This window comes from Pseudomonas sp. NPDC047961 (assembly GCF_050272435.1).
Taxonomy (GTDB): Bacteria; Pseudomonadota; Gammaproteobacteria; order Pseudomonadales; family Pseudomonadaceae; genus Stutzerimonas.
Genome location: NZ_JBNNMD010000001.1, coordinates 962,197 through 1,073,367, shown reverse-complemented (window position 1 = coordinate 1,073,367; position 111,171 = coordinate 962,197). Strand labels below are relative to the sequence as shown.

106 protein-coding genes, 1 other RNA gene and 3 pseudogenes (1 of these 110 only partly in view) are annotated in these 111,171 nt (G+C 62.0%); 69 read left to right on the top strand and 41 right to left on the bottom strand.

Features of this window, described 5'->3' with window-relative positions; all coding sequences use genetic code 11:
- From phnD to ACQKIK_RS05035, 13 genes are all read left to right on the top strand, one after another.
- On the top strand, positions 1–344 hold the final stretch of the coding sequence (phnD, locus tag ACQKIK_RS05095; protein WP_499134965.1) for a phosphonate ABC transporter substrate-binding protein. 667 nt of this gene lie to the left of the window's left edge; 344 of the gene's 1,011 nt are visible here — the last part of the coding sequence; its start codon lies off the left edge, out of view; it ends in the stop codon at positions 342–344.
- Between the two features lie 52 nt (positions 345–396).
- Entirely contained in the window at positions 397–1,191 is a 795-nt protein-coding gene (phnE, locus tag ACQKIK_RS05090) for a phosphonate ABC transporter, permease protein PhnE (RefSeq protein WP_499134963.1), read from the top strand.
- A gap of 16 nt (positions 1,192–1,207) precedes the next feature.
- Complete coding sequence (phnF, locus tag ACQKIK_RS05085) at positions 1,208–1,930, top strand: phosphonate metabolism transcriptional regulator PhnF (protein ID WP_231107961.1); 723 nt, start codon at positions 1,208–1,210, stop codon at positions 1,928–1,930.
- Positions 1,930–2,382, top strand: coding sequence for a phosphonate C-P lyase system protein PhnG (gene phnG, locus ACQKIK_RS05080; RefSeq protein WP_045430216.1), 453 nt, complete (start codon positions 1,930–1,932; stop codon positions 2,380–2,382). The genes phnF and phnG overlap by 1 nt, the downstream gene beginning before the upstream one ends.
- Positions 2,382–2,981, top strand: a complete 600-nt coding sequence (gene phnH, locus ACQKIK_RS05075) for a phosphonate C-P lyase system protein PhnH (RefSeq protein WP_499134962.1) — start codon at positions 2,382–2,384, stop codon at positions 2,979–2,981. The genes phnG and phnH overlap by 1 nt, the downstream gene beginning before the upstream one ends.
- Positions 2,981–4,087 carry a carbon-phosphorus lyase complex subunit gene (locus tag ACQKIK_RS05070; protein WP_499134961.1) on the top strand — a complete coding sequence of 369 codons (1,107 nt, stop codon included), beginning with the start codon at positions 2,981–2,983 and terminating at the stop codon, positions 4,085–4,087. The genes phnH and ACQKIK_RS05070 overlap by 1 nt, the downstream gene beginning before the upstream one ends.
- A complete protein-coding gene (locus ACQKIK_RS05065) occupies positions 4,084–4,968 on the top strand; it encodes an alpha-D-ribose 1-methylphosphonate 5-phosphate C-P-lyase PhnJ (protein ID WP_499134960.1) in 885 nt (294 codons plus the stop codon). Before ACQKIK_RS05070 ends, ACQKIK_RS05065 begins: the two co-directional genes overlap by 4 nt.
- On the top strand, positions 4,965–5,777 hold the full coding sequence (phnK, locus tag ACQKIK_RS05060) for a phosphonate C-P lyase system protein PhnK (RefSeq protein WP_046163853.1): 813 nt from the start codon (positions 4,965–4,967) through the stop codon (positions 5,775–5,777). The genes ACQKIK_RS05065 and phnK overlap by 4 nt, the downstream gene beginning before the upstream one ends.
- A gap of 835 nt (positions 5,778–6,612) precedes the next feature.
- Entirely contained in the window at positions 6,613–7,314 is a 702-nt protein-coding gene (phnL, locus tag ACQKIK_RS05055; RefSeq protein WP_499134957.1) for a phosphonate C-P lyase system protein PhnL, read from the top strand.
- Positions 7,304–8,449, top strand: a complete 1,146-nt coding sequence (locus ACQKIK_RS05050) for an alpha-D-ribose 1-methylphosphonate 5-triphosphate diphosphatase (protein ID WP_499134955.1) — start codon at positions 7,304–7,306, stop codon at positions 8,447–8,449. The genes phnL and ACQKIK_RS05050 overlap by 11 nt, the downstream gene beginning before the upstream one ends.
- Positions 8,449–9,009 (top strand): phosphonate metabolism protein/1,5-bisphosphokinase (PRPP-forming) PhnN, encoded by a 561-nt coding sequence (phnN, locus tag ACQKIK_RS05045; protein ID WP_499134953.1) that lies wholly within the window; start codon positions 8,449–8,451, stop codon positions 9,007–9,009. Before ACQKIK_RS05050 ends, phnN begins: the two co-directional genes overlap by 1 nt.
- Complete coding sequence (gene phnP / locus ACQKIK_RS05040; RefSeq protein ID WP_499134952.1) at positions 9,000–9,746, top strand: phosphonate metabolism protein PhnP; 747 nt, start codon at positions 9,000–9,002, stop codon at positions 9,744–9,746. Before phnN ends, phnP begins: the two co-directional genes overlap by 10 nt.
- A 51-nt stretch (positions 9,747–9,797) precedes the next feature.
- Entirely contained in the window at positions 9,798–11,048 is a 1,251-nt protein-coding gene (locus ACQKIK_RS05035) for an MFS transporter (protein ID WP_499134951.1), read from the top strand.
- A gap of 11 nt (positions 11,049–11,059) precedes the next feature.
- Here the strand turns inward: ACQKIK_RS05035 and ACQKIK_RS05030 are convergent, their stop codons facing one another.
- Entirely contained in the window at positions 11,060–11,527 is a 468-nt protein-coding gene (locus ACQKIK_RS05030; protein WP_045430192.1) for an Lrp/AsnC family transcriptional regulator, read from the bottom strand.
- A 239-nt stretch (positions 11,528–11,766) separates the two neighbouring features.
- Between ACQKIK_RS05030 and ACQKIK_RS05025 the strand changes: the two genes are divergently transcribed.
- The 8 genes and pseudogenes from ACQKIK_RS05025 to ACQKIK_RS04990 all read left to right on the top strand — a co-directional run bounded on the left by ACQKIK_RS05025 (position 11,767) and on the right by ACQKIK_RS04990 (position 24,573).
- The gene (locus ACQKIK_RS05025; protein ID WP_499134950.1) at positions 11,767–15,237 is read left to right on the top strand and encodes an indolepyruvate ferredoxin oxidoreductase family protein; all 3,471 of its coding nucleotides are present in this window, start codon (positions 11,767–11,769) and stop codon (positions 15,235–15,237) included.
- A gap of 256 nt (positions 15,238–15,493) precedes the next feature.
- Entirely contained in the window at positions 15,494–16,585 is a 1,092-nt protein-coding gene (locus ACQKIK_RS05020) for a Glu/Leu/Phe/Val dehydrogenase dimerization domain-containing protein (RefSeq protein ID WP_499134948.1), read from the top strand.
- Between the two features lie 105 nt (positions 16,586–16,690).
- Positions 16,691–18,100 (top strand): sodium-dependent transporter, encoded by a 1,410-nt coding sequence (locus ACQKIK_RS05015; RefSeq protein ID WP_499134946.1) that lies wholly within the window; start codon positions 16,691–16,693, stop codon positions 18,098–18,100.
- 330 nt (positions 18,101–18,430) lie between these two features.
- The gene (maiA, locus tag ACQKIK_RS05010; protein WP_499134944.1) at positions 18,431–19,111 is read left to right on the top strand and encodes a maleylacetoacetate isomerase; all 681 of its coding nucleotides are present in this window, start codon (positions 18,431–18,433) and stop codon (positions 19,109–19,111) included.
- A 79-nt stretch (positions 19,112–19,190) separates the two neighbouring features.
- Positions 19,191–20,657, top strand: coding sequence for a sodium-dependent transporter (locus ACQKIK_RS05005; protein ID WP_499134943.1), 1,467 nt, complete (start codon positions 19,191–19,193; stop codon positions 20,655–20,657).
- Positions 20,658–20,904: 247 nt separating this feature from the next.
- Positions 20,905–21,936 (top strand): annotated as a pseudogene (locus ACQKIK_RS05000) (cache domain-containing protein); the annotation flags it as partial.
- Positions 21,937–22,029: 93 nt separating this feature from the next.
- Positions 22,030–22,794 (top strand): methyl-accepting chemotaxis protein, encoded by a 765-nt coding sequence (locus tag ACQKIK_RS04995; protein ID WP_499135198.1) that lies wholly within the window; start codon positions 22,030–22,032, stop codon positions 22,792–22,794.
- Positions 22,795–23,889: 1,095 nt separating this feature from the next.
- Positions 23,890–24,573, top strand: coding sequence for a type 1 glutamine amidotransferase domain-containing protein (locus ACQKIK_RS04990; protein ID WP_499134940.1), 684 nt, complete (start codon positions 23,890–23,892; stop codon positions 24,571–24,573).
- A gap of 7 nt (positions 24,574–24,580) precedes the next feature.
- Here the strand turns inward: ACQKIK_RS04990 and rimA are convergent, their stop codons facing one another.
- The 4 genes from rimA to phhA form a co-directional block, all read right to left on the bottom strand.
- The gene (rimA, locus tag ACQKIK_RS04985; RefSeq protein WP_045430170.1) at positions 24,581–25,405 is read right to left on the bottom strand and encodes a S6 modification regulatory phosphodiesterase RimA; all 825 of its coding nucleotides are present in this window, start codon (positions 25,403–25,405) and stop codon (positions 24,581–24,583) included.
- Positions 25,406–25,678: 273 nt separating this feature from the next.
- A complete protein-coding gene (locus ACQKIK_RS04980) occupies positions 25,679–26,875 on the bottom strand; it encodes an amino acid aminotransferase (RefSeq protein ID WP_499134938.1) in 1,197 nt (398 codons plus the stop codon).
- Positions 26,872–27,228: a 4a-hydroxytetrahydrobiopterin dehydratase gene (locus ACQKIK_RS04975; protein ID WP_102837853.1), complete on the bottom strand. Its 357-nt coding sequence runs from the start codon at positions 27,226–27,228 to the stop codon at positions 26,872–26,874. Before ACQKIK_RS04975 ends, ACQKIK_RS04980 begins: the two co-directional genes overlap by 4 nt.
- 266 nt (positions 27,229–27,494) lie before the next feature.
- Positions 27,495–28,280, bottom strand: coding sequence for a phenylalanine 4-monooxygenase (gene phhA / locus ACQKIK_RS04970; protein ID WP_499134935.1), 786 nt, complete (start codon positions 28,278–28,280; stop codon positions 27,495–27,497).
- A gap of 265 nt (positions 28,281–28,545) precedes the next feature.
- On the opposite strand from phhA, the gene ACQKIK_RS04965 reads away from it, so the two are divergent.
- Positions 28,546–30,102: a sigma-54-dependent transcriptional regulator gene (locus ACQKIK_RS04965; RefSeq protein WP_241530283.1), complete on the top strand. Its 1,557-nt coding sequence runs from the start codon at positions 28,546–28,548 to the stop codon at positions 30,100–30,102.
- A 1,405-nt stretch (positions 30,103–31,507) separates the two neighbouring features.
- Here ACQKIK_RS04965 and ACQKIK_RS04960 read toward each other — a convergent pair.
- The 3 genes from ACQKIK_RS04960 to ACQKIK_RS04950 form a co-directional block, all read right to left on the bottom strand.
- Positions 31,508–35,680 (bottom strand): CheR family methyltransferase, encoded by a 4,173-nt coding sequence (locus ACQKIK_RS04960; RefSeq protein ID WP_499134932.1) that lies wholly within the window; start codon positions 35,678–35,680, stop codon positions 31,508–31,510.
- A 170-nt stretch (positions 35,681–35,850) separates the two neighbouring features.
- Positions 35,851–37,227: an L-serine ammonia-lyase gene (locus ACQKIK_RS04955; protein WP_499134931.1), complete on the bottom strand. Its 1,377-nt coding sequence runs from the start codon at positions 37,225–37,227 to the stop codon at positions 35,851–35,853.
- Between the two features lie 89 nt (positions 37,228–37,316).
- Entirely contained in the window at positions 37,317–38,267 is a 951-nt protein-coding gene (locus ACQKIK_RS04950; protein WP_499134930.1) for an NAD(P)/FAD-dependent oxidoreductase, read from the bottom strand.
- A gap of 361 nt (positions 38,268–38,628) precedes the next feature.
- Between ACQKIK_RS04950 and ACQKIK_RS04945 the strand changes: the two genes are divergently transcribed.
- Positions 38,629–39,627, top strand: coding sequence for a TRAP transporter substrate-binding protein (locus ACQKIK_RS04945; RefSeq protein ID WP_499134928.1), 999 nt, complete (start codon positions 38,629–38,631; stop codon positions 39,625–39,627).
- A 3-nt stretch (positions 39,628–39,630) separates the two neighbouring features.
- Here ACQKIK_RS04945 and ACQKIK_RS04940 read toward each other — a convergent pair whose 3' ends face one another.
- Positions 39,631–40,029, bottom strand: a complete 399-nt coding sequence (locus tag ACQKIK_RS04940) for a DUF488 domain-containing protein (protein ID WP_499134927.1) — start codon at positions 40,027–40,029, stop codon at positions 39,631–39,633.
- Positions 40,030–40,220: 191 nt separating this feature from the next.
- On the opposite strand from ACQKIK_RS04940, the gene ACQKIK_RS04935 reads away from it, so the two are divergent.
- The 16 genes and pseudogenes from ACQKIK_RS04935 to ACQKIK_RS04860 all read left to right on the top strand — a co-directional run bounded on the left by ACQKIK_RS04935 (position 40,221) and on the right by ACQKIK_RS04860 (position 57,503).
- The gene (locus tag ACQKIK_RS04935) at positions 40,221–40,574 is read left to right on the top strand and encodes a hypothetical protein (protein WP_046164049.1); all 354 of its coding nucleotides are present in this window, start codon (positions 40,221–40,223) and stop codon (positions 40,572–40,574) included.
- A gap of 64 nt (positions 40,575–40,638) precedes the next feature.
- Positions 40,639–41,079, top strand: a complete 441-nt coding sequence (locus ACQKIK_RS04930) for a CopD family copper resistance protein (RefSeq protein WP_241530291.1) — start codon at positions 40,639–40,641, stop codon at positions 41,077–41,079.
- 169 nt (positions 41,080–41,248) lie between these two features.
- Positions 41,249–42,505, top strand: a complete 1,257-nt coding sequence (locus ACQKIK_RS04925; protein WP_499134925.1) for an acyl-CoA dehydrogenase family protein — start codon at positions 41,249–41,251, stop codon at positions 42,503–42,505.
- A 437-nt stretch (positions 42,506–42,942) separates the two neighbouring features.
- Positions 42,943–45,159 carry a transcriptional regulator NosR gene (gene nosR / locus ACQKIK_RS04920; RefSeq protein ID WP_499134923.1) on the top strand — a complete coding sequence of 739 codons (2,217 nt, stop codon included), beginning with the start codon at positions 42,943–42,945 and terminating at the stop codon, positions 45,157–45,159.
- A gap of 31 nt (positions 45,160–45,190) precedes the next feature.
- Positions 45,191–47,092 carry a TAT-dependent nitrous-oxide reductase gene (gene nosZ / locus ACQKIK_RS04915; RefSeq protein WP_045430129.1) on the top strand — a complete coding sequence of 634 codons (1,902 nt, stop codon included), beginning with the start codon at positions 45,191–45,193 and terminating at the stop codon, positions 47,090–47,092.
- A gap of 65 nt (positions 47,093–47,157) precedes the next feature.
- Positions 47,158–48,465, top strand: coding sequence for a nitrous oxide reductase family maturation protein NosD (locus ACQKIK_RS04910; protein WP_241530294.1), 1,308 nt, complete (start codon positions 47,158–47,160; stop codon positions 48,463–48,465).
- A complete protein-coding gene (locus ACQKIK_RS04905) occupies positions 48,462–49,388 on the top strand; it encodes an ABC transporter ATP-binding protein (RefSeq protein WP_046164053.1) in 927 nt (308 codons plus the stop codon). The genes ACQKIK_RS04910 and ACQKIK_RS04905 overlap by 4 nt, the downstream gene beginning before the upstream one ends.
- Positions 49,385–50,212 (top strand): ABC transporter permease, encoded by an 828-nt coding sequence (locus ACQKIK_RS04900; protein ID WP_499134922.1) that lies wholly within the window; start codon positions 49,385–49,387, stop codon positions 50,210–50,212. Before ACQKIK_RS04905 ends, ACQKIK_RS04900 begins: the two co-directional genes overlap by 4 nt.
- 22 nt (positions 50,213–50,234) lie before the next feature.
- Positions 50,235–50,786, top strand: coding sequence for a nitrous oxide reductase accessory protein NosL (locus ACQKIK_RS04895; RefSeq protein ID WP_241530295.1), 552 nt, complete (start codon positions 50,235–50,237; stop codon positions 50,784–50,786).
- Positions 50,787–50,818: 32 nt separating this feature from the next.
- A complete protein-coding gene (tatA, locus tag ACQKIK_RS04890; RefSeq protein WP_177327110.1) occupies positions 50,819–51,001 on the top strand; it encodes a twin-arginine translocase TatA/TatE family subunit in 183 nt (60 codons plus the stop codon).
- A 624-nt stretch (positions 51,002–51,625) separates the two neighbouring features.
- Entirely contained in the window at positions 51,626–52,816 is a 1,191-nt protein-coding gene (locus ACQKIK_RS04885) for an NnrS family protein (RefSeq protein WP_127838487.1), read from the top strand.
- A gap of 104 nt (positions 52,817–52,920) precedes the next feature.
- Complete coding sequence (locus tag ACQKIK_RS04880; RefSeq protein ID WP_046164057.1) at positions 52,921–53,664, top strand: SDR family NAD(P)-dependent oxidoreductase; 744 nt, start codon at positions 52,921–52,923, stop codon at positions 53,662–53,664.
- A pseudogene (locus ACQKIK_RS04875) lies at positions 53,579–54,322 on the top strand (methyl-accepting chemotaxis protein); the annotation flags it as partial. The gene ACQKIK_RS04880 and the pseudogene ACQKIK_RS04875, both read left to right, overlap by 86 nt.
- A gap of 42 nt (positions 54,323–54,364) precedes the next feature.
- The gene (locus ACQKIK_RS04870) at positions 54,365–54,802 is read left to right on the top strand and encodes a CZB domain-containing protein (protein WP_499135196.1); all 438 of its coding nucleotides are present in this window, start codon (positions 54,365–54,367) and stop codon (positions 54,800–54,802) included.
- Positions 54,803–55,088: 286 nt separating this feature from the next.
- Positions 55,089–56,228 carry an HPP family protein gene (locus ACQKIK_RS04865; protein ID WP_499134921.1) on the top strand — a complete coding sequence of 380 codons (1,140 nt, stop codon included), beginning with the start codon at positions 55,089–55,091 and terminating at the stop codon, positions 56,226–56,228.
- A gap of 135 nt (positions 56,229–56,363) precedes the next feature.
- Positions 56,364–57,503, top strand: a complete 1,140-nt coding sequence (locus ACQKIK_RS04860; protein ID WP_241530300.1) for an HPP family protein — start codon at positions 56,364–56,366, stop codon at positions 57,501–57,503.
- 38 nt (positions 57,504–57,541) lie between these two features.
- Here the strand turns inward: ACQKIK_RS04860 and ACQKIK_RS04855 are convergent, their stop codons facing one another.
- The 12 genes from ACQKIK_RS04855 to ACQKIK_RS04800 form a co-directional block, all read right to left on the bottom strand.
- Complete coding sequence (locus ACQKIK_RS04855) at positions 57,542–58,402, bottom strand: LysR family transcriptional regulator (RefSeq protein WP_241530301.1); 861 nt, start codon at positions 58,400–58,402, stop codon at positions 57,542–57,544.
- 338 nt (positions 58,403–58,740) lie between these two features.
- Positions 58,741–60,234 carry a nitrite reductase gene (locus ACQKIK_RS04850; protein WP_241530302.1) on the bottom strand — a complete coding sequence of 498 codons (1,494 nt, stop codon included), beginning with the start codon at positions 60,232–60,234 and terminating at the stop codon, positions 58,741–58,743.
- Complete coding sequence (gene cobA / locus ACQKIK_RS04845; RefSeq protein WP_045430087.1) at positions 60,225–61,070, bottom strand: uroporphyrinogen-III C-methyltransferase; 846 nt, start codon at positions 61,068–61,070, stop codon at positions 60,225–60,227. The genes ACQKIK_RS04850 and cobA overlap by 10 nt, the downstream gene beginning before the upstream one ends.
- Positions 61,071–61,134: 64 nt before the next feature.
- On the bottom strand, positions 61,135–62,316 hold the full coding sequence (gene nirJ / locus ACQKIK_RS04840) for a heme d1 biosynthesis radical SAM protein NirJ (RefSeq protein ID WP_241530303.1): 1,182 nt from the start codon (positions 62,314–62,316) through the stop codon (positions 61,135–61,137).
- A gap of 416 nt (positions 62,317–62,732) precedes the next feature.
- Entirely contained in the window at positions 62,733–63,254 is a 522-nt protein-coding gene (gene ahbB, locus ACQKIK_RS04835; protein WP_064481532.1) for a siroheme decarboxylase subunit beta, read from the bottom strand.
- On the bottom strand, positions 63,229–63,672 hold the full coding sequence (locus ACQKIK_RS04830) for an Lrp/AsnC family transcriptional regulator (protein WP_241530304.1): 444 nt from the start codon (positions 63,670–63,672) through the stop codon (positions 63,229–63,231). The genes ahbB (ACQKIK_RS04835) and ACQKIK_RS04830 overlap by 26 nt, the downstream gene beginning before the upstream one ends.
- The gene (ahbB, locus tag ACQKIK_RS04825) at positions 63,665–64,180 is read right to left on the bottom strand and encodes a siroheme decarboxylase subunit beta (RefSeq protein ID WP_045430081.1); all 516 of its coding nucleotides are present in this window, start codon (positions 64,178–64,180) and stop codon (positions 63,665–63,667) included. The genes ACQKIK_RS04830 and ahbB (ACQKIK_RS04825) overlap by 8 nt, the downstream gene beginning before the upstream one ends.
- Positions 64,177–64,635, bottom strand: coding sequence for an Lrp/AsnC family transcriptional regulator (locus ACQKIK_RS04820; RefSeq protein WP_127838497.1), 459 nt, complete (start codon positions 64,633–64,635; stop codon positions 64,177–64,179). The genes ahbB (ACQKIK_RS04825) and ACQKIK_RS04820 overlap by 4 nt, the downstream gene beginning before the upstream one ends.
- Before the next feature lies 1 nt (position 64,636).
- Entirely contained in the window at positions 64,637–65,815 is a 1,179-nt protein-coding gene (locus tag ACQKIK_RS04815) for a cytochrome D1 domain-containing protein (RefSeq protein ID WP_499134918.1), read from the bottom strand.
- On the bottom strand, positions 65,812–66,153 hold the full coding sequence (locus ACQKIK_RS04810; protein WP_064481535.1) for a c-type cytochrome: 342 nt from the start codon (positions 66,151–66,153) through the stop codon (positions 65,812–65,814). Before ACQKIK_RS04810 ends, ACQKIK_RS04815 begins: the two co-directional genes overlap by 4 nt.
- Positions 66,154–66,170: 17 nt before the next feature.
- The gene (locus ACQKIK_RS04805; protein ID WP_064481536.1) at positions 66,171–66,485 is read right to left on the bottom strand and encodes a c-type cytochrome; all 315 of its coding nucleotides are present in this window, start codon (positions 66,483–66,485) and stop codon (positions 66,171–66,173) included.
- Between the two features lie 52 nt (positions 66,486–66,537).
- Positions 66,538–68,247 (bottom strand): nitrite reductase, encoded by a 1,710-nt coding sequence (locus tag ACQKIK_RS04800; RefSeq protein ID WP_045430070.1) that lies wholly within the window; start codon positions 68,245–68,247, stop codon positions 66,538–66,540.
- A gap of 381 nt (positions 68,248–68,628) precedes the next feature.
- On the opposite strand from ACQKIK_RS04800, the gene ACQKIK_RS04795 reads away from it, so the two are divergent.
- The 6 genes from ACQKIK_RS04795 (at position 68,629) to ACQKIK_RS04770 (ending at position 74,586) form a co-directional block, all read left to right on the top strand.
- On the top strand, positions 68,629–69,408 hold the full coding sequence (locus ACQKIK_RS04795; protein ID WP_241531108.1) for a CbbQ/NirQ/NorQ/GpvN family protein: 780 nt from the start codon (positions 68,629–68,631) through the stop codon (positions 69,406–69,408).
- Positions 69,392–69,976: a cytochrome c oxidase subunit 3 gene (locus ACQKIK_RS04790; RefSeq protein WP_046164073.1), complete on the top strand. Its 585-nt coding sequence runs from the start codon at positions 69,392–69,394 to the stop codon at positions 69,974–69,976. Before ACQKIK_RS04795 ends, ACQKIK_RS04790 begins: the two co-directional genes overlap by 17 nt.
- Positions 69,977–69,986: 10 nt before the next feature.
- Positions 69,987–70,238 (top strand): cytochrome C oxidase subunit IV family protein, encoded by a 252-nt coding sequence (locus tag ACQKIK_RS04785; RefSeq protein ID WP_241530305.1) that lies wholly within the window; start codon positions 69,987–69,989, stop codon positions 70,236–70,238.
- Between the two features lie 550 nt (positions 70,239–70,788).
- On the top strand, positions 70,789–71,229 hold the full coding sequence (locus tag ACQKIK_RS04780) for a c-type cytochrome (RefSeq protein ID WP_045430055.1): 441 nt from the start codon (positions 70,789–70,791) through the stop codon (positions 71,227–71,229).
- Positions 71,230–71,232: 3 nt separating this feature from the next.
- Complete coding sequence (locus ACQKIK_RS04775; protein WP_045430052.1) at positions 71,233–72,660, top strand: cbb3-type cytochrome c oxidase subunit I; 1,428 nt, start codon at positions 71,233–71,235, stop codon at positions 72,658–72,660.
- Between the two features lie 81 nt (positions 72,661–72,741).
- Complete coding sequence (locus ACQKIK_RS04770; RefSeq protein ID WP_241530306.1) at positions 72,742–74,586, top strand: nitric oxide reductase activation protein NorD; 1,845 nt, start codon at positions 72,742–72,744, stop codon at positions 74,584–74,586.
- Positions 74,587–75,249: 663 nt separating this feature from the next.
- Here the strand turns inward: ACQKIK_RS04770 and ACQKIK_RS04765 are convergent.
- The 4 genes from ACQKIK_RS04765 to ytfE form a co-directional block, all read right to left on the bottom strand.
- On the bottom strand, positions 75,250–75,441 hold the full coding sequence (locus ACQKIK_RS04765) for a hypothetical protein (protein ID WP_045430046.1): 192 nt from the start codon (positions 75,439–75,441) through the stop codon (positions 75,250–75,252).
- A 142-nt stretch (positions 75,442–75,583) separates the two neighbouring features.
- Positions 75,584–76,267 carry a Crp/Fnr family transcriptional regulator gene (locus tag ACQKIK_RS04760; RefSeq protein WP_045430043.1) on the bottom strand — a complete coding sequence of 228 codons (684 nt, stop codon included), beginning with the start codon at positions 76,265–76,267 and terminating at the stop codon, positions 75,584–75,586.
- Between the two features lie 206 nt (positions 76,268–76,473).
- Entirely contained in the window at positions 76,474–76,983 is a 510-nt protein-coding gene (locus ACQKIK_RS04755) for a DnrO protein (protein ID WP_499134916.1), read from the bottom strand.
- Positions 76,984–77,038: 55 nt separating this feature from the next.
- Positions 77,039–77,710: an iron-sulfur cluster repair protein YtfE gene (gene ytfE, locus ACQKIK_RS04750; protein WP_499134915.1), complete on the bottom strand. Its 672-nt coding sequence runs from the start codon at positions 77,708–77,710 to the stop codon at positions 77,039–77,041.
- Between the two features lie 147 nt (positions 77,711–77,857).
- On the opposite strand from ytfE, the gene norR reads away from it, so the two are divergent.
- The 5 genes from norR (at position 77,858) to ubiT (ending at position 82,389) form a co-directional block, all read left to right on the top strand.
- Positions 77,858–79,387, top strand: coding sequence for a nitric oxide reductase transcriptional regulator NorR (norR, locus tag ACQKIK_RS04745; RefSeq protein ID WP_045432159.1), 1,530 nt, complete (start codon positions 77,858–77,860; stop codon positions 79,385–79,387).
- Positions 79,388–79,493: 106 nt separating this feature from the next.
- Positions 79,494–79,703, top strand: a complete 210-nt coding sequence (locus ACQKIK_RS04740) for a hypothetical protein (protein WP_045430036.1) — start codon at positions 79,494–79,496, stop codon at positions 79,701–79,703.
- 289 nt (positions 79,704–79,992) lie between these two features.
- Positions 79,993–80,988, top strand: a complete 996-nt coding sequence (gene ubiU / locus ACQKIK_RS04735) for a ubiquinone anaerobic biosynthesis protein UbiU (RefSeq protein WP_045430034.1) — start codon at positions 79,993–79,995, stop codon at positions 80,986–80,988.
- Between the two features lie 22 nt (positions 80,989–81,010).
- A complete protein-coding gene (locus ACQKIK_RS04730) occupies positions 81,011–81,901 on the top strand; it encodes a U32 family peptidase (protein WP_045430032.1) in 891 nt (296 codons plus the stop codon).
- Positions 81,895–82,389: a ubiquinone anaerobic biosynthesis accessory factor UbiT gene (gene ubiT / locus ACQKIK_RS04725; protein WP_499134913.1), complete on the top strand. Its 495-nt coding sequence runs from the start codon at positions 81,895–81,897 to the stop codon at positions 82,387–82,389. Before ACQKIK_RS04730 ends, ubiT begins: the two co-directional genes overlap by 7 nt.
- Positions 82,390–82,443: 54 nt before the next feature.
- Here ubiT and ACQKIK_RS04720 read toward each other — a convergent pair whose 3' ends face one another.
- Both ACQKIK_RS04720 and ACQKIK_RS04715 read right to left on the bottom strand, forming a co-directional pair.
- Entirely contained in the window at positions 82,444–82,839 is a 396-nt protein-coding gene (locus tag ACQKIK_RS04720; RefSeq protein WP_045430026.1) for a putative zinc-binding protein, read from the bottom strand.
- A gap of 97 nt (positions 82,840–82,936) precedes the next feature.
- Positions 82,937–83,614 (bottom strand): Crp/Fnr family transcriptional regulator, encoded by a 678-nt coding sequence (locus ACQKIK_RS04715; RefSeq protein ID WP_045430023.1) that lies wholly within the window; start codon positions 83,612–83,614, stop codon positions 82,937–82,939.
- 236 nt (positions 83,615–83,850) lie between these two features.
- On the opposite strand from ACQKIK_RS04715, the gene ACQKIK_RS04710 reads away from it, so the two are divergent.
- The 3 genes from ACQKIK_RS04710 to ACQKIK_RS04700 all read left to right on the top strand — a co-directional run bounded on the left by ACQKIK_RS04710 (position 83,851) and on the right by ACQKIK_RS04700 (position 86,811).
- Complete coding sequence (locus tag ACQKIK_RS04710; RefSeq protein ID WP_499134912.1) at positions 83,851–85,857, top strand: ribonucleoside triphosphate reductase; 2,007 nt, start codon at positions 83,851–83,853, stop codon at positions 85,855–85,857.
- A gap of 91 nt (positions 85,858–85,948) precedes the next feature.
- Complete coding sequence (nrdD, locus tag ACQKIK_RS04705) at positions 85,949–86,113, top strand: anaerobic ribonucleoside-triphosphate reductase (protein ID WP_045430017.1); 165 nt, start codon at positions 85,949–85,951, stop codon at positions 86,111–86,113.
- 2 nt (positions 86,114–86,115) lie between these two features.
- Positions 86,116–86,811 carry an anaerobic ribonucleoside-triphosphate reductase activating protein gene (locus tag ACQKIK_RS04700; protein ID WP_499134911.1) on the top strand — a complete coding sequence of 232 codons (696 nt, stop codon included), beginning with the start codon at positions 86,116–86,118 and terminating at the stop codon, positions 86,809–86,811.
- A gap of 234 nt (positions 86,812–87,045) precedes the next feature.
- Here the strand turns inward: ACQKIK_RS04700 and ACQKIK_RS04695 are convergent, their stop codons facing one another.
- The 5 genes from ACQKIK_RS04695 to ACQKIK_RS04675 all read right to left on the bottom strand — a co-directional run bounded on the left by ACQKIK_RS04695 (position 87,046) and on the right by ACQKIK_RS04675 (position 90,987).
- Positions 87,046–87,504 carry a GNAT family N-acetyltransferase gene (locus tag ACQKIK_RS04695; protein WP_463308316.1) on the bottom strand — a complete coding sequence of 153 codons (459 nt, stop codon included), beginning with the start codon at positions 87,502–87,504 and terminating at the stop codon, positions 87,046–87,048.
- A gap of 351 nt (positions 87,505–87,855) precedes the next feature.
- Entirely contained in the window at positions 87,856–89,232 is a 1,377-nt protein-coding gene (locus ACQKIK_RS04690) for a 4Fe-4S binding protein (RefSeq protein ID WP_499134909.1), read from the bottom strand.
- On the bottom strand, positions 89,229–90,086 hold the full coding sequence (locus ACQKIK_RS04685) for an FTR1 family iron permease (RefSeq protein ID WP_499134908.1): 858 nt from the start codon (positions 90,084–90,086) through the stop codon (positions 89,229–89,231). The genes ACQKIK_RS04690 and ACQKIK_RS04685 overlap by 4 nt, the downstream gene beginning before the upstream one ends.
- 21 nt (positions 90,087–90,107) lie before the next feature.
- Entirely contained in the window at positions 90,108–90,440 is a 333-nt protein-coding gene (locus ACQKIK_RS04680) for a cupredoxin domain-containing protein (protein WP_045430005.1), read from the bottom strand.
- A gap of 13 nt (positions 90,441–90,453) precedes the next feature.
- The gene (locus ACQKIK_RS04675; protein WP_046164086.1) at positions 90,454–90,987 is read right to left on the bottom strand and encodes an iron transporter; all 534 of its coding nucleotides are present in this window, start codon (positions 90,985–90,987) and stop codon (positions 90,454–90,456) included.
- A 328-nt stretch (positions 90,988–91,315) separates the two neighbouring features.
- Between ACQKIK_RS04675 and mdtD the strand changes: the two genes are divergently transcribed.
- Complete coding sequence (gene mdtD, locus ACQKIK_RS04670; RefSeq protein WP_499134906.1) at positions 91,316–92,725, top strand: multidrug transporter subunit MdtD; 1,410 nt, start codon at positions 91,316–91,318, stop codon at positions 92,723–92,725.
- Positions 92,726–92,736: 11 nt separating this feature from the next.
- Here mdtD and ACQKIK_RS04665 read toward each other — a convergent pair whose 3' ends face one another.
- Positions 92,737–92,952, bottom strand: coding sequence for a hypothetical protein (locus ACQKIK_RS04665; RefSeq protein WP_045432156.1), 216 nt, complete (start codon positions 92,950–92,952; stop codon positions 92,737–92,739).
- 450 nt (positions 92,953–93,402) lie between these two features.
- Here ACQKIK_RS04665 and ACQKIK_RS04660 point away from each other — a divergent pair, with 450 nt between their 5' ends.
- Positions 93,403–93,663, top strand: coding sequence for a hypothetical protein (locus tag ACQKIK_RS04660; protein ID WP_463308321.1), 261 nt, complete (start codon positions 93,403–93,405; stop codon positions 93,661–93,663).
- A 26-nt stretch (positions 93,664–93,689) separates the two neighbouring features.
- On the opposite strand, the gene ACQKIK_RS04655 is transcribed toward ACQKIK_RS04660, so the two are convergent.
- Together ACQKIK_RS04655 and ACQKIK_RS04650 are read right to left on the bottom strand one after the other, a co-directional pair.
- Complete coding sequence (locus tag ACQKIK_RS04655; RefSeq protein ID WP_046164088.1) at positions 93,690–94,439, bottom strand: MBL fold metallo-hydrolase; 750 nt, start codon at positions 94,437–94,439, stop codon at positions 93,690–93,692.
- 12 nt (positions 94,440–94,451) lie between these two features.
- The gene (locus ACQKIK_RS04650) at positions 94,452–94,886 is read right to left on the bottom strand and encodes a hypothetical protein (RefSeq protein WP_463308322.1); all 435 of its coding nucleotides are present in this window, start codon (positions 94,884–94,886) and stop codon (positions 94,452–94,454) included.
- Between the two features lie 181 nt (positions 94,887–95,067).
- On the opposite strand from ACQKIK_RS04650, the gene ACQKIK_RS04645 reads away from it, so the two are divergent.
- Positions 95,068–95,406 carry an ArsR/SmtB family transcription factor gene (locus tag ACQKIK_RS04645; protein ID WP_241530320.1) on the top strand — a complete coding sequence of 113 codons (339 nt, stop codon included), beginning with the start codon at positions 95,068–95,070 and terminating at the stop codon, positions 95,404–95,406.
- Positions 95,407–95,494: 88 nt separating this feature from the next.
- On the opposite strand, the gene ACQKIK_RS04640 is transcribed toward ACQKIK_RS04645, so the two are convergent.
- Both ACQKIK_RS04640 and ACQKIK_RS04635 read right to left on the bottom strand, forming a co-directional pair.
- Positions 95,495–96,877, bottom strand: coding sequence for an ATP-binding protein (locus ACQKIK_RS04640; protein ID WP_463308323.1), 1,383 nt, complete (start codon positions 96,875–96,877; stop codon positions 95,495–95,497).
- Entirely contained in the window at positions 96,874–97,569 is a 696-nt protein-coding gene (locus ACQKIK_RS04635; protein ID WP_463308350.1) for a response regulator, read from the bottom strand. Before ACQKIK_RS04635 ends, ACQKIK_RS04640 begins: the two co-directional genes overlap by 4 nt.
- 205 nt (positions 97,570–97,774) lie before the next feature.
- On the opposite strand from ACQKIK_RS04635, the gene dsbD reads away from it, so the two are divergent.
- The 7 genes from dsbD to ACQKIK_RS04600 all read left to right on the top strand — a co-directional run bounded on the left by dsbD (position 97,775) and on the right by ACQKIK_RS04600 (position 105,517).
- Positions 97,775–99,520 (top strand): protein-disulfide reductase DsbD, encoded by a 1,746-nt coding sequence (gene dsbD / locus ACQKIK_RS04630; protein ID WP_499134903.1) that lies wholly within the window; start codon positions 97,775–97,777, stop codon positions 99,518–99,520.
- Positions 99,520–100,335 carry a TlpA family protein disulfide reductase gene (locus ACQKIK_RS04625; protein ID WP_499134902.1) on the top strand — a complete coding sequence of 272 codons (816 nt, stop codon included), beginning with the start codon at positions 99,520–99,522 and terminating at the stop codon, positions 100,333–100,335. The genes dsbD and ACQKIK_RS04625 overlap by 1 nt, the downstream gene beginning before the upstream one ends.
- Positions 100,332–101,111, top strand: coding sequence for a thiol:disulfide interchange protein DsbG (dsbG, locus tag ACQKIK_RS04620; RefSeq protein ID WP_499134901.1), 780 nt, complete (start codon positions 100,332–100,334; stop codon positions 101,109–101,111). The genes ACQKIK_RS04625 and dsbG overlap by 4 nt, the downstream gene beginning before the upstream one ends.
- Positions 101,112–101,168: 57 nt before the next feature.
- Positions 101,169–101,816, top strand: a complete 648-nt coding sequence (locus ACQKIK_RS04615; protein ID WP_499134899.1) for a c-type cytochrome — start codon at positions 101,169–101,171, stop codon at positions 101,814–101,816.
- On the top strand, positions 101,813–102,730 hold the full coding sequence (locus ACQKIK_RS04610; RefSeq protein WP_463287321.1) for a c-type cytochrome: 918 nt from the start codon (positions 101,813–101,815) through the stop codon (positions 102,728–102,730). The genes ACQKIK_RS04615 and ACQKIK_RS04610 overlap by 4 nt, the downstream gene beginning before the upstream one ends.
- A 281-nt stretch (positions 102,731–103,011) precedes the next feature.
- Complete coding sequence (locus ACQKIK_RS04605) at positions 103,012–103,782, top strand: hypothetical protein (protein ID WP_499134897.1); 771 nt, start codon at positions 103,012–103,014, stop codon at positions 103,780–103,782.
- A gap of 277 nt (positions 103,783–104,059) precedes the next feature.
- On the top strand, positions 104,060–105,517 hold the full coding sequence (locus tag ACQKIK_RS04600) for a hypothetical protein (RefSeq protein ID WP_241530329.1): 1,458 nt from the start codon (positions 104,060–104,062) through the stop codon (positions 105,515–105,517).
- 206 nt (positions 105,518–105,723) lie between these two features.
- On the opposite strand, the gene ACQKIK_RS04595 is transcribed toward ACQKIK_RS04600, so the two are convergent.
- A complete protein-coding gene (locus ACQKIK_RS04595; RefSeq protein WP_241530330.1) occupies positions 105,724–105,990 on the bottom strand; it encodes a DNA-binding protein in 267 nt (88 codons plus the stop codon).
- Between the two features lie 121 nt (positions 105,991–106,111).
- On the opposite strand from ACQKIK_RS04595, the gene ACQKIK_RS04590 reads away from it, so the two are divergent.
- The 6 genes and pseudogenes from ACQKIK_RS04590 to ACQKIK_RS04565 all read left to right on the top strand — a co-directional run bounded on the left by ACQKIK_RS04590 (position 106,112) and on the right by ACQKIK_RS04565 (position 109,646).
- The gene (locus ACQKIK_RS04590; protein ID WP_499134895.1) at positions 106,112–106,330 is read left to right on the top strand and encodes a DNA-binding protein; all 219 of its coding nucleotides are present in this window, start codon (positions 106,112–106,114) and stop codon (positions 106,328–106,330) included.
- Positions 106,327–106,542, top strand: coding sequence for a hypothetical protein (locus ACQKIK_RS04585; protein WP_241530331.1), 216 nt, complete (start codon positions 106,327–106,329; stop codon positions 106,540–106,542). Before ACQKIK_RS04590 ends, ACQKIK_RS04585 begins: the two co-directional genes overlap by 4 nt.
- A complete protein-coding gene (locus ACQKIK_RS04580) occupies positions 106,535–106,924 on the top strand; it encodes a hypothetical protein (RefSeq protein ID WP_241530332.1) in 390 nt (129 codons plus the stop codon). The genes ACQKIK_RS04585 and ACQKIK_RS04580 overlap by 8 nt, the downstream gene beginning before the upstream one ends.
- A gap of 12 nt (positions 106,925–106,936) precedes the next feature.
- Positions 106,937–107,311, top strand: coding sequence for a hypothetical protein (locus tag ACQKIK_RS04575; protein WP_241530333.1), 375 nt, complete (start codon positions 106,937–106,939; stop codon positions 107,309–107,311).
- A 68-nt stretch (positions 107,312–107,379) separates the two neighbouring features.
- A pseudogene (locus tag ACQKIK_RS04570) lies at positions 107,380–108,660 on the top strand (phage replication initiation factor).
- Positions 108,660–109,646 (top strand): phage integrase, encoded by a 987-nt coding sequence (locus ACQKIK_RS04565; RefSeq protein WP_241530334.1) that lies wholly within the window; start codon positions 108,660–108,662, stop codon positions 109,644–109,646. The pseudogene ACQKIK_RS04570 and the gene ACQKIK_RS04565 overlap by 1 nt, the downstream one beginning before the upstream one ends.
- On the opposite strand, the gene ACQKIK_RS04560 is transcribed toward ACQKIK_RS04565, so the two are convergent.
- The 3 genes from ACQKIK_RS04560 to ACQKIK_RS04550 form a co-directional block, all read right to left on the bottom strand.
- The gene (locus ACQKIK_RS04560) at positions 109,632–110,195 is read right to left on the bottom strand and encodes a hypothetical protein (protein ID WP_241530335.1); all 564 of its coding nucleotides are present in this window, start codon (positions 110,193–110,195) and stop codon (positions 109,632–109,634) included. The two genes, ACQKIK_RS04565 and ACQKIK_RS04560, sit on opposite strands and share 15 nt — an antisense overlap.
- Before the next feature lie 99 nt (positions 110,196–110,294).
- Positions 110,295–110,673: a transfer-messenger RNA gene (gene ssrA / locus ACQKIK_RS04555) on the bottom strand.
- A gap of 157 nt (positions 110,674–110,830) precedes the next feature.
- Positions 110,831–111,139 (bottom strand): PA2433 domain-containing protein, encoded by a 309-nt coding sequence (locus ACQKIK_RS04550; protein ID WP_241530336.1) that lies wholly within the window; start codon positions 111,137–111,139, stop codon positions 110,831–110,833.
- Between the last annotated feature and the right edge of the window lie 32 nt (positions 111,140–111,171).

The following is a 111,171-nucleotide window of genomic DNA, read 5'->3' as shown; positions in this document are numbered from 1 at the left end:
CCTCGCCGCTGATTCCAGCGGACCCCATGGTCTGGCGCAAAAACCTGCCGGAAGCGACCAAAGCGGACATTCGCGAGTTCTTCATGACCTACGGCGACAAGCCCGGCGAAATGGACGTGCTGGCTGACCTGCAGTGGGCCAAGTTCCGCGCCTCGGATGATGACCAACTGCTGCCGATCCGTCAGTTGGAGCTGTTCAAGAAGCGTAGCGAAGTCGCCAACAACGCCAAGCTGGACGAAAGCGACAAGCAGGCTCAGTTGAAGGAACTGGACGCCCAGCTCGCTGCGCTCGAGCAGCGCATGGCCGAGCTCCAGCAGAAACCCGCAGCCGCCACCGCAGGTTGATCCACTGGCCGCCGCGCAAGCGGCGGCCAGCATTTCGTTCGCCGGAGCATCCATGACCTCTCTGACCGCACCTACCCCTGTTGCCGCACCACAGAAACACTCGTGGTTCAAGCTGGTTGGCTGGGGACTGTTTCTCGCACTGCTGGGCTGGTCCTGGCAGGGCGCCGAGATGAAGCCGCTTACGCTGATCCGTGACGCCGGCAACATGGCAACCTTTGCCGCCGACTTCTTTCCCCCGGATTTCGGCAACTGGGAGCTCTACCTGAAGGAAATGATCGTCACCGTACAGATCGCCCTCTGGGGCACGGTGTTGGCGATCCTCTGTGCCATTCCATTGGGCGTGCTCTGCGCCGAAAACATCGTGCCCTGGTGGGTTTACCAGCCGGTACGGCGAGTCATGGACGCGTGCCGTTCGATCAACGAGATGGTCTTCGCCATGCTCTTCGTCGTCGCGGTCGGCCTTGGCCCTTTTGCCGGCGTACTGGCGCTGTTCGTCGGCACCACCGGCGTGCTCGCAAAACTGTTCGCCGAAGCGGTGGAGGCCATCGAACCGGGCCCGGTAGAAGGCGTGCGGGCCACCGGTGCCAGCGCACTGCAGGAAGTCATTTTCGGTGTGATTCCGCAGGTGCTGCCGCTATGGATTTCCTACGCGCTGTATCGCTTCGAGTCCAACGTGCGCTCGGCGACCGTGGTGGGCATGGTCGGTGCGGGCGGCATCGGCGTGATTCTCTGGGAGGCCATCCGCGGCTTCCAGTTCAGCCAGACCTGCGCGCTGCTGATCGTCATCGTGGCGGTGGTGAGCGTGATCGACATTGTTTCTCAGCGCCTGCGCAAACTCTTTATCTGACGGAGACGGGCGCCGTGTGCGTCCTTTTTTAGCCATGCACCTGTCTAGACAACCTCAACCGCGCTACCTGCAACTGGCCGCTCAGTTGCGTGAGGAGTTGCGCCACTTGCAGCCCGGCGATCAGTTGCCCGGCGAGGTCCAGCTGGCGACCCGGTTTGCGGTCAATCGGCATACGCTGCGCCGCGCCATCGATGAGCTGGTCAGCGAGGGCCGGGTGTTGCGCCAACAGGGCCGCAGCACACGAGTGCTGGCGCGTCCGCTGATCTATCCGCTGGCGGCCGGCAGTGCCTACAGCGAGTCACTCTCGGCGCAAGGGCACGGTGTCCAGGCGCGGCTGCTGCAGCGCCAGCTGCGTTCAGCCACGGCCGAGGAGGCTGGCCATCTGGAGCTGCGTGAGGATGCGGCATTGCTCGAGCTGCACACGCTGCGCCTGCTCGATGAACAGCCGGTCAGCCTGATCCGGCACCGCTTCTGTGCCAGTCGCCAGGTGTTGCTGGAGGACTACAACGGCGGGTCGCTGCGCCAGTACCTGGCCGAACGTCAACTGCCGCTGCACCGCGCCTTCAGCCTGATCGGCGCCCGGCTGCCCACATCGGACGAGGCCGATCAGCTGCTGATGCCGCGCCACGCACCACTGCTGACCGTTCTCACCCTTTCTCACGACCTGGCCGGGCGGCCGGTGGAGCTGTCGTTGTCGACCAGCCGTGCCGACCGCTTCCAGTACCAGGTTGCCACCTGATGGAGACGCGCATGACCCCAGAAATAGCCACTCGCCAACGCTGGATGGGCGTGCTTGCCCGTGCTGGCGATGAGCTGGCGCGCTACGAGGCCGAGCTGAAGGACACCGACTACCAGCTGGTACGCGCCCCGGAAATTGGCATGACGCTGGTCCGCGGCCGCATGGGCGGTACGGGTGCTGCGTTCAATCTCGGCGAAATGACCGTCACCCGTTGCGTGGTGCGACTTGGCGATGGGCGTACCGGGTACAGCTACGTCGCCGGGCGCGACAAGCGCCACGCTGAACTGGCCGCGTTGGCCGATGCGCACTTGCAAGGTCGCGATCAGGCGCATTGGCAGGCGCAAGTCATCACGCCGCTCGCCTCCATCCAGGCGGCACGCCGGGCGGCGCAGGACGCCGAGACGGCCAGCAGCAAAGTGGAATTCTTCACCCTGGTCAGAGGAGAGGACTGATGAGCGCAGATCTTTTGCACCCGGCGTTCGACGATCAGGTGCTCGACAGCCAACGCGTGTTCCGCGCGGCACTGAAAGCGCTTGCCGAGCCCGGTCTCACGCAGCAGCTGATTCCCATACAGGCGCTCGAACCCCTGGCCCCGGCGAGCTACGCGCTTTGCCTGAGCCTGCTCGACGGCGACACGCGGTTGTGGCTGGCACCTGCGTTCGATACGCCGACGGTGCGTGCCAACCTGGCGTTTCATTGCGGTTGCCCGATCGTGGACGAACGCGAATCGGCTGATTTCGCGCTGCTCGGGGTTCAAGAACTGGTCGACCTGTCCGGATTTTTCACCGGCAGCGAACGCTTTCCTGATCAGTCCTGCACGTTGCTGGTCCAGCTCGACGCGCTCGGCGACGGCGCCGCGCTGAGCTGGAGCGGTCCAGGCATTCTCGGTCAGCGCGAGGTGAGCCTGCCGGTACCGGCTGCGTTCTGGCAGCAGCGCGCCGATCGCAACGATTTTCCGCGCGGGCTGGACCTGTTTTTTGCCGCTGCCCAGTCACTGATCGGCTTGCCCCGCAGCACCCGCATCGCGGTATCGATAGAGGAGGTCGCCTGATGTACGTAGCCGTCAAAGGTGGCGAACAGGCCATCGACAATGCTCACCGGCTGCTGGCGAAGAAACGCCGCGGCGATACCGCTTTGCCCGAGTTGAGCGTCAAGCAGATCCGTCAGCAACTGCCGTTGGCGGTGGCGCGGGTGATGGCCGAGGGTTCGCTGTTCGATGAGGAGCTGGCGGCGCTGGCGATCAAGCAGTCGGCCGGCGATCTGCTCGAAGCGATCTTCCTGCTGCGCGCTTATCGCACGACGTTGCCGCGCTTCGGCACCAGCGTCCCTCTGGAAACGGCGCAGATGCGTCCGACCCGGCGCATCTCGGCCACCTTCAAGGATTTGCCCGGCGGCCAGCTGCTCGGCCCGACCTTCGATTACAGCCATCGCTTGCTGGACTTCAGTCTGCTGGCCGAAGGTGAGCATCCCGGTCCGGAGCTTGATCCTCAAGCCGAGCTTGCAGCCTGCCCACGTGTGCTCGATCTGCTCGCCAAAGAAGGCTTGATGAAGCCCGAGCGGAGCGACGATCAGGCGGTGCCGGACATTACCCGCGAACCCCTGGAGTTCCCCAGCGGTCGCGCGCAGCGGCTACAAGCGCTGGCCCGTGGCGATGAAGGTTTTCTGCTGGCGTTGGGTTATTCGACTCAGCGTGGCTATGGCCGCAACCATCCCTTCGCCGGGGAAATTCGCATTGGCGAGGTCGAGGTCTGGATGGAACCGCCGGAGCTGGGCTTCGCCGTGCCGCTGGGCGATATCGAAGTGACCGAGTGCGAGATGGTCAACCAGTTCGTCGGCGGGCAGGGCATCGATCCGCAGTTCACCCGCGGCTACGGGCTGGCCTTCGGTTACGCCGAGCGCAAGGCCATGGGCATGGCCCTGGTCGATCGCGCGCTGCGCGGCGCCGAGTATGGCGAGACGGTGCAAGGCCCGGCGCAGCAGGAAGAGTTCGTGCTGATGCACTGCGACAACGTCGAAGCCGGTGGCTTCGTCTCCCACCTCAAGCTGCCGCATTACGTCGATTTCCAGTCGGAACTGGAGTTGATTCGCAAGCTGCGCCGCGCACCGGTCGAGGAAACCGCCACGTCCGAGCCCAACGCCGAGGAGCGCCGCGCATGACTGCTATCGTCAATGACCGTCCACAGGCCGCTGCGACGGAGCAGGGCTACAACTTCGCCTACCTCGACGAACAGACCAAACGCATGATCCGCCGCGGGCTGCTCAAGGCCGTGGCGATTCCCGGTTATCAGGTGCCTTTCGGTGGGCGCGAAATGCCGTTGCCCTATGGCTGGGGCACCGGCGGCATGCAGCTGACCGCTGCGATTCTCGGCGCCGAAGACGTACTCAAAGTGATCGATCAGGGCGCCGATGACACCACCAACGCGGTGTCGATCCGCCGCTTCTTTGCCCGCACCGCGGGAGTCGCCACCACCACCCGCACGCCGGAAGCGACGGTGATCCAGACTCGCCATCGGATTCCCGAAACGCCGCTGCGCAACGATCAGATCATGGTCTATCAGGTGCCGATTCCGGAGCCGTTGCGGTTCATCGAACCGTCGGAAAGCGAGACGCGGACCATGCATGCGCTTGCCGACTACGGGGTCATGCACGTCAAGCTGTACGAAGACATCGCCACCTTCGGCCATATCGCCACCAGCTACGCCTACCCGGTGACGGTGGACGGCCGCTACGTGATGGATCCCTCGCCGATCCCCAAGTTCGACAACCCCAAACTGGACATGAGCCCAGCGCTGATGCTGTTCGGTGCCGGCCGTGAGAAGCGCCTCTATGCCTTGCCGCCCTACACGGACGTGCGCAGCCTGGATTTCGAGGATCACCCCTTTTCCATCCAGACGTGGGACCAGTGCTGCGCCTTCTGCGGCAGTGACAGCTCCTACCTCGACGAACTGATCGTCGACGACGCCGGCACCAAGCGCTTCGTCTGCTCGGATACCGATTACTGCACGCAACGCCGCGACGCCCAGGAGGCTACTGAATGAACGCCGCGCTCGAACTGCAACAACCCGCCAGCAGCCTCGATCAGCCCTTGCTGTCGGTCCGCGGGCTGACGCGCCTGTACGGGCCGGATACCGGCTGCCAGGGCGTCGACTTCGATCTTTATCCCGGTGAGGTATTGGGCATCGTCGGCGAGTCCGGCTCCGGTAAATCCACGCTGCTCAGCCTGCTCGCCGGACGCTGCCCGCCTGACCGTGGTTCGGTGAGCTACCGCGGCCGCGACGGCGCCTGGCTCGATCTTTACGCCGCCAGCGAGGCGGAGCGCCGCAGCCTGCTGCGCACCGAGTGGGGTTTCGTCGAACAGAACCCGCGCGACGGCCTGCGCATGGGTGTTTCGGCCGGCGCCAACATAGGCGAGCGGCTGATGGCCCAGGGGCAGCGGCATTACGGCCAGTTGCGTCAGGCCGGGCTGGACTGGCTGAGCCAGGTGGAAATCGACCCGGCGCGCATTGACGATCTGCCGCGAACCTTCTCCGGCGGCATGCAGCAGCGCCTGCAGATCGCCCGCAACCTGGTGTCCGGCCCGCGCCTGGTGTTCATGGACGAGCCCACCGGCGGCCTCGATGTCTCGGTGCAGGCGCGTCTGCTCGACCTGCTGCGCGGGCTGGTGCACGAGCTGGATCTGGCCGTGGTGATCGTCACTCATGACCTGGCGGTGGCAAGGCTGTTGGCGGATCGGCTGATGGTCATGCGCCGCTCCCGCGTCGTGGAAACCGGCCTCACCGATCAGATTCTCGATGATCCCCAGCATCCCTATTCGCAGCTGCTGGTGTCGTCGGTGCTGCAGCCATGAGTGGGCTTGCACGCAAGCCGCATCTGGCAGCCGGTTCGTCGCGAAAAGCATCGCCAGCAAGCTGGCTCCTACACGGGAGCGATGCCGGCCTCAAGTGCAGGGAGGCTTCCGCTTTCGTAGGAGGGAGCTTGCTCGCGATCCAGACTGCCGGTCTCGTCAGTGGTGCAGCCATGAGTGGGACCGCACGGCGGCCGCGAAAAGCTTCGCCAGCAAGCTGGCTCCTACACGGGAGCGATGCCGGCCTCAACTGCAGGGAGGCTTCCGCTTTCGTAGGAGCGAGCGTGCTCGCGATCCAGACTGCCGGTCTCGTCAGTGTTGCAGCCATGAGTGGGCTTGCACGCAAGCCGCATCTGGCAGCCGGTTCGTCGCGAAAAGCATCGCCAGCAAGCTGGCTCCTACAGGGGAGCGGAGCGGGCAGTGAGCGCTGGGAGGTTACCGCTTTCGTAGGAGCGAGCGTGCTCTCGATCCAGACTGCCGGTCTCGTCAGTGGTGCAGCCATGAGTCGGACCGCACGGCGACCGCGAAAAGTTTCGCCAGCAAGCCGGCTCCTACAGGGGAGCGGAGCGGGCCGCGAGCGCTGGGAGGTTGCCGCTTTCGTAGGAGCGAGCTTGCTCGCGATCCAGACTGCCGGTCTCGTCAGTGGTGCACCCATGAGTGGGACCGCACGGCGACCGCGAAAAGCTTCGCGAGCAAGCTGGCTCCTTCACGGGAGCGATGCCGGCCTCAACTGCAGGCAGGCTTCTGTTCTTGGAGGAACGAGGAGCGCCGGGCCCTTGCTCGCGAGCAAGGCATACAGGCCCGACTTCAGTCCCTTTCCTATGTTGCGAGGTTACCCATGAGCAGCCCGATCGAGGTCCGCGACCTCCGCAAATCCTTCACCCTTCATCAGCAGCACGGGGTGACCCTCGATGTGCTACGTGCAGTCAGCTTTGCTGTTGAGCCAGGCGAATGCCTGGTACTGCATGGGCGCTCTGGTGCTGGCAAGTCGACGCTGTTGCGGTGCCTGTACGGCAACTACCTGGCCACGGGCAGCATCCGCCTGTGCCATCGCGGTGAGCCGCTGGAGCTTGTCGGTGCCGAGCCGCGACAGCTGTTGGCGGTCCGCCGGGAAAGCCTGGGCTATGTCAGCCAGTTCCTGCGGGTGATCCCTCGTGTGCCTTGCCTCGACGTGGTCATGGCGCCGGCTCTGGCGCGTGGCTGGGATCGGGAGCAGGCGCGTACACGTGCCGAAAGCTTGTTGACCCGGCTGAACATTCCCGAACGGCTCTGGCAGTTGGCGCCCGGCACCTTTTCCGGCGGCGAGCAACAGCGCGTGAACCTGGCGCGAGGCTTCATGGTGCAGTGGCCCGTGCTGCTGCTGGACGAACCAACCGCTTCGCTGGACGAGGCCAATTGCCGAGTAGTGCTGGAGCTGGTCGCCGAAGCCAAGGCCGCAGGGGCCGCACTGATCGGCATCTTCCATGACCGCGCGATCCGCGAAGCGGTTGCCGATCGCTACCTGGACATGACTGCCGAGGAGCATCGCCATGCCTGCTGAACTGATTCTGACGAACGCCCGGGTGGTCACGGCCGATCGCGTGATAAATGGCACGCTGGTAATTCGTGATGGGGTGATTGCCGCCCTCGACGAAGGCAACAGCCAGCTGCCACAGGCCCAGGATCTGGGTGGCGACTACCTGATGCCGGGCCTGGTGGAGTTGCACACCGACAATCTGGAAAAACACATGACGCCGCGCCCAGGTGTGGACTGGCCCACGGCGTCGGCCGTGCTGACCCACGACGCGCAAATAATCGCTGCGGGCATCACCACGGTGTTCGATGCGCTGTCCATCGGTGATATCAACCCGCGCGGCAAGCGCATGCAGCAGCTGCCCGCCATGCTCGACGCCGTGGCCTCGGCCGAGGCGGCAGGCGATACGCGGGCCGAGCACCGCTTGCACTTGCGCTGCGAGGTCTGCCATCCGGATGCGCTGAGCCTGTTCCGCGACCTGGTGGAGCATCCGCTGGTGAAGCTGGTGTCGGTGATGGACCACTCACCGGGGCAACGACAGTTCGCCCGAGAGGACAAATACCGCGAGTACTACATGGGTAAGTACCACCTGAGCGCGGCCGAGATGGATGCGTTCAGCGACCAGCAGACGGCCAATTCGAGGCAGTACAGCGATCGTCAACGCCTTGCAGTCGTCGAGATCTGCCAAGCGCGCGGGCTGGCACTGGCAAGCCACGATGACGCGACGCTTGCGCATGTCGAGGAGTCGGCCGGTCTTGGCATGGCCATCGCTGAATTTCCGACGACGTTGGAGGCAGCCGAAGCCAGCCATGCGCGTGGTCTGAAGGTGCTGATGGGCGCGCCGAACGTGGTCCGAGGGGGCTCGCATTCGGGCAACATTGCGGCGGCGGATCTGGCGCAGCGCGGCGTGCTGGACATTCTTTCCAGCGATTATTACCCCGCCAGTTTGCTACAGGCCGCCTTCCTGCTCGCGGCGTTCGACAACAGCTATGACCTGCCCAAAGCCATCGCCACGGTGAGCCTCTTGCCCGCCCAGGCGGTGGGTCTCGATGATCGCGGTGAGATCCGCCCTGGCTTACGCGCGGATCTGCTGCAGGCCAGCGACAGGCAGGGCCAGCCGGTGGTCCGGCAGGTATGGCGGCAAGGGCGACGGGTGTTCTGATGGCGGGACGATTGATCTACCTGATGGGCCCATCCGGTGCCGGAAAGGACAGCCTGCTGCTGGCTGCTCGTGAATCACTGCAGGCTCGCGGTTGTCGCGTTGCACGGCGCGTCATCACCCGTTCCGCCGAAGCGGTGGGGGAGGACGCCCTGGCGGTGACTGAGGCGGAGTTCGCCCAACTGCGCCGCAATGGGGCCTTCGCCCTGGACTGGCAAGCCAACGGGCTGCACTACGGCATATCCCGGCAGATCGATGAATGGCTGGAAGCCGGCGAAGATGTGCTGGTCAACGGGTCGCGTGGTTATTTGGGCGAGGCACGTGATCGTTATCCGCAGTTGCAGGCAGTACTGCTTTCGGTGACCTTGCCGGTGCTGCGCGAGCGGCTGTTGGCGCGGGGGCGCGAGTCGCTCGAAGAGATCGAAGCCCGGCTCGCCCGCAACCAGAACTTCCAGGCAGCGGCCGAGCAAGACGAAACGCTGCTGCTGGACAATTCCGGTCCCCTGGAAGAAACCGTGCAGCGCCTGCTGCAGCTGATCGATCAGGCTCGCGCATGCGCCTGACCATCCTTGGCAGTGGCAATGCCCGTCAGGTGCCGGTGTACAACTGCGATTGTGCGGCGTGCCAACGGGCGCGGCTCGACCCGGCCTGGCGCCGCGGCCCGTGTTGCGCCTTGATCGAATGTGGCGCACAGCGCTGGCTGATCGACAGCGGCATCACCGATATCACTGAGCGGTTCGCACCCGGAAGCCTCAGCGGAATTCTGCAGACTCATTACCACGCCGACCATGCGCAAGGCCTGCTGCATCTGCGCTGGGGGCTCGGTTTGCGCATCCCGGTGCATGGCCCAGACGACCCACAAGGACTGGCGGACCTCTACAAGCACCCCGGAATTCTGGACTTTTCCCAGCCGTTCGCCGCGTTTGAACGACGCGAGTTGGGGGAACTCTGCGTGACCGCATTGCCCCTCAACCACTCCAAGCCGACCCTGGGCTACCTGTTGGAAGGGGCGGGACGACGCATCGCTTACCTCACCGACACCCTGGGTGTGCCGGAGGCCAGCCTGAGCGTGCTACGCCAGGCCCCGCTCGACCGGTTAGTGCTGGATTGTTCGAGCCCGCCCCAGACGTCACCTCAGAACCACAACGACCTGACCCTGGCGCTGGCAGTGATTGCCGAGCTGAAGCCGGCCCATGCGCTGCTGACCCATATTGGTCACAATCTGGACGCCTGGTTGATGGACAACCCCGCTGCGCTGCCGGCGGGCGTCAGCTTGGCCTCGGACGGCCAGCTGTTGTGACGGACCTGATTCGTGCCGCTATGAGCGCGCCAGTGCTGACATGAGATCCAAATGAACACGACTGACCCTTCACCGCTTGGTGCCGAAGCGAGCCCGTCTGCACGTCGCCTTACCTTGGTGATGTGCATGGCCGAAACCCTCGGCATGGCCGGCTTTGCCTTGTTTGCTGCGCTGCTGCCCGAATTTCAGCAGCTGTGGAATCTGAGCAACACCGAAGCGGGCTGGATCGGGGGCGGTTTCTTCCTGGGCTACATGCTTGCAGTGCCGGTGCTGACGGGACTGACTGATCGCTACGATGCTCGGCTGATCTATCTCTGGGCGATGCTGCTGACGGCTTTTGCCAGCACCGGCTTCGTGCTGGCCGATGGCTTCTGGTCGGCGCTGCTCTGGCGTGTGTTGGCCGGCATCGGTCTGGCCGGCACCTACATGCCGGGGCTCAAGGCGTTGTCTGAGCGCATCGAGGGTCCCACGCAGTCGCGGGCTATCGCCTTTTACACGGCGAGCTTCGGGCTCGGCACAGCGTTGTCCTTCCTGCTCTCTGGCGAGCTGGCCAAGCTCGGCGGCTGGCAACTGCCTGCGCTGCTCAGTGGAGGTTGCGCCCTGGCTGGCTGGCTCATGGTTTGGCGCGGGCTACCGCCCAAGCCGCCTGCGAAACATGAGCCGCGACGCCTGTTGGACCTGGCGCCGCTGATGGAGCGCCCGGTCATCGCTTACTGCCTGGCTTATGCCATGCACAATCTTGAGCTGTTCGCCTTCCGTGCCTGGCTGGTGGCTTTCATCGTGTTTGCCGGTGACTGGCAAGGCCAGGCCGCCTGGCTAAACGGAACCTGGGTGGCCATGATCGCGACCCTGATAGGGATGCCGGCGAGCATCCTTGGCAACGAGATGGCAATACGCTTCGGTCGCCAGCGCTGGCTGATAACGGTAATGCTGCTGTCCGCCTTGCTGGCAGCACTGATCGGGCTCGGCGCCGCGCTGCCATTTTGGGCTCTGCTGGTGCTGATCCTTTGCTACAGCCTCACGGTGACGGCCGACTCGGCTGCCTTGACCGCAGGCCTGGTGGCCGTAGCGCCTGCCAGCCACCGTGGCGCGGTTATGGCGCTTTATTCCTGTACCGGCTTTACCGGCGCATTCCTCGGGCCGTTGCTGTTCGGCATGGTGCTCGATGCGCTGGGCGACGATCAGCTGTTCGGCTGGTGGGCGGCCTTCGCCTTGATGGGCCTTTTGCTATTGATCGGGCCTCTGGCGCTGCGCTGGGCAAGCCAGCGCTTGGACTTGCGTCCGCAGCCTGAACCGGCCTGATCCTGCCGCGCTCAATCCAGCGGCAGCTCCGTCGTCCGTTTCACCTCGCTCATCGCGATATGACTGTGTGCTTCCTGAACATGGGGCCGCTGCAACAGTTGATCACGCAGGAAGCGTTCGTAGCTGTCGATGTCCTTGGCCACCACCTTGAGCAGGTAGTCCGACTCGCCGGCCATGGTGTGGCACTCCAGCACCTCGGGATAACCCACGACTGCGCGCTCGAATTCGTCGAGGTTGCTGCGGCCATGGGCGGAGAGCTTGATGTTGACGAACACCGTCATATTCAGCCCGAGCTTCTTCGGGTTGAGCAGGGCGACCTTACGTTCGATCAGCCCTTCTTCCTGCATGCGATGGATGCGGCGCCAGCACGGCGATTGCGACAGCTCGACCTTTTCGGCGACCTCGGCGGCGGACAGGTCGGCGTTGTGTTGCAGCAGCAGCAGAATCTTGCGATCGATGCTGCTCAGCGGGGTCTGCATGGTTGTTCTCTTTTTGTTGTTGTTGGTGGATGGATCATGCACGGGATCGCACTTACACCGCAAAAGTAGAAAGAAAATCTCTCTTCGTCACGGCCAGACTATTATCCAACGCGCAACGGTGGGGTGATCCCCTGCCGCTCGCTGGCGTGGGACAGCTTGCCGTGCGGCTCCCCACGACCTGTTAGGCGGGATGTGAAAACCACATCCCAGACTCCGATAAAAACAAACAGGAGCGCCACATGTCATTGGCCGAGATCCGCCTGGATGACAAGTACCGGCTCGCAACCGGACATCTGTACCTCACCGGCACCCAGGCGCTGACCCGCCTGCCCATGCTGCAGCATCAGCGCGACCAGGCTCAGAATCTGAATACCGGTTGCTTTATCTCCGGCTACCGCGGCTCGCCGCTTGGCATGCTGGACAAGAGCCTCTGGGAAGCGCGCGATTTCCTTAAGCAGAACGCCATCCACTTCCAGCCGGGCCTCAACGAGGAACTGGCGGCGACGGCGGTCTGGGGTAGCCAGCAGACCAACCTGTTTCCTGGCGCCAAGTACGACGGCGTGTTTGCCATGTGGTACGGCAAGGGCCCGGGCGTCGACCGCTCCGGTGACGTCTTCAAGCACGGCAATGCCGCGGGCGTTTCGCCCCATGGCGGCGTGCTGCTGCTGGCCGGTGACGACCACGGCTGCAAATCCTCGACGCTGCCTCACCAGAGCGAGCACGCGTTTATCGCTGCCTCGATCCCGGTGCTGAACCCGGCCAACGTTCAGGAGATTCTTGACTACGGCATCATCGGCTGGGAGCTGTCGCGCTATTCCGGCTGCTGGGTAGCGCTCAAGACCATTGCTGAGAACGTCGATTCCTCCGCCGTGGTAGAAGTTGATCCGCTGCGGGTGAAGACGCGCATTCCCGATGACTTCGAACTGCCTGAAGACGGCGTGCACATTCGCTGGCCGGACCCGCCGCTGGCGCAGGAAAAGCGCCTCAACCTCTACAAGATCTACGCCGCGCGAGCCTTTGCGCGGGCCAACAACCTGAACCAGGTGATGCTCGACTCGCCGAACCCGCGCTTAGGCATCATCACTACCGGCAAGTCCTATCTCGACGTGCGCCAGGCGCTGGATGACCTCGGTCTGGACGAAGCGCTGTGCGCCCAAGTCGGCCTGCGGGTACTCAAGGTCGGCATGAGCTGGCCGCTGGAGCCGGTTTCGGTGCATGAATTTGCCCAGGGCCTGGACGAGATCTTGGTGGTCGAGGAAAAGCGCAGCATTCTCGAAGACCAGCTCACCGGCCAGCTCTACAACTGGCCGCTGGACAAGCGCCCACGGGTAGTCGGCGAGTTCGACGAGCACGGCACCTCGCTGCTGCCGAACCTCAGCGAGCTGACCCCGGCGATGATCGCCCGGGTGATCGCCAAGCGCCTCGCGCCGATCTACACAAGCGACAGCATCCAGGCGCGCCTGGCCTTTCTCGCCGCCAAGGAAAAGGCCCTTGCCGCCCGCAGCTACGACACGGTGCGCACCCCGCATTACTGCTCCGGTTGCCCCCATAACACCTCGACCAAAGTGCCCGAAGGCAGCCGCGCCTCGGCCGGCATCGGCTGTCACTACATGGTGCAGTGGATGGACCGGCGCACCGAGACCTTCACCCAGATGGGCGGGGAGGGCGTGAATTGGATCGGCCAGGCGCCGTTCACCGATACGCCGCACATGTTTCAGAACCTCGGGGATGGCACCTACTTCCATTCCGGCAGCCTGGCGGTACGGGCGGCGGTGGCCGCCGGGGTGAACATCACTTTCAAGATTCTCTACAACGATGCGGTCGCCATGACCGGTGGCCAGCCCATCGACGGCGAATTGCGCGTCGACCAGCTCAGCCGGCAGGTCGCCGACGAAGGCGTCAAACGTATCGCCCTGGTCAGCGACGAGCCGGACAAATACCCGACTCGCGAAACCTTTGCGCCGATCACCAGCTTCCACCATCGCCGCGATCTGGACGCCATCCAGCGCGAGCTTCGCGAGTTCAAGGGCGTCTCGGTGATCATCTATGACCAGACCTGTGCCACCGAAAAGCGCCGTCGGCGCAAGCGCGGCAAGCTGGAAGACCCGGCCAAGCGCGCCTTTATAAACCCGGCCGTGTGCGAAGGCTGCGGTGACTGCGGCGAAAAGTCCAACTGCCTGGCGGTGATGCCGCTGGAAACCGAGTTGGGCCGCAAGCGCGAGATCGACCAGAACGCTTGCAACAAGGACTTTTCATGCGTCGAAGGCTTCTGCCCGAGCTTTGTCACCGTGCACGGCGGCGGGCTGCGTAAGCCCGAGGCCATGGCTGGCGGTATCGAGGCGGCGACATTGCCCGAGCCACAGCACCCGGCGCTGGATCGGCCGTGGAACGTGCTGATTCCAGGCGTTGGCGGCAGCGGCGTGACCACCCTTGGCGCGCTGCTGGGCATGGCCGCGCATCTGGAAGGCAAGGGCTGCACCGTGCTCGATCAGGCGGGGCTGGCGCAGAAATTCGGCCCGGTGGTCACGCATATCCGCATCGCCGCCAAGCAGGACGATATCTATGCAGTGCGCATTGCAGCCGGTGAAACTGATCTGCTGCTGGGCTGCGATCTGGTGGTGGCCGCCGGTGACGACTCGCTCACTCGTCTTAACGACCAGATCAGCCATGCGGTGATCAACAGCCACGAATCGGCGACCGCCGAATTCACCCGCAACCCCGATGCCCAGGTGCCGGGCAAGGCCATGCGCGAAGCGCTGGTCGAGGCGGTGGGCGCAGAGAAAACCCATTTCATCGATGCGACCTACCTGGCCACTCGCCTGCTGGGCGATAGCATCGCCACCAACCTGTTTCTGCTGGGCTTTGCCTATCAGCAGGGGTTGTTGCCGCTGTCTGCCGAAGCCATCGAAAAGGCCATCAGCATCAACGGCGTTGCCGCGGAGTTGAACCAGCAGGCCTTCCGCTGGGGCCGCCGCGCATCGCTGGAACGCGAAGCGGTGGAGAAACTGGCGCGTCCGGCTGAAACGGCCGAGCCCATCTGCCAGACTCTGGAAGAGATCGTCGACTGGCGTGTGGATTTCCTCACTCGTTACCAGAACGCCGCCTATGCCAAGCGGTATCGCGCCAAGGTGGAGCAGGTGCGGGCGCTGGATACCGCCGATGATCTGGCGCTGTCCAAAGCCGTGGCGCGTTATTACTTCAAACTGCTCGCCTACAAGGACGAGTACGAAGTCGCGCGGCTGTACAGCGAGCCGGAATTCCGCCAGCAGCTCGAAGCGCAGTTTGAAGGCGACTACAAACTGCAGTTCCATCTGGCGCCGGCCTGGTTGGCCAAGCGTGACAGCACCACCGGCGAGCCGCGCAAGCGCGAGCTCGGCCCTTGGGTGCTGAACGCCTTCAACGTGCTGGCGAAGCTGAAGTTCCTGCGTGGGACGCCGTTGGACGTGTTCGGCTACGGCCATGACCGCCGCGTCGAACGTGAGTTAATCAGCGAATACGAGCGCAACCTCGACGGCCTCCTGGCGCAACTCAAGCCGAGCAACTACCGCACCGCTGTGGCCATCGCTGCGCTACCGGAACTGATCCGTGGCTACGGCCCGGTGAAGGAGCGCTCCATCGCCAAGGCCCGCCAGCAGGAAAAGGTGCTCAAGGAGCAGCTGAACCGCGGCGACGAGGTGCAGACAGTGCGGCTGTTCGAACCGGCGGCCTGACCGCCCCGGCGCTGGGCGCTCGTCGAGTGGGCCAGAGTTGTTCGGTGGGCTAAAGCCCACCCTACAGAACTAGCGGAGTACAGGCTTTTGGTGGGCTGAAGCCCACCCTACGGCCAGGCCGCGACGACGAGCTGCAGCTTTGTAGGGTGGGCCGGGCGGCGTTCCGCTTAGCCCACCGTTTCCCAATACGCCGCACAGAACATTGAAGGAGCCTGCACAGCAGGGCTCTCGACAGAACAACAAAGAGGAATCCGCAATGTCAGTCTTCACCCATCCCGATTTCGATCACCACGAACAGGTGGTGTTCTGCCACGACAAGGCATCGGGCCTGCGCGCGATCATCGCCATCCACAACACCACGCTCGGCCCGGCGCTGGGCGGCTGCCGGATGTTCCCCTACGCCAGTGACGACGATGCCGTGCGCGACGTGCTGCGGCTGTCTCGCGGCATGACGCTTAAATCCTCGCTGGCCGGACTCAAACTCGGCGGCGGCAAAGCCGTGATCATCGGCGATCCGCATACCGGCAAGAGCCAGGCGCTGCTGCATGCCATGGGCGATTTCGTCGATAGCCTTGGCGGGCGCTACATCACCGCGGCCGATTCCGGCACCGGCGAGCCGGAAATGCAGGCCTTCGCCCAGCGCACCCGCCACGTCATCGGTGCGACGCCGCGCACCACGCTGGACGGCAGCATCGCCAGTGGCGATCCCTCACCGTCCACCGCGCTTGGTGTATTCGTCGGGCTGCGCGAGGCGGTGCGTCAGCGTCTGGGTCGTGACGATCTGACCGGTCTCAAGGTCGCGATTCAGGGTGTCGGGCATGTCGGTCTGGGGCTGGCCCGGCACTTGAAACAGGCCGGTGCCGAGCTGTGGGTCTGCGACATCTTCGATGCCAACGTGCGTCAGGCCATGGAGGAGCTGGGTGCCAACGCGGTGCGCCCGCACGACATCTACGGGCTGGACGTCGATGTGTTCGCCCCGTGCGCCATGGGAGGCATCCTCAACGCCGAAACGCTGCAGACCCTGCGTGCGCCGGTGATCGCCGGTGCCGCCAATAACCAGCTGGCGAGCCCGGAGATCGGCGCCGAGCTGCAGCGTCGCAACCACCTCTACGCCCCGGATTACGCGATCAATGCAGGCGGCATCATTGACGTGTACCACCAGCGCGTCGGGGGCAGCGCGGCGCAAAGCGATGCGCACATCAGAGGCATCGCAGAAACCCTTCGCGAAATCTTCGAGCGGGCTGCCAGCAGTGGCGAGTCCACTTCGATCGTCGCCGATCGATTGGCGCAGGAGCGGCTGGGCGGCGTGCACGCAGTGCCACAGCAGCCGCAGCGCCTGCAGGCGTAACGAGCATGAGGGCGGCCCAGTGCCGCCCGTTTTGTTTTCGGCAGCCCGAGCCGTTCTGCCGAGCGTGTGCAAATCCCTGACAAAAACAACAAGCAGGAATCCACAATGACTGACAAAAGCAGCATTGCCGCCGGTACTCTCGGTGGCGCCTCCGTTCGTACTCAGCAAAGCGCCGCGCGCGGCCTCTGGTCCTCGCGCTGGGTGTTCTTTCTGGCCGCTACCGGTTCCGCGGTCGGTCTGGGCAATATCTGGAAATTCCCCTACATCACCGGTGAGAACGGCGGCGGCGCCTTCGTGCTGGTCTACCTCGGCTGCATTCTACTGATCGGCATTCCCTTGCTGATGGCCGAAGTGATGATTGGCCGGCGTGGTCGGCAGAACCCCGATGGCGCAGTGGCTCGCCTGGCCAGAGAGGCTGGTGCCAACACCAAATGGCGCATTGCGGGTTGGCTCGGCGGCTTGACCGGCTTTCTCATTCTCAGCTTCTACCTGGTGGTGGCTGGTTGGGCGCTGTCCTATATCCCGACCACGCTCAGCGGGACTTTCAGTGGCGTAGGTGGTGATGCCAGCGGCGAGCTATTCAGCGGCTTGCTGGCCAGCCCGATGCGGTTGATCGTCTGCGGCACGCTGGTGCTGGCGGCGACCATGCTGATCGTCGGTTTCGGTGTGCGCGGCGGGCTGGAGCGCTCGCTGCGGTTCCTGATGCCGGGTCTGTTCGTGTTGCTGCTGGGGCTGGTCGGCTATGCCGCAGTCACGGGCGAGTTCCTGCAGGCGCTGGAGTTTCTCTTCGTGCCGGACTTCTCGGCATTGACCGCCACCAGCGTGCTGATTGCCCTGGGGCATGCTTTCTTCACGCTCAGCCTCGGTGCCGGGGCAATGATGGTCTATGGCTCCTATTTGCCTGAGGGCACGTCCATCGCTAAGACTTCGGTACTGGTGGCGCTGGCTGACACCGTCGTCGCGCTGCTGGCCGGTATGGCGATCTTTCCGCTGGTGTTCGGCAACGGTCTGGAGCCGGGCGCCGGGCCGGGGCTGATCTTCGTCACCCTGCCCATCGCCTTTGGGCAGATGCCGCTGGGCCAGGTAGTCGGCGGGCTGTTCTTCGTCATGCTGGTAATCGCCGCGCTGACCTCGGCGATATCCCTGAGCGAACCGAGCATCGCCTGGATGACCGAGCGCTTCGGCCTGAGCCGCCTCAAAGCCGTGCTGGTCAGTGGCGGCCTGCTTTGGGTACTGAGCCTGGGCAGCGTTTTCTCCTTCAACCTCTGGGCTGACTACCAACTGTTCGGCAAGACCTTTTTCGACAGCCTCGACTATCTCACCACTAACTGGCTGATGCCATTGGGCGGGCTGATGACGGTGCTGTTCACCGGTTGGGTGATGAAGGAGCAAACGGTGCGCGACGCCATAGGTATCCGACACGGCGGGTTGTTCCGCGCCTGGTGGTTGCTGCTGCGCTTCGGTACGCCGCTGGCGATCGTGCTGGTGTTCCTCAACTTGAGCGGGCTGATCTAGGGGAAGCGCAGTCGCCGTCGCGTTACGCACAATATGGGTGGTGAAGAAGCGCGGTGCGACCAGCTGTCGCACCGCGCCGTCAGGTTTTCGTTACGCACTCACCGACGCAACCTTGCACTGCGGCGCTCGCGACGAGCCGTAAAGAAAACCTTCCAGCCCCAGCGCGTTGAAGCAGCGAGCTGTGCTACCGGCGGGCTTGTGCACCCCGTCGGAGTGGTTTGTTATGGGGGCGGCCAGCCAATCCTGCGGTCTAGCGATCATTGATCGCCAGGGCTGCGGGGACGGTCAAAGGATATTGCCCGCCACAGAGAAACACGTACTGGGAGCGTTATGAGCAGTGAAACAACCACAACGGCCGGTTCGTCGCCCACGCTGAAACTCTACGGCTACTGGCGATCCAGCGCCGCCTACCGGGTACGCATCGCGTTGAACCTCAAAGGCCTCGCCTTCGAGAACCTGCCCGTGCATCTGGTCAAGGACGGCGGCCAGCAGCGTTCGGCCGACTACAAGGCGCTCAATCCGCAGGGCCTGGTGCCTTTGCTGGTAGACGGCGAAGAGCGCATCAGCCAATCGCTGGCGATTCTCGAATACCTGGAGGAGGTCTTTCCGTTACCGGCTTTGCTGCCGGACGATCCGGCCGACCGCGCACGGGTGCGCTCATTGGCGCTGCATATCGCCTGCGACCTGCATCCATTGAACAACCTGCGCGTATTGCAGTACCTCAGCGGCCCGCTGGGCGTCGAGGACGAGGCGAAGCAGCAGTGGATCCAGCACTGGATTCACACGGGCCTCGCTAGCGTCGAAGAGGGCTTGGCCGCGTTCGACGGCAAGCTGTCACTCGGCAGGCGGCCTGGCTATCTGGAGGCATGCCTGATTCCGCAGGTATACAATGCGCGCCGTTTTGCCTGTGACCTCAGCGCGTACCCGCGCATTTTGCAGATGACCGAGCAGTGCGAATCCCTCGAAGCCTTTGCCAATGCAGCTCCGGAGGTGCAGCCCGACGCTCAATAGGTTTATCCGCCTTGCACTCCGTCGCGTCATGAGCGCGGCGGGTTCGATTCCGTCACAGATAACAACAAACAGGTGACGCATGACCCGTGAAAAACCCAAGAACCTCTGGCTCTCCCGCTGGGGCTTCATTCTTGCCGCGACCGGCTCTGCAGTCGGCTTGGGCAACATCTGGAAATTCCCCTACATCACCGGCGAGTACGGCGGCGGCGCCTTCGTGCTGATGTACCTGGCGTGCATTCTCGCCATTGGTATTCCGGTGATGATGACCGAGATCGCCATCGGCCGTCGGGGTCGTGGCAGCCCCATCGATGCCATTGGCAGAGCGGTCCGCGAAAACGGCAGCAGCTCCCTGTGGAAGGGCGTCGGCGGCATGGCCATGGCGGCCGGCTTCCTGATTCTCTGCTTCTATGTGGTGGTGGCCGGTTGGGCGTTCGCTTATACGGTGAAGATGCTCGACGGCTCGCTGGCGGCCAGCTCGGTCGAGGGTTTGGCGCAGGTGTTCGAGGCGCACAACGCCAACCCCTGGCAGCTCGGTGGCTGGAGCGTACTGGTGGCGTTGTTGACGCTATGGATCGTGGCCAAAGGTGTACAGCAGGGCATCGAAAGTGCGGTGCGCTGGATGATGCCGGGCCTGGCGGTGATGCTGTTGATCCTGGTTGGTTATGCCTTCACCAGTGGCGGCTTCGATCAGGGCTTCGCCTTTCTGTTCAGCTTCGATACCTCCAAGCTCACCGGTGAAGCGCTACTGGCCGCACTGGGCCACGCGTTCTTCACCCTCAGCCTGGCGTCCGGGGCGATTCTGACCTACGGCTCCTACATCCCCGACGGACAGTCCATCGCGCGGACCACCTTCATGGTCGCGATTGCCGATACGGCCGTAGCGCTGCTGGCGGGGCTGGCGATTTTCCCGATCATCTTTGCCAACGGCATGGACCCGACTGCCGGACCCGGCTTGATCTTCATGAGCCTGCCGCTGGCCTTCCAGCAAATGCCGTTCGGCACCGTATTCGGCACGCTGTTCTTCGCCATGGTGTCGATTGCCGCGCTGACGTCAGCGATCTCTATGATCGAAGCCACAGTGGCCTACCTCAACGAAAAGCACGGCATCAGCCGCCTCAAGGCCGCCATCGGCGCCGGCGCGGTATTGCTGGTGATCAGCCTGCTGGCGATGCTCTCGTTCAATCTGATGGCCGGTTGGACGCCAATGGGCAAGAACTTCTTCGACTGGCTCGACTACCTGACCTCGCGCTGGATGATGCCACTGGGCGGAATCTTCATCGTGATCTTTGCCGGCTATGCCCTGCGCAGCGAGATCATGCGTGACGAGCTGGATCTTCCACCGCTGGGCTATGCGCTGTGGCTGTTCATGGTCCGCTATGTTTGTCCGGTGCTGATCACCATGGTGTTCCTGCATGCCCTCGGCTGGCTGGGCTTCGACCCGCTGGTGCGCTGGTACTGGATCGCCGGAGCCATCGGTGCGCTGACTGTCCTCGGCGAGGGGTTGCGACCTCGCGTTCTGCCGGCGCTGACTGGGCGCAACGCCTGATCTTCTGCAGAGACTCGATCTAGGTGACTAAGCGGCACTTCCGGAAATGGAGGTGCCGTTTTTGTAACTGAATTGCAGGCGTCTCAGCGAAAGGTCAGGCGGCCAGCCCCCCCCGTTGTTACTGGCTTTGCGACAGACGGCACCCTAAAGCTCTCTAAAGCGTTGCCGATAATTTGATCAGCGCAAGGACGCTTCAACAGAAAACGGATCTTCGTATTGACCCAGATCAGTTCTCGGACCCGCGCCCATGCCCCGTCGTCTTAAATTCAGCCACAAGATCTTGCTGGCCGCCTCGCTCGTGGTGATCGCGACCTTTGCCCTGTTCACCCTGTTCAACGATTATCTGCAGCGCAACGCGATTCGCGACAACCTCGAAAGCTACCTGAATGAGATGGGCGATGTTACCGCCCATAACATCCAAAACTGGCTGTCCGGTCGGATCCTGTTGGTGGAAAGCGCTGCGCAGTCCATCGCCAACGACAGCTCCGATCAGAGCGTGGTTGCTTTGCTCGAACAGAAGGCGCTCGTCTCGACCTTCGGCTTCACCTATCTGGGTGAGCAGAACGGCCGCTTCACCATGCGTCCGGAAGACGAAATGCCCGCCGGGTACGACCCGCGCACCCGCCCCTGGTACAAGGACGCGGTGGCTGCTGGCGGAACGACCCTTACCGAACCCTATGTCGACGCGGCCACGGGTGAGCTGATCATCACGATCGCCACCCCCGCGCGCAGCGGCAGCCAGACGGTTGGCGTGGTGGGCGGCGATCTGGGTTTGCAGGCGCTTGTCGATATCATCAACGCGCTGAACTTCGACGGTATGGGTTACGCGTTTCTGGTCAGCGGTGACGGCAAGGTGCTGGTCCACCCGGACAAAAGCAAAGTGATGAAAACGCTGGCTGAGCTGTATCCGCAGAACACACCTTCGGTAACCGGCGATCTCAGCGAATCGGAGCTGGACGGCCAGGCACGCATCCTCAGCTTCAGTCCCGTTCCGGGACTGCCTTCGGTGACCTGGTACGTCGGCATCTCCGTGGAAAAGGAAAAGGCTTACGCGGCGCTGTCGAGCTTCCGTACCTCGGCGCTCGTCGCCACTGTCATCGCTGTGGTGTTCATCATGGTCCTGCTGGGCATGCTGATCCGCGTGTTGATGCGGCCACTGACCGACATGGGCCGCGCGATGAGCAATATTGCCGAAGGCGAGGGCGACCTGACCCGCCGCCTGACAGTGCAATCGCAGGACGAATTCGGCACGCTGGCGCTGGCCTTCAACCGCTTCGTCGAGCGTATTCACGGCTCGATTCGCGACGTGGCCTCGGCTACCGAGCAGGTCAACGAAGTGGCGCAACGTGTACTGGCCGCCTCCAATTCGTCGATGCTCAATTCCGACGAGCAAGCCAGCCGCACCAACAGCGTCGCAGCGGCGATCAATGAACTCGGCGCCGCCGCGCAGGAGATCGCCCGCAACGCGGCCGACGCTTCGCAGCAGGCCAGCGGTGCCAGCCACCAGGCCGAAGACGGTCGCAAGGTGGTCGAGCAGAACATCGAGGCCATGAAACGGTTGTCGAGCAACATCAGCGCGTCCTGCCAACAGATCGAGGCGTTGAACACCCAGACGGTTGGCATCGGTCAGATTCTCGACGTGATCAAGGGCATTTCCGAGCAAACCAACCTGCTGGCGCTCAACGCAGCCATCGAGGCGGCGCGTGCCGGTGAAGCCGGGCGCGGCTTTGCGGTGGTGGCTGATGAGGTGCGCAGCCTGGCGCATCGCACCCAGACCTCGGCGCAGGAAATCCACGGCATGATCGAGAAGCTGCAGGTCGGGGCGCGTGATTCGGTCAGCACCATGACCGAGAGTCAGCGTCAGAGCGAATCGAGCGTCGGCATCGCCAACCAGGCCGGTGAGCGCCTGGGCAGCGTGACCCTCGCCATCGGCGAGATCGATGCGATGAACCAGTCAGTCGCGACCGCCACCGAAGAACAGACCTCAGTGATCGAGTCGCTGAACATGGACATCACGGAGATCAACACGCTGAACCAGGAGGGGGTCGAGAACCTGCAATCCACCCTTCGGGCCTGTGGAGATCTTGAGCAGCAGGCTGCGCGGCTGAAGCAGCTGGTGGGGAGCTTCAGGATCTGATCTGGTGTTGGGTGAGGAGGGCGCTTCGGCGCCCTTTTTTGTGCCCGTCTGTATCCGCCACTTATGTAGAAGCGAAGGGAGACGCCTAGGCTTGATCGGGTGCTCGCGGCGCGCTCATCTTGGTACGGCGCCGCCCTGACGTAGGCCCTAACCTCAGGTTTCGCCCTGCTGGGCGATTCACTTTTTTCAAACGCACCTGCCCGGCCGGCAAAAAAGTAAGCAAAAACGCTTGCCCCTGCATCCGGCCCCGGCTGCGCCGGGGTTCCCTCGCTCCGGTGACGTTCCAGGGGCCCGCCGCGATGGGCCATCCATGCCGATGGCGGCCCCGACCCAACACAGCTCTCGCGGCATCCATGCCGCTCAACCCCTTCCACGCCACCTGCGCTCGGCCTCCTGAAAGGGGCGATCGGGTGGTGTCGGAGATAACGTGCAACGAAACGGTTTTAGCGGCTATATGTAGGGTGGGTAACGCGAAGCTTACCCACAGCTTTTGGTGGGCAAGGTCCGTTATCAATCGTGGTACCGAGCGCTGTGGAAAATGCTTCGCAGTTTTCCACCCTACGAAGCTAAAGGGAGGCGAGATCTAGTCGCTTGGCAACTCTCAACGTAACAAATATAGACTTTGCCTTTTTGCTGATGAACAGACTATCAGACGATGCCGAACGCCCCTTTCAGGAGGCCGAATGGAATTGCTGCGTAGAGGGGCGAGCGGCATGGATGCCGCGAGAGCCGTGAAGGGCCATGGATGGCCCTTGCGCGGCGACCCTCGGAGTAGCGATGGAATGAGGGAAGTCGAGCTCAGCGAGACCCGGATGCAGGGGCAAGACCTTTTGGTTCCTTTTGGGGCAATTGCAAAAAGGGACTCGCCCAGCAGGGCGAAACCAATGCCTCGGCTGACCTTGGAAACCGGGTCATACGCAGCTAACCCAAGCTCAAACAGTCCGTGGGCTCGGGGGCGGAACTTGGGGCGGCCCCAAAAGCGCGTGCTGCGCTGCCCATCACCGTGCGCAACACAACGACATTGACCCATTCCCCACACCCATGGTCGAGATGAATCAAGGGCCTGCATTCGGGCCCCCGATCAAAGGAGACCCCATGAAAGTTCTCATCGTGCTCACATCCCACGACAAGCTCGGCGACACCGGCAAACCCACCGGCTTCTGGCTCGAAGAATTCGCCGCCCCTTACTACGTCTTCAAGGACGCTGGCGCTGAAATCGTCCTCGCCTCACCCAAGGGTGGTCAGCCGCCGCTGGATCCGAAAAGCGATGCGCCGGACGCTCAGACCGAGATGACCCAGCGCTTCAAGAACGACGCCGAGTCCCAAGCGCTGCTGGCCAACACGCACAAGCTGGATGAGGTATCGGCAACGGACTTCGATACGGTCTTCTATCCCGGCGGTCACGGCCCGATGTGGGACCTGACGAGCAATGCGACGTCCATCGCCCTTATCGAATCCTTCATCAAGGCACGCAAGCCCGTAGCGGCGGTCTGCCATGCGCCTGCCGCGCTGGTACAGGTGCGCGGCGTGGACGGTGAATACCTTGTTAAAGGCAAGCGCGTCACCGGCTTTACCAATACCGAGGAGGAGGGGGTGCAGCTCACTGAGGTGGTGCCCTTCCTGCTGGAAGACAAGCTGAAGGAGATCGGTGGCGACTACAGCAAGGGGCCGGACTGGTCGTCCTATGTGCTGGTCGATGGCCTGCTCGTCACAGGCCAGAACCCGGCGTCCTCGGAAGAGGCCGCCCGCGAGTTGCTCAAACTGTTGAAGGCCGGCTGAACCGGGCTCAGCTCGACAGTCCGCCCGGCCACGCCAGGGAATCGGCGTGGCTGCAGCTCTCGAACAGCGGTTTGCTGAACAGATAGCCCTGCATCAGGCTGATGCCCAGGTCGCGCAAAGCCTTGCATTCATCCGGCGTTTCCACGCCCTCAGCGATCACCTGGATGCCCAACTCGTTGCAAATGCCCACCGTGCCGCGGACGATGGCCTGGCGCGAACGGCTCTGATCGATGCTACGGATCAGGTCCATGTCCAGCTTGATGAGGTCGGGCTGGAAGTCGGCAAGCAGGTTCAGTCCGGCGAAGCCGGCACCAAAGTCATCAATGGCCGTGAGAAAGCCGATGCGCTGGTATTCACGGAAAACCTCGGTCAGCCACTTGGCATCGCTGATGCGCTCGCCTTCGACGGTCTCGAAGATGATCTGCTCAATGGGGAAATTGTGGGCGCGGGCCGCTTCGAGCGTCGAGCGGATGCACAGCTCCGGGCGGTAGATGGCGTTCGGCAGGAAGTTGATCGACAGCTTGCTCTGCATGTTCAGCTTGGCGGCTGTCTTGATGGCTTTGACCCGGCAGGCCTGGTCGAAGCGGAAACGATTGTCCTCGGTCACCTGCGACAGCACGCTCGGTGCCGGCTCGCCATTTACGCCGCGGATCAGGGCTTCGTGGGCGAAAACCTCACGCTTGGAGATGTCGACGATCGGCTGGTAGGCGTAGCTGAAGCGAAACCCAAGGCGTTCCCCGCTGGCACAACTGGGGCAGGCGCCGTGTTCGCTGGCCGAATGGCAGCTGTACTCCGATGGGGCAGGGTTACCGTCAGTGTTGCTTTGAATCATGGGCGAACTCGCTCGAAACCTGTTGCTGAAAGATAGCGGCTGATCGGGCCGAGACTGGAGTCCGTTCGTCACCAGAGGGCCATTCCACAAGAATGTCCAGGCGTCATAGTAGGTCAGAAACTTTAGGGATGATGGCTAAATGCTGCGACACTAAGAATTAAGTCGAGTTCCTCTTTCCGCAGTGAGCTTCGTCGTCGTGGCGGGGCCATCCGTTTCGGCAGGAATAAAAAAGGCCGGCATGACAGCCGGCCTCCTGTGCTTCGCTGCGGCGGCTTATGCCGTGACGCGGGCTATGGCCGCCGCCAATTGGTCAAGCCGCGCAGCGTCCAGCCCGGCGATATTCGCCCGCCCGCTTTCGACCAGATACACCGCATCCTCTCGCCGTAGGCGCAGCACCTGCTCGGCGGTGAGGCCGGTGTAGGAGAACATTCCGCGTTGTTGCGCGATATGCGCAAAGCGCTCAGCCAACCCATAGGGTGCAAGCGCTTCCACCAGCCCCTGGCGCAAACCGGCGATGCGCTCGCGTTTGGCGGCGACTTCCTGTTGCCAGAGCTGGCGCAGTTCGGGGTTGGAGAGAATCGTGGCCACTACAGCAGCACCGTGAGAAGGCGGTGTCGACCAGAGGTTGCGCGCCACCGAGGCGAACTGGCTGCGCACATCTATCAGCGACTCGCCGTCAGCGGCGACCACGATCAGCGCACCGGTGCGTTCGCGGTACAGACCGAAATTCTTCGAGCAGGAACTGGTGATCAGCACCTCGGGCAACGCTTCGACAAACAGGCGGACAGCCCAGGCATCTTCATCCAGGCCGTCGCCAAAGCCCTGATAGGCGAAATCGAACAGCGGCAACAGCTCGCGGCGGCGCACGATCTCGAGTACCTGGCGCCAGTCGTCCCGGCTCAGATCGTAGCCGGTGGGGTTGTGACAGCAGGCGTGCAGCAGTACCACGTCACCGCTGGGGATCTGCTCCAGCGCGGCGAGCATGGCCGGCACGTCCAGCCTGTTCTGCGCGTCGACGTAGGGATAATGCTCAACCTTCAAGCGGGCCGCGGCGAACAGGGTTTCGTGGATCGGCCAGGTCGGGTCGCTGAGCCAGAGGCCGCGACCCGGCAGGCACTTGGCGATGAAATCGCCCACCAGCCGCAGCGCGCCGGTGCCGCCGGGTGTCTGGGTGCAACCGGCGCGGTGTTCGGCCAGCGCCGGTGAGCCTTCGCCCAGCACCAGCTGCAACAGCTGCTCGCCGAACAGCGGGTCACCATGGCCGCCGATGTAGCTTTTGGTCTGTTCGCTGTCGATCAGCCGCTGCTCGGCCAGCTTTACGGCCTTGGGGATCGGCGTCAGGCCGAGGGCATCCTTGTAGACGCCGACACCGAGGTCGAGCTTGGCCGGGTTGGGATCTGCTCGATACGCATCGAGCAGACCGAGAATCGGGTCGCCAGGCACCCGCGCCACGTCAGCGAACTGCTTCACTTGCGACCCTCGGCGTTTTTCGCGACCTCGTCGGTGCGCGCGGCCATGATGAAGTCGTTGCGATGCAGACCTTTGATCGAGTGACTCCACCAGGTCACGGTGACCTTGCCCCATTCGGTGAGCAGGCCGGGGTGGTGACCCTCAGCTTCGGCGATCTCGCCGACGGCGTTGGTAAAGGCCAGGGCGTGCTTGAAGTTCTTGAAGAGGAAGACCTTCTCCAGCTCCATGTGGCCGTCGCGGGTTTCGATGTTCCAGTCCGGGATCTGCTTGATCAGCTCGGCCAGTTCGTCATCGGACACCTTGGGTGCGTCGGCGCGGCAGGCTTCGCAGTGGGCTTGGGTGAGGGCGGTCATGGTTGGGTCCTTGTGTGATCGGTTGGTTGAGTGGATCGGTGGGCTAAAGCCCACCCTACGTGATGGGGTTGATAAGAGTTAAGCAGCGTAGGGTGGACAACGCCGCAGGCTTGTCCACGCGAGGGGCCGGTCCGCCGCATTGCCGAGCAACGTAGAGTGGATGACGCCAGAGGCTCATCCACCAATTGGTCGGAACGACCGGCACCGCCGGGAGACGTCGTTGGGAACGAAACGGACGCGTGGAAAATGCTTTGCAGTTTTCCACCCTACGCCGCTTTCGGTGGGAACTTCGGTTGGTGCAGGCCCAGCTGCATGGCGTTGCGTACGTGCGCCATGATGTCTTCATGGGCCACATCGAACAGTCGCTTGAGCTCGGGCAGGACGAAGTACACCGGCTGCAGGATGTCGATGCGGTAAGGGGTGCGCATCGCTTCGACAACGTTGAACGCCTGATGCTCGGGTTCGTCGGAAAGGCTGTAAAGCGTCTCCTTCGGCGAGGAGAGGATGCCGCCACCATAGATGCGTCGGCCCGCTGAAGTCTCCACCAGGCCAAACTCGATGGTCATCCAATACAGCCGCGCCAGGTAGACGCGCTCTTCCTTGGTCGCCTTGAGGCCAAGCTGGCCGTAGGTGTGGGTGAACTCGGCAAACCAGGGGTTGGTCAGCAGCGGGCAGTGACCGAATATCTCGTGGAAGATGTCGGGTTCCTGCAGGTAATCCAGTTCTTCCGGTGTGCGGATAAAGGTGGCCACCGGAAAGCGTTTACTCGCCAGCAGCTCGAAAAAGGTCTGGAACGGAATCAGCGCTGGGACCCGCGCCACCTGCCAGCCGGTGGTCGCATCCAGCACGCGGTTGATTTCGCCCAGCTGGGGGATGCGGTCGTGAGGCAGGGCAAGCTGTTCGATGCCGTCCAGGTATTCCTGGCAAGCGCGGCCGTCGAGCAGTTTCAGCTGGCGTTCGATCAGCGTTTGCCAAACCGCATGTTCACTGTCCGGGTAGTGGATGTGACCTTGCGCATCCGGTTCGCGGGCAATGTATTTAGTGGCTTTCATCTGACCTCCTGAGCGGGGCGGCCGCCTGAGTCTTGTTTTTATGGATGCCTCATCTGATCGCTTTCAGCCCTCTCTGGCGACCCGGAAGAGGCTGCCCTGCGACAATCCGTCTCTGATGTGCGTAACGAAATAATTACGATGTGGCGCGGTTGCATGAAAATCGCCTTGCTCGGCTTCGCTACTGTCAAATAATCTTGACGAAAATCAACGGCGATCCGCAGAAAAGCCGGCGCCGCTCATAACAACAAGCCAAAGGCACCCTTGCATGCGTATCAAGATTCACTGCCAGAACCGCATTGGCATCCTCCGTGACATGCTCGAACTGCTGGTCGCTTACGGCATCAATGTGGCGCGTGGCGAAGTGGGGGGTGAGCACGGTAACGCCGTTTACCTGCATTGCCCCAACCTGATGAACCTGCAGCTGCAGGCGCTGCGACCGAAGATCGAGGCGCTGCAAGGCGTGTTCGAGGTCCGCAAGGTCGGGCTGATGCCCAGCGAACGGCATTCGCTGGAGCTCAACGCGCTGCTTGGCGCGCTGGAATTTCCGGTGCTGTCCATCGATATGGCTGGCGCCATCGTCGCGGCCAACCGTTCCGCGGCGCAGTTGCTCGGGGTTCGCGTGGATGAGGTGCCGGGCATGAGCCTGTCGCGCTACGCCGATGATTTCGACCTGCCGGAGTTGGTGCGCGCCAACAAGGCGCGGATCAACGGCCTGCGCGTGACCATCAAGGGCGACATCTTTCTTGCAGACATCGCACCCTTGCAGTCGGAGCACGATGACAGCGAAGCCCTGGCCGGTGCGGTGCTGACGCTGCATCGCGCCGACCGGGTGGGCGAGCGTATCTACAATGTGCGCAAGCAGGAGCTGCGCGGCTTCGACAGCATCTTCCAGAGCTCGAAAGTGATGGCCGCCGTGGTCCGTGAGGCGCGACGGATGGCCCCGCTGGATGCGCCGCTGCTGATCGAGGGCGAGACCGGTACTGGTAAGGAATTGCTCGCGCGCGCTTGCCATCTTTCCAGCCCGCGCGGGCAATCCCCGTTCATGGCGCTCAACTGCGCGGGCCTGCCGGAATCCATGGCCGAGACGGAGCTGTTTGGCTACGGCCCCGGCGCTTTCGAAGGCGCACGGCCCGAAGGCAAGCTCGGCCTGCTCGAGTTGACCTCTGGCGGCACGCTGTTTCTCGATGGCGTGGGGGAGATGAGTACACGGCTGCAAGCCAAACTTGTGCGATTTCTGCAGGATGGCTGTTTTCGTCGGGTCGGCAGTGACGAGGAGGTCTACCTGGATGTGCGGGTGATCTGCGCGACGCAGCTGGATCTGTCCGAACTCTGCGCCAAGGGCGAATTTCGCCAGGACCTGTATCACCGCCTCAACGTGCTGTCGCTGCACATTCCGCCGCTGCGTGAGTGCCTGGATGGGCTGGAACCGCTGGCGCTGCACTTTCTCGACCAGGCCAGCCGGCAGATCGGTTGCGCCTTGCCGAGCCTCTCGCCGACAGCCCTTGAGCGGTTGGCCGGCTATCACTGGCCGGGCAACGTCAGGCAGCTGGAGAACACGCTGTTTCAGGCGGTTTCGCTGTGCGAGGGCGGAGTGATCAAGCCCGAGCACATCAGGCTGCCCGACTACGGGACGCCGGCACCGCTGGGCGATTTTTCGCTGGAGGGCGATCTGGGCAATATCGTCGGACGCTTCGAAAAAGCGGTGTTGCAGGAGCTGTATCAGCGCCATCCCAGCAGCCGGCTCTTGGGCAAGCGGCTAGGGGTTTCGCATACCACCATCGCCAACAAGCTACGTGAGCACGGGATTGGCAAAGAAGGCTGATTGCCGCCGCGGCGCTGTGGGGATTTGTAGGAGCCAGCTTGCTGGCGATCAGAGGTGGGCGCCGCAGAGGTGTTGCATTTGACGCACCGGATCGCCAGCAAGCTGGCTCCTACGAAAAGCGAGATTGTGCTCGTGTGATGGATTTGCATCTTGCCTCGGTGATCGCTGGCCCATCGCTACGGCTCCCAGCGACCGCGGCCGCACGCACCTGTAGGAGCCAGCTTGCTGGCGATCAGTGGTGGGCACTGCAGAGGTGTTGCGTTTGACGCACCGGATCGCCAGCAAGCTGGCTCCTACGAAAAGCGAGATCTTGCTCGCGCGATGATTTTAATCCTACCGTGGGTGATCACTTGTGCATCGCCACGGCTCCCGGCGACCGCGGTAGCACGCACCTGTAGGAGCCAGCTTGCTGGCGATCAGAGGGGGGCGCCGCAGAGGTGTTGCGTTTGACGCACGGATCGCCAGCAAGCTCGCTCCTACGAAAAGCGAGATCGTGTTCGTGTGATGGATTTGCATCCTGCCTCGGGTGATCGCTTGCCCATCGCTACGGCTCCCAGCGACCGCGGTAGCACGCACCTGTAGGAGGCAGCTTGCTGGCGATCAGAGGTGGGCGCCGCAGAGGTGTTGCATTTGACGCACCGGATCGCCAGCAAGCTGGCTCCTACGAAAAGCAAGATTGTGCTCGTGTGATGGATTTGCATCCTGCCTCGGGTGATCGCTTGCCCATCGCTACGGCTCCCAGCGACCGCGGTAGCACGCGCCTGTAGGAGGCAGCTTGCTGGCGATCAGAGGGGGCGCCGCAGAGGTGTTGCGTTTGACGCACGGATCGCCAGCAAGCTGGCTCCTACGAAAAGCGAGATCTTGCTCGCGCGATGATTTTAATCCTGCCGCGGGTGATCACTTGTGCATCGCCACGGCTCCCGGCGACCGCGGTAGCACGCACCTGTAGGAGCCAGCTTGCTGGCGATCAGAGGTGGGCGCCGCAGAGGTGTTGGGTTTGACGCACCGGATCGCCAGCAAGCTGGCTCCTACGAAAAGCAGGATTGTGCTCGTGTGATGGATTTGCATCTTGCCTCGGTGATCGCTGGCCCATCGCTACGGCTCCCGGCGACCGCGGTAGCACGCACCTGTAGGAGGCAGCTTGCTGGCGATCAGTGGTGGGCGCCGCAGAGGTGTTGCATTTGACGCACCGGATCGCCAGCAAGCTGGCTCCTACGAAAAGCGAGATTGTGCTCGTATGATGGATTTGCATCCTGCCTCGGGTGATCGCTTGCCCATCGCTACGGCTCCCAGCGACCGCGGTAGCACGCACCTGTAGGAGCCAGCTTGCTGGCGATCAGAGGTGGGCGCTGCAGAGGTGTTGCGTTTGACGCACCGATCGCCAGCAAGCAGATGTGCCCCCGGGCTAATGCACGGCTTGCGTCACCGCGTCGATCAATGCTTGCAAGTCGATCGGCTTTCGCAAGTGCAGGGTAAAGCCGGCGGCCTTGGCCTTTTCCACGTCGCGCAGGGTGCCGTAACCGGTCAGGGCGATGCCGGGCGTGTCGGCATTGGTGTTGCCGCCGCGGATCGCCGTCATCATCTTGTGGCCGTCGATTCCCGGCATGCCGATGTCGGAGACGATCACATCGTAGGTGTTCTGCTCAGCGAGTTCGATGCCCTTGGCGCCGCCGTCGGCGGTGGTGACCTTGGCGCCTTCGCTTTCCAGCAGTTCGCACATGGTTTCAAGGATGTCCGGCGAGTCGTCTACCAGCAGGATGCGAATGCCGGCCAAGCCTCCCATATCCCCGTCGTGCTCCAACTCGCTGAGCTCCAGCTCGGTCTGCAGGTGGATCGGCAGCCAGACGCTGAAACGGGCACCGCGCCCGATGCCTTCGGAGAAGGCTTCGATACGGCCGCCGTGCGCTTCCACCAGCTGTTTGACCAGCGCCAGGCCGATCCCCAGGCCATGTTTGGAGCGCTGCGAATGTTGCATTTCCGCCTGGCCGAACATGTCGAAGACCTTTGGCAGGAAGTCTGCGGAGATGCCTTCGCCAGTGTCGATCACGTCGAGGCGCGCCAGGTTGCCATCGCGCTCCAGTTGCATGCAGATGCGTTCGCCGCCCTTGGTGAACTTCCAGGCATTGTTCAGCAGGTTCCAGATGATCTGGTCCAGGCGCGTCGGATCGGCGTGGACGTAGATCGGCTGGCTGGGCTTCAACACCTCGAAGGTGACGCTTTCCGCCTGTGCCAGCGGGGCGAATACCGCTTCGATGCCGTGCAGCACGTTTTGGTAAAGCAGGGTTGAGAATTGCAGCTTGAGCTTGCCGGTACGGATGCGGGACACGTCCATCAGGTCGTCGATGATCCGTGACTGGCTGCGAACCGCGTTCTGAATCGACTGGGTTGCCTTGCGCAAGCTTGGGAAGTTTTTCGCGGCCTGGGAGCGCGCGACCAGGTCGGTGTTGAGCTGGATCAGGTTCAGCGGGTGCTTGAGCTCGTGCGACAGCACGGCGAAAAACTGATCCTTCTGCATGTTGGCAGCCTGGATGTTTTCCAGCTCGTTGCGCTGGTGGGCCTCCTGCTCGCGCTCCTCGGTGAGGTCGCGGGCGATCTTGGCAAAACCGATAACCTTGCCGTCGTTATCCACCAGCGGGTTGACCAGGCCGCTGAAAAAGCACCGACTGCCATCCTGACGCACATGCCAGCGCTCATCGGCGGATTGGCCTTGTTCAAGGGCACGCTGTCGTTCAGCGCTGGGCACACCCTGGTTGCGGTCCTCTTCGGTATAGAGCATGTCGATGCTCTTGCCGATCACATCCTGCTCGCCGTAGCCGAATATCTTCTCCGCGCCACGGTTCCAGGTGGTGATGAGGCCCTCACAGTTCAGCGTGATGATGGCGTAGCCCTTGGTGCTCTGTGCAAGGAGCTTCATATGGGCTTCACCGGCACGCAGGCTTTCTTCGGCACGGCGTCGGTCGGTGATGTCGATGAAGGTCAGCACGGCACCCTGTATGCGGTCATCCAGCGTGCGGTAGGGCACGAAACGCGCGAGGAACCAGCGGTTGTCGTCCTTGGACCTGACTTCCCGCTCGACCAGGTGCAACTCGTCGAAGGCTTTCGCAGCGTCCGCGTGCAGCCCGTGGTAGTCGAGACGATGGGTGATGTCCGAAAGTGAGCGGCCGGCATCGTTGCCGATCACGTTGAAGATTTCGCGTGCGCGGGGCGTGAACCACTTGATGCGCAGCTTGCGGTCGACAAAGACCGTGGCGATGTCGGTTGAGGAGATCAGATTCTGCAGGTCATCGTTGATCTTGCTGGTTTCGTCGACCTTGGCCTTGAGCTCGGAGTTGACCGTGGTCAGCTCTTCGTTGATCGACTGCAATTCTTCCTTGCTGGTCTCCAGTTCCTCGGTGGCCGAGCGCAGCTCTTCGTTGATCGCCTGCAATTCTTCGTTGGACGCACGCAACTCTTCAGTCGAGGTTTCCGAGTGCTCCATGGTGATCTGCAGCTGCTCCTTGGTCTGCTGCAACTCGGCCTCGAGTTGGGTCAGCACGCTGTCCTTGGTGTCGGAATGCTCCTGAGCACTGCTGTCCATGCAGGCTTCAACCTCATCGAAGATCACCAGCATGTAGTCGCTGCCGGCCCCGCTGTCGCGGAACGGGCGGACCACCATGTTCACGTAGAAGCTACGGTCGTCGCGCTCCAGCCGAACCCGTCGCGCCTCGACGCTCTTGCCGGTGTGAGTCGCCTGATACAGCGCGGTGCGCAGCTCGAGCCGCAGTTGCGGGTGTATCAGCGTCGTCAGGTTCAGCGAAGGCTCGCCGCCGACATAGCGCAGGAAGTTCCCGGCACGATCGGACATGTGCACGATCTCGGCGTCATGGTTAACGATGACGCTGGGCGGGGCGTACTGCTCGAGCGCACGCTGGTGGACATCGGCGTAGGAAAACTTGCGGTGGCGTTTTGAGGATTCACTGAAGGGCGGGCGACTCGGTGCGCTCAGCGTAAAGCCGTGGTACGGGCCGGTGGGTGCGCGACGCAGCGCGGATGACACCTCCTTGGCGCGATATATGCGGTTCTTCTTATCCACCGGTGTGAACAGCTGACTGCAGGCATCGGCGGTCTCGGAGCTGCCAAGGAAGAGGTAGCCGCCTGGATTGAGGGCGAAGTGAAACATGCGCAGCACTTCGAGCTGAATGTCCCTGTCCAGGTAGATCATCAGGTTGCGGCAGGAGATCAGGTCGAGTCTGGAAAACGGCGGGTCACGCAGGATGTTGTGGCGGGCAAACAGGATCCGCTCGCGCAGCTCCTTCTGCATGCGGTAATGATCCTGTTCCTTGATGAAGTACTGTCGCAGCCGGGTGGGCGGCACGTCGGTCACGATGGCTTCCGGATAGACACCGGCGCGAGCGGTTTCCAACGCCCGATCATCGATGTCGGTGGCGAACACCTGCGAATGGATTTCTCCATGAGCATTGCTGACTTCCGCCTGGTCGTTCAACAGCATGGCCAGTGAATATGCCTCTTCACCGGTCGAGCAGGCGGCCGCCCAGACGCGAATCGATTTGTCTTCACTGTGCTGTTTGCGCTCGAACAACGAAGGAATGATGTCGCGCTCCAGCGCTTCAAACGCCTCGCGGTCGCGGAAGAAGTTGGTTACGCCGATCAGCATGTCGGCCAGCAGGGCCGGCGTTTCTTCCGGGTGGCTTTGCAGGTGCTTGGCGTAGCTGGGCATGTCGCGCACGGCATTGACCTGCATGCGACGCTCGATGCGGCGCAGCACCGTGGCCTGTTTGTAATGACGGAAGTCGTGTCCGGTGCGGGCCCGGAGTGCAGCGAGAATTTCTCGCAGGGCCAATTCGTTCGGTTTGGATTGCGTATGGGCCTGGGCGGATTCCAGTTCGCCCTGGTCCTCGTTGGCCTGTTCGGTGTCGCCCGGCGACGCGATCGGGTCCTGCCGGTTCAGCAGAACTTCCTGGTTGCGGCGCAGCTCGACCAGCCGCTCGGGCATGTCGGCAACCGGCAGCACGATATCCACCATCCCGGTTTCGATGGCGTTGCGTGGCATCGAATCGTATTCGGCATCTTCCGGTGTCTGCGCCAGGGTGACACCGCCTTGCTCCTTGATGCGGGCCAGCCCGACCGAGCCGTCCGCGCCGGTGCCGGACAACACAATGCCCATGGCGTGGGTGTGATGCACATCGGCCAGGGCGCGAAAGAACAGGTCGATGGCCACCTGAGCACCGCGCTCGCGCTCAGGCTTCGCCAAGCGCAAATAGCCGTCATTCATCGACAGGTCCATGGCCGGGGGAATCACGTAGATGTGGTTACGCTCGATGGGCACCGGCTGGGTGACCTGCAACACCGGCATCCGGGTGACATTTTGCAGGATCTTGTCGACGTTGCTTTCGTGCTTGGGTGAGAGGTGCATGATCACCACGAACGCCATGCCGCAGTCGCTGGGCATGTGTTCGAAGAGGGTCAGCAACGCCGTGAGGCCGCCGGCCGAGGCCCCGATCCCGACTACCGGGAACTTCAGGGTGCTGCGGGTGAGCTGGCTATTTTTCGGCGTGGACGCCTCATGGCTGGTGGTCATCTAATCCTCGGCATTATTTCCGGATGCTTCCGGGGCGGAGACGCATGTAGGGAAGACAGCGAGACCTCGGGTGGATTCCTTTGCCACCCCAGGCACTGCTGAACGGATGATAAAGCTTCGCGGTGCGGATTACTGCCGATGAAACGGTCAGTGATGAGCCGCAAATGGAGTCAGCACTCGATGATGTTCACCGCCAGCCCGCCGCGAGCGGTCTCCTTGTACTTGCTCTTCATGTCGGCGCCGGTCTGGCGCATGGTGCGGATCACCTTGTCCAGAGAGATGAAGTGCTTGCCGTTGCCGCGCAAGGCCATGCGTGCCGCGTTGATCGCCTTGACGGCGCCCATGGCGTTGCGTTCGATGCAGGGCACCTGAACCAGCCCGCCGACCGGGTCACAGGTGAGCCCGAGGTTGTGCTCCATGCCGATCTCGGCCGCATTCTCGACCTGCTGCGGCGTACCGCCCAGCACTTCGCACAAGGCGCCGGCAGCCATGGAGCAGGCCACGCCCACTTCCCCCTGGCAGCCGACTTCGGCCCCGGAGATCGAGGCGTTTTCCTTGTAGAGGATGCCGATGGCCGCCGCGGTCAGGAGGAAACGCACGACGCCGTCTTCGTTGGCGCCGCGGATAAAGCGCATGTAGTAGTGCAACAGGGCAGGCACTATCCCGGCGGCGCCGTTGGTGGGCGCCGTCACCACACGGCCGCCCGCGGCGTTCTCCTCGTTGACGGCCAGCGCGTAGAGGTCGACCCAGTCGAGTACGCTGAGTGCGTCACGCAGGTTGGCTTCGGGGTGCTCGCTGAGCTGACGGTAGAGACCGGCGGCGCGGCGCTCGACCTTGAGCCCGCCGGGCATTACCCCTTCGGTGTTGCACCCGGCCTTTACGCATTCCTGCATCACTTGCCAGATCTTCAGCAGGCCTGCCCGTGTTTCGGCCTCGGGGCGCCAGGCGGCCTCGTTGGTCAGCATCAACTGGCTGATGGAGAGGTCATGCGTGTCGCACAATTCGAGCAGTTCGCTGGCGCTGTGAAAGGGCAAGGGCAGTGGCGTGGTGTCCTCGACGATGCGGTCATCGCCCGCCGCCTGGTCATCGACAACAAAGCCGCCGCCCACCGAATAGTATTCTCGGCTGCGCAACTGCAGCCCGGCGGCGTCGAAGGCGCGAAAGATCATGCCGTTGGGGTGGAACGCCAGTGGCTTGCGTATGAATTGCAGGTCATTGCCGGTCTCGAATCGAATGAGTTTTTCACCCAGCAGGCGCAGCTCGTGGGATTCACGCATCGCTGCCATGCGCGGGGGGATGTCGCGGGTATCGATGTCCTCGGGCCGCTCGCCTTCAAGGCCCAGTAAAACGGCCTTGTCACTGCCATGGCCCTTGCCGGTGGCACCGAGCGAGCCGTACAGCTCGACCCTCAGGTGTTCGGTGGCGGTCAGCAGGTCGTCACGCCTGAGCCCCTCGGCAAACCGTAACGCGGCGCGCATCGGCCCCACCGTATGCGAGCTGGACGGGCCGATACCGATCTTGAACAGGTCGAATACGCTGAGTGACATGGAAGGCTCCAAAGCGAACAGGCTTGTTATTCAGCCTAGACCGTCGCTGCAATCGAGCCGGTGCAAAAGTCGCCGCTGCACTCGTTTTTTCAACGAGTCGCCTCCGTGCCGCCCCACGGGTTGGCTTCGAGGCTGTTATGCACGGCCGTTGCCGCCTGCGCCGCCTGGCCGATGGCAACAGTCATCTGCTTCAGGCCCATGGTCACATCGCCGATGGCATAGAGGCCGCGCAGGCTGGTTTGCAGGTGGTCGTCTACCCAGATGCCACCGCACTCGTCACAGTCGACGCCCAGCTGCAGCGCCAGGTCGGAGCGAAACCGCGCGCCCAGGCTGGGGTAGATGATGTCGAAATGGTGCCGCTCGCCACTGCAGGTCAGCAGTTCGATGCCATTCTCGCAGGGGTGAAGCGACTCGACGCGGTCGCTGATCACGCGGATATCGTAGTGCTCGGCCAGTGCGAAGGCCTGGTCGCAGGCATTGGGTTCGCCATGCACCACCACCGTGACGCGATCGGTGAAGGTGCGCAGGAACACCGCATGGCTGATCGCGTTTTCTGCCTCGCCGTAGACGGCGACATTGTCCCCGTCGACCTCGTAGCCGTCGCAGATCGCACACAGCCGCACCTTGCCCTCACCGATGGCCTGCTCGACATCCGGCATGTCCGGCAGGGTGTCCTCGATTCCGGTGGCGAGGATGATCCGTCGGGTCACGCAGGTGGCATTGCCATAGCGCACGCTGAAGCCATCGGCATGTGGCTCGATGTGCTCGACCCGGCCTTGCTCGAGCCGCGCGCCATAGCCCCTGGCCTGTTCACGCAGGCGGGCGAGCAGGTCATTGCCGTTGATGCCCGGCGGGAAGCCTGGGTAGTTATGCGATCGCGGTATCCATGAGGCACGGCTGGAGCCGGCATCGATGACCATGCAGCTGCGGCGGAAGCGGGCGAGATAGAGTGCCGCCGTCAGCCCGCCCGGCCCGCCGCCAACTATCAGGCAGTCGATCACGGCGGGGTTCTGCGAGGAGGGGGTCGAAAACTCGTTCATGGCTGACCGGATGGCTGAGGGTGTTGCCTGTAGAAAGGGGCAGCGGATCGAAAGTTCGGCCGTTCCGATGAGTGAGATGTGCTGTTTTGAGAGCTGGTTGGACTTTCTGGTGCTTGTGCCATCAAGGGTGATGGCCAAGACTTTCCGCCTCGGTTGGCACAGTCGTTCCGCACCCGGTTCGACGTCACCCGCATTCCAATAAAGGCCAGGCGCCGACCGCCGCAGTCGAGATGATCTGGCTAACTCAAACCAAAGAATGGACCGACCACGCCACGGTGTGAGTCAGGTCCCGTCGTTATTCGATAACCGCTCGAACGGTGCTCACAAGGCGTCGATTCGGGCTATTCCCGTTGGGGGTCAGATGTTCAAGTCTTGTGTTGCTGCGTTGGTCGCGGTCCTGTGTGGGTTGAGTGCCTCGGTCATGGCGGCCGATGGGGAGCCTTTCGTTATCAAGTTCGCCCACGTGGTGGCGGACGACACGCCCAAGGGCAAGGGCGCCTTGCTGTTCCAGAAGCTGGTGCACGAGCGTCTGGCGGACAAGGTCAAGGTCGAGGTGTACCCGAACTCGACACTGGTCGGTGATGCCGAGGAGATGCAGGCGCTGCTGAACAATGAGGTGCAGATCCTCGCGCCGTCCCTGTCGAAGTTTGGCAAGTACACGAAGAAGCTGCAGGTGTTCGACCTGCCGTTTCTGTTCGACGACGAGGCCGCCGTCCAGCGTTTCCAGTCGCGTGAGACGAGCCGTGATCTGCTGCGCTCCATGGCCGACTCAGGGATCTATGGCCTGGCCTACTGGAACAACGGTCTGAAGCAGCTCTCGGCCACGCAGGCGCTGCGTCTGCCGGGGGACGCCGCTGGCCTGGCGTTTCGTATACAGCCCTCTGCGGTACTGGAGGCACAGTTCAATGCGGTAGGCGCAAAGCCGGTAGTGCTGCCCTTCGCCGAGGTCTACAAGTCGCTGCAGGCGGGCGTGGTTCAGGGCGCGGAAAACCCCTGGTCGAACATTGCCAGCCAGAACATGCACAAGGTCCAGCCGTTCATCACCGAGAGCAATCACGGGGTGCTCAATTACATGCTGGTGACCAGCTCGGAGTTCTGGATGAGCATGCCGTTTGCGGTGCGCTCTGAACTCGAGGGCATCATTCTCGAGGTGACCCAGGCGGTTAATCGGGAAGCTGCTGCGCTGAACCAGCGCGACCGCGACCGCATCCTCGCCAGTGGCAGCAGCAAGCTGGTCGCCCTTACGCCCGAGCAGCGCCAGGCCTGGCGGGAAAAGATGATGCCGGTGTGGCAGTCGTATGAAAACGAGATCGGTGCTGACGTGATCCGCGCCGCATTGACGGTCAATCGCAAGCGCTAATCGTCACCCCCGCTCGCCGGCGTAGCAGGTCGGCGAGCTTGGTTCATCGCGCCGCTCCAACTCTTCTTCCAGCCATTCGGCCAGCACCCGCGCATTGTTCTGCTGCTCGTCGCGCGCCGCGTAGACGAGGGTCAACGGGCCTCTGGCCGCAATATCCAGCAGCGGCCACCAATGCTCCGGGTGGCCCGCCAGTTCCCGCCGATAATCGTCTCGAAAAATCTCGAACGTCAGCTTGCCGGCTTTGAAGGCGCGCCGCAGTTCGCTCGACGGCGCCAGCGCCTTGCACCAGTCATGCAGCGCCAGCGATTCCCTGGTCCGGTTGCGCGGCCATAGGCGATCGACCAACACCCTGTGGCCGTCATCGCGTGCCGGCGGCTCATAGGCGCGTTTGCAGCGGATCATCAGTCGGCCTCCATTGAAAGAACGGCGTTCCTTTCAGGGTATAAAGTATTCGTATGCGGGTAAAAATAACCTATCTGCATGGGGTATAAAAGACAACATGATTAGCAAAGCATTGAATTTAAAGGGATATTAAAGCGGCACGCTTCATGACTGTGTACAGGGGAACGACACAGCACACAACGGAGCATCGTATGAAGAATTTAGTCGCTTTGGTTACCTGCGCAACCCTGCTGACCAGCTCGCTGGCTGGCGCCGACGAGGTGGTATCGGCGCGTGAGGATCGCGTCGTTGGTGGCGGTTTCGGTGGGCTCAGCGGGTTCATGCTGGGCGCAGCAGCCGGCGGACCCATCGGTGCGCTGATCGGCGGTGGCCTGGGCTACCTGGCCGGGCAGGGTGTGCAGGAGGCGGCCGGGCTGGAGCAAACCCTATATGTGATCGAGAAGGACGACGGCAGTCGGACGCGGCTGCGGACGTCGAACAACGACCTGGTCGCCGGACAACAGGTGCAGCGCGAGGGTGGCGAGCTGACAGCGCTGAATCGCTAGGGCCTGTTCTGCCGATGCCGGTGGCTTTGCTAGGCTGGCCGGCATCACAACCGAAGGAGCCGTGATGAGCTATTCCCTGTTGCATGTCACCCATCTGCTGGCGGCAATCTTCTTCATTGGCACCTTGTTCGTTGAGGTCGCGGTGCTCAGCCGCGTGCGCCAGCAAATCGAGCCGGAGCTGATGCAGCGAGTCGACAAGGCCGTCGGTGCGCGGCTGCGGGTGGTGCTGCATTGGGTCGTGCTGTTTGTCTATGGGGCCGGTATCGGTCTGGCCTGGTTTCACCGCCAGGCATTGGCAGATCCATTCGCCAGCAGCTTCGCGACCTTGCTGTCGCTGAAGATCCTGCTGGCGGTCGGTGTGTTCTTCACCTTCGGCATGGTCGCCATGCTGCTGCGTAGCGGGCGGATGACGCCGGCTCGCTATCGGCGCATCCACTGGGCGATCTTCGCGCAGATGGTGGGCATCGTGCTGCTGGCCAAGGGGATGCTCTACCTGCACTGGTAAGGGAGGCTCTAGTGCATTGGCGCCTGGCGAACGATGACCTCGGTCAATCCTGCCGCGCTATCAGTCACCGTGATTGGCGGTCGATTCAGCGGCTTTAGGCTCGTTCTTTTTCTGCCGCACCAGGCCTATGGTGAATGCATCCAGACCCGTCAGATCGCCGAGGTATCCGATGCATTTCGCCTATAGCCCACGTGTCGACGCGCTGCGTCAGCAGCTACTCGCGTTCATGGACCAGTACATCGTGCCGCGTATTGGCGCTTGGCATGAGGAGGTCTCCGCAGGCGCCTACCCGGTTTCGTTCATGGAAGACCTGAAAGCCTTGGCGCGTTCCGAAGGCTTATGGAATCTGTTCCTGCCGTCACTAGGCGAAGATGAGCCGGGCATGGGCCTGAGCAACCTCGAGTACGCACCGCTGGCGGAGATCATGGGCCGCGTGCACTGGGCGTCGGAGGTGTTCAACTGCAATGCGCCGGATACCGGGAATATGGAGCTGCTGCACATGTTCGCCACGCCGGAGCAGCGCGAGCGCTGGCTGAACCCCTTGCTTGAAGGCGAGATCCGCTCGGCCTTCGCCATGACCGAACCGGACGTGCCGTCCTCCGATGCCACCAATATCCAGACGCTGATCCGCCGCGAGGGCGATGATTACGTGATCAACGGCCGCAAGTGGTTCATCACCAACGCCTCGCACCCCAACTGCAAACTGTTGATCGTCATGGGCAAGACCGACCCGGACGCGGAGACCCATCAGCAGCAGAGCATGATTCTGGTGCCGTTCGACACGCCCGGCGTCGAGCTGGTACGTAACATTCCGGTGATGAATCATCTGGCGCCGGAAGGCCACAGCGAATTGGTCCTGCGTAACGTGCGGGTACCGGTAGCCAATCTGCTGGGCAAGGAGGGCGACGGTTTCATGATGGCCCAGGCGCGACTCGGCCCGGGTCGTATTCATCACTGCATGCGCTCGATAGGCATGGCCGAGCTGGCGCTGGAACTGATGGTCGAGCGCTGCCAGGAGCGCAAGGCGTTCGGCAAGTATCTGCAGCAATACTCGAACATCGGCGATTGGATTGCCGAGTCGCGCATCGAGATCGAACAGGCGCGTCTGTTGGTGCTGAAAACCGCCTGGATGATTGACGAGGTCGGCGCCAAGGCGGCGCGCAAGGAGATCTCGATGATCAAGGCATTGGTGCCCAGAATGCTCGCCAACGTTGCGGATCGAGCCATGCAGGTCTACGGCGCGATGGGTTTGACGCCGGACACGCCGCTGGCGGACATGTGGACCGGCGGCCGTGCCTTACGCTTCGCCGACGGCCCCGATCAGGTGCATCTGCGCAGCATTGCGCGGATGGAAATCAAGGCCAGCGAAGCCAATCGTGGTGCGACGGCGGCTTACCTGACACCGCCTGGGCGTCACGGCTCGTGACGGTTGTGGGTGGAGCAGCGTTCCGCCCGATCCCGGCGCGATGGGTACCCGATTTCGACCGCCTGCTCGTCACGCCTTAGTGCAGCAGGTGCCTTCCCGCAGCGCGATGTACGGTCAATTGGTGGGCTGAAGCCCGCCCTACGGCTCCTGTAGAGCAAGCTCGCGATGTGAGCGTCTGCAAAGCCGTTTCGCCGCACATCCGCCCATGGTTGCTTATAGACGGACGGGCTCGCCAGCTGCCGAATATAGCCCTTGCCTGCGGCAGCGTTCGTATAAGGTGTAGAGGCACATTCGCGAACCAGCGGCACCCACCTCCCTCCCGCATTGACATGGCTCAATGCAATCACAGGTACCGGCCAAGCTTGATATCAATCAAGGAGAGCGCCGGGCCTGCTCCCTACCATCACTCCATATTCGCAAACCTAAGTAGGTAGGCCATGACTTCCCGTTTCTCTTTCGCAGCTGGCACCAGAGGCGCATGGGGGCTCGGCTTTGTCCTGCTGCTGGCGCTGATGCTCAGTGTCTCCACCGTGCAGGGCAAGGAATACGAGGTCGAGCAGCAGCGCATCGAGCAATTCTTCCCACGCGCCAGCGTTTCGGCCGCCGAAGGCGACTATCAGGTCCGCACCCTCTCGAAGGATGACGAGGTGCTGGGTTATGCCTTCCAGACCATCAACGTAGTCGATATTCCGGCCTACTCAGGCAAACCGATCAATATGCAGGTGCTGCTCGATCCGCAGGGTGTGATCGTTGATGCCTATGTGCTCGAGCATCATGAGCCGATCCTGCTGGTCGGCATTCCGATTGAAAAACTCCATGCATTCACGGCCAAGTACGAGGGTATCAAGGTCGACCAGCGGGTCGTGGTCGGCCACTCCAGTGACGAGAAGGCAGTCACCATCGATGCGGTCACTGGCGCCACTGTCACTGTCATGGTGGTCAATGAAACCGTCATGCGCGCCGCTCGCGATGTTGCCGTGTCGCTTGGGCTGGTGGAGGACAAAGTCGGTGCGGCGCAAAAGCCGGCTACCGTCCGCGAGGATTATTACGAGCCCGCCAACTGGAGCGAACTGACGGGTAACGGCGCGATTCGCCGCCTGCATCTGACCAGGGGCGACATCGATCAGGCGTTCAAAGGCACCGAAGCCGAGGGCATCGACGAGGCTTCACCGGAAGAGGTCGGCGAGACTTTCATCGACCTCTACGCCACCCACCTGAACCCGCCCACCATCGGCCGGGCCCTGCTTGGCGACGCTCACTACGCCGACCTGGTGGAGGAGCTCAAGCCAGGCGAGCACGCGGTCGCGGTCATGGCCAGCGGCGAATACTCCTTCAAGGGTTCGGGCTATGTGCGCGGCGGCATCTTCGATCGAGTGCAGCTGCGCCAGTTCGGCAACGTCATCAGCTTCCGCGACATGGACTTCCAGCGCCTCGACGACGTGTATGCCGAAGGCATGCCGGATTTCAGCGAAATGGCGGTGTTCATCGTCCGTGAGCATTCTGCGTTTGATCCCGGTTCGCCGTGGACACTGGAGTTGCTGGTGCGCCGCCAGACCGGCCCGATCAGTGGCATGTTCACCAGCTTCGAACTGCCGTACGAGATGCCCGAGCAGTACATCGAGCGCCCGCAACCAACCGCCGAGGAACTGGCTGCGGCCGAGGAGGCCAACCGGCCGATGTGGGTCACCATCTGGTACCAGCAGAGCTTCCAGATTGGCGTGATCCTGGCCGCGCTGCTTCTGCTGACCGTCATCCTCTTCATGCAGGACAAACTCACCCAGCACCCCAACTTCTTGAAGAAGCTGCGCCACGGCTACCTGATCTTCACCGTGGTGTTCATCGGCTGGTATGCCCTGGGGCAGCTGTCGGTGGTCAACGTGCTGACCTTCGTGCACGCCCTGGTGCAGGACTTCCGCTGGGAGCTGTTCCTTACCGATCCGGTGATCTTCATCCTCTGGGTCTTCACCGCCGCCAGCATTCTGCTCTGGGGCCGTGGAGTCTTCTGCGGCTGGCTGTGCCCCTTCGGGGCGTTGCAGGAGCTGATCAACGAGGCTGCTCGCAAACTCAAGATCCGTCAGTACGAGGTGCCCTTCGCGGTGCATGAGCGGCTCTGGGCGATCAAGTACATCGTGCTGCTGGTGCTGTTCGGCATCTCGCTGGAGTCGATGACGATGGCCGAGAAGGCCGCCGAGGTGGAGCCGTTCAAGACAGCCATCACCCTCAAGTTCGACCGTCAATGGTGGTTCGTCGCCTACGCCGTGGCCCTGCTGGCAATCAACATCTTCACCCGCAAGGTGTACTGCCGCTACGTCTGCCCGCTGGGCGCGGGGCTGGCGATCACTGGCCGCTTCCGCCTGTTCGACTGGCTCAAGCGGCGCAAGGAGTGCGGCAACCCCTGTCAGGTCTGTGCCAACGAATGCGAAGTCCAGGCGATTCATCCGGACGGGCACATCAATCACAACGAGTGCCACTACTGCCTCGATTGCCAGATGACCTATCACAACGAAAACAAGTGCCCGCCGCTGATCGTGAAGAACAAGCGCGCCAAGCGCGGCAAGAAAGCCCCGGCCGGCCCAACGCTGATTCCCGTAGTGCAAGTGGTAGACCCGCAGAGCGGCACGCCTGATCGCGAACGCTCGCAACCGATCGTTTGACCTGTCCGTACACGATAAGGAGCAACACCCCATGAGCGACAAGAGCAAGAACACCCCCGAAACGCTGGAAAAGAGTGGCTTTAGCCGCCGTGGCTTCCTGGGCGCCAGTGCCCTGACCGGCGCCGCCGTGGCAGCGACCGCATTCGGCGGCGCAGTCATGAGCCGTGAGACCTGGGCCGCAGCGGTCAAGGACGCGCAACAGAAAATCCACGTCGCACCGGGCGAACTGGACGACTACTACGGTTTCTGGAGCGGCGGTCACCAGGGCGAAGTGCGCGTGGTGGGCGTGCCCTCGATGCGCGAGCTGATGCGCATCCCGGTATTCAACGTCGATTCCGCCACCGGTTGGGGCCTGACCAACGAAAGCCGCCACATCATGGGCGAGAGCGCCAAGTTCCTGAACGGCGACTGCCACCATCCGCATATCTCGATGACTGACGGCAAGTACGACGGCAAGTACCTGTTCATCAACGACAAGGCCAACAGCCGCGTCGCGCGTATCCGCCTCGACATCATGAAGTGCGACAAGATGCTCACTGTGCCGAACGTACAGGCCATCCACGGCCTGCGTCTGCAGAAGGTGCCGCACACCAAGTATGTGTTCGCCAACGCCGAGTTCGTCATTCCGCACCCCAATGACGGCAGCAACTTCGACCTGCAGGCCGAAAGCGCTTACACCATGTTCAACGTCATCGATGCCGAGAAGATGGAAATGGCCTTTCAGGTCATCGTCGACGGCAACCTGGACAACACCGACGCCGACTACACCGGCAAGTACGCCGCCTCCACCTGCTATAACTCGGAGAAAGCCACCGACCTGGGCGGCATGATGCGCAACGAGCGCGACTGGGTGGTGGTTTACAACATCCCGCGCATCGAGGCGGCGATCAAAGCCGGCAAGTTCAGCACCGTCGGCGACTCGAAAGTGCCGGTGGTCGATGGCCGCGCCGGTTCGGAATTCACCCGCTACATCCCGGTGCCGAAGAACCCGCACGGCTGCAACACCTCGTCCGATGGCAAGTACTTCATTGCGGCTGGCAAGCTGTCGCCAACGGTCACCATGATCGAAATCGCCAAGCTCGATGATTTGTTCGACGACAAACTGAAGGACCCGCGCGACGTGGTCGCCGCCGAGCCGGAACTGGGTCTCGGCCCGCTTCACACCACCTTCGATGGTCGCGGCAATGCCTACACCACGCTGTTCATCGACAGCCAGGTGGTGAAGTGGAACATGGCCGACGCGGTACGCGCCTACAACGGCGAGAAGGTCAACTACATCAAGCAAAAACTCGACGTGCAATATCAGCCGGGCCACCTGCATGCTTCGCTGACCGAAACCAGTGAGGCCGATGGCAAGTGGCTGGTGGCACTGTGCAAGTTCTCCAAGGACCGCTTCCTGCCGACCGGCCCGCTGCACCCGGAAAACGACCAGTTGATCGACATCTCCGGTGACGAAATGAAGCTGGTGCACGACGGCCCGACCTACGCCGAGCCGCACGATTGCATCCTCGCGCGTCGTGACCAGATCAAGCCGCAGAAGATCTGGAAGCGTGACGACCCATTCTTCGCACCGACGGTCGAGCGGGCGAAGAAGGACGGCATCAACCTGGAAACCGACAACAAGGTGATCCGCGACGGCAACAAGGTGCGGGTGTACATGACCTCGATGGCACCGACCTATGGCATGACCGAGTTCACGGTCAAGCAGGGCGACGAAGTTACCGTAACCATCACCAACATCGACCAGATCGAAGACGTGTCTCACGGCTTCGTCATGACCAACCACGGCGCGAGCATGGAGATCAGCCCGCAGCAGACCGCGTCCATCACCTTTACGGCCGACAAGCCCGGCCTGCATTGGTACTACTGCAGCTGGTTCTGCCACGCGCTGCACATGGAAATGGTCGGCCGCATGTTGGTCGAGCCGGCGTAACACGACTGGGCGGGGGCAATCGCTCCCGCCTTTCACCTGCCTGGAAGCTGAAGAGGAACAACGCAGTGCTCAGATCTCAGGCGATATCAAGGTTTCAACCGCTGGCAGCGCTGCTGCTGGCCCTGTTCTGCGGGGTGGCCGTGGCGGCCCCGCAACCTATTTCAGCCCTGCCGCTCGAGGCGGAAGGGGGCAACCGCTGGCGCTTACCGGCCGGCGAATACACCGGTCAGTTCAGCATCGACCAGCCCATGCAGCTGCGCTGCGAGCCTGGCGCCGTGTTGCAGGCGCAGGGCGAGGGCAACGGCCTGCTGATCGAGGCGTCCGATGTCACCGTCGAAGGCTGCACATTGCTTGATTGGGGCCGCGATCTGACCGCGATGAACGCCGCCATCTTCATCCAGCCAAAGGCGCAGCGCGTGGTGATCCGCGACAACCAGCTGCGTGGCCCCGGCTTCGGCATCTGGGTCGACGGCTCGAAAGACGTGAGCCTGATCGGCAACCAGATCGAAGGCGACACGAGCATTCGTTCCCAGGACCGCGGCAACGGCATTCACCTCTACGCCGTGAGTGGCGCGCGCATCATCGACAACCAGGTGCGGAACACCCGCGATGGCATCTACATCGATACTTCCAACGGCAATCACCTCGAAGGCAACGTGCTGGAAGATCTGCGGTACGGCGTGCACTACATGTTCGCCAATGACAACAGCGTGATCGGCAACGTCACCCGTCGCACTCGTACCGGCTATGCGCTGATGCAGAGCCGCAAGCTGGAGGTCATCGGCAATCGCTCCGAGGGTGACGAGAACTACGGCATCCTGATGAACTACATCACCTATTCGACCATCCGTGACAACGTCGTCAGCGACGTGCGCAGCGGCTCGACCGGCGACAGCATGATCTCGGGCGCCGAGGGCAAGGCGCTGTTCATCTACAACTCCTTGTTCAACACCATTGCGGGCAACCGTTTCGAGAAAAGCGCGCTGGGCATCCACCTGACTGCGGGCTCGGAAGACAACCGCATCTCTGGCAACGCCTTCATCGACAATCAGCAGCAGGTCAAGTACGTGGCCACCCGCACTCAGGAATGGTCCATCGATGGCCGTGGCAACTACTGGAGCGACTACCTGGGCTGGGACCGCAACGATGATGGGCTGGGCGACGTCGCCTACGAGCCCAACGACAACGTCGATCGTCTGTTGTGGCTTTACCCGCAGGTGCGGCTGTTGATGAACAGCCCGAGCATCGAGGTGCTGCGCTGGGTTCAGCGGGCCTTTCCGGTCATCAAGTCGCCCGGCGTGCAGGACAGCCATCCGTTGATGAAGCCGCCAACCGATCCATTGATGAGCAAAACGCAGGAGCCAACGCCATGAGCGCAGTAGAGATCCAGGGCGTGAACCAGCGTTACGGCAGCATGACCGTGCTGCATGATCTGAACCTGACCCTCGGCGAGGGTGAGGTGCTGGGCCTGTTCGGCCACAACGGCGCCGGCAAGACCACCAGCATGAAACTGATTCTTGGCCTGCTCACGCCCAGCGAAGGGCAGGTGCGTGTGCTCGGTCGGGCGCCGCATGATCCCGAAGTCCGCCGCCAGCTGGGTTACCTGCCTGAGAACGTGACCTTCTATCCGCAGCTCAGTGGCCGCGAGACGCTGCGGCACTTCGCTCGGCTGAAAGGCGCAGCAGTGAAGCAGGTGGACGAACTGCTGGAACAGGTCGGGCTGTCTCACGCTGCCGAACGCCGGGTGAAGACCTATTCCAAGGGCATGCGCCAGCGTCTCGGCCTGGCTCAGGCGCTGCTTGGTGAGCCGCGTCTGCTATTGCTCGACGAACCCACGGTGGGGCTCGATCCCATCGCAACCGGCGATCTCTATGAGCTGATCGACCGGATGCGCCAACGAGGCACCAGCGTCATCCTCTGCTCGCACGTCTTGCCCGGCGTCGAAGCGCATATCAATCGGGCGGCGATTCTGGCCAAAGGTCAGCTACAGGCGGTCGGCAGCCTGGCGCAGCTGCGCGTCGAGGCGGGGCTGCCGGTGCGCATTCGCGCCAGTGGCATCGGCGACAGCGCCGGCTGGTTGCAGCGTTGGGGAGACGCGGGCCATAGCGCACGTTCGCTGGGAGAACACAGCGTCGAGGTGTCGGCCATCAATGGCCACAAACTGCCGCTGCTGCGCGAATTGCTGGGCGAGGGCGAGCCGGACGACATCGAAATCCATCAGCCATCGCTCGAAGACCTGTATCGCTACTACATGCAGCGCGCCGGCGACGTCCGCGCGGCGGAGGGCACGTTATGAACCAGATCTGGAACATCGCCCGCAAAGAATTCAGCGACGGTTTGCGCAACCGCTGGTTGCTTGCGATCAGCCTGTTATTCGCGGTGCTGGCGGTGGGCATTGCCTGGCTCGGCGCAGCGGCATCCGGTCAGCTTGGCTTTACCTCGATTCCGGCGACCATCGCCAGCCTGGCGAGTCTGGCGACCTTCCTGATGCCGCTGATCGCACTGCTGCTGGCCTACGACGCCATTGTCGGCGAGGACGAGGGCGGCACCCTGATGCTGCTGCTGACCTACCCGCTGGGACGCGGGCAGATCCTGCTGGGCAAGTTCGTCGGCCACGGATTGATCCTGGCGCTGGCGGTGTTGATCGGTTTCGGCTGCGCGATGCTGGCCATCGCCGTGCTGGTCGAAGACATCGAAATCGGTCTGCTGCTTTGGGCCTTTGGCCGCTTCATGATCTCTTCGACGTTGCTCGGTTGGGTGTTCCTCGCCCTGGCCTATGTGCTGAGCAGCAAGGTCAGCGAGAAATCCAGTGCGGCCGGCCTAGCGCTTGGCGTGTGGTTTCTCTTCGTACTGTTGTTCGACCTCGTCTTGCTGGCGCTGCTGGTGCTCAGTGAGGGCAGCTTCAGCCCCGAAGCGCTGCCGTGGCTGCTGCTGCTGAACCCGGCCGACATCTACCGTTTGATCAATCTGTCCGGCTTCGAGGGCGGCAATGCCATGGGCGTGCTGTCGCTGGGTAGCGAGCTGCCGATGCCAACCGCCGCGCTCTGGCTGTGCCTGTTGCTGTGGGTGGGTGTTTCACTGCTGCTGGCCTATGGCGTGTTCCGCCGTCGTCCCGCATGACCATGAGAAGGAAACTGTAACGATGAATGCGCTATACAGAGCGTCACGCGTCCTGATCACCGCTGCGATGGTGCTAGGCCTGGCCGGTTGTAACGAGGCCGAGCAGAGCGAGCAACTGCTCGAGCCGGTGGCCTTTCACAGCAGCGATGAATGCCATGTCTGCGGCATGGTGATCAGCGATTTCCCGGGGCCCAAGGGGCAGGCGGTAGAAAAGGGCGGGGTACGTAAATTCTGTTCCACCGCGGAGATGCTCGGCTGGTGGTTGCAACCGGAAAACCGCATGCTCAACGCCAAGCTCTACGTGCACGACATGGGCCGCTCCACCTGGGAGCACCCAGATGACAAATTCCTGATCGACGCCACCAGCGCCTACTATGTCGCGGGTACGTCGCTCAAGGGCGCCATGGGCGTGGTGCTGGCAACCTTTGCCGACGAGTCTGCGGCCAAGGGACTGGCGGCCATGCACGGCGGCCGCGTGCTGCGATTCGAGGACATCGACCAGTCGGTGCTTCAGCAAACGTCCGGCATGCCCCACGGCATGCCCGGTCATCAACAAGCTCACGCCGGTCACTAGACCGCAACCTACCACTCGATGAGGTAACTGAAATGATGGGTATCAGCATCTGGCAACTTCTAATCGTTCTGCTGATCGTGGTCATGCTCTTCGGCACCAAGCGCCTGCGCGGTCTGGGCACGGATCTGGGTGGCGCGATCAGCGGCTTCCGCAAGTCCATGAGCGACGGCGAAAGCGCAGCTTCTACCGAAACGGTCAAGCACGAGCCGAAATAGCGATCTGCTTCCCTCGCGCCACAGCTGACGTAGGGTGGGCTTCAGCCCACCGGGGCGGTTGGTCGGTCGCAGAGGGCGAGATGGGGTGGAAGCATCTGGTGGGCTAAAGCCCACCCTACAGGTGCGTCCGGCTGGGCCATGGTGATGTACCGGCGGATGTAGGGTGGACGTCGTTTTTTACATCCACCGTGACTCGGTTTGGTTCGGTGGAGCGCCACCCGGTGGATCGATGAAGCGTGATCCATCCTACGGGCCTACAGCAAGCGGCGCGTGTTCGCCCGCTGTTCACGAAGCTGACTCAACATCGGTACGCTTTTCTTAGGAGCGAGCTTGCTCGCGATCATGGTTCGGCGTCCGCCGGGTGCCGGTTGCCTGGGCGAGTGTGGATCGCCAGCAAGCTGGCTCCTACTGAGCCGGTGCGTTCGACGCGCTGGGTCTGAGCTCGTAGACCTGCCGGCGGTCGCCGCCAGGATCCCTCCAAAAAAAAGATGATTGCAATCAAGTCTGCCAAAGCCCCCAACCCTGTAAAAAGTAGGCCTGGCTCCGCGATTCCGGAGCGATCACTGTTCTGACCCGCAGGGCTTTGTTCCTTCAGGCAGATACGAGCAAGTTCAGGAGGCCTTTGTGCAAGTTATCGATCGGCGAAAAGCCTTGAGTATCCCGCCCGTATGGCGGCTCGCCTTTCGCCCGTTTTTTCTCGCCGGCAGCCTCTTCGCGCTGCTCGCTATTCCCTTGTGGATCGCTGCGTGGACTGGCCTCTGGCCGGGCTTCCAGCCAACCGGCGGCTGGTTGTCCTGGCACCGCCACGAAATGCTGTTCGGCTTTGCCATGGCTATCGTTGCCGGCTTTCTGCTCACGGCAGGGCAGACCTGGACCGGTCAGCCTGGCGTATCGGGCAACAGGCTGATGGCGCTGGCCGTAGTCTGGCTGCTGGCGCGTCTCGGCTGGTTGTTCGGGCTGCCGTTGGCGCTGCTGATTCCGCTCGATCTGCTGTTCATGTTGGGTGTAACCGGGCTGATGGCGCGCATGCTCTGGGTGGCCAAGCAGAAGCGCAACTACCCGATCATCGCCGTGCTCGGCCTGATGACGGCCGCCGATGTGCTGGTGCTCTGTGGCATCGCGCTCGGCGATGACGGTTTGCAGCGCCAGGGCGTTCTCGCTGGGCTTTGGCTTGTGGCGGCGCTGATGGCCATCATCGGCGGACGCGTGATTCCTTTCTTCACCCAACGCGGCCTCGGTCACACCGAAGCGGTTAAGCCGTGGCTCTGGCTGGACGTGGCGCTGCTGGTGGGCACCGGTCTGATCGCTGCGCTATACGCCGCCGGCGTTGCCTTGCAACAGAACCTCGGGCTCGGCGTGCTGTTTCTCGCCATTGGCGCCGGGCACCTGCTGCGGCTGGTGCGCTGGTATGACAGTGGCATCTGGCGCGTGCCGCTGTTGTGGTCGCTGCACCTGGCCATGCTCTGGCTGGTGATCGCCGCAACCGGGTTGGCGCTGTGGAATTTCGGTCTGCTGGACAGCTCCAGCTCGTCGCTGCATGCGCTGTCGGTCGGTTCCATGAGCGGCTTGATCCTGGCGATGATTGCTCGCGTCACGCTCGGGCATACCGGCCGGCCGTTACAGCTGCCGTCCGGCATCGTCAGCGCCTTCGTATTGTTCAACCTCGGTGCGGCCTCGCGGGTGTTTCTGGTTACCGAATGGCCACTGACTGGCCTGTGGCTTGCCGCGATCTGCTGGACCCTGGCGTTCGCCCTATATGCCTGGCGCTATGCGCCGATGCTGGTCACCGCGCGGGTCGATGGCCACCCAGGCTAGACGCTGAACAAACCCCTTATCCCGCTACCCCCTAAAGAAATGCTGCCTGCCCATTCCGGGACGGGCAGCCTGCGGCCCGGCGATTGCCGGCATCGGAGATGATGATGAAAAATGAATTCAATGAACGCCTGGCCGTCGTCACCGGGGCCAGTTCGGGTATCGGGTTGGCGCTGTGCACCGCACTGCTGCAGCGCGGCGCGCGAGTATTGGCCATGTCGCGCAGCCTGGGCGGCTTGGCACAGCTGATGGAAACCTATGCTGAGCACCTGCACTGGGTCGAGGGCGACGTGACCTCGGCGGATGATCTACAGCTGCTGGCGCGTCGGGCTGCCGAGCTGGGTCCGGTGGACTATCTGGTGCCGAACGCGGGCATCGCCGAGTTGGGCGACAGCCTCGACGTGGCTTGCTTCGAGCGCCAGTGGGCGGTCAATGGAGCCGGCGCGCTGAACACCCTGGGCGCGTTGCGTGCCGAATTGGCCAAACCCGCATCGGTGGTGTTCGTCGGCACCTTCCTGACGCGCAGCACCTTCCCGGGGCTGGCGGCCTACATCGCTAGCAAAGCCGCACTGGTCGCTCATGCCCGCACCCTGGCGGTGGAGTTCGCTCCGCTGAACGTGCGCATCAATGTGGTCTCTCCGGGGCCGACTGCCACCGCGATCTGGGGCACGCTGGGGCTGCCCGATGAGCAACTCGAACAGGTGGCCGAAGGCGTCACCCAGCGCCTGCTACCGGGGCATTTCCTCGAATCTGCTGCGGTGGCCAATGTCATTCTGTTCCAGCTCTCGCAGGGCGCGCGTGGCGTCTACGGCCAGGATTGGGTGGTCGACAACGGCTATACGCTTCACTGAACCCGCGAGGCAGACGATGTTCTTCAGATGGAAACGAGCCGCCCGCGAACTGCAGCTGAAGCATGATCGGCTGCAGCAAACCTGCGCGGAGCAGGCCGCGCGTATTGCAGCGCTGGAGGCGCAGGCGGCCGCTGTCAGCGCCGCCAGCGTCGATGGGCAACGCCAGCTGGACTATTACCGCGGCGTTGCCGGCAATCTGGTCCGCTTCAGCCATTCGGTGGAGCATCTGGGCGACTCGTTCGAATATCTCACTGGCCAGCTGAGCGAAAACCGCACACAGGCCGAGCAGGTTGCCGACGCCGCGCTGAGCAATCAGCAGCACTTCGGCGAGCTACAGAACAAGGCCGTCGAGATGGAGAACGGGCTCAACCAGGCTTCGCAGCAGGTCGACGCCCTTGCAGCCCATTCGCAACAGATCAACGGCATCGTCGATCTCATCAGCGGCATCGCCAGCCAGACAAACTTGCTCGCCCTCAATGCGGCCATCGAGGCGGCGCGGGCGGGTGACGCCGGTCGCGGCTTCGCCGTGGTTGCAGGGGAAATCCGCAGCCTGGCGGAAAAGACCGCACTGGCTACCGCTGATATCGTTCAAGAAATCACCCAGGTGCAGGCCGAGATCGCCAGCGTTGACGCTTATATCCAGGTGCAGGGCGGCCTTGCGCAGGGGTTCAGCCGTACCACCGAACGGGCCGTGGCAGCCATGCAGCACCTGCATGGGTTGGCCGGCAACATGCGCCACGGCATCGAGCGTTCCTCGTTCCGTGCGGGCATCGAGTTGGCCAACCTCGATGAGCTGTCGCTCAAGTTCGTCGTCTACAACCAGGTCCTCGGATCGGACAACCAGCAAGCGCCGGTTTTGCCAAGCGAGCGTGAGTGTCGCTTCGGTCGCTGGTACTACGGGGAAACCAGTCGCGGCATGCACCGGCTGGAGCATTTTCGGCAGATCGAGCGTCCGCACACGGCTGTCCATCATCAGGGGCAGCAGGCTATCGAGGCGTTTCGTCGGCAGGCGCTGGAAGACGCGCTTCGCCATATGAGCGAGATGGAAGAGGCCAATCTCGAGGTGATGCGCATCGTTGCGGCGCTGATTGGCGAGCAGGAGAAAGAGGCGCGGCCTGCCATCAGCCAAGCGTGTTAGCAGACTCGGTAAGCCATATTTCCGTGTCTTTAACCGACCGATCGCGTCAGGGCTTGCCTGTTGCTGCAGATGAGACGAGCCAGCTAGAAACTTTGATAGCAAAAATACTGCAGCAAAGAATCAATACTATTCATTAGCGTTGGGTCCGGCGCGCACCGACAATGTGCGCCCGATTCGTCCGGTGCCCTTATTTGAGGCATCGGACCTCCTTTGATCGACTGATACGGCCCGTTATGCAAGCGGTTGGGCGTAGCGGCGATCAACTGACTCAACGCAAGCAGGAACCATGCAGGAACGCCTTTTAGACTGGTGTCGATCCTTTGCGCCCGAGCCTTTATCGGCGCGTCCCGCTGAATGGCTGCGTGCCGCAACGGGCATCGGCTTGGCGTTGTTGCTGGTCATCCCGTTCAGCGCCTGGGTGTTCGGGATCTCTGTCACCCTGCCGCTGGCTGCTCCGGCGGCTGCGTCCGCTGTGTTGCTGTTCGCGGCCTCGTCGAGCCCCTTCGCCCAGCCATGGTCGGTGATCGGCGGCAATCTGTTGGCCGCCGCCATCGGTATCGCGCTGGGTGCAAGCCCCTTGCCTGTGGCGATGGCGGCCGGCCTGGCCGGGGCGCTGGCGATCATCTGCCTGTTCGGTTTGCGCTGCCTGCATCCGCCGGGTGCGGCGCTGGCGCTGGTGGCGGTGGTCGGCAGTCCGGAGCTGCACGCCTACGGGTTCCAGTTGCTCTTCCCGGTAGCGTTCAACTCGTTGCTGCTGGTGGTGGTGGCGCTGCTCTACAACAATCTCAGCGGACACGCCTACCCCAAGCCGCGGGCGCAGAAGGGCAACACTCATCACACCCATGACCCGTTGCCCAGCGAGCGCATGAGCTTCAGAGATGACGACGTGGAGCGGGCGCTGGCCGAGTTCGGTGAGTACGTCGACGTCACCCGGGATGATCTGGCACAGCTGATCAAGCAGACCGAAAAGCATGCGTTGCGACGCAGCATGGGCGAGATAACCGCCGCCGACATCATGTCCCGCGATCTTTACTGGGGCACCCCGGACTGCTCCATTCAACGTGCCTGGCAGAGCCTGCGCGAGCACCGCCTGCATTCCTTGCCGGTGGTTAGAGGCGACAGTCGCGAGCTGCTCGGCATCGTCACGCTGGTCGACCTGCTCAAGCATCTGCGCTCGACGCCGGCGCGTCTGCGTCTCAGCCAATTGAAACGCGCAGGCGGCGCTCGGCTGCGCTCGATCATGAGTACGCCGGTGGTCACGGTTAACCCGGACACGCACATGGTCGATCTGGTGTTCCTGCTCTCCGATAAGGGCCTGCATTGCCTGCCGGTGGTGGACGCCGAGCAGCGCCTGGTCGGCATGATCACCCAGACCGATCTGATCGCGGCGCTCTATCGGAACTGGCTAAAACACTTGCCCGACTGAAGCACCCGTAGCCTGCCGGGATGACCTGATTGGCAGTGGGCCATCGCACCCTGCATCGCAGCTCGCGGGAGGCACTGCCGGAACCTGTGGCATAGTCGCAGTGCCTGAGTGCTATACCTCTTCCAAGCCGAGCCCATGCAAGACCCTTTCAACGACTGGCTGCGATCCTTCTTTCCGGTACCATTGAGCGTGGGGCCGAAGGAATGGCTGCGCGCGGTGATCGGCGTGGGTCTGGTGGTGCTGCCAATGGTTTCCATCGGTCTTTGGCTGTTCGGCGGCCCGGTCACGCTGCATATCGTCGCGCCAGCCGGCGCTTCGGCGGTGATCCTCTTCAGTGCATCGTCGAGTCCCTTCGCCCAACCCTGGTCAGTGCTCGGTGGCAACCTCATTGCGGTGACCATTGGCGTCGCGCTGGGCGCCAGTGCCTTGCCCACGGTGGCCGCGGCGGTCCTGGCCGTGTGCCTGGCCATTGCCTGTCTGTTCTTGCTGCGCTGCATGCATCCGCCAAGCTGTGCGCTGGCGATGGTCGCCGCCATCGGCGGGCCGGGCATCAGCGAGTTGGGTTATGGCCTGCTGATTCCGGTGGCCTTCAACTCGCTGCTGCTGATTGCCGCTGCGTTGGTCTACAACAACCTCACGCGCCATCCCTATCCCAAACCGCGCGCGGCCAGTGGCGCAGAGCAGACTGGCAGTGTCCCGCTGGGGGAGGAGCAGATGAGCTTCACCAGCGATGACGTGGACCGTGCACTGGAGGATTTCGGTGAGTACGTCGACGTCACCCGCGACGATTTAGTGGACTTGATCAAACGCACCGAGACTCATGCCATTCGCCGCAGCATGGGTACCGTCACCGCTGCCGACATCATGTGCCGCGAGTTGCACTGGGTCGACCCAGCGGCCCGGATGCGTCAGGCCTGGGATGTCGTGCGTCGGCACCGGCTGCATTCGCTGGCCGTGCTTGAACCGGGCAGCGGCAAGCTGGTGGGCATCCTCACCCTGACCGATCTGCTGCAGCACTTCGAGCCCAGCCCGTCACGGCTCAACCTGCGGCGGCTGACGTTCGGTCGTGAGGTGCGAGTGGAGGGGATCATGAGCGCGCCGGTGGTCTCGGTGCATGAAGACGCGCATCTGGCCGATCTTGTCCATTTGCTGGCCGACCGCCGCATGTCTTGCTTGCCCGTCGTCGACGCCGAGCAGCGCCTGGTCGGCATGATCACCCAGAGCGATTTGGTCGCCGGGCTTTACCAGAACTGGATGAAGCGGCTCAGCAACTGAGCCGTCGTTGTCCTGGCGTTTTGTCTGGATTTACCCGGCTAGATTTCATAGTTCCAGCGCGACCAGTCGTATTCCTCTTCGGCAGCTTCTCGCAGCAGCGCAACGGCACGCTGCAGCGCCGGCGACTCGGCGGCATGGGGATACACCAGGTAGACCGGGTAGCTGAACTCGGGCGCCTGCTCGACCCGTTTGAGCACGCCCTCGTCAAGGTAGCGTTGGACCACGCGCGTGCGAAAGTAGCCGCGACCGCCATGCTGCAGCAGATACTGCAGCGCCAGTGGGCCGAGGCTGAAGGAAAGCGCGGTGCGGATGTGCTCCGGCAGAGCACGGTCATGCTGACTACGAAACGCCGGGCCCCAGTCGACGTACAGATAAGGCTCGGGGATGTAGCTGTGAACCACCTGGATCAGCTTTTCTTCGAGCAATTGCTCGACCTGCAGCCCAGGCCAGTACTCGGGCTGATGCACCAGCGCCGCATCCAGCACGCCGAGGCCTAGCTGCTTCTGCAGCTCCTCGCCACTGGCCACCTCGTTACGAAAGGCATGGTCGGGCATCATCTGGCGCAGGCGCTGGACCCAGGCCAGCATCAATGGATTGCACAGGCTGATTTCGGCGCCCAGCGACAGCAGCTTGTCATAGCCGCGCGGCAGGGGCAGCTCTCGTCGGGCGGTTTCCCAGGTCTGCACCAACTGGGTGGCATAGGTGACGAAACGCTCGCCGTCGCTGGTCAACCGCGCACCGGCGCGGTTGCGCACGAACAGCCGGCAGCCGAGCTGCGTTTCGAGGCTGCGCACCCGTGCAGTGACTGCGGTCTGGGTGATATGCAGTCGCTCGGCCGTGGCGACGAAGCTGCCACTGCGAATGATCTCGAGAAAAGTGCGGGCGAGATCGATGTCCATGAAAGCGTGCTCATATCAAAGGATTTGATATGAAAGCAGGTTGGAATGAAAGATAAAAGCCGAAAGGGGGTTCCAGGCTGGACAATAGCACTCGAGGTTTGGGTCGGGCGGTGTTGCGCTTCAGCTGTCTTGGGCGCTTTTCTGCGCCTCTTGGTGGGCTGAAGCCCACCCTACTTGGTGAAGGTAATCGCGAGCTTTGTGGGTTGGGCGGCTTTGCGCTTCGGTCCTCCGGGGGCGTTTCCTGCTCCCTCATGGTGGGCTGAAGCCCACCCTACTTATTGGGCGAAAATCCGTGCAGGTTGACCCGATCCTCCAGACGCTTTTATCGTCGTTTGCCTTTAGTGCGACGTGCCTTCGGCGTACTCGATCTTGTTGCCGACGTTGTACTTGCCGGACGGCTTGTTCATCGGAATGCGCTTGATCTCTTTCAATGTCTTGGCGTCATAGACGATCAGCGCGCCATCGGTGTCCCAGACGCTGAGCAGCGCGTAGCGACCGTCGTTGGTGAACTCGACATGTGCAGCATTCTTCCCAGGCATCGGCCTTAGCGTATGGGCGACCTCCAGGGTCTGCTTGTCGATCAGGTGCACCGCATCGTTGTTGGGGCCGAAGAACACGTCGGTCCAGGCGTAGGGTGAGTTGAGGTGGCTGCGCATGAAGAACCCCGGCCCTTCGGTGGGGATTTCCTTGATCAGTTTCCAGCTCTGCAGATCGAGCACCGAGATCAGCCCCTTGCTTACGTTGGGCGTGGCGAATACCCAGTTACCGCCGCGTTTCCAGTAGATGCCCGAGCCCAGGTGCGGCATGCCCGGCAACGGAATGTCGGTGACCGCCTTGCCGGTATCGAGATCAATGACCTGCCCGCCGAGTGCCTTGCGCGAGGTGGCCAGCAGATAGCGGTAATCCGGCGTGAAGGAGAAGTCGTCGAGGAAGTCGGCAGCCTCGATGCGCCGTGGCTGGAAATCCGGCTCGCCAGCATAGGAAATTTCCCAGGCTTCTTTGACGTCTTTCAGTGCCACCACGAAGCTGTCACGCGGCGGTGCGGTGTACACGGCACTGACCCGCGATTGTGTGCCGTCTGCGCCAAGGGTCGGAATGTGTTTGACCAACGACAGGTCACGGGCATCCAGCAAGACCAGATTACCCGGCAGGTAGTTGCCCACCAGCACCCAGCGCCCGTCGTTGCTCACGGCCAGGTTGCGGGTATTCAGCCCGGCCCGTACCTCGGCGATCATGGTCAGGTTGTGCAAGTCGTAGACGCTGATCCAGCCGTCCCGCGAGGCGAAGTAGACGAAGCGGCCATCCGGCGAGAACTTCGGTCCGCCGTGCAGGGCGAAGTGTGACTGGAAGTTGGCCAGCTCCTCGAAGTGATCGCCGTCCAGTACGCGCACGTGATGGTTGCCGGCCTCGACCACGACAAACAGGTTGAGCGGATCGGCGCTGTGCTGTGGTGTGCTCGGCAGCGCGTCGACGTCGGTGAGGATGCGATGGCTGGCGCGGATGTCGGCATCGCTCCAGGTCGGTGGTGTGGCGGCCGGTTGGTAGAGGTAGCTGACCAGTGCATCGATTTGCGCAGGGTTAAGGCGATCACCGAATGCGGCCATCTGGCTGGCCGGACGGCCGTTGTGAATCACCGCGCGCGCCTCATCTGGTTTGATTCGGCTGAGGCTCTCGGGTAGCAACGCGGGCCCGGCCCCGCCTAAACGATTGGCACCATGGCAGCTCTGGCAGTGTTGCTCATAGAGCACGCCGGCCTGCTCCAGCGACACGGCCTCCGGGGCGGCCTGAACGGCCCCGCAGAGCATGAGCAGGGCGAAGGGGATCAGTCGCATAACGCCTCCAGAACCGCTTCCTGTGAACTGTGCTCGGCACATAGGCGCGCCGGAAACTCCAGTGATTGATTGGCGAACAGGCCGACCACTTGTCCTATCACGGTCAAGGTAGGAGGTTTCAGTTGTTGTGCCTGGGCCATCGAGGGCAGCTGTTTCAGTGTGCAGCGCACCACCCGCTGATCGGCGCGGGTACCGTTGCCGATCAACGCGGCGGGGGTGTCGACCGGCAGGCCGGCGGCAATTAGGTTGCGCGAGATCTCGCCAAGGCTGGCCAGGCCCATGTAGAACACCAGGGTCTGCTTGCCCTCGACCAGGCTGCTCCAGGGCAGCTGTAGAGCGCCGTCTTCCTGCAGGTGACCGGTGATGAACTGGCAGGAATGCGCCAGGTCGCGGTGAGTCAGCGGAATCCCGGCATAGGCGCTGCAACCCGCTGCGGCGGTAATGCCTGGCACCACCTGACCGTTGATGCCATGGGCGAGCAGGTATTCGAGTTCTTCGGCGCCGCGGCCGAAGATAAAGGGGTCGCCGCCCTTGAGGCGCACCACGCGCAGGTTCTGCTGCGCCAGATCCACCAGCAGCTGATTGATCTGCGGCTGCGGCAGGCTGTGGTAGCCGCTGGTCTTGCCGACGTAGTGGCGTGCGCAGCGCTCAGGTATCAGCTTCATCAGATCGTCGCTGACAAGGCGGTCATAGACCACGGCATCTGCTTGCTGGAGCAGGCTCCAGGCACGCAGGGTAAGCAGGCCCGGGTCGCCGGGGCCGGCGCCGACGAGCGCGACTTCGCCCGGGGCCAGGGTCGCGCCAAGTGAAGCGGGGAGAGTGGTTGGCTGATCCATGCGAACTCCTGAGAATCTCATCGGGCTGGCGGTATGTACGGGGCGGCCTTGGGGCCGCTCTTGGTCAAATGGCGATGCTGGGAATGCACTGCGGTTGTGGCAGACCGATCTCCTGGTCACTGAGGTAGCAGCCGGGGTCTTCGCCCCAGAGATAGCCTTCAGCCCAGGCGCGGGTGCGGGTGTTGCCATTGCAGATCGACAACCAGCGGCACTCGGCGCAGCGTCCGGTCACGGCCCGGGGGTGCTGGCGCAGCTCGATGAGCAGCGGCTCGGGATTGTCCATCCAGAGTTCACGGAACGACTGGCGCCGCACATTGCCGACGGTGTGCTGCCACCAGTAGGTATCCGGGTGCACGTCGCCGATGTTGTCGATATTGGCGATGCCGCCACCCGACGCATTGCCGCCCCAGGCGCGCAACATCTGCTCCAGACGATCGCGGTGCTGTGGCAGATGGGTTTCCACCCACTGCAGCAGCAGGATGGCGTCGGCATCGTTGTTGCCACTGACGAAATCGGTTTCGCGGCCGTTCTGCACGTCGTCCCAGGCTTGCTCGAACAGCTGGTACATGGCGTCGCGGGTCATCTGGTGATGGGCGTCGGCCTTGCGGCTGCGCTTACCACGGCCGCTGTAGTTGAGGTGTGAGAGGTAGAACTTCTGCACGTCATGCTCGCGCATCAGCGCCAGTAGAGCAGGCAGCTGCGGGTAGTTGTTCTGAGTCAGGGTGGTGCGCAGGCCGACACGAATGCCATGTTGGCGGCACAGGTCGATGGCGTGCATCGAGGCGGCGAAGCTGCCCTTGAGCTGGCGCCAGTCGTCATGGACCGCTTCCAGCCCGTCGATGCTGATGCCGACGTAGTCGTACTTGGCGGCAGCGATCTGATCGATATTGCGCTCATCGATCAGCGTGCCGTTGGTGGACAGGGCAACGAAGAAGCCTTTCTCGCGGGCGTATTCGGACAGCTCGAAAATGTCGTCGCGCAGCAGCGGTTCGCCGCCGGAGAGAATCAGCACGCGTACGCCCGCTTCGTGCAGGTCATCGATGACCTTGCACGCTTCCGCGGTATCCAGCTCGTCGCGAAACACGCTGTCCGCCGACGTCGCGTAGCAATGCTTGCAGGTCAGGTTGCAGCGCCGCAGCAGATTCCAGATCACCACGGGCGGCCGGCTTGCACCGGGGCTGCGTGCGCCCAGTACCGGCATGGCAGGCCGGGCGAGGGCACGCAGGTAATGGCTGATTCTCAACATGAGCGTTTCTCCTGCCGCATCACGCTTGGTTGCGCGGTTCGATAGATGCAGCATCCCCGAGCGACACTCGCCAATCCTTGACTGGAAACAATAAAAAGCCTTGGTCCGGGAAGGGGCATCGCGACACGGGGCTAAATAGGCCTGGTCCAGCCTTGGTGCCGCTCAGGCCCGTAGGGTGGGCTTCAGCCCACCAAAAAGAGGTAACGGTGGGCTGAAGCCCACCCTACGAACGGCCGTCGGCAGCGCTCTTCAGCCCGCCGATGAATTCATTGCCAGGGCACGGAACAACCCGAGCCAAATGGGCCATCCAACATCGCGCCGAACGGTGCGCTCGAGACCTAGGCGGGTTTCGATCATCTAGCGCCATTCATGGGCAGGCCTTGCATGTGTGACCAAGGCCAGACCCCTACGGGTTTTTAGCGACGACTGCTCACACGCAGCCCGGTCTTTTTCAGGATGCGACTGCTGACCAGCATTTCCTCGGCCCGGCAGGCGCTGCCGAGCAGCTGCCGAATCTCGGCACGGTAGGCCTCGATTTCCTCGGCGCTGCGGCCATGGACCATGGCGAACAGGTTGTAGTGCCAGCCCGGCTGACGCGGGCGACGGTAGCAATGGCTGACGAAGGCCTGCGAGCCGATCAACGGACCGAGGCGGGCGATCTCTGCGTCGTCCACGTCCCAGACGGTCATGCCGTTGTGTCGATAGCCCAGGCGGTAATGGTTGGGCACGGCGGCGATGCGGCGGATGGCGCCCTCTGTCTGCAGCCGTTGCAGCAGTTCGAGGGTGACCTCGATGCTGGTTCCCAGCCGTTCAGCCAGCCAGGCCCAGGGATCATCCACCAGTGGCAGGCCCGCTTCGGTGAGTTCGACCAGGCGTTTCGTCAGTTCCATCGATTCGGGTGCGTCTGACGGGTCAGACCGGGAAGTGCAGGCCGACATGGTAGGTCTCCTCCTTGGGCAGGTTGAGCACAGGTAGGCCCGTCTCGGCTTCGATGCGGGCGATCGTCTGGGCGATGCCTTCGGGTGTCGCGCAGCCGAGCACAAACCACATGTTCCAGGCGTGTTCGCGGCGGTAGTTGTGGGCCACCTCGGGCATGGCCGCCAGTTGCTCGGCGACACGGTCGAAGCGCGCTTCCGGTACCGAAAGTGCGGCAAGGGTAAAGGCGCCGCCGAGGCGTTCGATGTCGAACATCGGGCCGAAGCGGGTCAGGGTGCCATCGTCGAGCAGCGCCCGAACGCGTTCGCGCAGTTGCGCGGCGTCGGCATCCAGTTCCTCGGCCAGCGCCTGCCAGGGATGGCGGACCAGCGGCACGCCGAGTTGCAGGCGATTGATCAGGCGCCGGTCAAGGTCATCCATGGGCGGCCACCTGGCTCGCGGGCGGTGCATAACGCCCGCCGCACTGCTTGAACGCGCGGGTGCTGAACAGCAGTTGGTGCGGAACGTCATGCAGCCCGTTCTCGGCGAGCATCTGTTCGATCAGCCGGCAGACCTGTTCGCGCTCACGGCCGTGCACCATGCAGAACAGGTTGTACGGCCAGTCCGGTAAGCGCCTCGGCCGTTGGTAGCAGAGGTTCACACCCGCCGCTTGGCCGAGTTTGCGGCCGACCTCGTCGACGCACTCATCCGGGATATCCATCACCAGCATGGCATTGGCGCGAAAACCCAGCGCACGATGTTTGATGACCAACCCCATGCGCCGAAACAAGCCGCTATCACTCCAGCGCCGGACCTGTTCCAGCACCGCCTCTTCGCTGGCACCCACGCGCTCGGCCAGCACCTGATAAGGTCGTGCGGCCAGTGGCAGGCCGGCTTCGAGCAGGCGCCGCAACTGCAATGCCTGGAGGTCGTTCAGGAGTGATGTCATGGCGCGTCTCCGATGGGAAAGCCGAGGTCGATGCGGTAGGCCGCCTGCATTGGCAGGTCCAGCGGGACCAGGCCGGTCTCGGCTTCGATCTGGAGCAGCAGCGCATCGATGCGGGCGCGGTCCGGCCCGGTGAGCACGAACCAGAGGTTGTAATGATGCTCGCGCAGGTAGTTGTGGTTGACCTCGGGGTAACGGTTGATCTGTTCGGCGACCTGTTCCAGCTGCGCTTCGGGTACGGCGAGGGCGACCAGGGTGCTGGCGCCGGCGCGGCTGTGTTCGAACACCGGGCCGATGCGCGACAGGCCACCGCTGCTTTCCAGCTGTTCGAGGCAGGCCAGTACCTCGTCTTCGCTGCACTCGAGGGCATCGGCCATGGCGCGATAGGGTTCGGCGCACAGCGGCATGCCGTGTTGAAAGCGGTCGATCAGGCGGCGGCTGAGAGGGTCGATTTGCATGTCACAACCCCGTTTCGTGAGCGCGGCTGCTGAAGAAAATGCCGCTCGGGCTGTCGGCGGGCAGGCGCTTGAGGAGCTTCAGGGTGTAGGGGTCCCAGACCTGCACCTCGTTGCCGTCACGTACCGACAGCCAGAGCTGGTCGCCACGGGCGGTGAATTCCATGTGCAGCACAGCCGGTCCGGGTTCCAGCTGAGCGATGATCTCGTGGGTTTCGCTGTCGATCACCTGCACCTTGCCGTTGTCCGGGTGGGCGAAGTTGACCCAGATCTGACGGGCGTCCGGGCGCGCCATGACGAACACGGGTTGGCCGGCGACATCGATGGCATCGGTCTGCTTCCAGGTCTGTGAATCCATCACCAGCACCTGGTGATGACCGATGGCCGGAACGAAGGTCTGGTTGCCGGCGACCGTCCAGCCCTCGAGGTGCGGCATCTTGTAGACCGGCAGTGCTGCCTCGCCACGGCCGTAGCCGTCGATGATGCGCTCGACACCGCGGGCGGTGTGCCAGAGGTCGATCTTGGCCATGCCGTCCTCGCCGAACAGGCCGGCGATGTAGTAACGACCGTCCGGGGTCAGCAGGGCATCGTAGGGTTGCTTACCGACGTTCTCGAAGCGGGTGATTTGCGGAGTGTTGCCCTGGCTGAAGTCCAGCAGCCAGGTTTCATGGGTGTCGAACAGGCTGTAGATGAAGCGCCGCCCGGGCGCGTCGATGACGCCAACCACGCGTGAGTTGCGGCTGCCGTCGGCCAGCGGCGTGGCGGGGATGTCGGCCACCAGCTCCAACGTGTCGGCATCGAAGACCTTGACGCCGCCGGGCTCGTAGTTGCCGACGGCGATCAGCTTGCCGTCCTGGCTGATGGCGCCGCCGATGCTGTTGCCGCCTTGAATGATGCGCTTGTCGATGCGCTGGCGCAGCAGGTCGACCTTGGTCAGGCCGCCGTCACGACCGAACACATAGGCGAAGCGCTCGTCGCGGGAAAACACGACCGAGGCGTGGGACAGGTCACCCAGCCCCTCGATACGGGCCAGGCGCGTCTGACCACTGGTTTCGACGATTTGCAGGCTACCGCTGGCGCGCTCCACCACCACACCCAGATCGCCGGTGCCGCGGAGCGGTTGCTCGGCGCAGGCACCGAGCAACAGGCTGGCAATGGCGAGCAGCAAAGACGGACGGATCATGGCGTTGGGTATCCTTCGAGGAGTAAATCGACCAGCCAGGCGATGTCCTGCTCATTGAGCAGCGCGTTCCAGCCGGGCATGGCGGTGCCGGGCCGACCGTGGGTCACGGTGGCGATCAGGCTTTCACGGGGTTTGCCGGCGATGGCGTCGAGGGTCAGTGCGGGGCCGAGGCCGCCGGTCATGCGCAGACCGTGGCAGGAGCCGCAGTCCTGCACCAGCAGGTGTTCGAGCTGTGCCTGGCGGGCGGCGGTAGGCGTATCGGCCAGGGCAGTGGAAAAGGGAAGAAGGGACACCAGGCTGAGCCCCAAACCGAATACTGCGTGTCGGGACTGAAACATGATGTCCTCCTTGGCTGTTACTTGAGGCTCAGAACCCACTCGGCGAGGGTTTTGGCTTCTTCTTCGGTGACTGGGTTTGGCGGCATCGGGATCGGACCCCAGTTACCCTGGGTGCCGTTCTTGATGCGCCCGGCGAGCAGATCGGCAGCGCCTTCCTGGCCGGCGTACTTGGCGGCGACTTCCTTCAGGGCCGGGCCGACCATCTTGGCGTCGATGCTGTGGCAGGCCGCGCAGGGCTTGCTCTTGAACAGCGCTTCACCGTCCTGAGCCACGGCAGGCTGCAGGACCATCGCGCCGCCGAGGGCGAGCAGTGGGATGAGAACTTTTTTCATCAGTTACTTCCTCAAGGCTAGGGGGGGATCTTGGCGTCCCCCCCGGTTTTACTCAGTACACGTCGTGCTGAGTGTTATGGACGTTAAATTTACCGGTTGGGGTAATCAACCTTTTGTCCTTGATCACCTTTTTCAGCTTTAACGTCTTGTCATCGACCACGACGATAGCCGATTGCTCGTCCTGGCCACTCCAGACGGAGAACCAGACCTCGTCGCCCGCTTCGTTGTACTCCGGTTGCACGACGCGCTTGGCACCGTCTGTCACTCCGGCCCATTCGGCGATTGGCAACACGGTAAAGCCTGCGCCCAGATCGTCGATGTTAAACACCGCTGCCGATTGGCTGATCTTGGCGTCCGGGTTGAAGGTGGTGTCCAGGTAGATGTGGTTGGACTTCGGATGGGTCTTGATGAACAGCGAGCCGCCACCCTGTCCCTTGAGGGTTTCGACCACTTTCCAGGCCTGATCGGGATGCTTGTCCGGATCGGTGCCGATCAGCGAAATGGTCTCGTCGCCCAGGTGGCTGGTCGCCCAGACCGGACCGAACTTTGGATGCACGAAGTTGGCGCCGCGACCCGGATGCGGGATTTTGCCCACATCGACCAACGCAGCCATCTTGCGCTCTTTCGAGTCGATCACTGCAACCTTGTTCGAATTGTTCGCTGCCGTCATGAAGTAGCGATGGCTGACGTCCCAACCGCCGTCATGCAGGAACGGCGCGGTGCCGATCATGGTGGTGGTCAGGTTGTCGATGTCCTCGTAGTTGACCAGCAGCACCTTGCCGGTTTCCTTGACGTTGACGATGAACTCCGGGTGTTCGTGGGAGGCGATGATCGCCGCCACGCGTGGCTCCGGATGGTATTCCTGAGTGCCCACGGTCATGCCCCGAGTCGAGACGATCTGCAGCGGCTCCAGGGTTTCGCCATCCATGATGGTGTATTGCGGCGGCCAGTAGTCGCCAGCAATCACGTACTTGTCCTCGTAGCCCTTGAACTTGGAGGTTTCGACCGAGCGGGCTTCGATGCCGACCTTGATCTCGGCGACCTTCAGCGGTTCTTTGGCCCAGAGGTCGATCATGTCGATCTTGGCGTCGCGACCGATCACCAACAGATAACGGCCGGAGGCGGACATGCGTGAGATGTGCACCGCGTAGCCGGTGTCGATGGTTTTGATGATTTCTTTGCTCTTGCCATCAATCAGCGCGATCTTGCCGTCGTCACGCAGGGTGACGGAGAACAGGTTGGGCAGATCCAGCTTGTTCATTTGCTTCTTTGGTCGGTCTTCGGGTTTGACCAGCACCTTCCAGGAGTTCTTCATCTCGGCCATCCCCCACTCGGGCGGGGTTGGCGGGGTGTGCTGAATGTACTTGGCCATCAGCGTGATTTCGTCTTTGCTCAGCGCGTTAGAGGTGCCCCAGTTGGGCATGCCGGCGGGCGAGCCGTAAGTGATCAGCGCCTCGAGATAGGCCTGCCCGCGTTCCTGGGTAATGTCCGGCGTCAGTGCCTTGCCGGTTGCACCCTTGCGCAGCACACCGTGGCAGCCGGCGCAGCGCTGGAAATAGATCTCTTTGGCCTGCTCGAATTCGGCGGCGTTCAGGTCAGGTGCACCGGGCGAATGGACCACCTGGGCGCTGGCCGGATCGATAGCGGAGGCTTGGCCCTTGTAAGCGGCATCGGCGTTTTCTGGATTCATCGCGGCCTGGGCAACTGCCAGTCCGAGCATTGAAAAGCCGGCGATGAAGCCCGCCAGTATGGGTTTGCTCATAGTGATCTCCTCTGACCGCTTCGTGCGGTTCCTGCTAGTGACGGCGATGTGGCAGTTCCCGTGTCTTGCTGTATGCGCTTGCATCCTATGGCCGCCTCTGTGCGAAAGCGCTTGATGCCAATCAAGAGTCGATCCGGGATACGCCAGGCGTGACGTCGTGTCGCGGGGACGGATAAATCAGGCGGGAAAAGGGAAAAAGCGCACGTCAAAAGCCGATGGTTACGCACGCGCATCGGCTCATTTCGAGTCGGGCTTGACCGTAATCAAGCTTCGCTAGCGGACGGCTTGAGGGGCGGCGGGGTGACGATTAGCGTGGTGCTAGTCAAATCCAACCGCTGCAGTGAGGTATTGCCAATGAACGCGCCCGAGAACCTTGTCGGCATGAGCGGTGCTCCGTTCTACCAGTCGCTGGGCAACGAAGAGGTGCTCTTCGAGCAGGCCTGGAAGCATGGCATGCCGGTGCTGATCAAGGGCCCAACCGGCTGCGGCAAGACCCGCTTCGTCCAGCACATGGCGCACCGGCTGAACCTGCCGCTGTATACCGTGGCCTGCCATGACGACCTCTCCGCCGCGGACCTGGTTGGCCGTCATCTGATCGGTGCCCAGGGCACCTGGTGGCAGGACGGTCCGCTGACCCGCGCCGTGCGCGAAGGTGGCATCTGCTACCTGGACGAGGTGGTCGAAGCGCGGCAGGACACCGCCGTGGTGCTGCATCCGCTGGCGGACGATCGGCGCGAGCTGTTCATCGAGCGCACCGGCGAAGCCTTGAAAGCACCACCGGGCTTCATGCTGGTGGTGAGCTACAACCCGGGTTACCAGAACCTGCTCAAGGGTATGAAGCCGAGCACCCGGCAGCGTTTCGTCGCCATGCGTTTCGACTATCCGCCAGCGGCCGAGGAGCAGCGCATCGTCGCCAACGAGGCACAGGTGGATGCCGAACTGGCGGCGCAGGTGGTCAAGCTGGGGCAGGCCCTGCGCCGGCTCGAACAGCATGACCTGGAAGAAGTCGCCTCGACCCGCCTGCTGATTTTCACCGCGCGGATGATTCGCTCCGGCATGAGCCCGCGGGAGGCCTGCATGGCTTGCCTGGCCGAGCCGCTGTCGGACGATCCGCAAACCGTCGCGGCGCTGATGGATGTGGTCGATGTCCATTTCGGTTGACCGCACCAGCCTCTCCCGGCGCCTGCCGGGCGATCTGGCGATGTGGTTCTTTATCCTCGCCGAGTTGACCGTCTTCGCCATCCTGATTCTGGCCTTCGCCGTGACCCAGGTGCTTAACCCAGAGCTGTTCAGCCAGAGCCGCGCAGCGCTGGACAGCTCCATGGGGCTCGCACTGACCCTCAGCCTGCTGACGTCCGGCCTGTTCGCGGCGCTGGCCGTGGAGCAGGTGCGCGCAGCACGGCCTGGGCGAGGGGCGCTACTGCTGGTCGCTGCGTTGGCGACCTCCTGCGTTTACGTCGTGCTCAAGCTCAACGAGTACGGCCATCTGTCATCGATGGGGCTGGGGCTCGAGCACAACACCTTCTTCACCCTGTACTGGATTCTTACCGGCTTTCACTTTCTCCATGTGCTGCTGGGGATGGTGATCCTCGGCTGGATGGCCATGCGTTGCCAGCGCGGCCTTTATACGGCGGCGGACTGCGCGGGTCTGGAATCCGGGGTGCTCTATTGGCACATGGTCGATATGGTCTGGGTGCTGCTGTTCCCGCTGGTCTACGTCATCAACTGAGGAGACCGTGATGTCCGCTTCAAAGGTGCTGATCGGGTGTTGGCTGGCGCTGGCCGTCCTGTCTACGGCCACCGTACTGCTCGGCAACGCCGGCTCGACGCTACTGTTTGCCGGCGCCGTGCTGGCCGTCGCGCTGATCAAGGCCTGGGTGATCACCGAAGGCTTCATGGAGCTTCGCCATGCGCCGGTCATGTGGCGCCTGCTGTTGTTCGGCTGGCCCCTGGCGATGGCGTGCGGGATCCTGTTCGCAATGATGGTGTAGGTGACGAACTGCGATCGCCAGCAAGCGGGCTTCGCGGACAAGGCTAGGCGCCCCCGACCGCGCCCAAGGATTGCGTGGTGGGGATTCTCTTTGTGTTGATGGAGTCGCTAGCGTGCCCGGATCGCCAGCAAGCTGGCTCCTACACCGGACAGCCGTGCGCCGACAATTTGTAGCCAGGCCGGCGGGCTTTGCATACGCGCAGTTGCGGCTGAACCTGTGGACGAGCCTTGCGCGGCCTTGCTCCGTTCTTCGTAGGAGCCAGCTTGCTGGCGATCGCTTTGTATTTCGGGGCCGCAACCGACCCACCTGCGCGCGCCTATGGCCGCTTCCTGGTGCCCTGCGTCCATAGAACCGTAGGGTGGGCTTCAGCCCACCGCTTGCTCCTGAAGCCCACCCTATACGGCTTTGCCGCGTCGCTTGCGCCTGCAAAACCGGCTCTCGCATGGGTAGGGAAAGACCCAGTACCGTGTTCAGGTTTTTCTTGATTGCTATCAAGCAGGTTTCGATAGCTCCCTTCTTAAACTGGCCACGCCAACATGAGGAGGCGACCATGTCCGAGACCTTTACCAAGGGAATGGCCAGAAACATCTACTTCGGGGGAAGCGTGTTCTTCTTCCTGGTATTTCTGGGCCTGACCTATCACACAGAGCAGACCTTTCCAGAGCGATCCAATGAGTCGGAACTGACCGAAGCAGTGGTGCGAGGCAAAGCGGTCTGGGAAAACAACAACTGCATCGGCTGCCACAGCCTGCTTGGTGAAGGTGCCTACTTTGCGCCGGAACTGGGCAACGTCTTCGTTCGACGCGGTGAGGATGCGGCCTTCAAGCCCTTCCTGCAGGCCTGGATGAAGGCTCAGCCGCTGGGCGTACCCGGACGCAGATCGATGCCTCAGTTCAACCTGAGCGAGCAGGAAGTCGACGATATGGCCGAATTCCTCAAGTGGACATCGAAGATCGATACCAATAACTGGCCGCCAAACAAGGAGGGCTGAGAGATGAGCGTTATGAATCCGCATCTCAAGTTCCAATCGCAGGCCGTCGCTAAACCCTACTTCGTATTTGCGCTGATGCTCTTCGTCGGGCAGATCCTGTTCGGTCTGATCATGGGCCTGCAGTACGTCGTCGGTGACTTCCTGTTTCCACTGCTGCCCTTCAACGTGGCACGCATGGTTCACACCAACCTGCTCATCGTCTGGCTGTTGTTCGGCTTCATGGGCGCGGCCTACTACCTCATCCCTGAGGAAGCCGACCGCGAACTGCACAGCCCGAAACTGGCGATCATCCTGTTCTGGGTGTTCGCAGCAGCCGGCGTGCTGACCATTCTCGGTTACCTGTTCGTGCCCTACGCCGGTCTTGCCGAGCTGACGCACAACGAACTGCTGCCGACCATGGGCCGGGAGTTCCTCGAGCAACCGACGATCACCAAGATCGGTATTGTCGTGGTCGCTCTGGGCTTCCTTTACAACGTCGGGATGACCCTGCTCAAGGGCCGCAAGACCGCCATCAGCATGGTCATGATGACCGGCCTGATCGGGCTTGCAGTGTTCTTCCTGTTCTCCTTCTACAACCCGGAAAACCTGGCGCGCGACAAGTACTACTGGTGGTTCGTGGTGCACCTGTGGGTTGAAGGCGTGTGGGAACTGATCATGGGTTCGATGCTGGCCTTCGTCCTGATCAAGATCACCGGTGTCGACCGTGAAGTGATCGAGAAGTGGCTCTACGTGATCATCGCCATGGCGCTGATCACCGGCATCATCGGTACCGGTCACCACTTCTTCTGGATTGGTGCACCTGAGGTCTGGTTGTGGCTGGGTTCGATCTTCTCTGCCCTGGAACCGCTGCCGTTCTTCGCCATGGTGCTGTTCTCGCTGAACATGGTGAACCGTCGTCGCCGTCAGCACCCGAACAAGGCCGCATCGCTCTGGGCCATCGGCACTACCGTGACTGCGTTCCTGGGTGCTGGCGTGTGGGGCTTCCTCCATACCCTGGCTCCGGTGAACTACTACACCCACGGTTCGCAGTTGACTGCAGCGCATGGCCACCTGGCGTTCTACGGTGCCTACGCCATGATCGTGATGACCATGATCAGCTACGCCATGCCGCGTCTGCGTGGCCTGGGTGAGGCGCCGGATGCACGGGCTCAGCGCATCGAGATCTGGGGCTTCTGGTTGATGACGCTGTCGATGGTCGCGATCACCCTGTTCCTCACCGCCGCTGGCGTGGTGCAGGTCTGGTTGCAGCGGATTCCGGCTGACGGGGCAGCGATGTCCTTCATGAATACTGCTGACCAACTGGCTGTGTTCTTCTGGTTGCGGCTGGTCGCTGGGGTGTTCTTCCTCATCGGGCTGGTGCTCTACCTCTGCAGCTTCAGGCAGCGTGGGCGGGCCACCGCGGATGTACCTGCGGCCGTCGTTGCGGCCTGAGGCAAGACACCGATGTAATCGACGGCCCGGCTGACCCAGCGGGCCGTCGTTGTTTTCATACCGCGCTAAGGATCAATCGCCATGGCCTTTACCATCGAAGTTGAAGAGTGGGTCGGCAGTGTCTGGCACCGCTTCATCACCCGCCGCGCCAGCCCGGACTTCCCCGACGCCAACGTCTCGCTGGAAAGCATGCAGCGCAGTCTGTCGGTGCTGTTTCGTGCCATGGGCGGTGCCAGTGGTATCGGTGTCGAGGCGGCCAACGCGCGCGATCTGATGCTGCGCCGCAACCTGCTTCAACAAGTCGCTGGCACCTGCAAGCAATTGCCGGTGGCCTGGTGCGATGCGAACAACCTGCGCCTGCCGCAGAATCTCGCGGTATACCCCGAAGTTTCACTCAATCAGGATTTGTATCGCTGGCTGGCGCTGCTCGCGGCGCAGGCGGGCGAGATGCGCCACTGGGCGCGTGACAACCAGCGCTGGACTCAAGCCATCCTCGAGCGTTTCCCGGCGATGCAGCCACGCTACGAGCGACTCGTCGAAGCGCATCTGCAGCTCCGGCCAGATCCGGACACGCTGCCCCGCGCCGAGGGTGCGCTGGAACGGGCTATCTGCCAGGCCCTGCGTGAGCCGGGCAGCGTTCAGCAATTCCCGCGCAGCGAAGTGGCCCCCTGGCCGCTGCCCATGTGGCTGTACCCCGCGGAAAATCTCGGCGTGCCGCAGGCCACCGAACTCGCCGAAGAAGATCAGGACAACAACCTGCAGGCGCCGCCGACCGAGCAGAAGGGCATGCGCAAGCGTGCCAAGCGTGTCGAGGACAGCACCAGCAAGGGCGGCCTGATGCTGTTCCGCCTGGAAAATCTGTTCAGCTGGTCCGAGCATGTCGAGCTGGATCGCCAGGGCGATGACAGCGAAAACGAAGACGCCTCGCGCGTCGCCGAAGACCTCGATGAAATCGCCATGTCGCGTCAGCGGATGCGCAAGGGCGGCGGCCTCAAGCTGCACCTGGACCTGCCGCCTGCGGACGTGGATGACATTCCGCTGGGCGAAGGCATCAAGCTACCGGAATGGGACTATCGCAAGCAGCGCATGCAGGCCGATTTCGTCAGCCTGCAGATGATGTTGCCCCGGGGCTCCGAGCCCATGGGGCTGCCGCTGAGACTTAGCCCGCTGGCGCGCAAACTGCGTCGGCAGTTCGAACACCTGCGTAATGATCGTCAATGGCTGCGCGGGCAGCCGCAGGGTTCGGAGTTGGACATGCAGGCCTGGCTCGACTTTCACGTCGAGCGCCAGCACGGCCAGTGCGCCGAGCGCGGGCTATTCATGGAGCAGCGGCAGAATCGCCGCGACCTGGCGTGCCTGCTGCTGGCCGACCTGTCCATGTCCACCGACGCGCACCTGGACGACGAGCACAAGGTGATCGACGTGATCACCGACAGCCTGCTGCTGTTCGGCGAAGCACTGTCGGCGGTCGGCGACGATTTCGCGCTGTATGGCTTTTCCTCGCTGCGTCGGCAGCAGGTCCGCATGCAGGAGCTCAAGAGCTTCAAGCAGCGCTATGGCGACGACACCCGTGGTCGGATCCAGGCGCTGAAGCCCGGTTATTACACCCGCATGGGCGCTGCCATTCGCCAGGCGACCGAACTACTGGGCAAGTGCAAGCAGCGACGCAAGCTGTTGCTGCTGGTCACAGACGGCAAGCCCAATGACCTGGACCTTTACGAGGGCCGTTACGGCGTCGAAGACACCCGCCAGGCAGTCATGGAAGCACGGCGTCAGGGGTTGTTGCCGTTCTGCATCACCATCGACCAGGAGGCGGGCGATTACCTGCCCTACATGTTCGGCGCCAACGGCTTCACCTTGATCAAGGAGCCACAACAACTGCCGTTCCGCCTGCCGCAGTTGTACAAGCAGCTGACCCAGCCGTAGGGTGGATGTCGCTTTTTACATCCACCGTTACCCGGTTCGGTGGACCGCCACCCGGTGGATCGCCACCCGGTGGATGGCCACCCCGTGGATCGGTGATGCGTGATCCACCCTACGAACCGCCAGGGCAGATTGCGTGGCGACGGGAGTGTGGGACGGGCGGCGTTCCGTTTCAGCCCACCAGCCTTTGCACCGCTTGATGCCTCGCCATTCACCTGCGGACATGGCCCGTTCATGCCGCGACATTGACGCAGTGTTCCGAGGCTATGTTTTTTAGCGCAGTTGCTTCGCTTGATTCTGGCGTATTCATCGGTGGGCTGAAGTCCACCCTACGGTCTTCATGGCGCGCCGTATTCAGGCTTGCCAGTTTGGGAAGGACGTTGCTTTGATGGACGGAAGCCCACTCTGCTGGATGGCCCAGCAATGCTGGTCGGAGCACACCGGCGGTATCGTAGGGTGGGCTTCAGCCCACCAAGGCATCTATCGGGCGGCTGTTGCCCGCCAAGCTTGATGCCGCTATCCATTCTCCCGAAGTTGCCTCAGGGCGAGGGTGATTCGTAGGGCAGATGTCGCTTTTCACATCCACCACCATACCGCTCAGTGGATCGCCACCCGGTGAATCGTCACCCGGTGGATCGGTGAAGCGTGATCCACCCTACGACCCGTCTAGAACAGGTTGCGCGGCAGCCAGACGATCATCACTGCGCAGAAGATGGCAAGGCCGATGCAAAACCAGAAAAATCTACTTTGCCGTCGTTCCCCGGCGGTATCAGCCAGGGCGGGGAGGGGCATGCCGCAGTTGCTGCACTCGGCTTCCTGCGGCGGGTTGGGTTGCTGGCAGTACAGGCATCTGGGCATGGCCGCGTCCTCTCTAGGTCAGTTCCAGATTGCCATGTACGGCCGCTGTTCGAGATTGACGGGCATCAACCCGTTGCGAAAGCTTGTCGCTGCCGCACGGTTAGCTGCGAGGGGCTTCAAGGATTGTTGATCCGCTGGCCTGTCACTCGAAGGATTCGAGGCGTTGGCGATCAAGGATGGTGATTTGCCGACCTTCCTGAGTGATGATTTGCTCGTCGATCAAGCGCCTGATGATCCGTGAAAAGGTCTCCGGCTGGATCGACAGGTGGCCCGCAATGAGCTGCTTGGCCATCGGCAGCTCGAAGCTGTTGCCTTCATCCTTCAGACGCGCCAGCTGCGTCATCAAATAGCGCACCACGCGGTGAGTGGCGTTCTTCAACGAGAGGGTCTCGATTTCATTGATGCGTTGGTGCAAGCGCACGCTCAGTTTGCCGAGCAGGGCAAAGGAGAGCTTTTGGTTCGCCTCCAGCAGACGCATGTATGCCGTGTTGGAGAAGCGGTAGACCTGCGTCGGGCACACGGCCTGGGCGGAGGCGACGTAGTTGGGCGTGTCCATCAGCATCATCGCTTCGGCAAAGGTCTGGCGATTGCCGATCACCTCGAAGACTTTTTCCTGCCCGTCCGGGGTCAGGCGGTAGATCTTCACTGCGCCAGAAATCACGAAATAGAACGAGTGCGCCGGTTCGCCCTGGTGAAAGAGGTTGTCGCCTTTGTCCAGGTTGAGCAGCTGGCTTGCGCTCATCAGCTCGTCCATCTGTTCGTCGTTCAGGGGTTCGAACAGGTGGTGGCTGCGAAGAATCTGGTTATGTACGCGATGAAGCACCATGCAAGGCATCCTTATTTCTAATAATTAGCCGTCCGCAATCAAGGTTGACGGAGCGGAACGATAGCTGCGCTCAAACTGGCTGACCAAGGCAGGGGCAGAGCGCAATGAAGAGAGTTACAGAGCCTAGCCTAGATGCCATGGCACAAGTATTGATGCAGGCCGGATTAGCACGAAGGCTGAGACAGGATCCTCTTGCGCATCTGGTTTCACTGACCCGATATGACGGCTTCGTGCCAGTGCGGCGGGGCGAACAGGCTTGGATAGCGCTCAAGCGCGACGTGGATCCGTTGGGCGCCGTCGGCTCGCTCGGCGGGTACGGCCAGTGCCTTGGCACCGCCGAGGAGGTCGGCGAGTAACCCGTGCAACGCCGCGTCGGCCTGTGCGGACAATTCGCAGTTGGCGATCAGGTAGGAGACGCTGTCCTCGACCTCCTTCTGCAATGCCAAGGCCTGGCGCTCGCTGATCGGTTGCGCCGGATCGTCTGGCAGCGCGGCCTCGGCGGCCTGGCGGAGGCGCGTCATGCCTTCACGCAGGGCGGCATCGGTTGCCCACTGCTGCTCGCCGCCAGCGGGTGACGCAGCGTGCGCGCCGTGCCCGTCGTGAGTAACCGTTGCCTGCGCGGTATCGACTACCACGTCGAGCGCCACGCCACTGGCCAGCGCCAGCATCGACGCCATTGCAAGGCCCCACGCCAAGGGTTGGATGACTGCTTTCATATGCACCTCCGGTACTGCAGGGGCGGGCCGTCTGGCCCGTAGCGTTGTTGTCGCCTCAGTGCGCAGACGCCTGGGCGAACAGGATGTTGTTCTCCAGATGAATGTGCTGCATGAGGTCACCGCGCAGCTCTTCGAGCCCGCGATACAGCGCGCGCCAGGTATTGCAGGCGTTTGCCGGTGGGGTGATGTCATCGGTGAGTTCGGCCAGGCGCTGAAGCGCGGCGCCGTGCTGGTCATGCTCGTAGCGCATCACTGCGATCGGACCTTGGGTCTGCGGCAATTGCATGTCGCGGCGCAGCATCGGAAAGAGGATCTGCTCCTCCTTGAGCATGTGGCTTTCCAGTTCCTGCTGCATGCACCACAGATGTTCGGCGAGCCCGGTCGGGCAGTCCGCCTTGTTGCCATGCACCTGCTCGACACGGGTGGCCAAGCGGATCAGCTCTGGGAACTGCTCACGATGACGTTCGTGAAAGCGTTCGAGCAGGTAGTCGATCAGCGATCCGGCCGGCACATTGCGCCAGTCAGGCTCAGTCGTAGACTCGCTTCCCAAAGCAGCCAACTCGTCCGCGATCACCTGGGCGTCAAGGTTGCGCTGCAGGGCAGCGTCGCGCAGCGGGGTGTCGCCACCGCAACAGAAGTCCAGCTTGTAATGGCGAAACACGCGGGTGGCGCCAGGGATCAGGCAAGCCAGGCTGCCCAGGGTTTGCTCGGTAAGCGCAGTCGTCATGGTGGCGTTTCCAAGGGTGGAAGTACTCAGAACAACGCAAGCGCTATGCCATCATCAAGTTATTGATTTATAAGATATAAATATTAATGGTGGTGAAATGTACCTGGGCGGTATAGGGTTTAAAAAACCATAGGGGTAGTAATCACCATGATGGAAGAAGCACTGCTGGCTGACCTTGTCACCGAACTGCCCAATGCGGTTCGCCTGCAACGTCTGGTGCACACGCTGCATCAGCGGTTTCGCTGTGGTGCGGTGGTGCTGCTACGTCTCGACGAGGACACCCTGCGCCCGCTGGCTGCGGTGGGGCTGGTGCAGGAGGCCCTCGGCCGACGCTTCGTGGTGGCTCAGCATCCGCGGCTGGCCGCCATCCTCTCGCAGCGTGAACCCACCTGGTTCGAGCCCGACAGCCGTTTGTCCGACCCCTACGATGGGCTGCTCGATGCGCACGTCGGCGAGCCCCTGCCGGTGCACGATTGCATGGGCGTGAGCCTGTTCGTGGAGGGCAAGCTATGGGGCGCGCTGACCCTCGATGCGCTGCATGCCGGCACCTTCGATGACGAGGCGCGGCGTGATCTGCAGCGTTACACGCTGGTGATCGAGGCCGCCATCCGCATCACCCGGTTGGAACACGAAAATCGCGGCCTGCGGCTGGCCCGTAGCGACGTGCTGGAAACCACCCCGGTGCCGGGCGACGGCGAAATTCTTGGGCAAAGCGTTGTGATCCGCGAGTTGTTGCGTGAGCTGGAAGTGGTTGCCGATTCGGAACTGCCAGTGCTGCTGCTGGGCGAAACCGGCGTGGGCAAGGAGCTGTTCGCGCGCTGGCTGCATCGACATTCGCGGCGCCGCAACAAGCCGCTGGTGCTGGTCAATTGCGCCGCGTTGCCCGAATCGCTGGCCGAGAGCGAGCTGTTCGGGCACGTCAAGGGTGCGTTTTCGGGCGCTACCACGGATCGTCCCGGACGTTTCGATGCGGCCAATGGCGGCACGCTGCTATTGGACGAGGTGGGCGAGCTGCCGCTGGTGGTGCAGGCCAAGCTGCTGCGCACCTTGCAGAACGGGGAGATCCAGCGCCTCGGGGCCGACAAGCCGCGTCAGGTGGACGTACGCATCATCGCGGCGACCAACCGCAACCTGCGCGAAAGCGTGCGAGACGGACATTTCCGCGCAGATCTCTATCACCGACTTTCGGTCTATCCGGCGCCGATCCCGCCCTTACGCGAGCGTGGCAACGATGTCCTGATTCTGGCCGGCTACTTTCTCGAGCTGAACCGCGCCCGGCTGGGCTTGCGCAGCATGCGGCTGTCGCCGGCCGCCGAGCGGGCATTGCTCGGCTACGCCTGGCCGGGCAACGTCCGCGAGCTTGAGCATGTGATCAGCCGAGCGGCGCTGCGGTTGCTTAGCCGTGGCGCCTCGCGCAGCGAAATCCTCACGCTCGAGCCGGAGCTGCTGGATCTGGACAGCGAACACGTCGGCGTCTTCGCTCCGGCTGCTGAGGTCGAACCCCTGGCGACGGAGGCTGAGATCGTCTCGTTGCGCGAAACCGTCGATGGCGCCCAGCGCCAGGCAATCATCCGGGCGCTGGAGGCCTGCGGTGAAAACTGGGCGCAGGCGGCGCGATTACTGGATGTCGACTCGAGCAACCTGCACAAGCTGGCGCGGCGTTTGAAACTGAAATGAGCGCTCGCTGGGACGGGGTACAGCTCGGTCCTGTTCCGCCAGTCGGCGTGAGTCGTCTTTGTCGGATGGCGGTCTAAGCTTTCACCATCACGACGAGGAGATTTCCATGGCTTTGGACCATGACCAGTTCAACCAGCTGCTGAGCGAGGCTCAGGCGCACGCCGACCGAGCAGCCAGCGAGAACAATCCGCAGCATTATCAGCAGGCGTTCGAGTCGAGCCTCAAGGCGATGCGTCTGCTCGCCGAGGAGTCCGGAAACTGGCGGGACGCCGTTGTTCGCGCGACTGAGGAATATCAGGGCGACGAAGGGATATAACGCAGCATCAAGTCGGACGGGTATCGCAATGATTGCCGTCCTGATTGCCAGGCCAGCGCCCTTTAGGAGCGAGCTTGCTCGCGAGCCTGGGCTCCGAAGGGCCCAGCTTGGTCTTGCTTCTGCGGCTGGTTTTGTTCTCTTGGCTTCGTTGGCTGCCAGCTTCGTCCCCTTGACGCTTATCAATGCCTCTCGTCGGAGGCCTACCTAGACTGCCGACTTTCCGTCCGGCCCGGACGGGCACCGTTGCCGTTGGCAGGGTGCGCATGATTCCGCATGTCTAGGAGTTGCCATGCACTTGGTCTGTCCAGCAGGTAGCCTGCCCGCGCTCAAGGCTGCCGTTCAGCAGGGTGCCGACGCCATCTACGTCGGTTTTCGTGACGACACCAATGCCCGCCATTTCGCCGGCCTCAACATGGATGCGAAGCAGCTCGACAAGGGACTGCAGCTGATCCGCGAGAAGCGCCGCCAGCTCTACATTGCCGTCAATACATATGCCCAGCCACAAGGCTGGTCCCGTTGGCAGCGTGCGGTGGACCAGGCCGCTGACCTGGGCGTGGACGCACTGATCGCTGCCGATCCGGGCGTGCTCGGCTATGCCGCCAAACGCCACCCGCAGCTCAACCTGCATCTGTCGGTGCAGGGCTCGGCGACCAATGCCGCCGCGCTGGATTTCTATCAACAACGCTACAACATCAAGCGCGCGGTGCTGCCGCGGGTGCTGTCGCTCAAGCAGGTCAAGCAGGTCGCCGCCAGCAGTCCGGTGCCGATCGAAGTGTTTGCCTTCGGCAGCCTGTGCATCATGGCCGAGGGCCGTTGCCACCTGTCTTCCTATCTCACCGGTGAATCACCGAATTTGTGCGGCGTCTGCTCGCCAGCCAAGGCGGTGCGCTGGAGCGAGGAGCCGGAAGGGCTGACCTCGCGGCTGAATAACGTACTCATCGACCGTTACGCCGAAGGCGAGTCAGCTGGCTATCCGACGCTGTGCAAGGGCCGCTTCATGGTCAATGGCGAGCGCTTTCACGCACTGGAAGAGCCCACCAGCCTGAATACCCTGGACCTGATACCTGAGCTGGCGAACATCGGTGTCACGGCAATGAAGATCGAGGGGCGGCAGCGCAGTCCTGCTTATGTCGAGCAGGTCACCCGCGTCTGGCGCTCGGCGCTGGACGCCTATCTGCAGGCGCCGCAGCGTTATGCCGTGCAGCCAGGCTGGCGCGCAGTTCTCGATGGCTTGTCGGAGGGCTCGCAAACGACCCTCGGCGCTTACCACCGGGCGTGGCAGTGAATCTCTTCAGCAAGGAGCAGTTATGAAACTCAGCCTAGGCCCCGTGCTGTTCTATTGGGATCGCCAGCAGACGCTGGACTTCTATGCCGACATGGCAGACATGCCGCTCGATGTAATCTACCTCGGGGAAACTGTCTGCTCCAAACGCCGCGACATGGGACTGGACGACTGGCTTGGCCTGGCGCGTGAGCTGAAACAGCAATCAGCAGCGCAGCTGGTGCTGTCCGGCCTTGCGCTGGTCGAGGCGGCTTCGGAGCTGTCCAGCCTGCGTCGGCTCTGTGAGAACGGCGAGCTGATGGTCGAGGCCAACGACATGGGTGCGGTGCAGTACCTGTCCGAGAAGGGCGTGCCTTTCGTGGGCGGCCCGGCGCTCAACCTCTACAACGGCCATGCACTGGCCGAACTGGTGAGCAGCGGCATGCAGCGCTGGGTGCCGCCCGTGGAGATTTCCGGGGCGATGATCCGCGACGCGCGTGCGCAGCTGTCTCAGCTCGGTGTCGCCGTGCCGGAAATCGAGATCTTCGCCTACGGCCACCTTCCGCTGGCCTACTCGGCGCGTTGTTTCACCGCCCGCGCGGAAAATCGGCCGAAGGACGATTGCCAGTTCTGCTGTCAGAACTACCCAGAAGGCATCCCGCTGTTGAGCCAGGAAGGCGAGGCGCTGTTCACCATCAATGGCATCCAGACCCTGTCGGCCTCAGTCAGCAATCTGTTGGCGGACTATCCGGCGCTGGTCGAGAGCGGTGCCGAGCTGCTGCGGCTGAGCCCGCGCGCATCGGGCATGATCGAGGTCGTTCAGGCATTTGATGCGGTGCGCAAAGGTGGCCTGCCACCGCTCGCCGTCGACGGCTGCAACGGTTACTGGCATGGCCAGCCTGGCATGCTGCGCGCCGAGGAGGCCGGACTATGCTGAACCCTTGTGCACATTTATTGAAACTGGGCGAGCACCTGTTGCCGCTGGCCGCGCGAACCCCATTCGCGCTGCAACGTATCGCCTTGGAGCGCAGCCTGAATCAGCTCTTCGCTGAGCCATTGGCTGAGGATGCCTTCGAGGCCTTGGAAGGCCACTGGATGCGCCTGGAAGTCGTCGACCTCAAGCTGGCCTGGTGCCTGAGCTGCGACCGGCAGAAGTTGCGCATCGCCGAGCAGGCTCCGGTCCAGGTCACCATCCGTGGCAACTGGCGTGAGTTCCTGTTGCTCGCCAGTCGTCAGGAAGACCCGGATACGCTGTTCTTTCGTCGCCGGTTGGTGATCGAAGGCGACACCGAACTCGGCCTGGCAATCAAGAACCTGATCGACAGCCTGGACCCGGAGCTGTTGCCGCCGTGGCTGTGGAAAGTGCTGCAAGGCGCGGGCGAGGAAGTGGCGCAGGCCGGCCGTGCGCAGCCGGTAAGCGCCTGATCTGACACTTGCCGCTGCGCGGTAGCCCGCATTCTGTGGCGTCTTTGCTGGGCGTTACACCGAGTGCAGCCGGTGCCGCGGTTTCATGCGGTCGCTGGCAATGATGTTGCGCATGTCCTCGAACAGCGCATCGGCTTCGGCTTCGGAGCAATCTTCACGGTAGCGCTTGCGCAGTCCGTAACTGCTGAGGGTGATATGGACGTTCGCGACTACGCCGTGCTGCGCGAGGCAGGCGCGTGCGCAATGCAGCGGGCAGCCGTCGATAGCCAGGATCGCTCGGCCAGAGTTGGCCTTATTGACCAGCGAGCTGACCCGGCCGCCGACACCGGCAATGCAGGACATTTCGGCCAGACCGGCACGATCCAGGCGCACCGCAAGGGTATTGGCCAGTTGCGCCACGTTGGAGCAACCCGAGCAGGCATAGACGAGGGGCAGGCGGGGTGCGGACATGCGGTTCTCCCGATTCGAAAGGGCCAGCGAAAGTATCCGGGCCAATGCAGCGGTGGCCCATGACGATCGTCAAGAAGCTGGGGCAATCCGTCGCAGTTCAGTCCTGATAAGCGGCCAGGCCCCGGCTGTCGAGTATCTCGATGCGCCGGCGCTGCACGCTGATCATTCCCGACTCGATCAGCCGGTGCAGGATGCGCGAAAAGGTCTCCGGCTGAATGCCCAGCTTGGAGGCGATCAGACGCTTGGGCACATCGAGGGTCACCACGCCGCTGTCGTCCTCTTGCGACTGATAGAGAAAGCGCACCACGCGATGACTGGCGTTGGCCAGCGTCAGGGTGTCGATTTCGTTCAGACGCTGATGCAGCCGAATGCTCAGGGTGCCGAGTATGTCCAGGCAGATGCTCGGGTGTTGCTCGAGCATGCGCCGGTAGTGCGGGCCATTAAGGCTGGCGAGGAGGCTGGCCTTCAGTGCTGTGGCACTGACCGGATAGTTCGGCGCGCCAGTGAACAGCAAGGCTTCGGCAAATGACTCGCCAGCGCGGATGACCTCGACCAGTTTTTCTTGGCCGTCACAGACTACGCGGTGCAGCTTCACCTGACCGCTGAACAGAAAATAGAACCGCTCCGCCTTGTCGCCTTGATGAAACAGCGAGGCACCGGCGGGCAGCCGCTTGAGGTTGGCCGAGGCGCACACTTCCTGTAGCGCGGCTTCGGGCAATCGGCTGAACAGGTGGTGTCGGCGGAGGTCCGCAACGAGGGATGTTTCGGTCAGCATGGTTCCTCCACCGGCACCTGTCCGGGATTGTTCGACGTTGCATCGTAGGAGCACGCATCGCCCACCTTCCTTGATCGCAGACAAGATCGTCGGCCGCGGTTGCCTCAGAGCCATTTTAAAAATACGGCCAAGGTGAATTGACGATGGTCAATTCGCTTGCGGACGTAATTGCCTACATTTCACATCATCTAGTGTTTAAAGAAGTTTTTGTAACTACATATGGTGATGGAGGCGTGATGCTGGGGCTTGAAGAAGTGAATCGACCGGTCTCGCTGCGCAAGCGGGATGGGAGGCTGGTCGCGTTCGTACTGGACAAGATCGGCGCGGCAATCGAGGCCGCGGGCCTGGCCACCGGTGAGTTCGAACTAGCCACTGCCCAGGCGCTGGCTGCTCAGGTCCTGGTGCGCCTGCCGCAGCGGGTGGTGGAGGTCGAGCAGGCTCAGGATGCGGTCGAGCGGGTTTTGATGGAGGCTGGTTACTACGACACGGCGCGCGCCTACATCGTCTACCGCGAGCGTCATGGACGGCTGCGGCGCGATCGCAAGTCACTGGTCGATGTCGCTTCATCGATGAACGAATACCTCTCGCGCGAAGACTGGCGGGTACGCGCCAACGCCAACCAGGGCTACTCGCTGGGCGGGCTGATTCTCAACGTGTCGGGCAAGGTCACTGCGAATTATTGGCTAGACGAGGTCTACAGCCCGGAAATCGGCATCGCCCATCGCGAGGGCGATCTGCACATCCATGACCTGGACATGCTCGCCGGCTATTGCGCGGGCTGGTCGCTGCGCACCTTGCTCAATGAAGGCTTTAACGGCATACCCGGACGCGTTGAGGCGGGACCACCGAAGCACCTGTCCAGCGCGCTGGGGCAGATGGTCAACTTCCTCGGCACCTTGCAGAACGAGTGGGCCGGTGCCCAGGCGTTCAGCAGCTTCGATACCTACCTGGCGCCGTTCGTGCGCAAGGACGGCCTGGGATTCGCCGAAATCCGTCAGGCGATCCAAGAGTTCATCTACAACCTCAATGTGCCGTCGCGCTGGGGCACGCAGACGCCCTTTACCAACCTGACGTTCGACTGGGTCTGCCCCGAAGACCTGCGTGAGCAGATTCCCTACATCGGCGGTGAAGAGATGCCTTTCGCCTACGGTGAGCTACAGGCCGAGATGGAGTTGATCAACCGCGCCTATATCGAGGTGATGCAGGCTGGCGATGGCCTGGGCCGGGTGTTTACCTTCCCGATCCCGACCTACAACATCACCCACGATTTTCCCTGGGACAGCGAGAACGCCGACCGCCTGTTCGAGATGACCGCGCGTTACGGCCTGCCGTACTTCCAGAACTTCCTCAACTCGGACATGCAGCCCAATCAGGTGCGTTCGATGTGCTGCCGCTTGCAGCTGGACGTGCGCGAATTGCTCAAGCGCGGGGGTGGGTTGTTCGGTTCGGCCGAGCAGACCGGCTCGCTCGGCGTGGTGACGGTCAACTGCGCACGCCTGGGTTATCTGCATTCAGGCGACTGGCCAGGGCTGATCGAGCATCTCGATGCGCTGCTTGAACTGGCCATGCAGAGCCTGGAGGTCAAGCGCAAGGTGATCCAGCACCACATGGATGCCGGGCTCTATCCTTACACCAAGCGTTACCTGGGCACGCTGCGCAATCACTTCTCCACCATTGGCGTGAACGGGCTGCACGAGATGGTGCGCAACTACACCGAGGATACCGAGGGCTTGCACACCGAAGCCGGCCGGCGTCTGGCCGTCGACCTGCTCGACCATGTTCGAGCTGTGCTGGTGCGCTTTCAGGAAGAAACCGGCCACCTATACAACCTCGAAGCGACGCCCGCCGAAGGCACCACTTACCGATTCGCCAAGGAAGACCGCAAGCGCTTCCCGGAAATACTACAAGCGGGCTCTGCCGAGGCGCCGTACTACACCAACTCTTCGCAGCTTCCGGTGGGCTTCACCGACGACCCGTTCGAAGCCCTGATGCTGCAGGACGAGCTGCAGACCAAATACACCGGCGGCACCGTATTGCACCTGTACATGGCCGAGCAGATCTCCTCGACACAGGCCTGCAAGAACCTGGTGCGCACCGCGCTGGGACGCTTCCGCCTGCCTTACCTGACCATCACCCCGACGTTCTCGATCTGCCCCGTTCACGGCTACCTGAGCGGTGAACACGAGTTCTGCCCCAAGTGCGACGAGGTGCTGGTCGCCAAGCAGCAAAGCTGCTGCGCCTGATCTGGTTCCATAGGAGCCAGCTTGCTGGCGATCATCTATCAGCGCGCCAACTGGCGCATCGGTCGAAAACCCAACCCTGAAGGAGCGACACATGACCCAAACCACTCAACTCCCCGAAGCCCAACGTCAGCGCTGCGAAGTCTGGACCCGCGTGATGGGCTATCACCGTCCGGTCGCGGCGTTCAACCCGGGCAAACAATCCGAGCACCGTGAACGCACCCATTTCACCGAGCAGGCCGCCGGTTTGGCGCGTTAGTCATGGGCGCCGCGCTACGGGTCGGGGGCATGGTGCCCCTGACCACCCTCGACTTTCCTGATCATCTGGCCTGCGTTCTGTTCTGCCAGGGCTGTGGCTGGCGTTGCCGCTATTGTCACAACCCTGAGCTGATCCCGACCTGTGGCGCCGAGGAGCGCAGCTGGGCGGAGATTCTGGGCTTTCTCGATCAGCGGGTCGGTCTGCTCGAGGCGGTGGTGTTCAGCGGCGGCGAGCCGACCCTGCAACTGGCGCTGCCGGACGCCATTGCCCAGGTGCGCGAGAAAGGCTTCAAGATCGGCCTGCATAGCGCCGGTATCAAACCGAAACTGTTCCGCCAGGTGCTGCCGCTGGTGGACTGGGTGGGGTTCGACGTCAAGGCGTTGCCGGAGCACGGTCGACTGATTACGGGGGTCGAGGGGAGCGGCGAAGCCAACTGGAAAAGCCTGGAAGCGCTGCTGGAGAGCGGCGTCGCGCACGAATGCCGAACCACGGTTCATTGGCAGCTGTTCGACGCCGAACGTCTGTGGGAGATGGCGCAGCGACTGCGCAAACTCGGTGTCGAGCGCTTCGCCGTGCAATGCGTGCGCACGGCGAAAATGCTCGACGACGGCCTCGCCGATAGCCGTGCACCCTACGATCAGCAAAAACTCTGGGACCGGATGGGGAGGCTATTTCCGTCGTTCATACTGCGAGGGTAAGGGGAGAAGGCCGTCGATGCGGCGTGCGGTGGGCTAAAGCCCACCCTACGGGCGGTACATAGCGGTAGGGTGGGCTTCAGCCCACCGTCTGCGTGAACGATCCACGGCCTCTCGGCGCCGTGAGGGCCGATAACTTTCTGGCCAGGTACAGCCTTCACGCCTATCGCTCTGGCAGGAGCCGGCGTCGGTATCCAGCGGCCAGACGATGCTGCCCCGAGCGGCTGTTCCGCGCGGTTATCCGAGATCCCGGCGCATGCCAATGTGCGGAATCCCATCCTCGAGATAGACCTCGCCCACCGGCTTGAAGCCGTAGCGCCCGTAATAGCCTTGCAGGTGGGCCTGCGCGGACAAGTAGATCGGCCGCCCCGGCCACTTTTCCCCGGCATGGTCGAGTGCCTGCACCATCAATTTATGTCCAATGCCCTGGCCGCGAGCCGAAGGTGCAGTAGCGACGCGGCCGATCACTACGTTGCCGTCTTGCTGAACGGGGTCGAGCAGGCGCAGGTAGGCGACCAATTGCTCCTCTTGCCAGGCCATCAGGTGGCAGGTATCGCCCAGCAGGTCCTGGCCGTCCACATCCAGGTACACGCATTGTTGCTCGACCACGAAAACCTCAGCGCGCAGGCGCAGAATCGCGTAGAGCTGCTGCGCGCTGAGTTCGGTGTGGTGTTTGCAGATCCAGTTGATAGACATAACGCCGACTCGCTGAGAAAACCTGCAGCGAATACTAAAGGTATTGCGCGCCCAAACGCTGTCGATGATCCCTCTTCGCGGCAGTCGGCGCCCTCCGACTATTTCGGTGCTGGCGCGCTCCTGCAGGAGCGGGCTTGCTCGCGAAGCGCGAGATCAGAGTCAGCCTTGGCCCTGTAGCGACACCCGTCACCTGTGCGCTGGTCCAGCGACGTGGCGGTGGGCTGAAGCCCACCCTACGGTTGAATACCTAACAGTAGAGTGGGCCGACGAGGTTCCGCCGCAGCCTATCCACCGGCACGAGTGATTCAGCCAGGTAGGGTGGGCTTCAGCCCACCGTTCTGACTGTACGAATCAGCTCCAACCCCAGAATTGCAGATACCAGCCGTAACCAACCACCGCGGTCGCCAGCCCCACGCAACCGAATGCCGCCATCCGCCGCAACCCATTGGCGCCGTGGCGGCTGATCACGCGCCAGGCCAGGTAGAGACTCCAGCCGACGGCACCGACCAGCAGCAGCGCGCGGGTCGGCTGCGCCCAGGCAAGGATGAAACCCTCGTAGCGCAGCAGCTTGATGGTGGTGGCTGAAAGACCGAGAAAAAGTCCGGCGCCGCCCAGCGGCGTCAGTGTCAGCGCCAGGTGATGAAACACGCTGTCGCCGCGGTTCATCAGCCTCACCGCGCCTTGCAACAGCAGCCACAGCGCACCACCGATCAGCAGTGAGCTAGCGCCGATGTAGGTGAGAATCGCCGCACCGTCGAGCCAGGTGAACGCATCGTTGTTCTGCGGATAATGCGTCAGCAGCCACCACGGCGCGTTGGCCTCCAGCGGCCAAAAGATGTCGTGATCGACCAGCCACTCGGCTGCGGTCTGCTTGAGGGTGATAAACCAGGGGCTGACCGTCCACTGAAAGGCGCCCATGGCCAGCCCGATCATGCCAAACAGCAGCAGCGTGCTGTCCCAATGACCTTGTTGCGGCTGGTTGCCGACAATGAGGATTTCCTGATTCGGCGAGCGGGCGGCGAGGGCGACCGCGCCACGCTGGCCGCTGCAGCGACCACAGGCGTGGCACTCGCTGTTGCCTTGCATGCGGCGGATGTCGATCAGCGGGGCGCAGTTGGGCGTGGCGAGCTTCGGTCCCTGGTTGGCCTGCCACAGCTCCTCGTCGACTTTGTAGTGCATCGGCGCCAGCCGGGCGAGCAGGCCGAACACGCCGCTCACCGGGCACAGGTGCCTGCACCAGACGCGCTTACCACGGCCATAGAGGAAGCCAACGATCATCGCGGCCACCGTCGAGCCGCCAAGGATCAGCGCGGCGGCGCGACCATAGTCATAAACACTGATCAGCTGGCCATAGACGGTGGTCAGCACGAACGCGATGGTCGGCCAGCCGCTCCAGCGAATCCACTGCGGGGTGCGCTTGTTCAGCCCGCGCCAGCTGATCCATTCACTGAGCGAGCCTTCCGGGCAGAGCACCCCGCACCAGAGCCGGCCGAAGAGCACCATCGACAGCAGCACGAACGGCCACCACAAGCCCCAGAACAGGAACTGGGCGAACACCGTGATGTTGTCCAGCATCCGCGCTTCGGAGGGCGGCAGCGAAAGCACCGCTGGAACCAGCAGCAGGACCAGATAGAAGCCAACCACCAGCCATTGGATCAGGCGGATGGTGTTGGCGTGCTGGCGCAGCAGGTCACCGATGCGTGCCAGCCAAGAGGCGTTGGTGATCATGCCGTGCGAGCCTCCAGACGAGCCTCCGGCTTCGGTCGCAGCCAGGCCCAGACGGCTAGCCAGTACAGCGCCATTACCATTACCGCGGCCAGCGAAGGCATGGCGCGGTAACCGGTCAGCCCGGCAAGGGTGCTACCCAAGGTGCCGCCGTCATCGAGCAGGGCCGAGGTGTCCCAGATAGGGTCACCGAAAACGGTGTAAAGCACTTCAGGCACGTCCATGCCCATCAGCTGGCCGCTGAAGCGGTCGAGGCCAGCCATCAGCAGCGCCGCGCCGAGCAACAGCAACAGTGCCTCGCTGACTCTGAAGAAACGCTTCCAGGAGAACAGCCGGCTGCCAGCCTGCAATGCCGCGTAGCTCAGCAGCGCGAGTGCAAAGCCAAGCACACCGCCGATGACGAAACCGGTCAGGTCCGAACCGTCCTGCTGGTGGCCGATGCCATACAGGAACACCACTGTTTCGCTGCCCTCACGCGCCACAGCGAGCATCGCCAGTACCAGCAAGCCAATGCCGCTGCCCTGGCTGAGGTGCGCGGCGGCGCTGTCGACCAGATTGCGTTTGAGATCGCGCCCATGATGGTGCATCCAGCCGACCATCTGCAGGATCAACAGTGCGGCAGCCAGCAGCATGGCGCACTGGAACCACTCGCCAGCGGGACCGGCCAGCCAGTCGCCGGCGCTGAGAATGCCCCAGCCCAGCAACGATGCCAAACCGAGGCCGGCAACCACGCCGCCCCAGAGCATGCGCAGCGCATGACGGTTGCCTGGCTGCTGGCTCAACCAGGCGTGCAGAATGCCGATGACCAGCAACGCCTCGACGCTTTCACGCCAGACGATGAACATTGATTGGCCCATGTCGCTTCTCCTGTGAAGAGACTACTTAGCGATGATTTCGCCTTCCGGGAGGTCCATGTGGAACTCATCGAAGAAGGGGTAGCGGCCGGGTTTGAGCGGATGAATCACGACGAACGAGGTGACACCGGGTGAGAGCACCTTTTCCACCCGCAGGGGTGTGCTCTCGAATTCGGTCGGCCCCTTGCCGGCATTGATCACGACGATCTTGAAGCGCTGGCGAGCCGGCACTTCGATGGTTGCTGGCTCGAAATGGCCGTCGCGGATGGTCAGCTCATAGGTCGGCAGACCGGCCTGGGCGCCGCCGGCAAAGCCGGCCGCGAGCAGGGCGAGGGCTGGGAGCAGGATGCGTTGCATGCTGACCTCCGGCTCAGTAGCCGCCTTTCTTGCCGATGCCGGCGTAGGTGAACTCGTAGTTCAGCGTGCACTGTTCGAACCAGGGCGCGACGCCGGTTTCCTTGTCAACGTGACGGCCAAACATCGCGTGCTTGCCGTCTGGCGGCGAGACGGTGAAGGTCAGCTGATACTTGCCCGGGCCCATCAGTTTGACGTTATCGCCATAGTGCGGGCCGTCGTTGGCCACCATCGGGTGAAAGTCGCCTTCGATTTTTTCGTCCGAGCCTTTCTTGCTCAGCGAGTAACGAATGTTCAGGTAGGAAACGAAGCTGCCTTCCTGCCAACCGTTGCGGTTGCCTTCGGTGGCGGCGATGTCGGCTTCCAGATGCACGTCAGATTTGGCGGCGTCCAGCATCATGCCGGCAGGCTCCATTTCGACCGGCTGCAAGTAAACGGCACCAACCTCCATACCGCCGCATTGTTGCGGTTCACCGATGGGGTATTCCTTGGCTTGGGCGAGGGGAGTGAGCAGCAGCGACGCGATGGCGAGGGTAGCGGGAATGCGCATGAAGCCTCCGAAGAGATGGGATGGTTGACGCAGAAAGGTTCGCACCTGTGATGCTTAACGATAATGATTCGCGTCAATTTTGAATGAAATACTTTGTAACGTATACCCTCCATCGTCCGTGTCGCTGCGTTTGATAACGCGGCAGGCAGCGTCTTGGGGGGCTTTGGAGTCGTTGCTGCGTTGAGTTGTCACACCCTGATCGAGTGTTGTCACAAAAGCGTTCTCATCGCTGCGGCTATGGCCAGTCGTTGGGTCGAGAGATCGATTAAATGCTGCGAGAGAGATCGATAGGGGCCTACCATATGCACTTTCGGAGTCGGGGAATTTCATGACTCAAGCTGTACTGGATGCCAGGACCGCCCGCGTACTGCCCTGGCTGGTTGCCATCGCGTTCTTCATGCAAACCCTTGATGGCACCATCCTCAACACCGCCTTGCCGGCCATGGCACGCGATCTTGCCGAAGACCCACTGCGCATGCAGGGAGTGGTCATCGCCTACATGCTCACCGTGGCGTTGTTGATTCCGGCCTCGGGCTGGGTAGCAGATCGCTTTGGTACCCGGAGGATCTTCTTTTCCGCCATCGTGCTGTTCACGCTCGGTTCGCTGTTGTGCGCGATGAGCACCAGCTTCAATCAATTGGTGATGTCGCGTGTGGTGCAGGCGGTAGGGGGCTCGCTGATGCTGCCGGTGGGGCGTCTGGTGATACTGCGGGCCTACCCGCGCAGCGAATTCGTCCGCGTGATGACGTTCATCGCTCTGCCCGGCATGGTCGGGCCATTGATTGGCCCGACGCTCGGTGGCTGGTTGGTCCAATACGCATCCTGGCACTGGATTTTTTTGATCAACCTGCCGGTGGGATTGATTGGCTGCATCGCTGCCTTTCGTTTCATGCCCGATCTGAAGAGCGCTGAGCGAATGCGCTTCGATACCTTCGGCTTCGTGCTATTTGGCAGCGCCATGGTGCTGATCACCATTGCCCTTGAAGGCCTCGGCGAAATGCAGATGCCCCATGCTCGGGTGCTACTGCTGGTGGTCATTGGCAGTGCCTGCCTGGCGGGCTACTGGCTGCGGGCGGGGCACATCGAAAAACCGCTGTTCAGCCCGTCTCTGTTTCATACCCGCAGCTTTGCCGTTGGCATTTTCGGCAATCTGTTTGCGCGCCTGGGCAGCGGGGCGTTGCCGTTTCTGCTGCCATTGCTGCTGCAGGTCGCGTTGGGCTATTCCCCGGCGCAAGCAGGCATGACCATGATTCCATTGGCGCTCGGCGCGATGTTCATCAAGCCATTGGCCAAGCCACTGATCGACCGCCTCGGCTACCGGCGCATTCTGATCGGCAACACCCTGCTGCTCGGCAGCCTGATCGCCAGTTTGGCGACCATCGACGGGCAGACTCCGACGGTACTGTTGCTCGTGCACCTGAGCCTGATCGGCATGGTTAACTCGATGCAATTCACCGCGATGAATACCGTCACCCTGGTAGGGCTCAGCAACCAGAACGCCAGCAGCGGCAACAGCCTACTATCGGTCGTGGTCCAACTGTCGATGAGTCTGGGCGTGGCTTCGGCCGGCGCCTTGCTGGGCGGCTTCACTGTGCCAGGTGCGGATGGCGCGGCCGTACTGGACGCGTTTCACCTGACCTTCCTGTGCATCGGGGCAATGTCGATGCTGGCAGCGTCATTGTTCTTTCAGCTGGACAGCAAGCAGGCCATGTCCGCCGGGCATATTGACACTGACTGATTGAGTTGGGATCAGCCGATACACAGCTCGGCTTCTTCCTCGTCCTCGGGGATCTCATCCGTGACAATCACCCGCGCATGCTGGGCATTGTCCTCCTCCAGACGGAGGCCGAAATACCGAGTGTCATACGCATCCCAGAACGCCTCGACCTGCTCCATCGTGGCGGCCTCGAGGAGTACCTCCAGGCTGTGCTCCAGGACAATGGTGTAGAGTTTTTCGGAAGACATGATTAGCAGGCTCGTGCTCAATTCAGGAGATGGCTGCTCCTCTGCAGCCGTGATGTCATTCTGACAGCTGACAAGCATTTGGTAGCTTCCGCTCATCGCCTGAAAAGAGATTCCCGCTGAACGGTTAGCCGCAATGTTGGTCAGTGCGAGCCCGGCTGGCTTCAGCTAGCCCTCTCGCCGATCTCTCCCATCAATCCTGCCCCGTCGTGTCGCTATTTGCGACATGTCTGTCCGCTTGTAGGTCGCTGTTGGATTGCTTCGCTCAAGCGCTTCTGGCGCATAGAGCTGAGCTTCAAGCCACGTTATGGACCAATCACTACCTCCAAGCGTTCCTCCAGAACCCGCTGCCTTTGTTTACCTGTACGAGTAAACATTATCGACCTGTCGTGTATCGCGACATAATGTTAGCGCTTGCCGGATGTGCCGGTCTCGACAGAAAAGGACTTGGTTATGGGAGCAATGGGAACGTTCTGGTTGGTGACGGGAGGCTCGCTCTGTGCGGCTCTGGTGCTGGTCATCATTTCGTGGCTGCAGTGGCTGCAGCTCGGGCAACACAGGGTTGAACTCGCCGTGCTCCGCGAGCTGCTACAGGGGCTCGGCGGGATCATTCAGCGGCTGGAGCAAGAAAACGCCGAGTTGACTGCAGGCCTGAGAGCGGAGACGGGGCAGGTCGAATTGCTCAAGCGGCAACTGAGTCAGCTACGTGGATGACTCAGTCTGCTCGCTCGGTTTGCGGTCTACCCCTGGGGGCTGTGTTCGACCTGCTCGCAATATTTCCGGTAGCTTTCCGACAGGTCTGATGGGCACACGCCGCACTGTCGATTGCCTGGGACGGCGTGGTCGATGAACTTCGGATATGGCAGATCCAGCTCTGCCATGATCGACCTGAATCGCTCCAGCGTCACGGCCTCACCCAGCCGCGGGTTGCGGCGCTTTTCCTGAGCAATGGTTGATACGCGGCGGCCATGGTAGTCGTGGCCGGGATAGACCAGGGTGTCGTCCGGCAAGCTGAACAGTTTGCCTCTGACGCTGTGGAAAAGGTCGTCCGCACTGCCGTTCTGGAAGTCCGTCCTGCCGCAGCCGTCTATCAGAAGGGCATCGCCACTGAACAGTCGATCGCCGAGCAGGTACGCGAAGTGCCCATCCGTATGGCCCGGCGTGTGCAACGGCACCAGCTGCAGGCTGCCGACCTCAAACGGGGTGCCTTCCTCGATGCCCACGTCGGTGCAGGCCAGCTTGTCGATGGCAGGGCTTGCGATACGGCAGCCGGTTTTCCGCTTCAGTTCCAGCGCCGCGGTGATGTGATCGGCATGTATGTGCGTATCGAGCGTAAACGCCAGCTTCAGGCCGAGGCCCGCCAGCTCGGCCAGATCGCGCTCCATCGCGGAAATGACCGGGTCAATCAGCACTGCTTGTCCGGTTTCTTCGCAGCCCAGCAAATAGGTGTAGGTGGAGGAAATGGGCTCGAATAGCTGGCGAAAGATCATTTTCATCTCCGTTCAGTGATGAGATGGCTGCGGCGTTTGGTCCAGCGTTTCCAGCAGTGCAAACTTCTCACGATCGATCTCGCCGCGCGTGCGGATACCTAAGCGGCGCATGATTGGGAGCGGTGGGCACCAGCCTTGGAGGCCGTGTTGCAGAAGAAAGGGCAGCACAACGCCCGGGAGCAGAAACCATTTCCGGTTCACCGTCAGCCCCAACAACAAGCCGGACAGCGCGAGCGACGAAGCGTTGACCTCCAAGGCCCGCTCAACATCCCACTCGCGATCCAGCGCCTCGATGCGCTGCATGATCGAGTGTCTATCCAGACGGCTGAAGTGGCGAATGTTGTCGTCGGTTTGTTGATCAATTGCGTGATTGAGGGCCGCGGATGTCGAGCGGCGAACTCGATCCGCCTGGTCACTTGTGGCAATGTTCTGATGGTTCGATGTCATGGCAGTCTCCTGTTGCACGCTGTGCCTGGTGGGGCTGGCGTGGCGAGAAAATGACTACGGGAACAGGGAGGCTGTGCGACGCCCTGAGTTCCGATGAGAACCGCTCCGACGAGCAGGAACACTTTATTGAGATATATATCGGTAAAATGTTCCGTCAACCTGTCCTGATCAACGGTGGAAAATGGCCTCTGCGTCAGAAATTGATATGGAAACGCTCCGCAGCAGTGCGGCGGAAGCTTGCGGTCTGCTCAAGGTCCTGGGTAACCCGGACCGGCTGCTGCTGTTGTGCCAGCTGACTCAGGGTGAGTACTGCGTCGGCGATCTGGCGACTCTGACCGATATCACTCAGCCGACCCTTTCTCAACAACTGACTGTGCTGCGTCACAACGGCATGGTCAGCACCCGTCGTGAAGGTAAACAGGTCTACTACGGCATCGCGAGCCCCCAAGCGATGGAGGTCATGCAGGTGTTGTACAAGCTCTACTGTCAGGCGCCTCAAGTCGCGGAGCACGTGAGCTGAGCGTTGGGCTGGCGTTTGGCCCTGCGCGCGCGGCGAGACGCGACTGCCCTCCGCTAGCAGCGCAGACCAACGGATAGCGGCGAAAACGTTAGTTGATCGGCGGTTGAGCTGGACGGTCATTCAGCCGCGCAGTCCCGTCTAGAGGGATCTCCTGCAGACCGGCGATCAGCTCGACCTGAAGTCCATCGCCATGGGCGGTGAACCTCAGATCGCAACCGCAGCGCTCGGCGATGGCCTTGACGATGGAGAGCCCGAGTCCGCTGCCGTCACCCTCGCTGTTGCGCCAGAAGCGTTCGGTGAATCGTTCGACTTGTTGTGGGGCAATGGCCGGCCCGTGATCGACCACCCTAAAGCAGACCCTGTCTTCAGCGTGCTGCTCCAGTGACAGTTGAACGTGGGACCCTGGGCGCGTATGCCGGCGTGCGTTGTCCAGTAGATTGCGCAGCGCCGCGATGGCCAGGGCGGGCGGCATGGCCAGCTCACGCAGTGGCACGTCTGCCGCCACGTTTAAATCGATGCAGGGGCCCTGCTGCTGGCTGGCGTCAGCGATCGCCTGTTGCGCCACCTCGGCGGCCGTACATCGAAGGCCGTCATCGAAGGAAACAAGCCCCTCCACGCGGGCCAGCATCAGCAATTGCTCCAGCGTTCGGTGCAAGCGATCAGTGCCGACCTCGGCCTGGGCCAATGCCCGTTTGGCGGTGTCTCCCTCGGTCATGGCTGCGACCTGCAGATGAGTCTTGATGGCGGTCAGCGGGCTGCGCAGCTCGTGGGCGGCATCGTCGGTCAGCCGTCTTTCGCGTTCGAGCGTTTGTGCAATCCGTGCAAATAGCTGGTTCTGCGTTTCCACCAACGGCACTAGCTCCGGTGGCAGCCGTTCGACGTGCAACGGTTCGACCGAGTCAACGCTGCGCTGCGCCAGGGCGGTGCGGATTCGCCTGAGTGGCGACAGGCCTTTGCCAAGGCCGATCCATAGCACGATCAGGCTGCCGAGGAGGGCGACCAGTACCGGCAGTGCCGCAGCCAGTAGCACCGACCGCTTGAGCGTCGCGCGCTCATCGAGACGATCAGCCGTGGTGATGCGCATCCCGTCGCGGATCATGGTAAAGCTCCGCCAGGCGGTGTCGCCGATCAGTTGGTCATGAAAACCGGTGCGCTGGGCATCAAGCACGCTGTCCGGCGCCGCATGGCTGCGCGCCAGGACCTCACCGCGCAACGAGCTGACCTGACAGGCCAATCCGTTCTCGATGCCGAGCTGCTCTGCGCTCAGGCGAGTGATGCCGCCTTCACCCAGCTGCGGCTGCGGCAGTTGCACCAGCAGGCCTGCGACCATCCGAGCCGATGCTGCCAGACGCTGATCGAGTGACAGCATCAGCTGGTTACGCACATCGAACAGCATCCAGGTGGCTGCCACCGACCAGAGCAGCACGAAAGCGGCGCCGAGGGTCAGGGTCAGACGCAGGCGCAAACTCATGAGTCGGGCGCTCTGGCGGGCTCGGTTGGCTGCCCGGCGGGTCCCAGTCGATAGCCGAGGCCCCTGACGGTTTCGACGATGCCATTGCCCAGCTTGCGACGCAGATGATGGATGTGGACGTTGAGCGCGTTGCTTTCGACCTCGTCGTCCAGTCCATACACCGCGTCTTTGAGTTGCTCGGCCGAAAGCACCCGGCCAGGGTTTTGCAAGAGCGCTTGCAGCAGCGCCTGTTCGCGCCGGGACAGGTCAACAGGTTCGCCTGCCATGGAAGCCGCGCAGGCTGCCGGGTCATAGCTCAGCGGGCCGTGTTCGATCAGGTGCGTCGTTCGTCCGGCGCACCGGCGCAGCAAGGCATGCAGACGGGCTGCCAGTTCGCGCAGATCGAAGGGTTTGACCAAGTAGTCGTCGGCGCCCGCCTGGAGCCCCGAGACACGCTCGGCCACCGCATCCCGGGCCGTCAGAACGAGCACGGGCAGTTCGAGCCCGCGACGCCGCAGTCGCTGGAGGAAGTGCAGGCCATCCTCGTCGGGCAGCCCCAGGTCGAGAATCATCAGATCGAAGCGGGCAGTGCGCAGCAACGCGTCGGCCTGAGCGGCGGTCGCGGCATGGGCCACGCCGAAGCCCTGGGCTTGGAGCCCGGCAACGATGCCACTCGCGATGAGTGCGTTGTCTTCTGTCAGCAGTACCTGCATGGGGGAGCTCATCTTGAATGCACCGGCCAGTATCGCGCTTCTCGATTAACGGAGCGTTATCAAAGGGTACGCTGAGTTGCTCGCGCAGTGCCGCTTGTCGGCCTTTCGTCGTGGGTCAATGGTCAGCTCCAAGCCAATTCGTTAACGGCCCCTTAATCCCCAGTCGCCATGCTCGCGTTGAATCTGGTGACGGAGTACGTAGTTCATGCGAGCGGTCTTCTTCTCTCTGGCCTGTTGCCTCTGGCTTGTGCAGCTGGCGAGCGCCGCGCCGTTTGCGCTTGGTCAGAAGCAGGAGACGTTTTTACCGGTAGACCAAGCGTTCAGCCTACATGTAGAGCGCCCAGCCAGCGGCGGTGTCGTGCTGCGCTGGGACATCGCGCCGGGTTACTACCTGTATCAGGAGCGGCTGCGGTTTGGTGGCTTGGCAGCGAGTGGCGAACCGCAGTTGCCACCTGGGGAGCCTTATCACGACGAGTATTTTGGCGATTCGCAGGTCTATCGCAACAGCCTGGAGGTCACCATCGCCGAGGCAGGCCTCGCCACGCTAGAACTGGGATGGCAAGGCTGCGCCGATGCCGGTCTGTGCTATCCGCCGCAGACTCACACGATCGATCTGAAGAGGCCTGATGCAGGGACATCTGAGCCTGTGCAGGCCGATGATCAGGCACTGGCGAGCAGGCTGGCGCAACAGCCGCTTGGCTGGAGCCTGTTGATCTTCTTTGGGCTCGGCTTGCTGCTCGCCTTTGCGCCGTGCTCGTTGCCGATGCTGCCAATCCTTGCCGGTATTGTGGTCGGCAGCCGATCCAGCCCTAGCCGCGGCATGCTGCTCGCCGTTTCCTACGTGGTCAGCATGGCGTTGGTCTACGCAGCGCTGGGTGTCGTGGCTGCGCTTCTCGGTGCGAATCTGCAGGGGTGGCTGATGCAGCCCTGGCTGATCGCCAGTTTCGCCGGGCTGTTCGTTCTGCTTTCCCTGCCGATGTTCGGTTTCTTCGAGCTGCAGTTGCCAGCCGGTCTGCGTGATCGGCTAGAACAGGCCGGACGCAAGCGCCAGGGCGGCAGCCTGGCTGGGGCCAGCGCGCTCGGGGTGTTGTCCGGCTTGCTGGTCGGGCCCTGCATGACCGCTCCTCTGGCCGCAGCATTGCTGTATATCGCCCAGAGCGGCAGCGCCGTCAACGGAGGGCTGGTGCTGTTTGCCCTGGGCCTGGGGATCGGAACGCCATTGGTATTGCTGGTGATGGTCGGCAATCGCTTCCTGCCGAAACCGGGCCCCTGGATGGATCGCGTCAAAACCACGTTCGGTTTCATTTTTCTGGTCGGGGCCCTCTATGTGCTCCGCCCGTTGTTGACGGACTCCTGGTGGGTGGGTGTGTGGGGCGCATTTTGGCTGCTGGTTGCCAGCGCGCTGCTACAGCTATCGCGTCAGCTCAAGCTGCACAAGGTGTTGCTCAGCTCCGTTGCAGCGTTAGCGGGCGTATGGGGGGTTGCGCTGCTGCTGGGTGCGGCGGGTGGCGCGCAGGATCCGAATCGGCCGCTTGCCGTATTCACCAGCAACGTCGCTTCGGCAACTGAGGTCGAGGGCCCGCAGGGTTTCGTCGGTTTAGCCGATCCGGCTGTTCTTGATCGTGAACTCGCTGCCGCCAAAGCTGCCGGGCAATGGGTACTGATCGACTACTACGCGGACTGGTGTGTGTCGTGCAAGGTCATGGAGAAGGAAGTGTTTGGCAACGCGCAGGTGCAAGCTGCGCTCAAGGGCGTACGCATGCTGCGACCGGATGTGACGCAAACCAATTCCGCCACCCGCGAACTGCTGGGCCGCTATCAGGTCATGGGGCCGCCGACGCTACTGCTGATTGGCCCGGACGGGGCGGAGCGCCGTTCGCATCGCATAACCGGTGAGGTCGACGCCGGCCAATTCCTAAGCACATGGAACGAAACGATGGAGCAAGGCTGATGATGACAATGAACGTGGGGCCGTTGGCCCTGGCCGTTCCCCATGTATTGCTACTGGTGAGCCTGTTTCTCGCGATGTTGACCGGCTGGTGGGTTGGGCGGCGCAGCGAGCGCAACCCTGAACAGCAGTTGTTCAGGCTGCTGCTGGTGGCGCTGCTCGTCGCGCGGCTGTCATTCGTGCTGGTCTATGCCGAGCATTTCCGTGATGAGCCCTGGCGCGTGATCGACATTCGTGACGGCGGGTTCATTGCCTGGCCGGGCGTGCTGGTGGCTGTACTGCTTGGCGTCTGGCTAGCCTGGCGGGAGGGCAGTTTGCGCAAGCCGCTGGGGGCTGCGGTCGCTGTAGGTGTGCTGAGTTGGGGGTTCGGGACCTTTGCATTGCATGCCTTCGAGCAGGGCACGCGTCTTCCCGAGATGGGGCTGCGCAACAGCCACGGCAAACCAGTTGCCTTGCAGGACTTCGTCGGTAAACCGCTCGTCGTCAATCTGTGGGCCACCTGGTGCCCGCCCTGCCGGCGAGAGATGCCGGTGCTGGCCGAAGCACAGCGCAACCAGCGCGAGGTGACCTTTCTGTTCGTCAACCAGGGCGAAGGCGAGCGGGTCATCGCGGACTTCCTCAGCGCCGAAGGGCTCGGTTTGGATAACGTGCTGCTCGACACCGGCGGCCGTCTCGGCCAGCACATAGGCTCTTCGGCGCTACCGACAACGCTTTTCTACGACGCCGACGGACGCCAGGTCGGCAGCCACCTCGGTGAGCTGTCTCGCGCCAGTCTGGCACGCGCTCTTGAACAACTGGAGGTAACCACTCAGCCATGAAAACTCTGCGACCGCTTTCTTTGTTCTGTTCAACGCTGGCCTTGCTGCCCGCATCCGTGGCGCTGGCGCAGGCCCTGCCTCCTGCGGTCCAGGCCGTTGAAGCTCGCGGCGCCGAAGTGGTCGGCAGCTTCGACGCGCCGGGCGGATTGAAGGGCTACGCAGCACGCTACAACGGACAGGGTATCGCGCTGTACCTGACGCCCGACGGTGACCACGTTCTGATCGGCAGCTTGCTCGATGCCACCGGCGAAGACCTGACGCGTGCTCCCCTTGAAAAACTGGTCTACGAACCCCTCAGCAAGGAAATGTGGCAACGGCTCGAGAGCAGCACCTGGATTCAGGACGGCGCTGTTGAAGCGCCGCGAGTCGTCTACATGTTTTCCGATCCGAACTGCCCGTACTGCAACATGTTCTGGAAGCAGGCCCGACCGTGGGTCGAGTCCGGCGACGTCCAGCTTCGCCATGTCATGGTCGGCATGCTACGTCCGGACAGCGCGGGTAAATCTGCTGCGCTTCTGGAAGCCAAGAATCCAGCGGCCGCCTTGAACACACACGAGACCGCAGGAAAGGCGAGCAAACTGGAGCCGCTTGAGGACGTATCGCCTAAGCTGACAGAGAGGCTCGAGGCGAACCTGACGCTGATGGCGGAAATGGGTGCCTCGGCAACGCCGGCCATTTACTATCTGGACGACAATGGACGTCTGCAACAGCAGCAAGGTGCACCTCGTCCTGATTCGCTGACCAAGATCATGGGGCCGCTTTCAGCGAAACGTTAAAAAGGGCGAAACAGCACTCCCTGCTGCCAAAACAATAAAAAACGATCTGGAGGCTTTATGAATATCGCTCGCTGGCCGCTGACGGGAGTGCTGTTAGCAGCCTTTCTGCCCGCTCATGCCGCCGATTCAATGGTTGTCTACACGAAGGGCGGGGCCAACCCTGCCGCGATGGCATGTATTACTTGTCACGGGGCTGAGGGCGAAGGGATGGCGGCGGCTGGCTTTCCCAGGCTTGCCGGTCTCTCGGCGGGTTACATGCGAAAGCAGTTGGCCGACTTCGCGTCTGGAGCCCGCGCCAACCCCATCATGCAGCCTATCGCCGCCGCCTTGAGTGCCGAGGAAGCGGACGCAGTCACGGCGATGCTTGCCGACAAGCCTGGACCGGAGGTGGAGCGGGTCGGCCGAACTGCGGCGGTCGGAGGCCCAGGTGAAACGCTGGCCCTGCGTGGTGCCTGGGAGCGCAATATCCCTGAATGCGTCGCCTGCCATGGCCCCAGCGGGGTGGGTGTCGGTGATGCCTTTCCGCCGTTGGCGGGACAGTCCGCGCAATACCTGGCCGCGCAGCTAAACGCCTGGCGTCAAGGCACGCGCAAGAACGATCCCAACGACCTGATGGGGCACATTGCCCGTAGCCTGACCGATGACGAGGTCAAGGCCGTCTCGGCGTACTTCGCCGGCTTGACCGACCAAGGAGCAGCAAGATGAAAACCCAAACCAGCGTCTTGCTGTTGATCGCCCTAGCTGTACCTGCCTATGCCGATGACATCGCGATGGACGACCAGTCGCAAATCCTTACCGGGGCGGGCGAGCCGGCCAGCAGCCGGTACTTTCAGCCACCCCAGGAAAGCGAACTTCCCGACAATGCCTACGGCAAGCTGGTCCAGGAAGGCCGCGCCATCTTCGTCGACACCAAAAACCGGGCCCCGGAATATGTAGGCAACGGCCTCGCATGCGCGAACTGTCACCTCGAGCAAGGTCGCAAAGCCAACTCCGCTCCGCTGTGGGCGGCATACACCATGTACCCGGCGTACCGGAAGAAAAACAACAAGGTCAACAGCTACGCCGAGCGGCTACAGGGCTGTTTTCAATTCAGCATGAACGGCAAGGCCCCGGAAGCGGACGGGCCGGTGATCGCGGCGCTGACGGCCTATTCCTATTGGCTAGCAACGGGCGCCCCGACTGGCCAGGAACTACCCGGTCGAGCCTATCCGGAAGTGCCAAAACCGGAAGGCGGCTATGACCTGGTCAAAGGCGAGCAGGTCTATGCGGCCCAGTGCGCCGTATGTCATGGGCCGAACGGAGAAGGGCAGAAGTCCGGTGGCGATTATGTGTTTCCACCGCTCTGGGGGGCGGACTCGTTCAACTGGGGTGCCGGCATGCATCGGATAAACACCGCCGCCGCGTTCATCAAGGAGAACATGCCGTTGGGCAAGGGCGGGACCTTGTCGGATGAAGACGCCTGGCACGTGGCAGCCTTCATGAACAGCCACGAACGGCCCCAGGATCCGCGGCTGATCGACGGCTCGGTCGAAAAGACCCGAGACAAGTACCACGCCAACGATGGCGTGAACCTCTACGGTGAAATCGTCAACGGCACGATGCTGGGCAAGGGCCTTTAGTCGATAGGGCTCGTATCGCAGCGGGCTAGGGCGCCCGCTGACGTTACACCATAGGCAGCCGCTCCCGAAGGTGATTCGCGGCGTCGACACACGTCCCTGCCGTCTGACATCAGTGCTCCCCCAGCCATCTGTTTGCGGCTGTCGCGTAATGGCCGGCTGGCTACCGGTCATCATCCGAAAGAAACAGGTCGAATGATTTGAGGAACTGTCATGGCGATCGCGCCCCAAAACTGTACGAACCGCATTTTGCGGGCCGTGAAAGCAGAACGGAGGAGATACTGATGACACTCAAGCAATCGGCATCCTTATCGGCAGCAATACTCGCCGCAACCCTGGCCGTTGGCCTGCCCGGAACTGCCGTCGCGCAGCAGACCGGCCAGACCAATCAGGCAGGCCAACAGGCCGGAACGGGGATGCGGTCCATCTCCGTAGGCCATAACGTCGTGGACGCAGTGGACGATGTGCGCGAGACCAGTGCCGACTTCATTGGCGCGCTCCTTGGTGCCGAGGAGGGCCTGGGACTTGGCAATTGGGAGCAGCAGGAGCAGCGGCTCAACCAGATCGAGGAACAGTTGGAGCAAATGGAAGCCGTGCTGGACGAAAAGGCCGAAGCCACGGACCAGGAGTGGATCGACTGGATGGGCGGTCCAGATTACAGCGTGACCGTGACCAAGCAGATCAAGAACCTCGGCGCCCATCTGGAGCAGGTCTCCAATATCCTCGCCGAGAATTGGCAGACCAAGGGCATCCAGGTACTGATCGGCAGCAACGTTCTGGATCAATTACGCGACCTGCGCGAAACGACCGGCGATCTGCTCAACGCGATGGAGAATGCGGGCAGCGACTACGGTTGGACGACGGATCCGAACAGGTTCAAGGAATCGCGGGAGCGGCTGACGAAGATGTCCAACGACATCGACCAACTGTTGGTCATGTCGGACGCTGACTGGCGTGCCTATCTAGAATCTGACCGATTCCATATCGTCATCCACGACAACGTGGCGACCCTGGCCGATGTTCTTAAGAACATGACCAAGCCGAACCAGGGCTGACTGGCGGATTTGAACCCCAATTTTCGCTACGCTTTTTCCTGCAAATCCCCGCAATATGGGCCTTGCCTTCCTTGTATTCCCTGCGTTTTACCGCCTTGATCAGCAGTGTTTTCGACAGATTTTCGACACTGCAATCATGCGTTCGCTCGTTGTATCCCCATGCAGCAGCGAGTTAATCTAAATTCTGAAAGTTAAGCTAAGTCCTTACTTGTACTCCCTTGCCAACCACTCAGAGGTTCGCATTTAAATTAACCCAATGCAAAGCAGCCGGCTAACCATGCGCAAAGAAATCAGTGAAGAGCAGATTAACATCGAGTCAAAAGCAGGATTTAAGCCTCTAACAATAGAGTCTGGAATTACGCTGCTGCCATTTTCGGAACTAGGTGATCGCGAGTTTGAGCTATTGACTTATCTTTTAATACAAGAAGAAATAGCTTCGGCTGAGCACTTTGGCATAACTAATATAAGTCTGATGCAAGGTGTGGCTGAGCGAGGCCGTGATTGCGTTCTTTACAATCAAGGGGTGATTTGCGGGCTTGTTCAGTGTAAAAAATTCTCTGCGCGTCTCTCCAAGCCACTAGTCATGAAAGAAATAATAAAATTCGTTTTGTTCTCAAGGATAGATCAATCATTGCTGCCTGCTCCTGAGGCCTTCGAATACAAGCTTTATGTATCAAATGACCTTACAGAACCCGCAATCAAGCTGGTCAATTCATATTCGTTTGAAATTATCAATGAGACCGAAGGTGAAACGGTAGATAACTATATAACAGAAGTAATTAGCGAATACGAATCCTTTGCTGGATTTAAGCAGGAACCGCCCTTGGATGAAGTAAAGGAAATATTGAGGAAAATAAAGGTCACATATTCAAACGCAACTGATCTGTCAGCGAGAATATATAAAAGAGACAGGCTTCTAACTTTATTTTTTAACGTAAAGACCATTGTGGATCTCGCAAGCGCAGACAGCTTGATTAGAAATGCTTTGGATGACTACGGTCTTAAATACCTCACAGACCAAGATCTGAAGAAATTACAAGACCGCATAAGCGGCACTGCGGAGGGAAATAGAATTAACCTGGGATTTGTTGACTTCTTTGGCTATAGCAAGGAATTCTTTAGGTTCCTCAAAGGAGAACGATTTGACGAAGTAATAAGAACTGTGATGAAAATTAAGTACTTGCTAGATCGGCATTTGTTGGACTTTATTTCGTCAAAGATTAGCGAGCTTATCTTAATACATATTACGAAGGCGTTATTGAATCAAGGAAAGATACACGCGTTCAGTGTGGGGGTTGCCGCTCCTTATTTGCTAAAACGTTTAACTATGACTATATTGGCAGGCTCAATGCCGAAAGATATGTTACCTAAATTCTACCCTCAATTCGCATTGAGCAAGCAGCAGCTTGTTTCGGAAGTGGCTGGCGTGCTTTTTGACAGTAGCGAAAGAGTTATGGCTGGGGATTACAGTCAGCTTGTTGGTAGCCCTGAAGATATAGAGTTCAAGATCCGCATATATGCTCACATGCACCAAGGCCTAAAAGGCATTGACGATGCAGTGGAGGTTTTCTCCAAAGACATGAGGATTATTCAGCCAACTCTCGACAAAATTGAGGACGAGATCAATGTTCTTTTAGAAAAGCATAGAACTGTTGTTATCAAAGACTCTTCTTTTTTTGATGATCAAGAGCAGATGCAAGCTTTTGCCGACACTATTAGAGCCATAGACAAATAGCAATTATATTGCGAAGCATAGTTCGCAGTAATAATGAGTGCTAGATCACACTGGACGCACGTGACTTAATGGAAAGCATAGGCATAGCCAAAAAATGGCAATTGATGCACGCACTTTGTGCTTTAGCTTGATCCGTCGTATCGGCCAGCATTACTTGGTTCCCAGCGCTCGGGCATACCATCGCCTAGCTACTTTCCGTGTGATTGCTATCCCGCGTTGGGTTGGCTCAAGTTTCGGTTGGCCTCGTCATAGGCCGGGCTGGTCTGTCCGATCTCCGGGGCAATCTGCCCGCTGGCCAGCCATAGGGCATACTGGGGGTAGATCTTCACTAGTACGTCTATCTCGTCTGCGCTTACGCGCACCGCACCCTTGCTGACGTTCCGCCAGCGCTCGTAATCACCACCTTGTTCGCTTGCCCGCTTGGGGCCGATCAGCTTGAGCAACGCGCGTGCTCTATCGGATGCGCTGTGCATGCAGAAAAATTTCCTGAGTAGCTATTGCTCCATCATGCAAGATGGGTAACAATCGCTCCATGGGTAGTTGTTACCCATTGGTTGGTTGGTTATCTAAGCCGAACATAGTGGAGTAAAGCGGATGGATACGGAAGGTTTTGACCCGCAAAAGCTGCACGGCGCCCCGCCCCTTATGCCGTGGCCGAAGTTCGCCGAGTGGATCGGCATGGGCGACGAACCCATCGTGGTGCGCACCTGGTTGGATCGTGGCTATCTGCCTTCGAAGAAGGTAGGCAAGCGCACGATGGTCAACGTAGCCCTGCTGCATCAGCCGCTTCTCGAACAGGAGTGGACGCTATGAGCAAGGCAGACGAGAGCCACGACCTATGCAGCATCAAGACCTTTGCCGAAATGAGCGGCGTAACGGTTGAGGAGGCCATCAACTGGGCTGACTCCGGCGCCATCCCAAGCATGAAGCTGGCGGACTTTCGCATGGTCAATCTGGCCCGCCTGCGTGATGACTTGCTCAAGGGCAAGACTGAGTTTCAACCGGGGGATTACAGCCATGTCTAGCCAACGCCTCGATCTCGATGCGCAAAGCGCGCTGGCCTATGTAGGTCAAACCGTTCTGGTGGAATTGCGCTGGGACGATGAACCAGATTCCTTCTGGCAGTGCATGCATGTCCTGGGCGTTGTGCTGCCGATGGAGGGCGTCTGTGATCTGGCCTATTTCATGGGGCTGAACGTCTCCAGCCAGCTTGACTACCCGAACGAAGTCTACTTCTCCGATATCTGCACCATTAGGGTGATGCGGCACCGCGACCGGCATGGTTCCGGCAACGTACTGGGCCGCATCGCCCTTCCTAAGCATGCAAGGTCAAGGGCCGCGCTCCCGGCTCGTCGGAACAGCTCCACCGTTCCGTCGAACGGAAGCACGGGCGCAGCGCACCCTTGACCCTGCACGAACATGAAAAGCCTATCGCTGGGAGTGTGGGGTAGCTTCTCCACCCCGCGCTCCCGAGCCCTCGGCGGCAAGAGCGGGATGACAAGGGCGGCGCCCTTGGTGTTATTCGTCCTCGCGCGCCGCGCCGATCTCAAACTTCCCCACCTGCTCGCACTGGCCAGCCTCGCGCTCTGCATCGCCTGGCTAAGTACACCACCGCCTGACCGTCCCCTGATGACCTTCATCCAGGACCAAACCTGTCCTGAAGATCCGACCGCGTTATTCATCGACCCGGTGACCTGTACCGAAAGCCTTTGCTGCGAGCTGGCCGAGCACTCTCACACGCGCGGAGGCACGAGGCGCGTGAGCGTGCGCAGCCAGCGCGCGCCGCCGCGCTGACGTCCCTGTAGCACGTCAGATAAATACAGATTAACTACCGCATTAGTCAGCATTAGGAAGTGAACCAAATGAGCAAACCAAAGGATTTTCTTCGCCTAGACATGCTTGCCCGTGAAGATCGCAGCGGGCGTCTGTTCGTCGATCCTGGTACAGCCGCATTCGTCGATCTGTCCAAGGTCCGGTTGCTGCGTTGCGGCGTGGATACGGTCCGCCAGTTGTACCGCGGGCAGATTCGCCCCGAGATCATGGCGCTGTTCGAGAAGCCGGGCGCGATGGTCGAGTTTGCCGGGGAGATCTGGCACGCCGGGCGTGTTGGCCGGGACTCGGGCTACCAGTACAAACTGCAGAACGCCGACCTTGGGTTCATCCTGCTCATCAAGAACTTCAACGCGAAGCTGGAGCAGATCGGCCCGCACCTGAAAATCGAGGTGTCACCGCACGCGATCGACGCGCTGTCGCCGGAACGGCTCCAGGAGCGCATGGATTATTACGCTGCCGCCGTGATGACCCACCGGGAGCGCAACCAGTGTGCCGTCCACCTCGCCCTGGATCTGCAAGGCTGGACGCCTCCTGCCGACCTGACGGCCCGCATGCACTGTCGTGCACGTGCCAACCGCGATATCTCGGGCATCAAGGAGATTCAGTGGACCATGGAAGCAGCGACCTATGGCAAGGGCCAATCCTTTCTGTTTGGCTCTGCCGGTGGCGTACAGCTCGGGATCTACAACAAGACGCTGCAAGCCCGTGCGAGTGACAAGCTCGACTATTGGGAAAGCGTTTGGCGTCGCCGTGATTCGTTCGATGCGAAAGACCCGGAAAACTACAACCCAGCCCAGGACGTATGGCGCGTCGAGCTGCGTTACCACCATTCGGTCATCCAGCAATTCGCCAGCGGCTAGACCGATGTGAAGACCGGCCAAGCCATCGACACGGATTCGTTTGCTGCTTTCTCTGCCCATCTGGAAGGCCTGTGGCGCTACGGCATGAGTCAATTCAAGCTGCTCGCCCGCCCTGGTTACTTCGAACCCATCTGGACGCTGTTACGGGAAGACGCCCGGGTCGATTTGCCAGTCGATTCCCTGGTCGATGAGACGGAATACAAGCGTTACTACAAAACCTCTCGAGGCTTCTCCGGCAAGAACGTGGAACTGTTCCTGGGAAACTTCGTAAGCCTGCTGGCAAGGGAGCGAGTGGGCGCTAACAAAGCATTCGAGACCCTAAAGCAACGGGATTGCTGGCCGGTCATCCGCGATCACTACGCCGCCAAGGATATGAGCGAGCGGGATCTGTACAAGCACATCAAGAGCCTGCTCCAGGAGCGTCATGTGAGGTGGGGTAGGGCGGTCTGATGGCAATTGAACAACTGCCTGACGGTCGCTGGAAAGTCGATGTTGAGCCGATCAAAGGCAAACGCTTCCGCAAGACGTTCAAGACCAAGGGCGAAGCTCAGCGGTTCGAGGCGACGTGTCGGGCGAAGGTAATCGAGAACCGGGAGTGGTCGCCCAGCACAGCAGACACGCGACGGCTGACGGGGTTAATCGAATCCTGGTATGACCTGCACGGCCACTCGCTAAGGGATGGATTGCGGCGTCGTCATAAGCTCGATGCTTTGGCCAAGCGGTTGCGGGATCCCATCGCCTCGCGAATCGATCCACAAGCCTATGCGCATGATCGCCGGGTGCGTATTGAAACAGGCGCCTCGCCGAAGACGCTCAACAATGAGTTGGGCTATCTGCGCTCGGTCTACAACGAGCTTCGCGGCTTGGGTGTCATCAAGTACGAGAACCCGTTGGCCCTGGTGAAGCCATTGAAGATCCAGGAACGAGAGCTTTCCTGGCTGACGAACCCTCAGATTGCGGAGTTGCTCGATTCGATCCGTACAGGCTGTGATAACCCTCATGTCGAACCGGTTGTGCTGATCTGCTTGGCGACCGGTGCTCGATGGTCCGAGGCGGAAAAGTTGAAGCCGACCAGCGTACGTAATGGCGTCATCACGTTCAGCGGGACGAAAAGCGGAAAGGTGCGGTCTGTGCCGATCTCGGCCGAGCTGGAGAAGCGACTTGCGAAACACTGGAAACAGCACGGGTCCTTCATGCACACGATCACTTCGTTCCGTCGTGCCCTAGCCCGAACGACCATCAGGCTACCGAAAGGGCAAGCCGCTCATGCACTCCGGCATACCTTCGCCAGTCACTTCATCCAGAACGGCGGGAACATCCTGACGCTGCAAAAGATCCTGGGACACTCCAGCTTGGCTATGACCATGCGATATGCCCATCTGGCTCCTGATCATCTACAGGACGCGGTGCGTTTGGGGCCGTCATTTCCCGTTTAGCATGTTGAGTTGGTTGATTGCCTCATCAACCCGCTCCATCGACACTGTCGCGAAGTGCTCTCTACATTTTGCTTCGAAGGCTTCTTTTCGCTGCGAATCTTCCGAAACGTACTCCAGGTAATCTGCCATGCCGTTTCGAAAAACTTGGATTAGGTCGCTCAGGTGAACCGCCACTAGCTCGCTAGCTGCGTCTACGGAGTCGATTAGTTCTTCCAAGCGTTGGCTGCTCGCGGAACCCCAGGCATAGGCAACCTTCCTAATTCCTCGCTGGGTGAGGCTCGAGGTCGGCGTTAGGGTGTGCACTAGCCCACAGCGTGCAGCGTAGAGTTCCTCCGCTGTGCATTTGATACGGGGATCTTTCAGCATCCATTCCGATACCCATGCCTTGAACGCCTTTCCGCTCGCTTTGGGATTGCTGCTTGATAGCCAACTCACGCTGTCGATCGCGCTATACAGCATCACCAGCGCGGGGGTCTGAAGGTGATTATTTTCACAGTACTCGATTGCCTGCAGGGTCTGCAGATAGCTGTTATAGAAGTTTTGAGTCATAGCATCCCTGCATCTTCGACACTCTTTCGACAGTCGCTACCCTGAAAGCAAAAACCCCCGAAATTCACTAGGAAAATCAGGGGTTTAGGTGTTTCGAATTGGTGGAGCCGGGGGGATTTGAACCCCCGTCCGCCAGCTCTCCACTGTCGGTACTACATGCGTAGCCAAATCTATTGAGTTAACTCCGCGCCGCCCGATTGGCAGGGTGCTTGGAGCGAGCTGCATGAGTTTTAGCCGTTACGTCTGCAGCGAACTTGGCGGCGATCCTGTTCTATCTGACAGTCATTTCGGGTTTACAGGCATCCCCTAGTGACCGCTGGCGCCGAAGCGACCAGATGAAGGTTAGGCGGCTAGCGCGTACCCTTCGTAGTTGTCGTCGTTGGCAACTATAAGTTTGCAACAGTGGATTTACGAGTTCTGTTACCAACTCGGCATGCACCTAGAGCTTTGTTACCGGCGTCGAATCCTAATCGGCCCCATGAAGCGTGTCGCTGCCTCATGTGTTGCGCAGTGTACGCCATAAGGTCTAGCTACGTCGAACGCTTGATTCCCTAGATTAGGGCGGCTCGTCGAAATTCAAGAGTGAACAGAGAATCGGCAAGGCCAACTGCTCGCGGCCCTGCCTAGCGGGCGTATCAGTTACCGGTGCCTGATCCGGTGCCGCTGGTGCCTGTGCTGCCGGAGCTGCCTGGTCCTTCCAGCCTGCGCAGTGCTTGGGTGGTGTGCACGATGCAGTTTTCGACGTCGCCAGCTTGCTGCGCCTGGCGCGCTTGCTTGATCAGCTCTTGAACTTCGCTGCGAGCCGGCTCACCGAGCGTGGCACTGTTGGTGGCCATGTCGTCTTCGATTTCCTGCATGTTCAACTGACATAGGTTCTTGTCTTCGGCGAACACGGCGGGGCTGGCGATCAGGGCAGCGGCGGCAAGTAGGGCAAATTTCTTCATAAAGTCCTCCAGGGAGTTAACTTCCCGGCGGG

What these genes read in the sequence shown, in the direction of transcription:
- ACQKIK_RS04940 (WP_499134927.1), bottom strand. Translation starts at nt 40,029, where the DNA reads ATGATCCGCTGCAAACGCGCCTATGAGCCGCCGGCACGCGATGACGGC.
- ACQKIK_RS04895 (WP_241530295.1), top strand. Translation starts at nt 50,235, where the DNA reads ATGAATGCGCTATACAGAGCGTCACGCGTCCTGATCACCGCTGCGATG.
- ACQKIK_RS04805 (WP_064481536.1), bottom strand. Translation starts at nt 66,485, where the DNA reads ATGAAAAAAGTTCTCATCCCACTGCTCGCCCTCGGCGGCGCGATGGTC.
- ACQKIK_RS04800 (WP_045430070.1), bottom strand. Translation starts at nt 68,247, where the DNA reads ATGAGCAAACCCATACTGGCGGGCTTCATCGCCGGCTTTTCAATGCTC.
- phnE (WP_499134963.1), top strand. Translation starts at nt 397, where the DNA reads ATGACCTCTCTGACCGCACCTACCCCTGTTGCCGCACCACAGAAACAC.
- ACQKIK_RS04660 (WP_463308321.1), top strand. Translation starts at nt 93,403, where the DNA reads ATGGGAGCAATGGGAACGTTCTGGTTGGTGACGGGAGGCTCGCTCTGT.
- ACQKIK_RS04870 (WP_499135196.1), top strand. Translation starts at nt 54,365, where the DNA reads ATGCAGCACCTGCATGGGTTGGCCGGCAACATGCGCCACGGCATCGAG.
- ACQKIK_RS04680 (WP_045430005.1), bottom strand. Translation starts at nt 90,440, where the DNA reads ATGCAACGCATCCTGCTCCCAGCCCTCGCCCTGCTCGCGGCCGGCTTT.
- ACQKIK_RS04995 (WP_499135198.1), top strand. Translation starts at nt 22,030, where the DNA reads ATGCTCAATTCCGACGAGCAAGCCAGCCGCACCAACAGCGTCGCAGCG.
- ACQKIK_RS04655 (WP_046164088.1), bottom strand. Translation starts at nt 94,439, where the DNA reads ATGATCTTTCGCCAGCTATTCGAGCCCATTTCCTCCACCTACACCTAT.
- ACQKIK_RS04650 (WP_463308322.1), bottom strand. Translation starts at nt 94,886, where the DNA reads ATGACATCGAACCATCAGAACATTGCCACAAGTGACCAGGCGGATCGA.
- ubiU (WP_045430034.1), top strand. Translation starts at nt 79,993, where the DNA reads ATGCACTTGGTCTGTCCAGCAGGTAGCCTGCCCGCGCTCAAGGCTGCC.
- ACQKIK_RS04595 (WP_241530330.1), bottom strand. Translation starts at nt 105,990, where the DNA reads ATGCACAGCGCATCCGATAGAGCACGCGCGTTGCTCAAGCTGATCGGC.
- phnG (WP_045430216.1), top strand. Translation starts at nt 1,930, where the DNA reads ATGGAGACGCGCATGACCCCAGAAATAGCCACTCGCCAACGCTGGATG.
- ACQKIK_RS04755 (WP_499134916.1), bottom strand. Translation starts at nt 76,983, where the DNA reads ATGAAAGCAGTCATCCAACCCTTGGCGTGGGGCCTTGCAATGGCGTCG.
- ACQKIK_RS04685 (WP_499134908.1), bottom strand. Translation starts at nt 90,086, where the DNA reads ATGGGCCAATCAATGTTCATCGTCTGGCGTGAAAGCGTCGAGGCGTTG.
- ACQKIK_RS04710 (WP_499134912.1), top strand. Translation starts at nt 83,851, where the DNA reads ATGCTGGGGCTTGAAGAAGTGAATCGACCGGTCTCGCTGCGCAAGCGG.
- ACQKIK_RS05030 (WP_045430192.1), bottom strand. Translation starts at nt 11,527, where the DNA reads ATGCAGACCCCGCTGAGCAGCATCGATCGCAAGATTCTGCTGCTGCTG.
- ACQKIK_RS04935 (WP_046164049.1), top strand. Translation starts at nt 40,221, where the DNA reads ATGAAGAATTTAGTCGCTTTGGTTACCTGCGCAACCCTGCTGACCAGC.
- ACQKIK_RS04640 (WP_463308323.1), bottom strand. Translation starts at nt 96,877, where the DNA reads ATGAGTTTGCGCCTGCGTCTGACCCTGACCCTCGGCGCCGCTTTCGTG.
- ACQKIK_RS05005 (WP_499134943.1), top strand. Translation starts at nt 19,191, where the DNA reads ATGACCCGTGAAAAACCCAAGAACCTCTGGCTCTCCCGCTGGGGCTTC.
- ACQKIK_RS04590 (WP_499134895.1), top strand. Translation starts at nt 106,112, where the DNA reads ATGGATACGGAAGGTTTTGACCCGCAAAAGCTGCACGGCGCCCCGCCC.
- nrdD (WP_045430017.1), top strand. Translation starts at nt 85,949, where the DNA reads ATGACCCAAACCACTCAACTCCCCGAAGCCCAACGTCAGCGCTGCGAA.
- ACQKIK_RS04720 (WP_045430026.1), bottom strand. Translation starts at nt 82,839, where the DNA reads ATGTCCGCACCCCGCCTGCCCCTCGTCTATGCCTGCTCGGGTTGCTCC.
- ACQKIK_RS04550 (WP_241530336.1), bottom strand. Translation starts at nt 111,139, where the DNA reads ATGAAGAAATTTGCCCTACTTGCCGCCGCTGCCCTGATCGCCAGCCCC.
- ACQKIK_RS05015 (WP_499134946.1), top strand. Translation starts at nt 16,691, where the DNA reads ATGACTGACAAAAGCAGCATTGCCGCCGGTACTCTCGGTGGCGCCTCC.
- ACQKIK_RS04850 (WP_241530302.1), bottom strand. Translation starts at nt 60,234, where the DNA reads ATGCGACTGATCCCCTTCGCCCTGCTCATGCTCTGCGGGGCCGTTCAG.
- ACQKIK_RS04810 (WP_064481535.1), bottom strand. Translation starts at nt 66,153, where the DNA reads ATGTTTCAGTCCCGACACGCAGTATTCGGTTTGGGGCTCAGCCTGGTG.
- ACQKIK_RS04585 (WP_241530331.1), top strand. Translation starts at nt 106,327, where the DNA reads ATGAGCAAGGCAGACGAGAGCCACGACCTATGCAGCATCAAGACCTTT.
- ACQKIK_RS04860 (WP_241530300.1), top strand. Translation starts at nt 56,364, where the DNA reads ATGCAAGACCCTTTCAACGACTGGCTGCGATCCTTCTTTCCGGTACCA.
- ACQKIK_RS05020 (WP_499134948.1), top strand. Translation starts at nt 15,494, where the DNA reads ATGTCAGTCTTCACCCATCCCGATTTCGATCACCACGAACAGGTGGTG.
- ACQKIK_RS04855 (WP_241530301.1), bottom strand. Translation starts at nt 58,402, where the DNA reads ATGGACATCGATCTCGCCCGCACTTTTCTCGAGATCATTCGCAGTGGC.
- ACQKIK_RS04930 (WP_241530291.1), top strand. Translation starts at nt 40,639, where the DNA reads ATGAGCTATTCCCTGTTGCATGTCACCCATCTGCTGGCGGCAATCTTC.
- ACQKIK_RS04760 (WP_045430043.1), bottom strand. Translation starts at nt 76,267, where the DNA reads ATGGTGCTTCATCGCGTACATAACCAGATTCTTCGCAGCCACCACCTG.
- ACQKIK_RS04625 (WP_499134902.1), top strand. Translation starts at nt 99,520, where the DNA reads ATGATGACAATGAACGTGGGGCCGTTGGCCCTGGCCGTTCCCCATGTA.
- nosZ (WP_045430129.1), top strand. Translation starts at nt 45,191, where the DNA reads ATGAGCGACAAGAGCAAGAACACCCCCGAAACGCTGGAAAAGAGTGGC.
- ACQKIK_RS04865 (WP_499134921.1), top strand. Translation starts at nt 55,089, where the DNA reads ATGCAGGAACGCCTTTTAGACTGGTGTCGATCCTTTGCGCCCGAGCCT.
- ACQKIK_RS04565 (WP_241530334.1), top strand. Translation starts at nt 108,660, where the DNA reads ATGGCAATTGAACAACTGCCTGACGGTCGCTGGAAAGTCGATGTTGAG.
- phnN (WP_499134953.1), top strand. Translation starts at nt 8,449, where the DNA reads ATGGCGGGACGATTGATCTACCTGATGGGCCCATCCGGTGCCGGAAAG.
- cobA (WP_045430087.1), bottom strand. Translation starts at nt 61,070, where the DNA reads ATGGATCAGCCAACCACTCTCCCCGCTTCACTTGGCGCGACCCTGGCC.
- ACQKIK_RS04945 (WP_499134928.1), top strand. Translation starts at nt 38,629, where the DNA reads ATGTTCAAGTCTTGTGTTGCTGCGTTGGTCGCGGTCCTGTGTGGGTTG.
- ACQKIK_RS04575 (WP_241530333.1), top strand. Translation starts at nt 106,937, where the DNA reads ATGAAAAGCCTATCGCTGGGAGTGTGGGGTAGCTTCTCCACCCCGCGC.
- ytfE (WP_499134915.1), bottom strand. Translation starts at nt 77,710, where the DNA reads ATGACGACTGCGCTTACCGAGCAAACCCTGGGCAGCCTGGCTTGCCTG.
- norR (WP_045432159.1), top strand. Translation starts at nt 77,858, where the DNA reads ATGATGGAAGAAGCACTGCTGGCTGACCTTGTCACCGAACTGCCCAAT.
- phnP (WP_499134952.1), top strand. Translation starts at nt 9,000, where the DNA reads ATGCGCCTGACCATCCTTGGCAGTGGCAATGCCCGTCAGGTGCCGGTG.
- ACQKIK_RS04900 (WP_499134922.1), top strand. Translation starts at nt 49,385, where the DNA reads ATGAACCAGATCTGGAACATCGCCCGCAAAGAATTCAGCGACGGTTTG.
- ACQKIK_RS04925 (WP_499134925.1), top strand. Translation starts at nt 41,249, where the DNA reads ATGCATTTCGCCTATAGCCCACGTGTCGACGCGCTGCGTCAGCAGCTA.
- ACQKIK_RS04795 (WP_241531108.1), top strand. Translation starts at nt 68,629, where the DNA reads ATGAGCGGTGCTCCGTTCTACCAGTCGCTGGGCAACGAAGAGGTGCTC.
- ACQKIK_RS05065 (WP_499134960.1), top strand. Translation starts at nt 4,084, where the DNA reads ATGACTGCTATCGTCAATGACCGTCCACAGGCCGCTGCGACGGAGCAG.
- ACQKIK_RS04905 (WP_046164053.1), top strand. Translation starts at nt 48,462, where the DNA reads ATGAGCGCAGTAGAGATCCAGGGCGTGAACCAGCGTTACGGCAGCATG.
- mdtD (WP_499134906.1), top strand. Translation starts at nt 91,316, where the DNA reads ATGACTCAAGCTGTACTGGATGCCAGGACCGCCCGCGTACTGCCCTGG.
- ACQKIK_RS04600 (WP_241530329.1), top strand. Translation starts at nt 104,060, where the DNA reads ATGCGCAAAGAAATCAGTGAAGAGCAGATTAACATCGAGTCAAAAGCA.
- tatA (WP_177327110.1), top strand. Translation starts at nt 50,819, where the DNA reads ATGATGGGTATCAGCATCTGGCAACTTCTAATCGTTCTGCTGATCGTG.
- ACQKIK_RS04815 (WP_499134918.1), bottom strand. Translation starts at nt 65,815, where the DNA reads ATGATCCGTCCGTCTTTGCTGCTCGCCATTGCCAGCCTGTTGCTCGGT.
- ACQKIK_RS04790 (WP_046164073.1), top strand. Translation starts at nt 69,392, where the DNA reads ATGTCCATTTCGGTTGACCGCACCAGCCTCTCCCGGCGCCTGCCGGGC.
- ACQKIK_RS04880 (WP_046164057.1), top strand. Translation starts at nt 52,921, where the DNA reads ATGAAAAATGAATTCAATGAACGCCTGGCCGTCGTCACCGGGGCCAGT.
- ACQKIK_RS05070 (WP_499134961.1), top strand. Translation starts at nt 2,981, where the DNA reads ATGTACGTAGCCGTCAAAGGTGGCGAACAGGCCATCGACAATGCTCAC.
- phnK (WP_046163853.1), top strand. Translation starts at nt 4,965, where the DNA reads ATGAACGCCGCGCTCGAACTGCAACAACCCGCCAGCAGCCTCGATCAG.
- ubiT (WP_499134913.1), top strand. Translation starts at nt 81,895, where the DNA reads ATGCTGAACCCTTGTGCACATTTATTGAAACTGGGCGAGCACCTGTTG.
- ACQKIK_RS04765 (WP_045430046.1), bottom strand. Translation starts at nt 75,441, where the DNA reads ATGCCCAGATGCCTGTACTGCCAGCAACCCAACCCGCCGCAGGAAGCC.
- ACQKIK_RS04775 (WP_045430052.1), top strand. Translation starts at nt 71,233, where the DNA reads ATGAGCGTTATGAATCCGCATCTCAAGTTCCAATCGCAGGCCGTCGCT.
- ACQKIK_RS05025 (WP_499134950.1), top strand. Translation starts at nt 11,767, where the DNA reads ATGTCATTGGCCGAGATCCGCCTGGATGACAAGTACCGGCTCGCAACC.
- ACQKIK_RS04975 (WP_102837853.1), bottom strand. Translation starts at nt 27,228, where the DNA reads ATGACCGCCCTCACCCAAGCCCACTGCGAAGCCTGCCGCGCCGACGCA.
- ACQKIK_RS04730 (WP_045430032.1), top strand. Translation starts at nt 81,011, where the DNA reads ATGAAACTCAGCCTAGGCCCCGTGCTGTTCTATTGGGATCGCCAGCAG.
- ACQKIK_RS04820 (WP_127838497.1), bottom strand. Translation starts at nt 64,635, where the DNA reads ATGCAAATCGACCCTCTCAGCCGCCGCCTGATCGACCGCTTTCAACAC.
- ACQKIK_RS04605 (WP_499134897.1), top strand. Translation starts at nt 103,012, where the DNA reads ATGACACTCAAGCAATCGGCATCCTTATCGGCAGCAATACTCGCCGCA.
- nosR (WP_499134923.1), top strand. Translation starts at nt 42,943, where the DNA reads ATGACTTCCCGTTTCTCTTTCGCAGCTGGCACCAGAGGCGCATGGGGG.
- dsbG (WP_499134901.1), top strand. Translation starts at nt 100,332, where the DNA reads ATGAAAACTCTGCGACCGCTTTCTTTGTTCTGTTCAACGCTGGCCTTG.
- ACQKIK_RS04635 (WP_463308350.1), bottom strand. Translation starts at nt 97,569, where the DNA reads ATGCAGGTACTGCTGACAGAAGACAACGCACTCATCGCGAGTGGCATC.
- rimA (WP_045430170.1), bottom strand. Translation starts at nt 25,405, where the DNA reads ATGATTCAAAGCAACACTGACGGTAACCCTGCCCCATCGGAGTACAGC.
- dsbD (WP_499134903.1), top strand. Translation starts at nt 97,775, where the DNA reads ATGCGAGCGGTCTTCTTCTCTCTGGCCTGTTGCCTCTGGCTTGTGCAG.
- ACQKIK_RS04960 (WP_499134932.1), bottom strand. Translation starts at nt 35,680, where the DNA reads ATGACCACCAGCCATGAGGCGTCCACGCCGAAAAATAGCCAGCTCACC.
- ACQKIK_RS04615 (WP_499134899.1), top strand. Translation starts at nt 101,169, where the DNA reads ATGAATATCGCTCGCTGGCCGCTGACGGGAGTGCTGTTAGCAGCCTTT.
- ACQKIK_RS04780 (WP_045430055.1), top strand. Translation starts at nt 70,789, where the DNA reads ATGTCCGAGACCTTTACCAAGGGAATGGCCAGAAACATCTACTTCGGG.
- ACQKIK_RS04665 (WP_045432156.1), bottom strand. Translation starts at nt 92,952, where the DNA reads ATGTCTTCCGAAAAACTCTACACCATTGTCCTGGAGCACAGCCTGGAG.
- ACQKIK_RS04740 (WP_045430036.1), top strand. Translation starts at nt 79,494, where the DNA reads ATGGCTTTGGACCATGACCAGTTCAACCAGCTGCTGAGCGAGGCTCAG.
- ACQKIK_RS04695 (WP_463308316.1), bottom strand. Translation starts at nt 87,504, where the DNA reads ATGTCTATCAACTGGATCTGCAAACACCACACCGAACTCAGCGCGCAG.
- nirJ (WP_241530303.1), bottom strand. Translation starts at nt 62,316, where the DNA reads ATGTTGAGAATCAGCCATTACCTGCGTGCCCTCGCCCGGCCTGCCATG.
- ACQKIK_RS05050 (WP_499134955.1), top strand. Translation starts at nt 7,304, where the DNA reads ATGCCTGCTGAACTGATTCTGACGAACGCCCGGGTGGTCACGGCCGAT.
- ACQKIK_RS04675 (WP_046164086.1), bottom strand. Translation starts at nt 90,987, where the DNA reads ATGCGCATTCCCGCTACCCTCGCCATCGCGTCGCTGCTGCTCACTCCC.
- ACQKIK_RS04830 (WP_241530304.1), bottom strand. Translation starts at nt 63,672, where the DNA reads ATGGATGACCTTGACCGGCGCCTGATCAATCGCCTGCAACTCGGCGTG.
- phnH (WP_499134962.1), top strand. Translation starts at nt 2,382, where the DNA reads ATGAGCGCAGATCTTTTGCACCCGGCGTTCGACGATCAGGTGCTCGAC.
- ACQKIK_RS04610 (WP_463287321.1), top strand. Translation starts at nt 101,813, where the DNA reads ATGAAAACCCAAACCAGCGTCTTGCTGTTGATCGCCCTAGCTGTACCT.
- ACQKIK_RS04770 (WP_241530306.1), top strand. Translation starts at nt 72,742, where the DNA reads ATGGCCTTTACCATCGAAGTTGAAGAGTGGGTCGGCAGTGTCTGGCAC.
- ACQKIK_RS04645 (WP_241530320.1), top strand. Translation starts at nt 95,068, where the DNA reads ATGGCCTCTGCGTCAGAAATTGATATGGAAACGCTCCGCAGCAGTGCG.
- phnL (WP_499134957.1), top strand. Translation starts at nt 6,613, where the DNA reads ATGAGCAGCCCGATCGAGGTCCGCGACCTCCGCAAATCCTTCACCCTT.
- ACQKIK_RS04700 (WP_499134911.1), top strand. Translation starts at nt 86,116, where the DNA reads ATGGGCGCCGCGCTACGGGTCGGGGGCATGGTGCCCCTGACCACCCTC.
- ACQKIK_RS04965 (WP_241530283.1), top strand. Translation starts at nt 28,546, where the DNA reads ATGCGTATCAAGATTCACTGCCAGAACCGCATTGGCATCCTCCGTGAC.
- maiA (WP_499134944.1), top strand. Translation starts at nt 18,431, where the DNA reads ATGAGCAGTGAAACAACCACAACGGCCGGTTCGTCGCCCACGCTGAAA.
- ACQKIK_RS05035 (WP_499134951.1), top strand. Translation starts at nt 9,798, where the DNA reads ATGAACACGACTGACCCTTCACCGCTTGGTGCCGAAGCGAGCCCGTCT.
- ahbB (WP_045430081.1), bottom strand. Translation starts at nt 64,180, where the DNA reads ATGACATCACTCCTGAACGACCTCCAGGCATTGCAGTTGCGGCGCCTG.
- ahbB (WP_064481532.1), bottom strand. Translation starts at nt 63,254, where the DNA reads ATGTCGGCCTGCACTTCCCGGTCTGACCCGTCAGACGCACCCGAATCG.
- ACQKIK_RS04950 (WP_499134930.1), bottom strand. Translation starts at nt 38,267, where the DNA reads ATGAACGAGTTTTCGACCCCCTCCTCGCAGAACCCCGCCGTGATCGAC.
- ACQKIK_RS04580 (WP_241530332.1), top strand. Translation starts at nt 106,535, where the DNA reads ATGTCTAGCCAACGCCTCGATCTCGATGCGCAAAGCGCGCTGGCCTAT.
- ACQKIK_RS04560 (WP_241530335.1), bottom strand. Translation starts at nt 110,195, where the DNA reads ATGACTCAAAACTTCTATAACAGCTATCTGCAGACCCTGCAGGCAATC.
- ACQKIK_RS04715 (WP_045430023.1), bottom strand. Translation starts at nt 83,614, where the DNA reads ATGCTGACCGAAACATCCCTCGTTGCGGACCTCCGCCGACACCACCTG.
- ACQKIK_RS04955 (WP_499134931.1), bottom strand. Translation starts at nt 37,227, where the DNA reads ATGTCACTCAGCGTATTCGACCTGTTCAAGATCGGTATCGGCCCGTCC.
- phhA (WP_499134935.1), bottom strand. Translation starts at nt 28,280, where the DNA reads ATGAAAGCCACTAAATACATTGCCCGCGAACCGGATGCGCAAGGTCAC.
- ACQKIK_RS04690 (WP_499134909.1), bottom strand. Translation starts at nt 89,232, where the DNA reads ATGATCACCAACGCCTCTTGGCTGGCACGCATCGGTGACCTGCTGCGC.
- ACQKIK_RS04785 (WP_241530305.1), top strand. Translation starts at nt 69,987, where the DNA reads ATGTCCGCTTCAAAGGTGCTGATCGGGTGTTGGCTGGCGCTGGCCGTC.
- ACQKIK_RS04990 (WP_499134940.1), top strand. Translation starts at nt 23,890, where the DNA reads ATGAAAGTTCTCATCGTGCTCACATCCCACGACAAGCTCGGCGACACC.